This window comes from Streptomyces sp. NPDC001744 (assembly GCF_042892575.1).
In the GTDB taxonomy this organism is placed as follows: domain Bacteria; phylum Actinomycetota; class Actinomycetes; order Streptomycetales; family Streptomycetaceae; genus Streptomyces.
On record NZ_JBIAUG010000018.1, the window covers coordinates 56307 to 169775 of the forward strand.

The following is a 113469-nucleotide window of genomic DNA, read 5'->3' on the forward strand; positions in this document are numbered from 1 at the left end:
GCCAGGACGGCTTCCGCGACGGCTGCCGGGTGCCGATCCCGTGGACCGTCGGGGGCACCTCGTACGGCTTCGGCGCGGGCGGCTCCTGGCTGCCGCAGCCCGCGACCTGGGGCGAGCTGAGCGTCGAGGCGCAGACCGGCGACCCCGACTCCACCCTGGAGCTGTACCGCAGCGCGCTCGCCGTGCGCCGCGCCCGGTCCGAACTCGGCGCGGGCTCCGGCGTCGAGTGGCTGGAGGCCCCCGAGGGCGTCCTCGCCTTCCGGCGCGACGGCTTCGTCTGCACCGCCAATACCACCGGCCGGGCCATCTCCGTCCCGCTGCCCGGCCGGTTCCTCCTCTCCAGCGCGCCGGTCTCCCCCGGGGACGGCGTGGTGGAGCTGCCCGCCGACACCACCGTCTGGTGGGCGGTGTGACGATTCCCCTGCCGCGGGGCGTCGTTCCCGGCGTCCCGCGGCTCGCGGACATCGCGGCCCAGTCCGGGGTCAGCGAGGCCACCGTCAGCCGCGTCCTCAACGGCAAGGCGGGGGTGGCCGGCGCGACCCGGCACAAGGTCCTCGCAGCGCTCGACGTGCTCGGCTACGAGCGCCCCGTCCGCCTCAGGCGGCGCAGCGCGGGCCTCGTCGGCCTCGTCGTGCCCGAGCTGACCAACCCGATCTTCCCGGCGTTCGCGCAGGTCGTCGAGCAGGTCCTCGCCGGGCACGGGTACACCCCGGTGCTCTGCACCCAGATGCCCGGCGGCGCCACCGAGGACGAGCTGGTCGAGCAGCTCGTGGAGCGCGGGGTCGCCGGCATCGTCTTCCTCTCCGGCCTCCACGCGGACGCCACCGCCGACCCGTCCCGCTACGACCGGCTCGCGGCCCGGGGAGTGCCGTTCGTCCTCGTCAACGGCTACAACGAGCACATCGACGCCAACTTCGTCTCCCCGGACGACCGGGCGGCGGCCCGCATGGCCGTGCGCCACCTGGTCGAGCTGGGGCACGAGCGCATCGGCCTCGCCATCGGCCCCACCCGCTACGTCCCCTCGCGCCGCAAGGCCGAGGGCTTCGCCGCCGAGCTGTACGAACTCCTCGGCACCGGCCGCGCGGAGGCGGAACGGTTCGTCCGGCCCACCCTCTTCGGCGTCGAGGGCGGCCACGCCGCCGCCGACATCCTGCTGGGCGAGGGCTGCACGGGCATCGTCTGCGGCTCCGACCTGATGGCGCTCGGCGTGATCCGCGCGGTCCGCGCCCGGGGCCTCGACGTACCCCGGGACGTCTCCGTCGTCGGCTTCGACGACTCGCCCCTGATCGCCTTCACCAGTCCGCCGCTCTCCACCGTCCGCCAGCCCGTCCAGGCGATGGCCACGGCCGCCGTGGGCGCGCTCCTGGAGGAGATCGAGGGAAACCCGGTGCAGCGCACGGAGTTCGTCTTCCAGCCCGAGCTGGTGGTGCGCGGCTCGACCGCGCAGCCGCCCGCCCGCGACGAGCGGCCGCGGCCGCTTCCGTAAAAACTCGCGCGGGGGCGTCCGGAGGGTTGACCGGGCGCCGGGGCGCTCGTACGGTCACGGCTGAAAGCAGTTGCTGAACTTTTCGGCAACTTCTTGCGACGCCGAGGTCGTACAGGAGGAAGCATGGCCGGAAGATCCGTGGCCGCCGCGTCCGCCCCGGTGACGGGGGCCGCTGCGGCCCTCACGGGAAACGCCCCCGCGCAGGCCGCTCCACCCGGCGGGGAGACCGACACCGGCGTGCTGCCCGGCGGGGGGACCACCCCGGCCGCCCCGGCCGCCCCGGATCGCACCGCCTCCGCGCCCACGGCCGGCGCCCGTCCCGTCGCCGGACGCGTCCCCGGGAGCCCGGTGCCGACCGCACCGCGACCGGCCCCGATCCCGGCCCCGTCTCCGCCCCGGGCGGCCCGTCGCGAACGACGCCTTCCGCGGCTGATCCCCCCGCTCCACGGCTGATCCCCACCCGCACCGCAGGGCCGCCCCACCCGGGGCGGCCTCCTCTTCCCGTACCTCCAGGGAGCTTCCCCGTGATACGCAAGAGAACGGCGGTCGCACTGGCCGCCGCCCTGTGCGCGGCCCTCGTGCCCGCCGTCCCCGCGACCGCCGCGCCGAGACCGCCCGCCCCGCCGTCGGACCGGGTGCTCGCGGCCCAGCCCGCCCGCCACGACCTGACCCGCGAGCAGTTCTACTTCGTCCTGCCCGACCGGTTCGCCAACGGCGACCCCTCCAACGACCGGGGCGGTCTGACCGGCAGCCGTACGCGGACCGGCTTCGACCCCACCGACAAGGGCTTCTACCAGGGCGGCGACCTCAAGGGCCTCACCCGGCGGCTCGACTACGTCAAGGGCCTCGGCACCACCGCCATCTGGATGGCGCCGATCTTCAAGAACCGGCCCGTGCAGGGCGTCGGCAAGGACGCCTCCGCCGGCTACCACGGCTACTGGATCACCGACTTCACCCAGGTCGACCCCCACTTCGGCACCAACGACGACCTGCGGAAGCTGATCGCCGCCGCCCACGCCAAGGGCATGAAGGTCTTCTTCGACGTCATCACCAACCACACCGCCGACACCGTCGACCACGCCGAGAAGAAGTACGGCTACCGCCCCAAGGGCGCCTACCCCTACCTGGACAAGGAGGGCCGCCCCTTCGACGACCGGAACGCCGTCGGCGAGGTGGACGCGGACTCCTTCCCCTACACCCCGGTCGCGGAGAAGGACGCCAAGAAGCCCGCCTGGCTCAACGACCCCACGATGTACCACAACCGGGGCGACTCCACGTGGGCCGGCGAGTCCGCCGAGTACGGCGACTTCGTCGGTCTGGACGACCTGTGGACCGAACGCCCCGAGGTCGTCGAGGGCATGAAGAGGATCTACGAGAAGTGGGTCCACGACTTCGACATCGACGGCTTCCGCGTCGACACCGTCAAGCACGTGAACCTGGACTTCTGGACCCAGTGGGCCACCGCCCTCGACGCCTACGCCAGGAAGCGGGGCCGCGAGGACTTCTTCCTGTTCGGCGAGGTCTACTCCTCCGACCCCGCCGTCACCGCCCCCTACGTCACCCGGGGCCGGCTCGACGCCACCCTCGACTTCCCCTTCCAGGACGCCGCCCGCGCCTTCGCCTCCCGGGGCGCCGGGGCCGGCCGGCTCGCCGAGGTCTTCGCCGAGGACCACCGCTACACCACCGACAAGGCCAACGCCTACGAGCAGGTCACCTTCCTCGGCAACCACGACATGGGCCGCTTCGGCGCCTTCCTGAAGCAGGACAACCCGGACGCCTCCGACGCCGAACTCCTCGCGCGCGCCCGGCTCGCCAACGAGCTGATGTTCCTCTCCCGGGGCAACCCCGTCGTCTACGCCGGCGACGAGCAGGGCTTCACCGGCGCGGGCGGCGACAAGGACGCCCGCCAGCCCCTCTTCGCCTCCGGGACCGCCGACTACCTGGACGACGACCAGATCGGCACCGACCGCACCCACGCCACCGACGCCTACGACACCGGCCACCCGCTCTACCGCTCCGTCGCCGCCCTGTCGAAGCTCACCCGCGAACACCCGGCCCTGCGCGACGGCGTCCAGCGGGAGCGGTACGCCGAGGGCTCCCTCTACGCCTTCTCCCGCACGGACGCGAAGGACCGCACCGAGTACCTCGTCGCCGCCAACGGCGCCCCCACCGACCGGACCGTCACGATCCCCGTCGACTCGGAGGGCTTCCGGGCGCTGTACGGAGGCCGGGGCACCGCCACCGTCACCGCCACCGGGGGGAAGGTCACCGTCACCGTCCCGGCCCTCTCCTCCCTGGTCCTCAAGGCCGACCGGGCCCTCCCGGTCCCCGCCGTACGGCCCGGCGTCTCGCTGAAGCCCCCGGCCGCCGGAGCCACCGGCACCGTCGAACTCTCCGCCGACGTGACCGGCGACGGACTCGCCCGGGTCGTCTTCGCCGCCCAGGTCGGCAACGGACGCTGGCAGACCCTCGGCACCGCCGACCACGCCCCCTACAAGGTCACCCAGCACGTGGCCGCCCCCGCCGGCACCGCCCTGCGCTACAAGGCCGTCGTCGTGGACGGCGCGGGCCGCACCGCGAGCGCCACCGCCGCCACCACCGCCGGCGCGCCTCCCGCCCCCGAGAAGCCGGTCGCCGTCGAGCGCCCCTACGCCGTCGTGCACTACCGGCGCGAGGACGGGAACTACGACGGCTGGAAGCTGAAGTCCGCCGATCAGCAGGCCGCCTTCACCGGTCGCGACGCCTTCGGCGCCTTCGCCTGGGTCAAGGTCCCCGAGGGCGCCTCCACCGTCCCGTACACCGTCGAGAAGGACGGCGCCGCCGACGGGCCGCAGCGCAGTATCGACCTCGGCCGCACCGGCGAGGTCTGGATCACGCAGGGTGCCGGGGGCCAGTCCGACACCGACCCGGCCCCCGTCACCCCCGACAAGACCAAGGCCGTCCTCCACTACCAGCGGGCCGACGGGAACCACGACGGCTGGGGCCTCCACACCTGGACCGGCGCCGCCCGGCCCACCGACTGGTCCAAGCCCCTCATGCCCGTCCGCACCGACGCGTACGGCGCGGTCTACGAGGTCCCCCTCACCGAGGGCGCCACCACCCTCTCGTACATCCTCCACAAGGGCGACGAGAAGGACCTGCCCACCGACCAGTCCCTCGACCTCGCCACCCACGGCCACGAGGTCTGGCTGCTCTCCGGACAGCCGAAGTACCTCCTCCCGACCGTCGGCGGCGCCCCGGACCTCGACCTCGGCAGGGCCGGGGCCCAGTGGATCGACCGGAACACCGTCGTCTGGAAGGTGAAGACCACCGACGCCACCAGCCAGCAGCTCGTGTACGCGAAGGACGGCGGGATCACCGTCACCGACGGCGCCCTGAGCGACGAGGGCCAGTGGCTCCGCCTCACGCCCTCTTCGATGACCGACGCCCAGAAGGCGAAGTACCCCCACCTCCGGGACTACCCGGCCTTCACCGTCGACCCGCGCGACGCCGACCGCGTCCGCGACTCCCTGCGCGGCCAGCTCCTCGCCACCCAGCGCGCCGCCAACGGCGCCCTGCTCGCCGCCACCGGCGTCCAGACCGCGGGCGTCCTCGACGACCTGTACGCGGCGAAGGCCACCCGCGCCCCCCTCGGCCCCGTCTTCCGCGACGGCCGGGTCACCCTCTCCGTGTGGGCCCCCACCGCCCAGTCCGCCGCCCTCGAACTCGACGGCCGGACCGTGCCCATGCGCCGCGACGACGCCTCCGGCGTCTGGTCCGTCACCGGCCCCAAGTCCTGGACCGGGAAGCCGTACCGGTACGTCGTGAAGGTCTGGGCCCCCACCGTCCGCAAGGTCGTGGAGAACCGGGTCACCGACCCCTACTCCACCGCCCTCACCACCGACTCCGCCCGCAGCCTCGCCGTCGACCTCACCGACCCGGAGCTCGCCCCCGCCGGCTGGAAGACCCTGCGGAAGCCCGCCGCCGTGCCGCTGCGGGACGCCCAGATCCAGGAGCTCCACATCCGGGACTTCTCGGTCGCCGACCCCACGGCGGAGCCCGCCCACCGGGGCACCTACCTCGCCTTCACCGACAAGGACAGCAAGGGATCGCGGCACCTGCGCGACCTCGCCGCCTCCGGCACCTCCCACGTCCACCTGCTCCCGGCCTTCGACCTCGGCACGATCCCCGAGGAGAAGTCCGCGCGGACCACCCCCGCCTGCGACCCGAAGGTCTACGCCCCCGACTCCGAGGAGCAGCAGGCGTGCGTCACCGCCGCCGCGGCGAAGGACGCCTACAACTGGGGCTACGACCCCCTGCACTACACCGTCCCCGAGGGCTCCTACGCCACCGACCCCGAAGGCACCCGCCGCACGGTCGAGTTCCGGCGGATGGTCCAGGCCCTCAACGGCGACGGACTGCGCACCGTCATGGACGTCGTCTACAACCACACCGTCGCCGCCGGACAGTCCGACAAGTCCGTCCTCGACCGGATCGTCCCCGGCTACTACCAGCGCCTCCAGGCCGACGGCTCCGTCGCCACCTCCACCTGCTGCGCCAACACCGCGCCCGAGAACGCCATGATGGGCAGGCTCGTCGTCGACTCGGTGGTCACCTGGGCCAGGGAGTACAAGGTCGACGGCTTCCGCTTCGACCTCATGGGCCACCACCCGAAGGAGAACCTCCTCGCCGTCCGCAAGGCCCTCGACGCCCTGACCGTGGCGAAGGACGGCGTCGACGGCAGGGCGATCGTCCTCTACGGCGAGGGCTGGAACTTCGGCGAGGTCGCCGACGACGCCCGCTTCGTCCAGGCCACCCAGAAGAACATGGCCGGCACGGGGATCGCGACCTTCTCCGACCGCGCCCGCGACGCCGTGCGCGGCGGCGGCCCCTTCGACGAGGACCCCGGCGTCCAGGGCTTCGCCTCCGGCCTCTACACCGACCCCAACGCCTCGGCCGCCAACGGAACCCCGGCCGAGCAGAAGGCCCGGCTCCTGCACTACCAGGACCTCATCAAGGTCGGCCTGACCGGCAACCTCGCCGACTACACCTTCACCGACACCTCCGGGCGCACGGTCAAGGGCTCCGAGGTCGACTACAACGGCGCCCCCGCCGGATACGCCGCCGCCCCCGGCGACGCCCTGGCCTACGCCGACGCCCACGACAACGAGACCCTGTACGACGCGCTCGCCTTCAAGCTCCCGGCGGACACGTCCCCGGCCGACCGGGCCAGGATGCAGGTCCTCGCCATGGCGACGGCCACCCTCTCGCAGGGACCGGCGCTCTCCCAGGCCGGCTCGGACCTGCTGCGCTCCAAGTCCCTCGACCGCAACTCGTACGACAGCGGCGACTGGTTCAACGCCCTCCACTGGGACTGCCGCGACGGCAACGGCTTCGGCCGGGGCCTGCCGCCCGCCGCCGACAACAGGTCCAAGTGGGGCTTCGCGAAGCCGCTCCTGACGAACCCGTCCCTCACGCCCGGCTGCGCGCAGATCGACGGGGCCTCGGCCGCGTACCGGGACCTCCAGAAGATCCGCACCACCGAACCGGTCTTCTCCCTGGCCACCGCCGACCGGGTGCGGGCGGCCCTGTCCTTCCCGCTCTCCGGCCCCGGCGAGACCCCGGGCGTGATCACCATGCGCCTCGGCGACCTGGTCGTCGTCCTCAACGCGAGCCCGGAGACGCGGAAGCAGACGGTCACCGGCCTGGCGGGCAGGGGCTACGCCCTGCACCCGGTCCAGGCGAAGGGCTCCGACGCGGTCGTGCGGACCGCCTCCTACGAGAAGGGCTCGGGCACCTTCACGGTCCCGGCGCGGACGGTGGCGGTGTTCAGGGCCGGGTGACCGGCTCCCGGGGGAGCCCCCGCTCCGTCGGGGCGACCCCGTGGCGCGTGCCGTCGGCGGCGAGCCCTCCCGGCTCCCCGCCGACGGCACGGCGGCCCGCGGCCCCGTCGTACGCGCGCGGCCGCGGGCCGTCCGCGAGGCGGTCCGGCCGGGCCACGGTCCGCCCGGCCGCCCGCCGGAAGGACCCCCGCACCGCCGTCAGCGCGGCTCCCGCCGGTCCGGTGCGGCGGGCGGCGCGCCCGGCGCGGGCACGAACGCGGCGAGGCGGGCCATCAGCTCCCCGAAGGGACTGTCGGCCGGCTCGTCGGCGAGGATGCCGACCAGGATCTCCGCCATCCCGGGGTCGTACGCGGCGCTCACCGCCGCCAGCGCGGCGAAGTCGTGCACGAGCTGCAACTCCAGCTCCGCGCGCGGCACCCGCCGCCCGTCCAGCCAGAGCAGCGCCGTCGTCTCGGCGAGCGACACCCAGGACCGGACCACCAACTCCAGGCGCGCGGACGGCTCCTCGACCCCGAGGTGCGCGAGGATCTGCTCGTACGCGGCCTGCCGGACCTCGTCGATCATCGCGTTCGTCGTGGACGAGCCCGCCGCCGGGCCGCCGCGCATCAGGGCCGCGAAACCCGGGCCGTGGCCCTCCACGAAGTCGAAGAAGCGGCCCATCACCCGCAGCAGCCGCGCCCCCAGCGGACCCCGGTGCGGCTCCGCGAACCGGGCCGCCAACTCGTCGGCGGCCCGCCGGAGCGCGGCCTCGTAGAGGCTCTGCTTGCCGGGGAAGTAGTGGTAGACCAGCGGCCGCGAGATCCCCGCGGCCGCCGCGATCTCGTCGATGGACACCTCGTCGGGCGAGCGGTGGCCGAAGAGTTCGAGGGCCACCCCGATCAGCTGTTGCTTGCGCTCCTCGACGCCCATCCTGCGGCGCACCCCGGTCGTCATGCGAACAGCCTAACGGGGTCCGTTACGCTCCTGCCCCATGAGCGCTCCCGACCAGGACACCCCGTTGGCCGAGTCCCCGGAGGTCTCCGGGACCCCGAAGACCGCGAACCCCGCGAACTCCGCGAAGACGGCGAAGACCGCGAACTCCGCGGGGACCGGCGGGGCCGCGGCGACCCCCGGCGTCCCCGCGCCGCGCGAGACGTCCGGCGGGAGGCCGGAGGACGGGGACACGGAGAAGCCGGCCGGGAGGGCCGCCGGGGAGGGCTCCGGAGCGGCTTCCGGGGAAGATCCGGCGGGCGTCCGCGAAGAGGCCGTCCGTGGAGAGGGCGTCCAGGGCGGTCGTGAAGAGGGCGTGCGCGAAAAGGGCGTCCGTGGAGAGGGCGTCCAGGGCGGCCGTGAAGAGGACGCACGCGAAGAGGGCGACGCCGAAGAGGACGACGCCGTCGGCAGCACCGTCGGGGGCCTCACCCCCCGGCAGGCGAGGCGGCTGCGCGTCGCCGCCGCCTCCGTCCTCCTCGTCGCCCTCGCCGCGGTCCTCGTCGTCCGCCTCGCGAGCCGCACGTCCGTCCTGGTCGTCGGCGTGTACGGGCTCGCCATGATCCTCTGCGGGATCGTGATCGAGCTGTCCCGCAACGGCCGTACGCGGCTCGCGACCTGGCTCCTGGTGGGGGGCCTCGCCACCGCGCTCGCCCTGGACTGGCTGGTCCTCCCGTAGGGCCGGCCGGTCCCGGGGCTCAGAGGTCGAGCACGAGCCGCTTCCCCGTGCAGCGCGAGACGCAGAGCAGCATCGAGCCGTCCCGCTCGGCGTCGGTGAGCAGGTCGTCCCGGTGGTCGATCCCGCCCTCCAGGACCCGCTGCCGGCAGGTCCCGCAGAAGCCCTGGCGGCAGGAGTACGGCACGTCGGGCAGCTCCGCGCGCACCGCGTCCAGGAGCGACTGGCCGGCCGCCACCGCCACCGTGCGCCCGGAGCGGCGCAGTTCGGCCTCGAAGGGGGCGCCGTCGGTCGGCGCGGCGGCCGAGAAGCGCTCCAGGCGCGGGGCCCGCCCCGCGGGCATCGCCGCGCCCACCGCGTCCATCAGGCCGTCGGGTCCGCAGCAGTAGACGGCCGTCCCGTCCGGAACGTGCCCGAGGAAGCCCAGGTCGGGGTAGCCGGACTCGTCCTCGGCGACGACGGTCACCCGGTCGCCGCCCAGCGCCTCGACCTCGGCGAGGTACGGCATGGTCGCCCGGCTCCGCCCGCCGTACACGAGCCGCCACTCCGCCCCGGCCGCCTCCACGGCGCGCAGCATGGGCAGGACGGGGGTGATGCCGATGCCCCCGGCGACGAAGACGTACGCGGGGGCCGCGACGAGCGGGAAGCGGTTCCGGGGTCCCCGGATCTCGATCTCCATGCCCTCGCGCACCTGTTCGTGGACCTCGCGCGAGCCGCCCCGCCCGCCCTCCCCGGACCCGATCAGCCGGGTCGCCACCGTGTACGCGCCGGTGTCGGCGGGGTCGCCGCAGAGCGAGTACTGCCGGACGAGCCCGGAGGGCAGGACCAGGTCGACGTGGGCGCCCGGCTGCCAGGCGGGCAGGCCGGCGCCTTCGAGGCGCAGTTCCACGACGCCCTCCGCGGGCACGGTGCGGCGGGCCACCGTGACCTTGCGGGGGACGGTGCGGCCCCGGCCGTACCCGGACACGGGCACGTCGAGGGCGGGCATCGGCCACAGCGGGGCGGTGGACATGCGGCGGCGGACGGCGCGGCGGACCAGCAGGGCGGTTCCGGCGGCGAGGGCGACGGCGGTCAACCGGGGCATCAGCGGCCCCCGTTGGCGCCGGGGGAGGAGGCCAGGTAGGCCAGGGCCTGCTCGGTGCTCCCCTCCTGGGAGGGGTGGTAGGAGCGGCTGAGGTAGCGGGGGGCGGACCGCAGCACCGCCGGGGTGGACGGCAGCACGCCCCGCCGGCCCCTGCGCACGAAGTCCGCCACGGACGCCTTCGGGGCGTCGAGGAGCGGGTCGTTCTCCAGGAAGAAGCGGATGCCGCGCTGCCAGAGGAAGACGAGGGCGGAGAAGGCGATCGCCCAGGTGCGGACGCGGCGCCGGTAGCCGCCGTCGAGGTGCATGAAGAGTTCGAAGGCGACCGCGCGGTGCTCGACCTCCTCGGCGCCGTGCCAGCGCAGCAGGTCGAGCATGGTCGGATCGGCGCCGGCCCGGTCGAGGGCGTCGGCGTTGAGGACCCAGTCGCCCAGGAAGGCGGTGTAGTGCTCGATGGCGGCGATCATCGCGACCCGCTCCCGCAGCCACCAGCGGCGCGGCCGGCCGGGCGGCAGGGTGCGGTCCCCGAGCAGCTTCTCGAAGAACCAGTCCACCTGCGCGGTGTACGGGGTGGGGTCGAGCCCCAGCTTCCGCAGGTGCGGCAGGACGTCGTCGTGGGCCTGGGAGTGGACCGCCTCCTGGCCGATGAAGCCGATGACGTCCTCGCGGAGCCGGTCGTCCGTGATGTACGGCAGGGCCTGCTCGTAGACGCGCACGAACCAGCGCTCGCCGGCCGGGAGCAGCAGGTGCAGCACGTTGATGGTGTGGGTGGTGAACGGATCGCCCGGAACCCAGTGGAGCGGTGTCTCCTCCCAGTCGAAGGAGACCTTGCGGGCCCTGAGTTCGGCGTGCTCCGACGCCACCGGCGCGGGCTGCTTGTTGGACATGCTGTCAATGTACTGATGGGTACGCGCGGAGAACAGGTGCCGACGGGAGCCTTTTCGCGGGTGGGGGAGCCGACGGCGCTCCGGAAGGGGAGCCGTGGCCCGGCGGTCCCGCACGCCACGGGACGGCGAACCCCCGGAGTCGGCCGCGACCGCCGCCGTCACTCCCCGCGCGCGCCCGTCAGCCGCTCGCGCATCCGCCCGACCACCTCGTCCGGCACGCCGAGCCCGTCCCGCACGTACGTCTCCATCGACCCGTGCCGCACCGCCACCTCGTCGAGCGCCGCGTCCAGGTACTCCGGCAGCACCCCGACCATGTCGAGCGCCAGCTGCGGGTCGCCGCCCTGGGCCGTGAACCCCTCGATCATCGGCGCGAACGCCCGCCGCACCGCCGGGTTGACCGACAGGTACTCCTCCCGCACCGTCTCCTCGTCCGCCCCGAGCAGCGACAGGACGACCGTCGCCGCCCACCCCGTCCGGTCCTTGCCCGCCGTGCAGTGGAAGAGCAGCGGCCCGGCGTCCGGCGCGCCCAGCTCCGCGAGGAGGGCGCCGTAGGAGGCGCGGGCGGAACCGGCGGACACGAAGGCCCGGTAGGTACGGGCGAACGCCTCCCGCATCCGGCCCCCGCCCAGGTGCTCCTCGGCCAGGGCCGGCCGCGACAGCAGGCTCTTCAGGCGCGCGGCCGGCGGCAGCCCGCTGGTGGCGAGCCAGTCGGCGAGCACGTCCGCGACGAGCGGCCGCGCCCCGGGCGGCAGCCGGTCGGGCCGCTCCCTGCGTTCCCCGTCCGTCCGGAGGTCCACGACCGTGCGGAGGCCCAGGCCCGCCACGGCGGGATCGCCGGGATCCAGCCGGTCGAGCTGCGCGGAACGGAACACGAGCCCCGGACGGACCGCCCGCCCGCCGGAGAGCGGCAGGCCCCCGAGGTCACGGAGGTTGGCGACGGAGACGGCGGGAATGGCGGCCATGACGTCGACTCCTCCGGTTCGTCCCGCTTCACACCTTCCTGCCGACCGTAAGCGATCGCGCCGGAAGGGGCAGGTTCTGGCGGCCTCCCGGGGCGCCGGCCGCGCGGATGCGCCGGGGCCTCCCGCCCGGCCGCGCCGACGGGCCGCCCGGACGCCCGGCGCTCCTCACCTTCCGGCCAGCGCCGCCAGCACCTCCGCCTCCCGCTCCGGCGAGAGCCCGGCCCCCGAGCGGTCCGGTCGCTGGGGCGCGACCCCGCCCAGGGACTCCAGCCACGCCCAGGTGTCCGCGACCGTCTCCTCCACCGGCCGGCAGCGCAGCCCGGCCGCGAGCGCCCGGGAGACGTCGGCGGTGTGCATCGCCTCGTACGTCTCGCCCGGCGGCAGCCACACGGGCAGCTCCGTCCACGGCTCCACCCCCGCCGCGAGCAGCTCGTCCGGCGCGGTCCAGCGCAGCTCGGCGCCCGAACCGGTGGCGCGGACGCAGGCGCCGAGGAGCCCGCCCATGGTGGTGTGACCGGGCGGCGAGACGAGGTTGTACGGCCCCGGGAGCCCCGCCGCCACCGCGTCGAGCGTCCACGCGGCCAGGTCGCGGACGTCCACGTACTGGATCGGCGACGTCCTCGGCCCGGGGGCCAGGACCGGGCCGCCGCGCGCGATCCGGTTCAGCCACCAGGGCAGCCGGCCCACGTTCTCGTACGGGCCGAGGATCAGGCCCGCGCGGACGAGCAGCGTCCGGTCCGCGCCGAAGGCGGCCCCGGCCGCCAGCTCCCCGCCCCGCTTGGCCTCCGCGTACGGCACGTCGCCGTCGTCCGGCGACCCCGCCACCAGCGGGCCGTCCTCCGCGAGCCCGGCGGCCGGGGGCCACGCGTACACGGAACGGCTCGACACGTACGCGTACCGCCCGGCCCGGTCCGCGAGCAGCCGGGCCGCGTCCCGCACCGCCGAGGGCGCCGCCGACCAGGTGTCCACGACGGCGTCCCAGCAACCGGCGGCGAGCGCGGCGAGCCCGTCCGGCCCGGCGGTGCGGTCGCCGAGGAGGGACCGGGCCCCCGCCGGGGCGGCGTGCCGGCCCCGGTGGAAGACCGTCACCTCCCACCCCCGGTCGAGCGCGGCCTCGGCGACCGCGCGGCCCACGAATTCCGTACCTCCGAGCATCAGCAGCTTCATGGTCCGAGCCTGCCCCGCCGGGGAGAACGGTGCCAGAGAGTTCCGCTCCGGGAGGATTCCGCCGGGGGAGGAACGGACGGACGGAGGGTCGGGCGGAGGGGCGAACGGGGCGGTCAGGGCGTGTACTTGTAGCCGACCCGCCGCACGGTCTGGATCGTGTGGCGGTGCTCGGCGCCCAGCTTGCGGCGCAGCCGGGCCACGTGGACGTCGACCGTACGCCCGTCGCCGACGTGCCCGTACCCCCACACCGTGGTGACCAACTGGTCGCGGGTGTGCACCCGGTGGGGGTGGGCCACCAGGTGGGCGAGGAGCTCGAACTCCAGGTACGTCAGGTCCATCGGCTCCCCGTCCACGACGGCGATCCGCCGCACGGCGTCGATGGTCACCGGCCCCCGCTCCCCGGCCGCGTCGGACGCGGGGACGGTGGTCACGGGCAGGTGCGGCTGCTGGTCGGCCGGGACGAGGACGAGGTACCCGACCATCGGGGGACGGCCCGGCAGCGCCGGCAGCACGTGCTGCGGCGCGGGCAGCAGGGTGGCGCCGGGCGGCAGGAAGTCCGCCACCCGGGAGAGGTCGACGACCTCGTTCGGATCGACGGCACGGAGTCGGTGCCGGCCGGGACGGACGGCCGTGAGGGAGGCGCTCTGGGTGTGGGCCATGGCGGATCAGCTCTTTCGCGCGCAGAAACGGACGGACAGGCGTCGTACGTCGTGCGCGTCGGCCGGAGGCCGGGGATCGGATCGGACCGATCGGGGCTTTAGAGGGCCGACGCGTTCCTCGCGCGGCAACACACCCGGTCGAAGTCGTGATGCTGCCGGGAAGGCCAGAACGGCTCGAGGTCGTGACGGTTCGTCACGGTGTCGTCCTGCGGATGGGCCATATCCCTATTGAAGCAGAAGGGAAACGCCGGGACGACCCCCGGACGGCCCTGATCCGGTGACGTGCGTCCCACATGACGGAAGGGGCGCCCACCGTACGGAACGGCGGACGCCCCTTCCGTGGTGCCGGGATCAGACCCGGCCGGCCTTCTCCAGGGCCTCGCAGCAGGTGTCCACCAGAAGGCGGGTCACCACGTACGGGTCCATGTTGGCGTTCGGGCGGCGGTCCTCGATGTAGCCCTTGCCGTCCCGCTCGACCTGCCACGGGATGCGGACCGAGGCGCCGCGGTCCGAGACGCCGTAGGTGTACTCGTCCCACGGGGCGGTCTCGTGCAGACCCGTCAGGCGCTCGTCGATGCCCGCTCCGTAGTTCTTGACGTGGTCGAGCGGCTTCGAGCCCTCGCCCAGCGACTCGCACGCGGTGACGATCGCGTCGTACCCCTCAGGTCCCTCGCGCATGGCCCTCGTCGAGAAGTTGGTGTGCGCGCCCGCGCCGTTCCAGTCGCCCTTCACCGGCTTCGGGTCCAGCGTCGCGGCGACGCCGAAGTCCTCGGCCGTCCGGTACAGCAGCCAGCGGGCCACCCACAGCTGGTCGGAGACCTCCAGGGGTGCCAGCGGACCGACCTGGAACTCCCACTGGCCCGGCATGACCTCGGCGTTGATGCCGGAGATGCCGAGACCGGCCTTGAGGCAGTTCTCCAGGTGGGCCTCCACGACCGGACGGCCGTGGATCTCGTCCACGCCGACGCCGCAGTAGTAACCGCCCTGCGGGGCCGGGAAGCCGTTGACCGGGAAGCCGAGCGGACGGGTGCCCTCGAAGAAGGTGTACTCCTGCTCGATGCCGAAGACCGGCTCCTGCGCGGCGTACCGGGCGGAGACCTCGGCCAGCGCGGCGCGCGTGTTCGACGGGTGCGGCGTCATGTCCGTGTGGAGGACCTCGCACAGGACGAGGACGTCGTCACCGCCGCGGACCGGGTCCGGGCAGACGAAGACCGGCCTGAGGACGAGGTCCGAGGCGTGGCCCTCGGCCTGGTTCGTGCTGGAACCGTCGAAGCCCCAGAGCGGCAGCTCGCCGAGCGCCGGGGTCCCGTCCGTGATGATCTTCGTCTTGGAACGGAGCTTCGCGGTCGGCGCGGTGCCGTCGATCCAGATGTACTCGGCCTTGAAGGTCACGGGGGCTCATCCTTAGGGGGCGTGGCGTGCTGCTGGGGGCTCCCCGCGCCCGGAGGCGGACGAGGGCGGCTGCCCGCGGCGGCTCGCGGCACTGCGGGGAGCCGCGGTCTCCGCACGGCCCCGCCCGGGGCGGTCCGTGCCGGTGCTTCCGGACCGCAGCCTCGCAACACGGGATTTCCCGTCGGTTGCCCGTGTGTGAACCCGGTGTTACTCGGCTTCCCGCGCTTTCTGCGGGTCCCGCGCTTCCCGCGCCCCCGTTTTTCGCGCGTCGGTGCGCGCGCCAGGGAGCCCCAGGTCCCGGCCGCCCCGCTTTCTGGCCCCCCGGTCCCTCCCGCCCGCACCACCGCCCCACCCGGCAGACTGGGATCATGGCGAAGCAGCTCGGGGCACGCCCCCGCATCGGACTCCTCGGCACCGGCCCCTGGGCCGGCCGCACCCACGCGCCCGCGATCGCCGGGCACCCGGACGTCGAGTTCAGCGGGGTGTGGGGCAGACGTCCGGAGGCGGCGGAGGCGCTCGCCGCCGCGTCGGGCACGCGCGCGTACGCGGACGTGGACGCCCTCTTCGCGGCGAGCGACGCCGTGGCCGTCGCCCTCCCGCCGGACGTGCAGGCGCCGCTCGCGGTACGGGCCGCCGCCGCCGGCTGCCACGTCCTCCTCGACAAGCCGGTCGCCACGACGGTGGCCGGGGCCCGCGAGGTGGTGCAGGCGGTGGAGGCGGCCGGGGCCGCGTCGGTGGTCTTCTGCACGCTGCGGTTCGCGGAGGCGACGGCGGCCTGGATCGAGGAGCAGGCGGCGGCCGACGGCTGGTTCCTGGGCGAGGCGCACTGGCTGGGCTCGCTCTACGGCCCCGGCTCGGCCAGCGCCTATGCGGCGTCGCCCTGGCGGCGCGAGAAGGGCGGCCTGTGGGACGTCGGCCCGCACGTCCTCTCGGTCTACCTGCCGGTCCTCGGCGACGTCACCGGGATGACCGCCGTGCCGGGTCCGGGCGACACCCACCACCTGGTGCTGCGCCACGCCTCGGGGGCGAGCAGCACGGCGACCCTCACGCTCGGCGCCCCGCCGGAGGCGGCGGAGGCGGCCCTCGCCCTGTACGGCACGCGGGGCCGGACCGAGCTGCCCCGGTGGGGCGGCGCGGTGGACGCCTTCGCCGCCGCCGTGGACGCCCTCGTCACGGCGGCCCGCACGGGCCTCCCCCACCCCTGCGACGCCCGCTTCGGCCTGCGCCTGACGGAGATCCTGACGGAGGCGGAACGGCAGACGGCCGCGGCGGGGGCGGAGGCGGGTACGGCGGCGGCCGGGCCGGTGGCCGGCGCGGCGGGAGCCTGAGTCCCCGGAGCACCCGGCACCGCCACGACGGGGCGGCCGGTCCCGGGGCGTGGACGGTCCGGGCCGGACCGCCCACCGCCCCGGGACCCGGGGCTCAGCGGGACAGCGCGTCCCGCACGGCCTCCTCGGACCGGCCCACGACGGCGGTGCCGTCCTCGGCGGTGATGAGGGGCCGCTGGATGAGCTTCGGGTGCGCGGCGAGCGCCTCGACCCACCGGTCGCGGTGCTCCGCGTCCCGGGGCCACTCCTTCAGCCCCAGCTCCCCGGCCTCGGCCTCCCCGGTCCGGGTGATGTCCCACGGTTCGAGCCCGAGCCGCCCGAGCACCTCCCGGATCTCGTCCGGCGAGGGCACGTCCTCCAGGTAGCGGCGCACGGTGTAGTCGGCGCCCTCGGCGTCGAGGAGGGTGAGGGCGCCGCGGCACTTGGAACAGGCGGGATTGATCCAGATCTCCATGGCGCACAAGGTACCCCCGGACCTGCCTCCGCGTCCCCGAAAACCCGGTCTGGCCAGGGCCGATTGTCAGTGGGGGGCAGTAAAATCGAGGGTGAAGGTGAGGGTCCCGCGGAGGGCCCGCACCCACCGTTCGCCAGGAGGTAGCCCATGGCTCTCGCCGTGATCCGGACGCCGTCCCTCGAACCCTGGAAGCCGCTCCGGAAGCAGCCGCTCCCCGCGGGCCGGCCCCGCGAGTGGTACGTCACGCACAACCGGCGCCTGAAGGCCATGCGCCTCGCGATCGCCCTCCTCGACGCCGGCGTCTACGTCCCGTCGAAGGCCACGAACGCGACGATACGCACCACGGCCGAGCAGCTCGGCATCCACCCGCCCTCGGACACCACCTGCCGCATGGTCCGCACCCTGATCCGCTACGGGCGCTGACGGGGCTGAACCGGGCTGTCCCGCTGCCGCCCCGAAGCACCCGGGGCGGCGGCGTCACTCGTAACCGACCTGGTGAGGCGGCGGTGTCGCAGGACGGCGATCCACCACTTAAGCAGGTCGTCGGACCTGTCCGGGATGAGAATGCGTAGGGCCCTAAGAGCGAACCAGGCCAGCGCCGATAATCCCACCAGGAGACAGACGGCCCACCAAGGGAGGCTTATGTCGGTTGGGAAAAGCTGGATCATGAGTCCCACCCAGGGCGAAGCCGAAGTGTGGCATTGCCGAGTGTGATGACAGTGTCCCCATCGTCCCGGCCCCATTGGGCTTCCGCAACGCCGATGACCGGGTCGGTCATGGCTGTCACCAGATCACTCTCATAGGGGAACGAATCCCAGCTCAATACCCAGTGATCTCCCCTGCCACGGAGCCTCCGGCGGCCCCTGTGGTTTCGATCGGGCCACCCGGGCCATTTCAGCGGATCGTAGAACCAGTTGCCGATCGCCCAGGAACGACCTGGATCCCGGGTGGTGGTCCGGGCCAGAAGACCTGCGAGAAGACGCTGTGCGTCTTCCGTCATGTCGGGCGTCCGACGTAGTTGTTCCTGCTCGGCCTTGGTGATCGGCGCTGCTGTGGTCAGACCGTCGATGGAGGGAAGAGAGGGCGTGCCTGCGGACTTTCCGGACAGGTTGCGCGTCACTACGAACTCCGCGCCGGTCGGCAGGTGCCGGAGGACGTAGCTCGAGAATCCGCAGTGCTCCACGAGACGCAACCCGGGCAAGCCACTCCTCCCTGCAGGACCGGGAAGCAGCCGGCTGGTCACGTTGTCCGGCACCTTAGTGATGATCACCAGCCGATCCCATCGGGGGGAGAACGTAACGGTGTAGGCAGAGAGGACAGCGGTCTGCCAGCCGGTCGGTCCTTCGTACTCATGAGGGTCGTTGCTCAGGTAGCCAAGGGCGAAGAGCGCGCGGAAGGGAAGTTGCTCCGGTCGGCACTCGTCGATGCCGATGGAACCCTTCCGTGAGATACCGGCTTTCGCGGTGGCCAGACGCTCACCGGTGTAACCGGCTCGAAGGCGAGCAACGGATGTGTGATCGGGCATGGGTCACCTCACCGCCGCCCGGTCGACGCGTCAGGGAATACATGCCTGAAGAAAAAAGTACTTCTCGCCCACGCGGCAGGTGCTCCACACCTTTGCTCAGCTTCGGTGAGTACCGGGCTCACGTACTTTTGCTGGCTACCGGGCCCCCGTGGCGGACCGGCATCAGTCGACATAGTAGCGGAACTCATTTCAGGAAAGGCGGGATCGTCCAGAACGCGGCGGGGCCGCCACCCCAGGATTGCTCCGGGGTGACGGCCCTGCCGATTCGCCGTTCCGGCGGTCGGCCTACGACTTACAGGTCGAAGTACAGCTCGAACTCGTGCGGGTGCGGACGCAGCTGGATCGGGGCGATCTCGTGCGTGCGCTTGTAGTCGATCCAGGTCTCGATCAGGTCCGCCGTGAAGACGCCGCCGGCCTGGAGGTACTCGTTGTCCTCCTCCAGGGCGGTGAGGACGGCCTCCAGGTTGGTCGGGACCTGCGGGACGTTGGCGTGCTCCTCCGGAGCCAGCTCGTACAGGTCCTTGTCGATCGGCTCCATCGGCTCGATCTTGTTCTTGATGCCGTCGAGGCCCGCGAGGAGCAGCGCCGAGAAGGCGAGGTAAGGGTTCGAGGACGGGTCCGGCGCGCGGAACTCGACGCGCTTGGCCTTCGGGTTCGATCCCGTGATCGGGATGCGCATGGCGGCGGAGCGGTTGCGCTGCGAGTACACCATGTTGACCGGGGCCTCGAAGCCCGGGACCAGACGGTGGTACGAGTTCACCGTCGGGTTGGTGAAGGCGAGCAGCGACGGGGCGTGCTTGAGGATGCCGCCGATGTAGTAGCGGGCGGTGTCCGAGAGGCCCGCGTAGCCCGTCTCGTCGTAGAACAGCGGGTCGCCGTTCGACCACAGCGACTGGTGGACGTGCATGCCCGAGCCGTTGTCGCCGAAGATCGGCTTCGGCATGAAGGTCGCGGTCTTGCCGTTGCGCCAGGCGACGTTCTTCACGATGTACTTGAAGAGCATCAGGTCGTCGGCCGCGGCGAGCAGCGTGTTGAACTTGTAGTTGATCTCGGCCTGGCCGGCGGTGCCGACCTCGTGGTGCTGGCGCTCGACCTGGAGGCCGACGTTCTCCAGCTCCAGGGAGATCTCCGAACGCAGGTCGGCGAAGTGGTCGACCGGCGGGGCCGGGAAGTAGCCGCCCTTGTAGCGGACCTTGTAGCCGCGGTTGTTCTCCACGGCGCCGGTGTTCCAGGCGCCGGCCTCGGAGTCGATGTGGTAGAAGCCCTGGTTCGCCGAGGTCTCGAAGCGCACCGAGTCGAAGACGTAGAACTCCGCCTCGGGACCGAAGTAGGCGGTGTCGGCGATGCCGGTGGAGGCGAGGTACGCCTCGGCCTTCTTCGCGATGTTCCGCGGGTCACGGCTGTACTGCTCGCCCGTGATCGGGTCGTGGATGAAGAAGTTGATGTTGAGCGTCTTGTCGCGGCGGAAGGGGTCCACCCGGGCCGTCGACAGGTCGGCGCGGAGCGACATGTCGGACTCGTGGATCGCCTGGAAGCCACGGATCGACGAGCCGTCGAAGGCCAGCTCCTCCGCCGGGTCGAAGGCCGTCGCCGGGATCGTGAAGTGCTGCATCACGCCCGGAAGGTCGCAGAAGCGGACGTCGACCATCTTGACGTCGTTGTCCTTGATGAACTTGCTGACCTCGTCGGCGTTCTGGAACCCGTGCTTCTCGGACATCCCACTCCTCCTGGTCCCGTCCCGGGGAGGGGCGGGGTTGCGGCTCGGTCGTGCGGTCGGTGCGGTGGCACACGCTGGTCCCGACCATAGGCAGACGGGATTTCTCCAGCATGACCCATTTGTTTCGTGGAAGTTAACCGGGGCGAGCGTCGGTCGTGCTTCCGCCACGCCCCGGGGTGCCGTCACCCCGCCTTCCCCGACCCGGGCCGAAGCAATCGAAAACGGGCACAGTACCGTGGTCGGGTGGACAACAGGCACGCACTCGGATCCTGGCTCTCCGGCCCCCGCGCGGCGGCCGAGGAGGCCGGCGTCGACTTCGGTTACCGCGGTCAGCAACTCGGACTGCCCGAGGAGGGGCCGGGTTCGATCGCCCGCCCCGGGCGCCGGCTCGGCGCCCTCGCCCTCGACTGGGCCCTCTGCACGCTGATCGCATACGGGCTGATCACCGACGGCTACCACCAGGACACGGGCAACTGGGCCCTCGTCATCCTGTTCGTCCTGAGCGCCCTGACGGTCGGCACCGTCGGCTCCACGCCCGGCAAGCTGCTCTTCCGCCTGCGCGTCGTCTCCGTGAACGGCGGCCGGCTCGGACCGCTGCGCGCGGTGCTCCGCGCGCTCCTGGTCTGCCTGGCGGTCCCGGCCCTCATCTGGGACCGCGACGGCCGAGGCCTCCACGACCGCCTCTCCGGTGCCGTCCAGGTCCGCATCTGAACCCCGTGCGCGCGTGAGGGGCCCCGGACCGCACGGTCCGGGGCCCCTCACGCGTCGGGCAGGGCGCGTCAGCGCATCTTTCCGCCGCGGGGCATCCGCATCCCCTTGGGCATGGGGCCCTTCGGCAGGGGCATGTTGCTCATCAGGTCGCCCATCGCCCGCAGCCGGTCGTTGGCCGCGGTGACCTGCGGACCGGTGAGGACGCGGGGCATCTTGAGCATGGTCGTGCGGATCTTCTTCAGCGGCACCCGGCCCTCGCCGTCGCCGACGACGAGGTCGTGCACGGGCACGTCCGGCACGACGCGGTTCATGCGCTTCTTCTCCGCCGCGAGGAGCGTCTTGACCCGGTTCGGGTTGCCCTCGGCCACCAGCACGATGCCGGCCCGGCCGACCGCGCGGTGCACGACGTCCTGGCTGCGGTTCATCGCGACCGCGGGGGTCGTCGTCCAGCCGCGCCCGACGTTCTGCAGCACCGCCGCCGCCGCGCCCGGCTGGCCCTCCATCTGCCCGAAGGCCGCCCGCTCCGCGCGCCGCCCGAAGACGACGGCCGCCGCCAGGAGACCCAGGACGAAGCCCAGGATGCCCAGGTAGACCGGATGACCGATCAGGAAGCCGATCGCGAGGAGGACACCGAGTACGCCGATGCCCACGCCCGCGACGACGAGACCGACCTTCGGGTCGGCCTTCCGGGTCATCTTGTACGTGAGGGCGATCTGCTTCAGTCGCCCGGGATTGGCAGCGTCAGCGCTGCTCGTGTTTGCCTTCCTCGCCATGCTTCGAAGTTTACGTGGCCCGGGAGGCCCGGCCGGACGCGACCTCCATCACGCGCTGGGCCTCGACCCGGTCCCTGGCGCGGCGGCGGTCCTCCAGGACGGAGTTCCAGGCGTTGCGCCGGGCGGTGCGCTGCCCGGCTCCCAGGAGCAGCGACTCGACGGCCCTCAGGGCGTCGGTGACGGACGGGATCGCGGTGACGCGGACGTGCGTCGGTGCGGCCGGCATGACGGGGTCCTCCCTCGATGGCGGGTGGGACGGGGCGGGGGCACGAGCGGGGGGTGGCGCTGTGTGGAACCAGGCTCACAGATCGGTGTTACCAGGGCGTGACCCGGGGGTCAAACACGGGTGAAACCCGCGTGCGGCCGGTCGGCCCAGCGCCGGAACGCCGACGCGGTCCGTACCGCCCCGCTGAGCTGCGGGGCGGTACGGACCGCGTCGAATCCGTCCCGTAACCCCCGGCGGGCGTCTGTGCCGGGGTTCACACGGGGCCAGGGCATGTTGCGAAAGTCCCGTCTGCCCGGCGGCGCCCGGCACGCACTCCCCCGTAGCCCTTCGGGCACGGGGGTGCCCCCGGCGGCGTTGTCGGGATCGCCCCGATACATCCGGTATCGGGGCGGCCCTCCGCCGTGCGATCGCACGCACCGGACACCGCCGGGCCCGCCCTGCGGGCGGACGACGCCACTTTCGACGCACGCCCTACGCGGTCGGTGCGGCGGCCCGCTTCTCCATCGCCTGCTGGTACAGCCGCCCGGCCCGGTACGAGGAACGCACCAGCGGGCCCGACATCACGCCGGAGAAGCCGATCTCGTCGGCCTCCTCCTTCAACTCCACGAACTCCTGCGGCTTCACCCAGCGCTCCACCGGGTGGTGGCGGACCGAGGGGCGCAGGTACTGGGTGATCGTGATCAGTTCGCAACCCGCGTCGTGGAGCTGCTGGAGCGCCTCGCTGATCTCCTCGCGGGTCTCGCCCATGCCGAGGATCAGGTTCGACTTCGTGATCAGACCGTAGTCGCGCGCCCGCGTGATGACGTCCAGGGAGCGCTCGTAGCGGAAGCCGGGGCGGATGCGCTTGAAGATGCGCGGCACCGTCTCCACGTTGTGCGCGAAGACCTCGGGGCGGGAGTCGAAGACCTGCTCCAGGAGCTCCGGCACCGCGTTGAAGTCGGGGGCGAGCAGCTCGACCTTGGTGCGGCCCGTCTCGCGCTCCGCCGTCTGCCGGTGGATCTGGCGCACGGTCTCCGCGTACAGCCAGGCGCCGCCGTCCTCCAGGTCGTCGCGCGCGACGCCGGTGATCGTGGCGTAGTTCAGGTCCATCGTGACGACCGACTCGCCCACGCGGCGCGGCTCGTCGCGGTCGAGGGCCTGCGGCTTGCCCGTGTCGATCTGGCAGAAGTCGCAGCGCCGGGTGCACTGGTCGCCGCCGATGAGGAAGGTCGCCTCGCGGTCCTCCCAGCACTCGAAGATGTTGGGACAGCCCGCCTCCTGGCAGACCGTGTGCAGGCCCTCGCTCTTCACGAGGCCCTGCATCTTCGTGTACTCGGGCCCCATCTTCGCCCGGGTCTTGATCCACTCGGGCTTGCGCTCGATGGGGGTCTGGGCGTTCCGGACCTCCAGGCGCAGCATCTTGCGTCCGTCGGGTGCGACTGCGGACACATCGGCTCCTGTAGCTTCGATTCTTCGGCGTACACCAGGGTACGCCCGTGGCTTCCATGCCTTGCCTACGTCCGGCCAACCTCTGGCCCGCGCCCCGCATTCCTGGGGGCGGGACGTGGTCAGGCGGACGCGGGCTCCACGGCCCGCGGCGCGAGCTCCGCGTGCTCCAGGACCTCCCGCAGGTGCTTCTCCACCACCGGCAGCACCTCCTCGACCGTGACGTCCCGGCCCAGCTCGTTGGCGAGGGAGGTGACGCCCGCGTCGCGGATGCCGCACGGGATGATCCGGTCGAACCACGCGTTGTCCGGGTTCACGTTGAGCGCGAAGCCGTGCATGGTGACGCCCTTGGCGACCCGGATGCCGATCGCCGCCAGCTTCCGGTCCTCGCGGCGCTGGCCGGCGTTGGAGGGGGCGTACTCGGGCCCGTTCAGGCGCGGGTCGAACTCCTCGTCGTTCAGCCGGGGGTCGAAGTCGAGCGACAGGCCGCCGAGCCGGGGCCGCTCCCGCACGGGGTCGCCGAGCACCCAGACCCCGCTGCGCCCCTCGATCCGGGTGGTCTCCAGGCCGAAGTCGGCGGCCGTGCGGATCAGGGCCTCCTCCAGGCGGCGCACGTGCGCGACGACGTCCACGGGGCGGGGCAGCTTCATGATCGGGTAGCCGACCAGCTGGCCGGGGCCGTGCCAGGTGATCTTGCCGCCCCGGTCGACGTCCACCACCGGCGTCCCGTCCAGCGGGCGTTCGCTCTCCGTGGTGCGCCGGCCGGCGGTGTAGACCGGCGGGTGCTCCAGGAGCAGGCAGGTGTCCCCGGTCTCGTCGGCGAACCGCGCGGCGTGCACCTCGCGCTGCTTCTCCCAGGCCACCCGGTAGTCGACGGCCTCTTCGCCGAAACCGAGACGGACGAATCGCAGCTCACTCACGGCCATGCCTCCTCCTGGGCGCCGGGAGCCGGGGGCCGGGGATCGTCCCGGGCCGGCTCGGCACCCTGCGTCGTTCGCGCCCATGCCACTGTACGGCGGCACCGGGAACACCCGTGCGGGGGTGCCGCGGGCCGCCCCTCCCGGAGGCGGGCCGGGGCCGGGGCCGCCGGGCACCCGCGTCAGGGGGCCGCCGATCCTCACACGATCGGATGAATGTAGGGCGAAGGTGGTGGTACGGCCCGTGGGGGCCGCTAAATTCGCGCCGTTCCATGGGGGTCCGAGGGGGCTGCCGCCCGGGCCCGGAAGGCAGGAGACCGCACAGCTGATGACGGAACGACCCCCGCAGCGCATCCCGAACCGCCAGCTCGCCGCGCTCATCGCCGAAGCGGGGTTCTCCCACGCGGGCCTCGCCAGACGGGTGGACCAGCTCGGCCTGGAGCACGGGCTCGACCTGCGGTACGACAAGACCTCCGTGACCCGCTGGCTCCGCGGCCAGCAGCCGCGCGGCACCACCCCCGCCCTCATCGCGGAGGTCTTCACCCGCCGTCTCGGTCGCCGGCTGTCCGCCCAGGACCTCGGCCTCGACGCCTGCGCCCCCGTCTACGCCGGCCTGGAGTTCGCGGCCACCCCCGAGGAGGCCGTCGACATCGTCAGCGGCCTGTGGCGCAAGGACTCCGGCAGCCACGCCGAACTCCGCAAGATCGCCTTCACTCCGGCGGGCCTGGTCGTCCCCAGCCGGGACTGGCTGATCGGGCGCGCCGACGAACGGGTCGCGCGCGGGGAGCCCGTCCCCCGTTCCGCCGCCGGGACGTCCCCGCGCGATCCCCGGGTGCCGCCCCAGGGCCGCGGCTCGGTGCCCCGCCAGCGCGGCACGGACCGGGGCCCCGGGCAGCGGGTCTCCGGCGGCGACATCGCCGCCCTCCACTCGGTCGGCGAGCTCTTCCGGACCCTCGACCACGCCTACGGCGGCGGCCACGCCCGCCAGGCCCTCGTCCGCTACCTGGAGCACGAGGCCGAGCCGATGCTGCGCGGCACGTACGGGGAGGCCACCGGCCGCCGCCTCTTCGCCGCCGTCGCCGACCTCACCCGGCTCGCGGGCTGGACCTCGTACGACATCGCCGCCCACGGCCTCGCCCAGCGCTACTTCGTCCAGGCGCTGCGTCTCGCGCAGGCGGCCGGAGACCGGGCGTACGGCTCGTACGTGCTCCTCACCATGAGCTGCCAGGCCGTCTACCTCGGCCACGGGCGGGAGGCCGTGCAGCTCGCCCGGGTCGCCCAGCAGGGCGTCGGGCCCGCCGCGCCGCCCGTCGTCCAAGCGATGCTGCACGCGGTCGAGGCGCGCGGACACGCCGTGCTCGGGGAGGCGCGCGCGTGCGGCGCCTCGCTGGCGCGGGCCGACCGGGCCCTGGAGGCGGCCCGTCCCGGCGACGAGGTGCCCCACTGGGCCAGGCCGTTCGACGAGGCGCAGCTCGCCGGTGAGACCGGGCACTGCCACCGCGACCTCCAGCAGTACCGCCTCGCCGCCCAGCACGCCGAACGCGCCCTCCAGCTCCGCGCCCCCGGCTTCGCCCGCAGCCGGCTCTTCTGCCGGGTCGTCCTCGCCACCTCCCGCCTCGCCCTGGGCGACCTCGAACAGGCGTGCGTGCTCGGTGCCGAGGCCGCCCGGGAGGCCGCCGAGATGCGCTCGGCCCGCGCCGCGGAGTACGTACGGGACTTCGAGCGCCGCCTCGAACCCCACCGCGACGCCGCCGCGGTCCGCGCCTACCGCGACCGGGTCGCCGCCCTCGGCTGACCCGGCCGCGCGCGGTCAGGCCGTCTCCCTGGACCCCGCGTCCCGCGCGGGGGGCCGCACCCCCAGGTCCCCCAGGAGCGCGCGGGCGGCGCGCCGGCCCGAGAGGAGGGCGCCCCGGGGGGTGCTCGTGGCCCGGTGGTCGCCGCAGACGTAGAGGCCCGCGAGCAGCCGGACCGGGCGGTGGCCGTCGTGCGGGGGCCGCATCGCCGGGACGGCGTCCCGGGTGTGGTGGAGGGCCAGCAGCTCCCACTCGTCGGTCGACGTGCCGTACAGCGTGGCGAGGTGCTTGCGCACCCGGCGCTCCGTGTCGTCCGGCGGCGTCCCGAGCACCGTCGAGGTGATCAGCGTCCGGCCCGCCGGGGCACGGCGCGGGTCCACCGCGCTCATCACGGCCGTGTGGGCCACCGGCCCGTCCGGGTCCGACTCCAGGAGCAGCACCGGGTCCCCGGTGGGCGCGACCGGTGCCGTGTGGTGGAGGACCGTCACGGTGTGGAACGCGGGCGTCCGCAGGCCGGGCAGCAGTGCCGCCGCCGTGCGCGCCCCGGTGGCGACGACCACCGACCGGCAGCGGAACACCCCGTGCTCCGCCGTCGTGACCCGGGAGACGGACACCCCCGTGACCCGGACGCCGGTGCGGACCGTGCCCGGCGGCAGGGCGGCGGCGAGCCGCTCGGGGAGTGCGGCCGAACCGCCCTCCGGGACGGCGAGCCGGCCCCGCGCGAAGGCGCGCAGCGCGAGGTCCGCCCGCCTGCTGGACGTGGCGAGGTCCGGGTCGGCCAGGAGCGCCGCGAGCAGCGGCCGCAGCACCCCCTGGACCGTCCGGGAGGGCAGCCGCGCGTTCAGGGCGTCGAGCGCGGTCCGCTCCGGGCGGGCGAGCAGCCGCTGCGCCGGGGTCGCGGCGAGCCGGACGAGGGACGCGCCGAGGCGCGCCTGGTCGAGCGGGGTCGCCGGATGCCGGGGGGCGCTCGCGAGGGCGCGCGTCGTGCCGAACGCTCCCCCCGCGCTCCGTCCGCCCGCCGTCCGGGACGCCCCGGGCGCCCGGCGCGGGTGCGGGGCGCCCCATCGCGCGTACCGGCCGTCGCTGTGCACGAGGACCCCCGGAGCGAAGGGACGCAGCGGGAGACCCGCGAGCCCCGGCAGGGCCCGCAGCTCCTCGTGCGAGAGGGTGAGCAGCGGCCCCACCCGGTCGAGCCGGAAGCCGTCGGCGGACTCGGTCGCCATCCGGCCCCCGATCCGGGGCTCCGCCTCCAGGACGGCGACGGAGAGCCCGGCGCCGGTCAGCAGGTGGGCGGCGGCGAGCCCCCCGGTCCCGGCCCCCACGATCACGACGTCGACCGCCTCCGCGGCGTCCGTGCGGCGGCTGTGCCCCGCGCCGGTCGCGCCGGTCGCACCGGCCGTACGGGCTGGACTGGCTGTGCGGTGTGCGCGGTGTGTGCTGTCCGTGCTGTCCGTGCTGTCCGTGCTGGCGGTCTCGTCCGTGTGGTCTGCGCTGCTGAGCACGTGCCCCTCCCCGGGTCGGCGCGGCCGGTGGGGGGCCTATTCCCCCAACGACCCTCCGGGATACCGGAGTTCACGGGTCGCATCGAGCCCGGACGGTGCTTCCGCGCGTGCCGGCCGGCCGCGCCGGGCCGTGGGGCGAGGGGAAAGGGCGAGAGGGGGTGCGGAGGGGCGCGGAGGGGGCGGGAGGGGTGGGGGTCAGCGGGCCGCCGCCCGGATCGCGTCGTCGACCGTCGGGAACGCGAAGGCGAAGCCGGACTCCAGCAGGCGCCCCGGCAGGACCCGCTGGCTCCCCAGCACGTCCTGCGCGAAGTCCCCGAGGGCGATCCGCAGGGCCGGCGCCGGGACGGTCAGGAGCGTCGGCCGGCGCAGGACCCGGCCCATCGCCGCCGTCACCTCGCGGTTGGTGACCGGCTCGGGGGCCGTCAGGTTCACCGGACCCGACAGGGACGGGGTGTCCACGACGTGGCGCAGGGCGGCCACCTCGTCGTGGAGGGAGATGAACGACCAGTACTGGTTCCCGTCGCCCATCCGGCCGCCGAGCCCGGCGCGGAAGAGCGGGAAGAGCCGCCCCCACGCCCCGCCCTCGCGCGCCACCACCAGACCGGTGCGGGCGTACGCGACCCGGATGCCGGCCTCCTCCGCCGGGGCCGCCGCGGCCTCCCACTCCACGCACACCGACGGCAGGAAACCCGTCCCGGCGGGCGCGCTCTCGTCCACCGCCCGGGAACCGGTGTCCCCGTACCAGCCGAGCGCCGTGCCGCACACCAGGACCTCCGGCGGCTCCGCGAGCGAGGCGAGCGCCCGCGCGACCGCCGTCGTGCCGAGCACCCGGCTGTCCCGGATCTCCTTCTTGTACGCCTCGTTCCAGCGGCGCTCGCCGACCCCGGCGCCCGCCAGGTGCACGACCGCGTCCACGCCGACGAGTCCGGCGGCGTCCACGTACAGCCGCCGGGGGTCCCACGCGACCTCGTCGGCGGTGCGGGCCGGCCGGCGGACGAGGCGGAGGACGTCGTGGCCGTCGGCGCGCAGGGAGCGGACCAGGGCCGAGCCGATGAGACCGGAGGCGCCGGTGACGGCGACGCGCTTGCGGGGGGCTGAAGGCTGCATGGGACCCATCCTGCCCCCGCCGCGCGGGACGCCGCGCCGGACGTGGCACAGTGTCGGCCATGACCGTCCCGGAGACTCGGATACGCACCGCCGAACACGACGACGACGCCGCGCTCGGAGCGCTGGACCGGGACACCTGGTCCACCCTGCACGCGGTGGTGCCCGCGCCCGTCCCGCCGTACGAGCCCTTCTTCGACGCGCGTCACCTGCCCGGGGACTACCTCGTGGCGCTCCGCGCGGACGTGCTCGTGGGCTACGTCCGGGTCGTCCAGCCGATCCCGCTGCCCTCCCACGCGCACGTGCGCCAGATCCAGGGACTCGTGGTCGCCGAGTCCGCCCGGGGGAAGGGCGTCGCGCGGGCCCTGCTGCGGGCGGCCGTGGACCGGGCGCGGGAGGAGGGCGCCACCCGGCTCACCCTGCGGGTCCTCGGCCACAACGCGCCGGCCCGCGCGCTCTACGCCTCCGAGGGCTTCGCGGTGGAGGGCGTCCTGCCGGGGGAGTTCCTGCTCGACGGGGAGTACGTGGACGACGTGTGCATGGGGCGGTCGCTGACGGCCTGACGGCCTGACGGCCTGACGGCGTGTGCGCGGGGTGGTCGCTGACGGTCTGAGGCGTCACGTGCGGGGCCCGCCCCTTCCGGGCCCCGGCGCCCGGGGCCCCGGCCGTCGGTCCGCGCCGGACCCGCCCCCTCCGCCCTCTCCGGCCCCGGCCCGTCGGTCCGCGCCGGACCCGCCCCTTCCGCTCCCCGGCGCCTGCGGCCCCCCGCCCGTCAGTCCGCGCAGGCAGCGCACCGCGAGTGCCGCCGGGGCGCCCTCGCCGCGCAGCGGCGCGTCCGGGCGCGCCTCCGCCCAGCTCTCCAGGGCGATCCGGATCGCGCCCGTGGCCGCCGCCGCCGCGAGCCGCACCTCCAGCCGGTCGGCGTCCGGCCCGGCGAGCCCGGCGAGGACCTCGCGCAGCCGCTCCTCGGACTCCTGGTTGACCCGGTACCAGACGGCTCGCAGGGCGGGGTCCCCGGCCGCCGCGCGGAGCAGCCCCCGGGTCCGCCGCAGGCCCTCCTCCGCCTCCGCGTCCTCCGGGGTGAGCGCGGCGGTGACGGAACGCTCCAGGGCGGCCGCCGGCGGCGTGCCCGGCGCGGTCGCGGCCAGCTCGGCCCGCCAGCGGTCGGCGCCGCCCGCGAGGAGCGGGGCGACGGCCTCCTGCTTGGAGCGGAAGTAGCGGTAGAAGGTGCGCAGCGCGACCCCGGCCCGCAGGGCGATGTCCTCGGCCGTGGTGTCGTCCGGGCCGCGCTCGGTGAACAGCTCGGCCGCCGCGCGGGCGATGTCCAGCTGCGTGGCGGCCTTGCGGCGCTCCGTCAGGGAAGGGGCCCGGGACGGGGCCGGGGAGGGCTTCCGCGGGGATGTCTTGTCGCTCACGCCACTCAGCGTACGCCTCCGGCTGCCAGGAGTGCGCAACGTGCAGACGTGGCAAAACGTGCCACTTGGGCGTACGGTGGCAGTGCGTCCGGAACAACCGACACCGAGAGGCGTTCCCATGAACCAGCTCACCCGTTACGAGGGGCGCCGCGCCCTCATCACCGGCGGCGGCTCCGGCATCGGCCAGGCCACCGTCCTGCGCCTGCTCGCCGAGGGCGGCCGGGTCGTCGCCGCCGACATCAGCGAGGAAGGGCTGAAGGACACCGCCGACAAGGCGGGCGACGCCGCCGTCCGCCTCACCACCGTCCTCCTGGACGTCGCCGACGAGGACTCCGTACGGGCCGGCGTCGCCGCCGCCGTCACGGCGCTCGGCGGCCTGGACGTCCTGGTCAACGCCGCCGGCGTCCTGCGCTCCTCGCACACCTCGGAGACCACCCTCGACGCCTTCGAGCAGGTGATCCGGACCAACCTGACCGGCACCTTCCTGGTGATACGCGAGGCGATCCCGGCCCTCCTGGAGGGCGACGGGCCGGCCGTGGTGAACTTCTCCTCCACCTCCGCCGTGTTCGCCCACCCGTACATGGCGGCCTACGCGGCCAGCAAGGGCGGCATCCAGTCCATGACGCACGCGCTCGCCGCCGAGTACGCCGGGCGGGGCGTCCGCTTCACCGCCGTCCAGCCCGGCTCCATCTCCTCCGGCATGACCGACGGCTCCGGCGCCAGCCGCCGCAGCGCGGGCCCCGGCCTCCCCGCCGACGCCGACATGGCGCTCTTCGCGAAGCTCGCCCCCGCCCTCGGCCAGGGCTTCGCGGGCCCCGAGACCGTCGCCGGCGTCGTCGCGATGCTGGCGAGCGAGGACGGGAAGTTCATCACCGGCACCGAGGTCCGCGTCGACGGCGGCACCCACTTCTGAGCCCGCCGCCCGGCCCCCGGAAACCCGCAGCCCGGCCCCGCGAGGGCCGCCGCCGGGCTCCGGGGAGGGGGCGGAACCCCCGGCAGCCACGGCGGGAAGGCCCCGCCCGGCCCCGGAGCGCCCGGTGCGTCACCCCGCCCCGAAGCGCTCCCACAGCCGGGGGAGGCGGGCCGCCAGGGCCTCGTCGTCCTCCAGGTCCAGGGGGGCTCCGAGCGGTTCCCCGTCCGGCATCGGAATGCCCAGGTCCGGGGTCTCCGCGCCGGTCAGCCGCTCGTACGCCTCGTCCGCCGCGAAACCGATCTCCTCGCCGTCCCCGTCGATCTCCACGTCGAAGTCGCCGAGCAGCTCCGCGAGCGCGTCCGGATCGTGCACGGCCCCCTCGTACACCTCCCGGCCCCGGCCGATCAGCCAGCACCGGAAGGAGTCGAAGGTCTCCTCGCTCGCCCCGTCGAACAGCACGGCCGCCGCGCCCCACAGGTCCCAGAGGTACGCGCGGTGGTAACGGGCCTCGAAATGGCGCGCGTAGTCGAGCACCGAGTCGGGGTCCAGCCGGGTCAGCCGTTCCACCAGCAGGTCCGCCTGCTCCTCCGCGTCGCCCTCGGCGTCCTCCCGGGCGGCGTCGACGATCTTCCAGAACTCGGTCTCGTCCATCACGGGACCAGCATCCTGCCCCGGCGGACGCGCCGCACCCGGAAAGGCCGGAAAGCCCGGAAAGATCGGAAAGCTCGGAAAGACCGGAACGAAACCGGACGGAGGATGTCCTGTTTTCCTGCCAGCCTGGGTTCCATGACGACCGAGACAACCGAGAACACATCCCTGCGCGGACGGATCTGCCTGGTCGCCGGGGCCACCCGGGGCGCCGGCCGGGCCATCGCGGTCCAGCTCGGCACCGCCGGCGCCACCGTCTACGTCACCGGGCGGACCACCCGCGAGAAGCTCAGCGAGGTCGGCCGGGCCACCGAGACCATCGAGGAGACCGCCGAACTGGTGACGGCCGCCGGCGGCGAGGGCGTCGCCGTCCCCACCGACCACCTGGAACCGGATCAGGTCCGCGCCCTGATCGACCGGATCGACCGCGAACGGGGCCGCCTCGACGTCCTCGTCAACGACATCTGGGGCGGCGAACACCTGGTCGTCGCCGGCTTCGGCAAGAAGATCTGGGAGATGGACCTCGCCGACGGCCTGCGCATGCTGGAACTGGGCGTGAAGAGCCACCTGATCACCAGCGCGGCGGCCACCCCGCTGCTCACCCGGCATCCCGGCGGCCTCCTCGTGGAGGTCACCGACGGCACGCAGGAGTACAACCGCACCCGTTACCGCGAGAACATCTACTACGACCTCGCCAAGAACGCCCCGATCCGGATGGCGTTCGGCCTCGCGCGCGAGCTGGAGCCGTCCGGCTGCGCGGCGGTCGCGCTCACCCCCGGCTGGCTCCGCTCGGAACAGATGCTGGACCACTTCGGCGTGACCGAGGACAACTGGCGCGACGCCGCCGAGAAGCTGCCCGACTTCGCGGTCGCCGAGTCCCCGGTCTACGTCGGCCGCGCGGTCGCCGCCCTCGCCGCCGACCCCGACCGGGCCCGCTGGAACGGCCGCTCGCTCTCCAGCGGCCAGCTCGCGAAGGAGTACGGCTTCACCGACGCGGACGGCTCCCGGCCGGACGCGTGGGGGTTCGTCGTCGCCAAGGAGACGGACGGGAACGCGTCCGCGGACGACTACCGGTAGCACCCCTCCCCGGACGACCACCGGCAGTCCCGTCCGCGGACGGCTTGCCGGTGGCCCTGTCCGCACGGCCGTCCGGGGCTCCGCGCCTCATCCGTACAGCCGCCCCAGACCCCGCGCCGCCTCCGCGAACCTCTCCCGGAGCGCGGCCGGGGCCACCACCTCCGCCTCCGGGCCCAGGCCGAGGAGCTGCCCGAGGGCGACGTCCTCGCTCTCGACGCGGAGGGTCACCCGGAGCCGGCCGTCGGCCTCCGCCGTGCCCGCCGCGAGCGCCTCCCCGGCCGCCGCCCGGTCCGTCACGTACGGCAGCCGCCGCGCCCCCGCCTCCGTGAGGAGCAGGACGGCCTCGGCCCGCAGCAGGGAGCGCGCGAACTCCCGGGCCCGCCCGGACCAGAACGCGGGCAGGTCGAACTCCGGGTCCCGTTCGAAGCGCTCCCCGCCCACCGCCACCGCCGTGAAGCGGTCCACCCGGTACGTGCGGAACGAGCCGTCCGTCCACGCGCACGCGTACCAGACGCCCGCCTTCAGGACGAGCCCGTACGGCCGCAGCTCCCGCTCCACCTCCGTGCCGTCCCCGCGCCGGTAGCCGACCCGGGCGCACCGGTCGTCCCAGACGGCCTCCGCGAGCGCGGGCAGCAGCTCCGGCGTCACCGGCTCCTGGTACCAGCCGGGCGCGTCGAGGTGGAAGCGCTGCGCCGCCGTACGGGGAGCGTCCCGCAGCGACGGGAGCAGCGCCGCCGACACCTTCAGGCGGGCCGCCGAGGCCGCGTCCTCCAGGCCCATGTCCCGCAGCGCGCCCGGCAGCCCGGACAGGAACAGCGCCTCCGCCTCGCCCCGGGCGAGCCCGGTCAGCCGCGTGCGGTAGCCGTCCACCAGCCGGTACCCGCCGGACCTGCCCCGGTCCGCGTACACCGGCACCCCCGCCTCCGAGAGGGCCAGCGCGTCCCGGGCGACCGTCCGCTCCGACACCTCCAGCTCGGCGGCGAGTTCGGCCGCCGTCATCGACGGGCGGGACTGGAGCAGCAGGACCAACTTGATGAGGCGGGCGGCACGCATGACTCCATCATGCGTGCCGCCCGCCTCCCGGGAACGGGGCCCCTACAGGCCGTAGCGCTCGCGCGCCTCCTTCACGGCCGTCGCCCGCACCTCGCCGCGCCGCGCGAGCTGCGCGAGCGCCGCGACGACGATCGACTGCGCGTCGACGCCGAAGTGGCGGCGGGCCGCGTCACGGGTGTCCGAGAGGCCGAAGCCGTCGGCGCCCAGCGAGGACCAGTCCTGCTCGACCCACTGCGCGATCTGGTCCGGGACCTGGCGCATGTAGTCGGAGACCGCGAGCACCGGGCCCTCGGCGCCCGCCAGGGCCTCGCGGACGTACGGCACCCGCTCCTCGCCGCGCAGCAGCGCCGCGTCCGCCTCCAGGGCGTCGCGCCGCAGCTCCGTCCAGGAGGTCGCGGACCACACGTCGGCGGCCACGCCCCACTCGGCGGCGAGCAGCTTCTGCGCCTCCAGGGCCCAGTGGATGGCCGTGCCGGAGGAGAGGAGCTGGATGCGCGCGGGGTTCGCGGGCAGGTCGACCCCGGCGGACTCGGCCGTGTTGAAGCGGTAGAGGCCCTTGACGATGCCCTCGTCGATCCCGGCCGGCTTGGCGGGCTGCGGCATCGGCTCGTTGTAGACCGTGAGGTAGTAGAAGACGTCCCGGTCCTCGCCCTCGGCGGCCTCGCCGTACATCCGGCGCAGACCCTCCTTGACGATGGCCGCGACCTCGTAGGCGAACGCCGGGTCGTACGTGAGCGCCGCCGGGTTGGTGGCCGCGATCACCGGCGAGTGGCCGTCGGCGTGCTGGAGGCCCTCGCCGGTCAGGGTGGTGCGGCCGGCGGTCGCGCCGACCAGGAAGCCCCGGCCGAGCTGGTCGCCGAGCTGCCACATCTGGTCGGCGGTCCGCTGCCAGCCGAACATCGAGTAGAAGATGTAGAACGGGATCATCGCCTCGCCGTGCGTGGAGTACGCGGTGGAAGCGGCGATGAAGTCGGCCATCGAACCGGCCTCGGTGATCCCCTCGTTGAGGATCTGGCCGTTCGTGGCCTCCTTGTAGTACATCAGCTGGTCGCGGTCGACCGGCTCGTACGTCTGGCCCTTCGGCGAGTAGATGCCGAGGGACGGGAAGAGGCTCTCCATGCCGAAGGTGCGGGCCTCGTCCGGGACGATCGGGACCCAGCGCTTCCCGGTCTCCTTGTCGCGGATCAGGTCCTTCACCAGACGGACGAAGGCCATGGTCGTGGCCATCGACTGCGTGCCGGAACCCTTGTCGAAGGCGGTGAACGCCTTCTCGGCCGGGGCCGGCAGCGGGGCCAGCGGGTGGACGCGGCGGGCCGGGGCCGGACCGCCGAGCGCCGCGCGGCGCTCCTGGAGGTAGCGGACCTCGGGGGAGTCGGCGCCGGGGTGGCCGTAGGGCACCTGGCCGTCGGTGAACTGCGCGTCGGAGATGGGGAGTTCGAGGAGGTCGCGCATGTTCTTGAACTCGTCGGTGGAGAGCTTCTTCATCTGGTGGTTCGCGTTCTTCGACGCGAAGCCCTCACCGAGGGTGAAGCCCTTGACGGTCTGCGCGAGGATGACCGTCGGCGCGCCCTTGAACTCCAGGGCGGCCTTGTACGCGGCGTACACCTTGCGCGGCTCGTGACCGCCGCGCGAGAGGTGGAAGCACTCCAGGATCTTGTCGTCGCTCAGCAGCTTCGCCATCTCGACGAGCGCCGGGTCCTTGCCGAAGAAGTCCTGGCGGATGTAGGCGGCGTCGCGGGTCTGGTACGTCTGGACCTGCGCGTCCGGCACCTCGCGGAGGCGGCGGACCAGGGCGCCGGTGGTGTCGAGCGCGAACAGCTCGTCCCAGGCGTTGCCCCACAGCGACTTCACGACGTTCCAGCCGGCGCCGCGGAACTGGGCCTCCAGCTCCTGCACGATCTTGAAGTTGGCGCGGACCGGGCCGTCGAGGCGCTGCAGGTTGCAGTTGATGACGAAGGTCAGGTTGTCCAGACCCTCGCGGGCCGCGAGGGCGAGGGCGGCGGTCGACTCGGGCTCGTCCATCTCGCCGTCGCCGAGGAACGCCCACACGTGCGAGGCGGAGACGTCCTTGATGGCGCGGTTGGTCAGGTAGCGGTTGAAGCGCGCCTGGTAGATCGCGGAGAGCGGGCCCAGGCCCATGGAGACGGTCGGGAACTCCCACAGCCAGGGGAGGCGGCGCGGGTGCGGGTAGGAGGGCAGGCCGTTGCCGCCGGACTCCTGCCGGAAGTTGTCGAGGTGGGCCTCGTTCAGGCGCCCGTCGAGGAAGGCGCGGGCGTAGATGCCGGGGGAGGCGTGGCCCTGGATGTAGAGCTGGTCGCCCGAGCCGGGGGCCTCGGGGGACTCCTTGCCCTTGAAGAAGTGGTTGAAGCCCGTCTCGTACAGCCAGGCGGCGGAGGCGAAGGTGGCGATGTGGCCGCCGACGCCGTACTTCGAGCCGCGGGTGACCATCGCGGCCGCGTTCCAGCGGTTCCAGGCGGTGATCCTGCGTTCCATCTCCTCGTCGCCGCCGGTCTCGGTGACCGAGGGCTCGGCGGAGGTGGGGATGGTGTTGACGTAGTCCGTCTCCAGGAGCTTGGGGAGGGCCAGGCCCGCGCCCTCGGCGTGCTGGAGGGTGCGGCGCATCAGGTAGGCGGCCCGGTGGGGGCCGGCGGCCTTGGTGACGGCGTCCAGGGAGGCCGCCCACTCGGCGGTCTCCTCGGTGTCACGGTCCGGGAGCTGGTCGAGCTCGCTCGGAGTCTTGCCTACGGGATCGGTCATGATCGCCGCCTTCCGGACAGGTGGGGTGGAGATGGGGCCCTTGTCTGGCAGGACAGGGCGGAGGGCCGGGTACGGCCCGCCGACGACTGTAAACCGACGATCGATGATCGATCAAAGGGTTGAAGCAGAAAACCTCTTCAGATCGAGAAAGTAGGCACAGGGTGCCGTGAAAAAGGGCACCCGGTGCCTTGTTTTCGCAGGTGAGGGCGTTTCCCTGAGGGGACGCGCGCACGGATGAGCGGGCATGCGGACGGGAGGGGAGGGGCGTACGGGCATGAGGGGACGCGGGTACGGGCACGAGGAAGCGGGCCCGCCGGAGGACGGACCCGCTCGTGTTCCCGTACGGTCAGGCGCGCGGCGCGCAGCCCAGGACGTGCGCCTTCACCAGGGCGCCGATGTTCGGGTCACCCCGCCGGAACGCCTCCACGAGGTCCTGGTGCTCCTCCGCGTACGACTTCTGGACCGTGCCCAGCCAGCGGATCGACAGGGCCGTGAAGACCTCGATGCCCAGCGTCTCCCAGGTGTGCAGCAGCACGGCGTTCCCGGCCGCCTTCACCAGCTCCCGGTGGAAGGCCACCGTGTGCCGCACCTGCGCGGTCCCGTCCGAGGCCGCGTCCGCTTCGTAGAGGGCCGCCACGTGCGGCTCCAGGGCCGAGCAGTCGGCCGCGAGCCGGCCGGCCGCCAGCTCGGCCGCGATCTGCTCCAGACCGGCCCGTACGGGGTAGCTCTCCTCCAGGTCGGCCGCGGTGAGGTTGCGGACCCGGACGCCCTTGTTGGGCGCCGACTCGATCAGCCGCAGCGACTCCAGCTCCCGCAGCGCCTCGCGGACCGGGGTCTGGCTGACCTCCAGCTCGGTCGCGATCCGGCGCTCCACGATCCGCTCGCCCGGCTTCCAGCGGCCGCTGACGATCCCCTCCACGATGTGCTCGCGGATCTGTTCGCGCAGCGAGTGGACGACGGGGACGGTCATGAAGGGCTCCTCGGGGAGTATCGACCCTAAGACAATACGGCGGCGCCCCCGCCCGGAAACACTTCCGGGCGGGGGCGCCGCAGGTGAGGCTCGTTACGTTGCGGTCCGGCCGGAGCCCTCCCGCACCCGCGCCTACAGCCCGAGGTCGACCTCGAACTCGCCGGCCTCCAGGATCGCCTTGACCGCCGTCAGGTAGCGGGCGGCGTCGGCGCCGTCCACCAGACGGTGGTCGTAGGAGAGCGCGACGTAGGTCATGTCGCGGATCGCGATCGTCTCGCCCAGGTCCGGGTGGTCGACGACGACCGGACGGCGCACGGTGGCGCCGATGCCCAGGATGGCGACCTGGTTCGGGGGCACGATGATCGTGTCGAACAGTGCGCCGCGCGAACCGGTGTTGGAGATGGTGAAGGTCGCGCCCGCCAGGTCGTCCGGCGTGATCCTGCCGGCGCGCACGGCACCGGCCAGCTCCGCGGTCTTCTTGGAGATGCCGGCGATGTTGAGGTCGCCCGCTCCCTTGATGACCGGGGTCATCAGACCCTTCTCGGAGTCCACCGCGATACCGATGTTCTCGGTGTCGAAGTAGGTGATCGTGCCCTCGCCCTCGTTGATCCGGGCGTTGATGACCGGGTGGGCCTTCAGCGCCTGGGCCGCCGCCTTCACGAAGAACGGCATCGGGGAGAGCTTGACGCCCTCACGGGCGGCGAAGGCGTCCTTGGCGCGGGCGCGCAGCTTCATCAGCTTCGTGATGTCCACCTCGACGACCGAGGTGAGCTGGGCCTGGCCGTGCAGCGCCTTCATCATGTTGTCGCCGATGACCTTGCGCATGCGGGTCATCTTGACGGTCTGGCCGCGCAGCGGGGACGCCTCCGGAGCGGGGGCCTTCGCGGCGGCGGCCGGGGCGGCGGGGGCCGGGGCGGCCTTCTTGGCCTCGGCGGCCGCGAGGACGTCCTGCTTGCGGATGCGGCCGCCGACGCCGGAACCCTTGACGGAGCCCAGGTCGACACCGTTCTCGGTGGCGAGCTTGCGGACCAGCGGGGTCACGTAGGCGCCGTCCTCCGCCGGGGCGGCGGGGGCCGCCGGCGCCGGGGTGGACGGGACCGGGGTGACCACGGCCGGGGCGATGGAAGGCGCGGCCTGGGCCGGAGCCTGGGCGGCCGGAGCCGCAGCGGCCGGAGCCGGAGCGGGGGCCGGAGCCGGGGCGGCGGGGGCGGGGGCCGGGGCGGCCTGGGCCTGCGGGGCCGGAGCGGCCTCGGCGGCCGGGGCCGGGGTCTCGGCGGGGGCCTGGGCGGCCGGGGCGGAGCCCGCGGCGCCGATGACGGCCAGCTTGGCGCCGACCTCGGCGGTCTCGTCCTCGTTGACGACGATCTCCAGGAGGACGCCGGAGGCCGGGGCCGGGATCTCGGTGTCGACCTTGTCCGTGGAGACCTCGAGCAGCGGCTCGTCGGCCTCGACGGTCTCGCCGACCGACTTCAGCCAGCGGGTGACGGTGCCCTCGGTGACGGACTCGCCGAGCGCGGGCAGCACGACGTCGGTGCCCTCGGCGGAGCCGCCGCCGGAGGCGGCCTCGGCGGTCGGGGCCGGGGCGGGCTGCTCGGTCTCGGTGGACGGCTGGGCCTCCGGGGCGGGGGCCTCCTGCGCGGGGGCCTCCTGCGCCGGGGCGGCCTCGGCGGCCGGGGCCTGGGCCTCGGCGGAGGCACCGGAACCGTCGTCGATGACGGCCAGCTCGGTGCCGACCTCGACCGTCTCGTCCTCGGCGACCTTGATGGAGGCCAGGATGCCCGAGGCGGGGGAGGGGATCTCGGTGTCGACCTTGTCGGTCGAGACCTCGAGCAGCGGCTCGTCGGCCTCGACGCGCTCGCCCTCGGCCTTGAGCCAGCGGGTGACGGTGCCCTCGGTGACGCTCTCGCCGAGCGCCGGCAGGGTTACGGAAACCGACATGGTTTCAGTTGCTCCTAACGAATTGCGGAAAGTGGTCGTCGCGCCCTGTGATGACGTCAGCGTCAGTCGTGGGAGTGCAGGGGCTTCCCGGCCAGGGCCAGGTGGGCCTCGCCGAGCGCCTCGTTCTGCGTCGGGTGGGCGTGGATGAGCTGCGCGACCTCGGCCGGCAGCGCCTCCCAGTTGTAGATCAGCTGCGCCTCGCCGACCTGCTCGCCCATGCGGTCGCCGACCATGTGGACGCCGACCACGGCACCGTCCTTGACCTGGACGAGCTTGATCTCGCCCGCGGTCTTCAGGATCTTGCTCTTGCCGTTGCCCGCGAGGTTGTACTTCAGGGCCACGACCTTGTCCGCGCCGTAGATCTCCTTGGCCTTGGCCTCGGTGATGCCCACGGAGGCGACCTCGGGGTGGCAGTACGTCACCCGCGGCACGCCGTCGTAGTCGACCGGGACCGGGTTGAGGCCGGCCAGGCGCTCGGCGACGAGGATGCCCTCGGCGAAGCCGACGTGCGCGAGCTGGAGGGTCGGGACGAGGTCGCCCACGGCCGAGATCGTCGGCACGTTGGTGCGCATGTACTCGTCGACCAGGACGTAGCCGCGGTCCATCGCGACGCCCTGCTCCTCGTAGCCGAGACCGGCGGAGACCGGGCCGCGGCCGATGGCGACCAGGAGGACCTCGGCCTCGAAGGTCTTGCCGTCGGCCAGGGTGACCTTGACGCCGTTGTCGGTGTACTCGGCGGACTGGAAGAAGGTGCCGAGGTTGAACTTGATGCCGCGCTTGCGGAACGCGCGCTCCAGGAGCTTCGAGCTGTTCTCGTCCTCGACCGGCACGAGGTGCTTCATGCCCTCGATGACGGTGACGTCGGTGCCGAAGGACTTCCACGCGGAGGCGAACTCGACGCCGATGACGCCGCCGCCGAGGATGATCGCGGACTCCGGGACCCGGTCCAGGGTCAGCGCGTGGTCCGAGGTGATGATCCGGTTGCCGTCGATCTCCAGGCCCGGCAGCGACTTCGGCACGGAACCCGTGGCGAGGAGGACGTGACGCCCCTCGACGCGGCGGCCGTCCACGTCGACGGAGGTCGGGGAGGAGAGGTGGCCGGTGCCCTCGATGTAGGTCACCTTGCGGGAGGCGACGAGACCCTGGAGACCCTTGTAGAGCCCGGAGATCACGTCGTCCTTGTACTTGTGCACGCCCTTGATGTCGATGCCCTCGAAGGACGCCTTGACACCGAACTGCTCCGCCTCGCGCGCCTGGTCGGCGATCTCACCGGCGTGGAGCAGGGCCTTCGTCGGGATGCAGCCGTTGTGCAGGCAGGTGCCGCCGAGCTTGTTCTTCTCGATCAGTGCGACGTCCAGGCCCAGCTGCGCTCCGCGCAGCGCCGCGGCGTAACCGCCGCTGCCGCCGCCGAGGATCACTAGGTCGAAAACGGTGCTGGCGTCGTTCGCCACGTCACGTCCTCCATGCATGTGCGCTCGTCGCCGGTCGTCCATGACCGGGCGGCGGCTGGTGTTCGGCCGCTTATTTTCGGCCCTGTGAGAGGGGCCCTGTCCTGCCGGGAACCCATCTTCGCACTTGTTGGCGGGCGACGGGACGCGGGGCCGTGCTCCGGGACGGCCGATCGACCGTACGGAGGGCCCGGAGGGCGCCCGGACACGCGGATTCCGTCGTCCTCCCGCCGCCGTCCGCCCGCGGCCCCGGCCCGGATTCCGTCACGGGCGAACGGCGACGGCCCCGGGCGCGGAGCCCGGGGCCGTCGCCGCCGTAGCGGATCGGACGAGGATCAGAGCTCGCCCTCGGCCAGACGCTCGGCCAGGCGCACCAGGGTGCGGACCGAGGAACCGGTGCCGCCCTTGGGGGTGTAGCCGTACGGGGCGCCCTCGTGGAAGGCCGGGCCCGCGATGTCCAGGTGGGCCCAGGTGATGCCCTCGCCCACGAACTCCTGGAGGAAGAGGCCGGCGACCAGGCCGCCGCCCATCCGCTCGCCCATGTTCGCGATGTCGGCGGTGGGGGAGTCCATGCCCTTGCGCAGGTCAGCCGGGAGCGGCATCGGCCAGGACGCCTCGCCGACCTCCTCCGCGACCTCGTGGATCGTGGAGCGGAACTCGTCGTCGTTGGCCATGATGCCGAAGGTGCGGTTGCCGAGCGCCAGGACCATGGCGCCGGTCAGGGTCGCCACGTCGACCATCGCGTCCGGGTTCTCCTCGGACGCCTTGGTCAGCGCGTCGCCGAGGACCAGACGGCCCTCGGCGTCGGTGTTCAGGACCTCGACGGTCTTGCCGCTGTACATGCGCAGCACGTCGCCGGGGCGGGTGGCGGAGCCGGACGGCATGTTCTCCGCGAGCGCCAGCCAGCCGGTGACGTTGACCTCCAGGCCGAGGCGGGCCGCGGCGACGACGGCGGAGAACACGGCGGCGGCGCCGCTCATGTCGCACTTCATCGTCTCGTTGTGGCCGGCCGGCTTCAGGGAGATGCCGCCCGAGTCGTAGGTGATGCCCTTGCCGACCAGGGCGAGGGTGCGCTGCGCCTTCGGGTGGGTGTACGCGACGCGGACCAGGCGCGGCGGGTTGGCGGAGCCGGCGCCGACACCGAGGATGCCGCCGTAGCCGCCCTTGGCGAGGGCCTTCTCGTCGAGGACCTGGACCTTGAGGCCGTGCTCCTTGCCGGCGGTCTGCGCGGCGGCGGCGAAGGCGGCCGGCGTCAGGTCGTTCGGCGGGGTGTTGATCAGGTCGCGGGCGCGGTTGATCTCCTCCGCGACGGCCTGGGCGCGGTCGGCGGCGGCCTTGTGGGCCTTGTCGCGCGGCTTGGCGCCGAGCAGGACCACCTCGGCGAGCGGCTTCTTGGCGTCCTTGCCGCTCTCCTGGTACGCGGTGAAGGCGTACGCGCCGAGCAGGGCGCCCTCCACGACGGCGGTGACGGCACCGGCGCCGTCGACGGGCAGCGCGAACGCGGCCTTCTTCGTGCCGAACAGGGTCCGGGCCGCGGTGCCGGCGGCGCGGCGCAGGGTCTCGGTGCCGAACGCCTCGCCGTCCGCGGGCGCGGTGCCCAGGCCGACGGCCAGGACGACGGGGGCCTTGAGACCGGCGGGGGCGGGGAGCTTCGTCGCCTCACCCTCGGCACCCGAGGCGCCCAGGGTCTCCAGGACGGCGGCGAGCCGTCCCTCGAAGGCCTTCTCGACGGCCTCGGCGCCCGGGGCGACGATCAGCTCCTTCCCGGACTTCGCGACGCCGACGACGAGGGCGTCCGCGCGCAGCGTCGCCGCGCCGGCAGTGCTGAGAGTGAGAGCAGTCACGGTGGTGAAATCTCGCTTCCATGTGAGTTCTGTGTCGGTCGGTGGGTGGGCCGACCGTGCCCGCCGCATCGTATTTCGGCCCGGAGAGCGCCGGGAACGAGCCTACGCTCGCTCGTCCGGTTCGCTCACGGCGGCGCTGGTTCACCCGTCGGTGGTGTCTCCTTCCCGGCCACCGGCCCGGGGCCCTCCCCGCACGCGCCCTCGTTCCCGCGAGGACGCCCCGGGTCTCAGCCTGGCGCGTGAGCGGTACGGGCCGGGGTCCCGCCGACCGTGTAGCAGGTGGCCGTGCCCCCGCCCCCCTCCGTCCACTCGTCCTCGGTCGACCAGGCGCGCCAGGGGGTCCCGGGCCCCGGGCGCTCCCCGGCCTCCGCGCAGGCCCGCGCGGCCCGTTCGGCGGCCTCCACCCTTCCGGGGAAGGCACCGGGCAGCGTGTGCTGTTCGACGACCCGGCCGTCGTGGGGACCGGCACAGGGCACCCGGACCACCAGCCTCCCGTGCCGCATGCCCGTATGGAAGTCCAGGCACTCCCCGGGCCGGGCCGCGGGGAGGGCGACGACCGCCGAGGCGCCGTCCAGGACCCGCCCGCCGGGGGCGGCGGCGAGGGCCGGCCCCGGCGCGCCGAACCCGCTCAGGGCCAGTTCCGCGCGGAGCCCGGTCACCCCGGCGAGCGCCCCGTCCTCCCCCTTGTCCAGCAGGGACGTCAGGGCGGCCGAGGCCCGGGTGATCCTGCCCCCGCGGTCCACCTCGACGGTCACGGGGACGGGGGCGCCTGGCGAGGAGGCGTGGAGGGGGGCGGGCACGAACTCCTTGCGCAGGTCGTACGGGAAGAGCTCCAGGGCCCTGCCCAGCGGGAAGTCCGCCCGGTACGAGCGCCCGCCGTCCGCGAGGTCCCGTCCCCCGGAGGGCCGCACGCCGCCGAGCACATCCAGGAGGGTGCCGCCCACCGGGCTCTCGGCGCCCCGGAGGTGGCTGATCGAGTCGGCCCCCGGGAACGGCTCGACGTCGCCCTCGTACCGCAGCCAGTACCCGGCCGACGCGGCGCGGTAGTGGACCGCCCGGGTGTCCACCGCGTACCGGCCGGAGGCGTCGCCGGTCCCGCGTCCCGGCAGGGTGCCGAGGATCTTCCTCCGGGCCTCCTCGGGGAAGCCCGGGGCGATGCGCCAGGCGTACGCCGCCTCGCCGCGCGAGGCGGCGAAGTCCAGCCGTCCGGTGAGGGACTGGACGGCGTCGCCCTTCTCCGAGGAGAAGGTGACCGTCTGCCGGAGGCCGGCGCCGCCGGTCTCCCGGGTGAGGCGCAGCGCGAGGCCGACCTGCCGGGTGACCGGCTCGGAGAAGAGGGAGGGGGCGGCGGCGGGGGCGTCGGCGGCGTCCGTGCGGCAGGCGCCGAGCAGCAGGACGGCGCCGGCGACCGCGCCGGCGGCACGGGCGAGCGATCGGGTCATGTCCTCATGACCGGACGGTGGCGCCGATGGTTGTCCCGCCGCCGGTCACGGAACGGTCACCCCAGGGTCAACGCCACCAGCGCCGCCGTCGCCGCCGTCTCCTCCACCGCGCCGAACACGTCTCCCGTCACCCCGCCGAACCGCCGTACGCACCGGCGCAGCAGCAGCGCCGCCGCGCCCAGGGCGGCGCCGGCCGCCAGGACGTGGCGGATCGCGTCGTACGGGGAGAAGAGCAGGCCCGTCGCCGCGCACAGGACCAGGAGGGCGGCCGTGGCGAGGGTCGCGGAGCGGACCGGGACCGTCGCGGCGACGATCGCCCCGAGGCCCTCGGGGCGGGCCGCCGGGACGCCGTGGCGGGAGGCGTGGGTGAGGGCGAGGCGGGCGACGGTGGCGGCGAGGACGGTGGCCGCGACGCCGCGGGCCCAGCCCTCCTCGTACAGCCGGACGAGGGCGGCGACCTGGGCGAACAGGACGAGGACCACGGCGATCACGCCGAACGGGCCGATGTCCGACCGCTTCATGACGCGCAGCGCGTCCTCGGCGGGCTTGGCGCTGCCGAGGCCGTCCGCGGTGTCCGCGAGGCCGTCCAGGTGGAGGCCCCGGGTGAGCGCGGCGGGGACGGCGGCGGTGACGACGGCCGCGAGCAGCGGGCCCGAGCCGAGCAGCAGAAACGTTCCGCCAAGTGCGGCGGAGGCCAGACCGACGACCAGGCCGGCGAGCGGGGCGCAGAGCATGCCGGCCCGCGCCGCGTCCCGGTCCCAGCGGGTGATGCGGGCGGGGAGCACCGTGAGGGTGCCGAAGGCGAAACGCAGGCCGTCCATCCGGGCAGGGTAGTCGCCGCTTCCGGACGGTAGATTGCGCATCAGACGCATCACGTACATTACGGACGGGGGTGGCATGGGTCACTGGTTCTCGCGGAACGTCCTCGAACCGGGCAAGCTCCCGATGCTCCTCGCCCTGGCCTCGTTCGTCCTGACGTTCCTGGCCACCCGGACCGTCACCCGCCTGATCCGGGCGGGGAAGGGCCCCTTCCGGAACGTCTCCGGCTCCGGCGGCCTCCACATCCACCACGTGGTGCCGGGGGTCGTCCTCTCCGTCGTCGGCGGCTTCGGCGCGGTGGGCAGCGGCCGGCACGGCGTCGGCGCCGCCGTCTCCGCCGTCGTCTTCGGGATCGGCGCGGGACTCGTCCTGGACGAGTTCGCGCTGATCCTCCACCTCGACGACGTGTACTGGAGCGAGGAGGGCCGCAAGAGCGTCGAGGTGGTCGTCCTCACCGCCGCCCTGGTCCTGCTCGCCCTGAGCGGCTTCTCGCCGCTCGGCGTGGACGACGTGTCCGCCGGCGAACGCCAGGACCGGACCGCCTTCGTCCTCACCACCGCGCTCAACTTCCTCCTCGCCCTGATCACCCTGGTCAAGGGGAAGTTCCGGACGGCCGTGATCGGGATCCTCGTCCCGTTCGTGGCGATCGTCGGCGCCGCCCGCCTCGCCCGCCCCGACTCCTGGTGGTCCCGGCACCTCTACCGCCGCCGCCCCCGGGCCCGGGCCAGGGCCCGCGTCCGCGCGTACCGCCACGACATGCGCTGGACCAAGGTGCGGCGGCGCTTTCAGGACCTGATCGGCGGCTTCCAGGAGCGCGTCCAGGGCCCCGGCGACCCCCCGCCCTGACGCCGCTCGCGCCGGGCCAGGAAGACGATCGGGACGAGGACGGCGACGATCGCCGCCAAGTGCTCCTTGCCCGCCAGGTTCGGCTTGACCACCACCTCCACCACCATCGCGAGGATCACCAGCCCCCCGGTGAGGTAGGCCCGGTACCGCCAGCAGACGTACACGGCGAGGCCCACCACGGCCGCCGAGGGCCCGGTGTCGACCACCCGCGCGTCGGATGCCGGGAGGCCGAACGGGCCGTCCGGACCGAGCGCGACGCCCACGCGCGCGTAGAGCGTGCCCGCGAGGGTCGAGAGGTACGCGACGGCGAGCGTCCGCCACCGGCCGAGGCAGATCTCGGCGAGCCCGAACACCAGCAGGACCTGCGCGAGGGCGCCCCAGACGGGCAGGTCGAGCGCGGGCACGAAGAGCGAGAGCGGGGTCCGCAGCAGCGCGAGCCAGAGCGGGTCCTCGGCCCGTACGAAACCGATGTCGTGGACCGGCCGGTACCCCCAGTCCTGGTTCTGCACGAGCTGGAACAGCGCCGTCAGGCAGACCGACGCCAGCGTCATCGGGACCGCCCGCCACCCCTTGGCGGCGAGCGCGGTCCGCACGGTGGTGAACAGCGGCCCCCACTCGCGGCGGGCGAACTCCCGGACACCGCCTCCCCGGGAGGGGCCGTTCAACGCCCGCCCCCCAGATGTCCGCGGTGCAGCCACTTCGGGAGTCCGGGCGCCTCCAGGAACCCTTCGGCCCGCCCGGCGGCGAGACCGATGCGCAGCAGGTCCGCGCTCTTCTCGAAGAGCATGAATCGGGGCTCCCAGATCGGTCGGTACTTGGCGTTGGCACGGTACAGCGACTCGATCTGCCACCACCGGGAGAAAAAACCGAGCAGCGAACGCCACATCCGCAGCACCGGCCCCGCCCCGAGCTTCGAGCCGCGTTCGAAGACGGAGCGGAACATCGCGAAGTTCAGCGAGACCTGAGTGATCCCGATCTCCCCGGACCGCCGCAGGAGTTCGATGACCATGAACTCCACCAGACCGTTCTCGGAGTCCCGGTCACGCCGCATCAGGTCCAGCGAGAGCCCCTCCGGCCCCCACGGCACGAACGACAGCAGGGCCCGCGGCACCCCCTGCCCGTCGGTGCACTCCAGCATCACGCAGCGCCCGTCCCGGGGGTCGCCGAGCCGGCCGAGCGCCATCGAGAAGCCCCGCTCCGTCGCCCCGTCCCGCCAGTCGTCCGCCCTGCGCACCAGCGCGGCCATCTCCTCGGCGGGAATGTCCTCGTGGCGCCGGACGCGGACCTCGTACCCGGCCCGCTTCACCCGGTTGTACGCCTGCCGGACCGTCCGCATGGCCCGGCCCTCCAGGGTGAACTCGCCGGTCTCCACGATCGCCTCGTCACCCAGCTCCAGGGCGTCCAGGCCGTGCCGGGCGTAGATCGTCCCGGCCTCCTCGCCCGCGCCCATCACCGCCGGGACCCAGCCGTGCTCACGGGCCTCGGCGAGCCACGGCCCGATGGCGCCGGGCCACGCCTCGGGATCCCCGATCGGGTCGCCGGAGGCCAGCGACACCCCGCCGACCACCCGGTAGACGACGGCCGCCTTCCGGCTCGGGGACCACACCACGCTCTTCTCGCGGCGCAGGGCGAAGTAGCCGAGCGAGTCGCGGTCCCCGTACCGGTCCAGCAGGGCCCGCAGCCGCTCCTCGTCCTCCTCGGTCAGCGGATCGACGGCCCGGCGGGAGCGGAAGGCGGCGTAGAGCACCGCGACCAGCAGCAGCGTGGACAGGACGTTGATGGTGACGTCCACCCAGCCCGGGGTGGAGATCCCGGTGGAGCGCGTGTCGTCCGAGGCGAGGGTGATCAGCCGCGTCACGCCGTACCGCCAGCGCTCCGGGAAGGTGGAGGGGGCCGGGGAGGTGTCGGTGACGGTGACCAGGACGGCGGCGAGCAGCGAGGTGACGAGCAGCCCGCCCACCGCCACGGCCGCCGCGAGGAGCGGGTTGGAGCGGTCGCCCTTCGCGTAGAACTCCCGGCGGCCGAGGAGCAGCGCGGCGACGAAGGCGGCGGTCAGCCCCAGCGAGACCCAGTTCTGGGCGTGCTCCCGGACCTCGGGGAAGAGCATCGCCAGCGCGAAGAGCAGCAGGAAGAGCCCGCCGAGCACCAGGTTCAGGATCCACGCGGCCCGCTTGCGGCGGCGCATGGTGACCGCCAGGAAGAAGGTGAACAGTCCCGACGCGAAGCCCGCCGTGAGCAGGTACGGGGTGAAGTGGTCGTCCACGTTGTGCCGGCGCAGGTCCTGCCCGAACGAGACCCAGACGGCACCCAGGAAATTGACGAACGTGACGACGCGCAGGTACCAGACGGCGAACGCGGCGCCGCGCCGGGAACGGGCGGTGGTGCCCCGGGGCGCTCCTTCGGTGGACAAGCGGACCTCTCCCATGAAACGTGATCATATGGGGCACCGCTTGCCGCGCGGCGACGCCGAAGACGGCCGCACACGCGTCGCGTGCGGCCGTCCGGAGCCGATGTGGGTCCGTCGCGTCCCCGTCAGGCCCCGGGCGTTTCCGGTACGCCGTCCCCGCCGTCCCCGCCGTCCCCGCCGTCCCCGCCGTCCGGGGAGGACGGGTCCGGACGCTCGGGCAGCTCCGCGGCGAACGCCGCCGCGGCCCGGACCAGGGGAAGCGCGAGCAGCGCCCCGGTTCCCTCACCCACATGGACGCCGTGGTCGAGCAGCGGGTTGAGCGCCATCCGGTCCAGCGCCTTCGCCTGCGCCGGCTCGCCGCTCACCTGACCCGCCAGCCACCAGTCCGGGGCCCGGAAGGCCGCCCGCTGCGCCACGAGCGCGCAGGCCGCGCCCACCACCCCGTCCAGGATCACCGGCATCCGCCGCACCGACGCCTGGAGCAGGAAACCCGTCATCGCCGCCAGGTCCGCGCCGCCCACCGCCGCGAGCAGCTCCAACTGGTCGCCGAGGACCGGCCGGGCCCGCCGCAGCGCGTCCCGGATCGCCGCGCACTTGCGCATCCACGCCAGGTCGTCGATCCCGGCGCCGCCCCGGCCGGTCACCACCGAGGCGTCCGTCCCGCACAGCGCCGCGATCAGGGTGCACGCCGGGGTCGTCCCGCCGACGCTCAGGTCCCCGAGCACCACCAGGTCGGTGCCCGAGTCCGCCTCCTCGTCCGCGATCGCGACACCGAGCCGGACCGCCGCCCCGGCCTCCTCCGCCGTCAGCGCGTCCTCCACGTCGATCCGGCCGCTGCCGCGCCTGATCCGGTGCCGCACCACCTCGGCGGGCAGCAGCCCGGGGTCGCAGTCCAGGCCGGCGTCCACGACCCGCACCGGCACGTCCAGGGAACGGGCGAGCACGGCCACCGGGCTCGCCCCGTCCAGGACCGCCCGCACCAGCTCGTGCGCGGTACCGGCCGCGCGGCCCGACACGCCGAGCGAGGCCACCCCGTGGTCGCCCGCGAACAGGACCGCCTTCGGCTGCCGGATCGTCCGCACCACGGCCGACGCCTGCGCGGCGGACAGCCACTCGCCCAGCTCGTCCAGCCGGCCGAGTGCTCCCGGCGGTACGACGAGCCGCTCCCGGCGCTCCTCGGCGTCCCGCCGTATCCCCCCGTCGGGGCGCTCGATCAGATCGGAGAAGTCGTCCAGGTTCACGGTTCCGCCTTGTGACAATCAGCGAGGTCCACAGGTGTTCGCACCCTACCCGCGCAGGACGAGCGCCTGCCCCGCGACCACGAGCAGCACCTGCTCGCACTCGTCCGCGAAGGCCGCGTTCAGCCGGCCCAGCTCGTCCCGGAACCGCCGCCCCGCCGCCGTCGCGGGCACCACGCCTGACCCGGTCTCGTTCGTCACCGCCACGACCGTGCGGCGCGTCGCCCGCACCGCCGCCACCAGCTCCGCCGTCCGCTCCCGCAGCGCCTTCCGCCCCCGGGCCTCCCACTCCCCGTCGTCCCAGGCGCCCACCCGGTCCATGGCGTCCGTCAGCCACAGCGACAGACAGTCGACCAGGAGCGCCGGACCGTCCTCCGCGAGCAGGGGCACCAGGTCGCAGGTCTCGACGGTGCGCCACGAGGCGGGCCGCCGCTCCCGGTGCAGGCCCACCCGCTCCGCCCACTCCGGGTCGCCCTCCCGTCCGCCGCCGGTCGCCACGTACACCACCTCGGGGAAGGTCTCCAGGCGCCGCTCGGCCTCCACCGACTTCCCCGACCGGGCCCCGCCGGTCACCAGGGTCCGCCGCGGCGCGTCCGGCACCTCGTGGTACTCGCCCGCGTACAGCGTCGTCCCGTCCGGCACCGCCCGCGCGCCCGCCGCCGCGAGCCGCCGGTCCAGCTCGGCGCCCGCCGGCGCGTCGTGGTCCAGGTGCGCCGCGACCACGTCGGTGGCCGGGCCCACGGCCCCGGTCGCCCGCAGCCGGGCCAGCGCGTCCGGACGGCCCGTCACGTCGGCCACCACCAGGTCGTACGGCGTCCGGTGGTCCTCCGGGAGCCCCGCCGGAGCCCCGCCCGGCGGCAGGTAGAGCAGCCGCTCGCCGTCCGCCGAGGTCACCTCGTACCCGGTCCCGGGCGAGTCCATCGACACCGCCCGGACCCGGTGCCCACTGATGAGCGTCAGCTCCCGCCCGTCCGGCACCCGCCCGGCCGTCGGAAGCCCCGGCGGCAGCTCCACGGGCGGCCCGTCGTGCGGATGCGTGAGCAGCACCTGCCGGACGCCCACGAGCGAACGGCCCGACCGGGCGGCGGCGAGCGCGGCCCCCGGGGTGAGATCGAGCAGCAGGGCCCCGTCCACGAGCAGCGCGGTCGCGGCCCGCGCGCGCGGGCCCCGGGAGAGCGCGCACACGGCGCAGGGGCAGTCGGGGCGGGGCAGCCCGCGCGGGGCGCCGGTGCCGAGCAGAGTCAGTTCCACCCTCAGATCCTCCCGCGCCACCGCGAGGCGTGCGCGCCCGGCTACGCTGCGGGCAGGAAACCGATCATCCGGTGAGCTCCAGGAGGCTTGCATGGCATGGACGTGGCGGTTCGAGAAGGCCGACGGCACGGAGGTCGAGCCGGTGGTGACTCCCGAGGAGTTCACCACCCAGGGCGACGCGGAGAGCTGGATCGGAGAGCACTGGCGTGACCTCCTGGGCGGCGGCGCCGAGCAGGTGACCCTCTCGGAGGACGGCACGAAGGTCTACGGCCCGATGCCCCTGGACGCGGAGGGCTAGGAACGGCCCGGTCCGGTCCGGTGGCCGGGGCGCGGGGCCGGAGTCCCGCGCCCCTTCCGGACCGGAGAGACCGCGCCCCTTTCCGGGGCAGGGCCCCGCGCCCCTTCCGGAGCGGACTCCCGTGCCCCGTCCGGGCCGGTCCCCGCGCCCGCGCCCCCACCCGGACCGGTTACGTCTCGCCCAGCGTGACCTCGGTCTTCTTCGTCTCCGTGCCGCGCACGTACGTCGCCGTCACCTTCTCGCCCGGCTTCCGCGAGGCCAGCGCCTCCGCCAGGGAGGTGATGGTCGTGATCTCGTCGTCGCCGAGCCGCGTGATCACGTCGCCCGGCTTCAGGCCCGCCCTGCCGGCCGCCCCGTTCGCGGGGGCCTCGACCACCGCCACGCCCGCCGGCTCGTAGTCGTCGCTCAGGACCGTACGGCCGGTGATGTTCAGGGCCGCCCGGCCCGAGTCCGTCACCCTGCCGTCCTTGATGATCTGGTCCGCGATTGTCCGCACCGTCGAGGCCGGGATCGCGAAGCCGATGCCGGGCGCCGCGCCGCCGCCCAGCTCCGGGTCGGACGCCGCGAGGGTCGGGATGCCGATGACCTCGCTGTCGAGGTTCACCAGGGCGCCCCCGCTGTTCCCGGGGTTGATCGCGGCCGACGTCTGGATCATGTTCGCGATGGTCGCGCCCGTGCCGCCGCCGGCCTGTCCCTCGCTGACCGTCCGGCCGGTGGCCGAGACGATGCCCTGGGTCACGCTGCCGGACAGTCCCAGCGGAGAACCCATGGCGAGCACGATCTGCCCCATGTCCACCGTCGAGGAGTCGCCGAACCTGGCCGCCTTCAGCCCCTGGGGCACGGTGCTCAGCCGGATCACCGCGAGGTCCTGCTCCGGGTACGAGGCGACGAGCCGCGCCGTCACCGGCTGCCCGCCGGTGGCCGCCGTGACCTTGAAGCTCTTCTCCCGGCCGACCACGTGCGCGTTGGTGACGACGTGCCCCTTGCTGTCGTAGACGACCCCGGAGCCGAGGCTGTCCGACGCGTCGATCTGCACGACGGACGGCAGGACGTCCTTGATGACGGCCCGGTAGTCGTCCTGGAGGCCGTTGGCGGCGAGCGGCGCGGCCGCCCGGGCGAGCCGTTCGGGCGCGGGGGCGTCCCCCGAGGCGTCCCCGGGGGCGGAGCAGGCGCCGACGAGCGCGGCGGCACAGGCCCCGGCGGCCAGCGGGAGGAGGAGACGGCGGGCGCGGACACGAGCGTGGGCACGGGATACGTCCATGTCCGGAGTATCCGTTCCCTCCCGTCCCCGGGCCCGGCGAGCGCACCCGATCAGGGGCCCCGGAGACGGCGCGGCGCCTCCGGGCGCGGAACCGGGGCCACGGCCCCGCGACTGCCGTCCGCCCCGGAGGCGGACGGCGCACGTCCTAGCCCCGCACCCCGCACAGGTGCAGCAGCGCCGCGATCCGCCGGTACGGGTCCGTGCGGCCGGCCCGCTCCTCGGCGGTGAACAGCCGGTCCAGTTCGTCGGCGGCGGGCAGGCCCACCTCGGCCGGGACGCCGTCGGTGAAGACCCGCACCCCGTACCAGGCGTGCAGCGGCGCCGCGATCCCCGAGAGCGTCGAGGTCAGCGCGTCCAGCCGGTCGGCCCGCACCTTCACGCCGTCGTCGTCGGTGTAGACGTCGGAGTCGAAGCCCGCGAGCGCCCCCGTCCAGTCCCCGGCGAGCCCCGGCCGCATGGCGAGGGCGTCGGCGTTCCGCACCACCAGGGAGAGCAGGCCCCCGGGGGCCAGCATCCGGGCCAGACCCGCGAGCAGCGCGTCCGGCTCGTCCGCGTACATGAGCACGCCGTGGCAGAGGACCACGTCGAAGCTGCCCGGCAGGAAGTGCACCCCGGTCTCGCGTCCGTCGCCCTCGACCAGCCGGACCCGCTCGCGGATGCCGGCGGGCTCGGTCGACAGCGACTCGCGGGCCGCCTTCAGCGACTCGGGATCGGCCTCCAGGCCGGTCACCGTGTGCCCGGCCCGCGCCAGGCGCAGGGCCTGTACGCCCTGCCCCATCCCCGCGTCGAGGATCCGCAGCCGCTGCCCCACGGGGTACCGGCCGGTTATCTGCTCGTCGAGCTGGCGGGCGACGATCTCCTGGCGGATGGTGTCGCGCAGCCCGCCGGTCCCGGCGGGCCAGTGCGTGACGACGGGCAGGACGGAGCCGCCCGTGCCCGGCGTCGCTCCGCCGGACACGGGACCGCCGGCTTCCGGACCGTCGGTGCTCAGGGCCGCTCCCCGCGCTTGACCTGCGGCTTCGGCAGCCGCAGGCGGCGCATCTGGAGCGTGCGCATCAGGCCGTAGGCCACGGCCCCGCGCTTCGGCTCGTTCGGGAACCGCTCGTTGAGCTGCTTCCGCAGCCGGAGCCAGATGCCGATCGAGTCGATGACGATCAGGACGATCACGCCGAGCCAGAGGAGCAGGGAGATGTTCTGCAGCCCCCGGTTGGCGTTGCCGAACAGCGAGAGCACGAGGATCACCACGGCCATCGGCAGGAAGTACTCGGCGATCGCGAACCGCGAGTCCACGAAGTCGCGCACGAAGCGGCGGACCGGACCCTTGTCGCGGGCCGGCAGATAACGCTCGTCGCCACTGGCCAGCGCCTCGCGCTGACGGGCCAGGTCCGAGCGGCGTGCCTCGCGCTGGCGCTTGGCGGCCTCCTTGCGGTCGGTCGGCACCGTCGCGGCGCGACGGCGCTGGGACTGCGCCTCGCTCCGCTTCGGGGTCGGGCGGCCCTTGGGGGCCTGGGGGTCGCGGGGCTGCGGGGTGGAGAGGTCCGCCGTCACCTTGCCGGTGGGGGCCTTCTCTTCCTTCGAACGGCTACGGAACACAAAACCCAAGGGTACGGGGTGGGGGGCATGAACCCCATGCCGGTCGGGAACGATCCGCTAACGGACCGCGTCCTGGACGGTACGGGGAGGGGACGGGTGCGGGTCTCCCCGGGAACCGTCTACTCCCTGCGCGGGAGGGAGCGCCGCGCGCAGTCGTCCTTGGGGAGGAGCGCATCCCGCTCCGGACAGTGCGGTAATGGAGTCGGGGCCCGTACTGTGGACCTTGTTGGAAGAGTCGGCCGAGTCCGTCAGAAGGGGGCGCGCGAAGCCCATGAGCGGTGTCATGAAGCGTATGGGGATGATCTTCCGCGCGAAGGCGAACAAGGCCCTTGACCGGGCCGAGGACCCGCGCGAGACGCTCGACTACTCCTACCAGAAGCAGTTGGAGCTGCTCCAGAAGGTGCGGCGGGGCGTCGCCGACGTCGCCACCTCCCGCAAGCGGCTCGAACTCCAGCTGAACCAGCTGCAGGGCCAGTCCGCCAAGCTGGAGGACCAGGGCCGCAAGGCGCTGGCGCTCGGCCGCGAGGACCTGGCGCGCGAGGCGCTGTCCCGGCGGGCCGCGCTCCAGCAGCAGGTCGGTGACCTGGAGGTGCAGCACCGGACGCTCCAGGGCGAGGAGGAGAAGCTCACCCTCGCCGCGCAGCGTCTCCAGGCCAAGGTCGACGCCTTCCGCACCAAGAAGGAGACGATCAAGGCGACCTACACGGCGGCCCAGGCCCAGACCCGGATCGCGGAGTCGTTCTCCGGCATCTCGGAGGAGATGAGCGACGTCGGCCTGGCGATCCAGCGGGCCGAGGACAAGACCGCCCAGCTCCAGGCGCGGGCCGGAGCGATCGACGAACTGCTCGCCTCGGGCGCCCTGGACGACCAGTCCGGGCTCGCGAAGGACGACATCCAGGCGGAGCTGGACCGGCTGTCCGGCGGTACGGACGTCGAGCTGGAGCTCCAGCGGATGAAGGCCGAGCTGGCCGGCGGACCGTCGGCGCAGCAGCAGGCGATCGAGGGCGGCGACGGCACGGCGGCGCCGCGGCACCAGAACCAGTCCCACCCGCGCTTCGAGAAGTAGGAGAACGGCCGGCGGTTTCCGGCGGCTCCTCGGGAGAACAGGACGCGTCATGATCGTACGGATCATGGGGGAGGGCCAGCGGAAGCTGGCCGACAGCCACGTCGCCGAGCTGAACCGGCTCGACGACGAACTGCTCGCGGAGATGGAGAGCGGCGACGCGGAAGGCTTCCGGCGGACGCTCGGCGCCCTCCTCGACGCCGTCCGGCGGCTCGGCGAGCCGCTCCCGGACGACGCCCTGGAGCCCTCGGAGCTGATCCTCCCGGCCCCGGACGCGCGGCTCGAAGAGGTCCGGGCGATGCTCTCCGACGACGGTCTCATCCCGAACTGATCCGGCCGGACCGGCTCCTTCGGCACGGATGTCGCGCGGAGGTCCCGCCACCCCGAGGGGTGGCGGGACCTCCGCGTTCTCCGGCCTTCCGGTCGCCCGGACGGAGAATCGTTACGGCAGCGCCAGCATCCGCTCCAGGGCCAGCTTCGCGAAGCTCTCCGTCTCCTGGTCGACCTGGATCCGGTTGACGAGCTTGCCCTCGGCCAGCGACTCCAGGGCCCACACCAGGTGCGGCAGGTCGATGCGGTTCATGGTCGAGCAGAAGCAGACCGTCTTGTCGAGGAAGACGATCTCCTTGCCCTGGTCGGCGAATCGGTTCGCCAGCCGCCGGACCAGGTTCAGCTCCGTGCCGATGGCCCACTTGGAACCGGCCGGGGCCGCCTCCAGGGTGTTGATGATGTACTCGGTCGAGCCCACGTAGTCCGCGGCGGCGACGACCTCGTGCCGGCACTCGGGGTGGACGAGCACGTTCACGCCGGGGATGCGGGCCCGCACGTCCTCGACCGACTCCAGCGAGAACCGGCCGTGCACCGAGCAGTGCCCCCGCCACAGGATCATCTTGGCGGCGCGGAGCTGCTCGACGGTCAGCCCGCCGTTCGGCTTGTGCGGGTTGTACAGGACGCAGTCGTCCAGGGACATGCCCATGTCGCGGACGGCGGTGTTGCGGCCCAGGTGCTGGTCCGGCAGGAACAGCACCTTTGTCGTGCCGGGCTCCCCCTGCTCGAACGCCCAGTTCAGGGCCCGCTCCGCGTTGGACGAGGTGCAGATGGTGCCCCCGTGCTTGCCGGTGAACGCCTTGATGTCGGCCGAGGAGTTCATGTACGAGACGGGCACGACCTGCTCGGCGACGCCGGCCTCGGTCAGCACGTCCCAGCACTCGGCGACCTGCTCCGCGGTGGCCATGTCGGCCATCGAGCAGCCGGCCGCCAGGTCGGGCAGGACGACCTTCTGGTCGTCGCCGGTCAGGATGTCCGCCGACTCCGCCATGAAGTGGACGCCGCAGAAGACGATGTACTCCGCCTCCGGCCTGGCCGCCGCGTCGCGCGCGAGCTTGAAGGAGTCGCCGGTGACGTCGGCGAACTGGATGACCTCGTCGCGCTGGTAGTGGTGGCCGAGCACGAAGACCTTGTCCCCGAGCTTCTCCTTGGCGGCGCGGGCGCGCTCCACGAGGTCCGGGTCGGAGGGCGACGGCAGGTCGCCCGGACACTCGACGCCGCGCTCGCTCTTCGGGTCGGCCTCGCGGCCGAGCAGGAGCAGGGCGAGCGGCGTCGGCTGGACGTCGAGCTCATGACGGGTTTGGGCCGTGGTCACGTCACGCACCCTTTCTTCGGGGAACCTTTTCGTCTAAATGACGCTATCTATCATAGCCTCTTCACGTCACCTTGACGACGGCCATAGTGTCCATGTGACGAATTCGCCGCCCCCGTGCCCGGCGCGCGGTGTGCGAGCATGAAGGAGGAAGACACACTCGACCCGGAATGAATCCGGGGCACCGCCGGTTGCAACCGGCGGCAAGCAGTCTCCGTACACACCGGGAGAGAAGCAGATGTCCGTATCGGACGAGAAGACCACTGTCAGCGACGGCATCCTCCTGTCCGACGCCGCCGCGGCCAAGGTGAAGGCCCTCCTCGACCAGGAAGGCCGTGACGACCTGGCCCTGCGCGTCGCCGTTCAGCCCGGCGGCTGCTCCGGCCTGCGTTACCAGCTCTTCTTCGACGAGCGCTCGCTCGACGGCGACGTCGTGAAGGACTTCGACGGCGTCAAGGTCGTCACCGACCGCATGAGCGCCCCGTACCTGGGCGGCGCCTCCATCGACTTCGTCGACACCATCGAGAAGCAGGGCTTCACCATCGACAACCCGAACGCCACGGGCTCCTGCGCCTGCGGCGACTCGTTCAGCTAGTCCGTACGCACCGGAGGGGGGGGGGGGGGGGGCGGAGCCCGGCCGCCCCCCCCCCCCGGGGGGGGGGGGGGGGGCGGGGGCGGGGCCCCCCCCCCCCCCCCCGCCCGGCCCCCCCCCCCCGGGCCCCACCACCCACAACCCCCCCGCCACGGGCCCCTGCGCCTGCGGCCACTCGTTCAGAAACACCCCCCCCCCGGGGGGGGGGGGGCGGGGCCCGCCCCCCGGGCCCGCCGCCCTCCGGCGTGCGCGGGGGACGTCAGCGGCGCGGCACCGCCCCGCCGCTCGCCGCGTCCACCACCGGCCGGGAGCCGAGCGGGGCGTCCAGGGTCACCGTCCTGGTGACCTCCACCGCCGTGAGGACGCACACCCGGCCGGGATCGACCGGGGCCTCCTCCATCCGGACGGCGACCCGCTCCGCGTCCTCCTCCGCCGTGACCGCGTACGTGCTGCACACTCCGCCCCAGAAGGTGACCGCCAGCTTCCGCCCGCCGTCCTCCGTCCGGTACGACTGGATCCGCCGGGGCACCGCCGTGTCCTCGCCGGGCGACGGCGGAACCGTCGCCGACGGTGCCGGCCGGGGGAGTTCCACCGCCGCCCGCGCCACCGTGTACGGCGCCGCGTCCACCGGGTCCGCCGTGAACAGCCACGCCGGTACGAGCTGCCGCTCGCCGTCCACGTCCTGCGCGGCCAGCCCGAACACCGCGCCCGTCACCGGCACCTCGACCGGCGCGGCCGGCTCTCCGGCCGGCGGGCAGGACGGAACGGTCCCGCCCGTCGGCTTCCCGGAACCGAGTACCCCGGCGTCCGGCCTCCCGGAACCGGGCACCCCGGCGTCCGGCTTCCCGGCCCCGCCCTCGGCCGGGGCGCCCGTGCCGCAACCGCCGGTGCCGGCCGGGCCCGTGCCCCTCCCCGCCTCCTCGTTCAGCGCGGCGAGCGCCTTCTCCGCGCCCAGCGCGGGGTACGCGGCGCCCGCGACCGGCTCCTTGAGCGTCCCGCTCCCGGAGACCGGCAGGCCGTCCGGTCCGACCCGCAGCTCCGTCGCCCAGCCGTGGGTCGGGAGCCCGCCCACCACCGGATCGGCGTCGACCACCCGTACGGACCCGTTCGTCACCCGGCCGGCGGACACCTTCGCGTCGTCCTGGCCCAGCGCCTTCAGGACGGGGGCGGCCGCGGCCCTCGCCGCCGCCTCGCTCACCGGCGAGCCGCCGCGCGGGGGCTTCGCCCCTCCCGGCGGCGGGCACGCCTTGCCCTTGAGGCAGGTGTCGCCGACCGGACCGCCGTCGTACCAGGAGTACGTCCAGTTCCCCGGGGCCTTCCGGGACACGTCGAGGCGCGGTCCCGAATCGTCCTTCCCGGGGCGGATCGTCCAGACGTCCCCCTCCGCCACGGGGCGGCCCGTGACGCCCAGCGCCTCGGCCAGCACGGCCACCTCCGCCGGGGTGACCGTGCCCCCGGGCCGGTGGACGGCGGCCGAGGCGGGACCCCGGGGGAGCGGGACCTCGGCCCGGTAGACGGTCCCGGCGCGACCGCCGGGATCGGGTTCGCCGGGCGCGATCCCCGGGGCGCCGCCCGTACCGCCGCCACCGCTCCCCGGGCGCGGCGACGGGGGCGATCCGGCCGGGGCGGCCCGGCTCGCGCCGTCCGTACCGCCGTCGCCGGACGCCGCGGTGGCGAGGTACACCCCGCCGCCCCCGGCGAGCAGCACGCCCGCCGCCACCGAGGCGGTCAGCAGGGTCCGCCGCCTCCGACCGTTCTCCGTACCGCTCACGGCATCGCTCCTTCGGCCCCCGTCCTCCTCGTGGAGGACGGGAGTGGGACGGGGCGGGCGCCCGTACGGTTCCGTCAGGCGCCGTACTCGGCGGTGGCGTCGATCAGCCGGGCCGACGCGGCCGGCACGTCGACCCCGACGATCAGCGCGGGGGAGACCGGGGCGGGGGCGGGGGCGGCCGGCGTCACCCAGTGGGGTGCCATCCGCGCGCCGTCGCCGCACAGCCGGGCGAGGCTCGACTCGGACTCGTATCGCTCACCAGGAGCGGGAAAGAGACTCATGGGCGCACCGTACGCACCTCGCGCCCCCGGGGAAAAGACCTACTCTGGGGTAGTTTCGTCTGTTCGGCAGGGGGAGCGGCAACGGGTAGCGTGAACTGTCATTACCGCCTTCCCGCAGGAGCGCCCCGCCGTGCGTATCGCAGTCACCGGCTCCATCGCCACCGACCACCTCATGACCTTCCCGGGACGGTTCGCCGACCAGCTCGTGGCCGACCAGCTCCACACGGTGTCCCTCTCCTTCCTCGTGGACAACCTGGACGTGCGCCGGGGAGGCGTCGCCGCCAACATCTGCTTCGGCATGGGCCAGCTCGGCAGCCGCCCGCTCCTGGTGGGCGCCGCGGGCTTCGACTTCGACGAGTACCGGGCCTGGCTCGACCGGCACGGCGTCGACACCGAGTCGGTGCGGATCTCCGAGGTCCTGCACACCGCCCGCTTCGTCTGCACCACGGACCGGGACCACAACCAGATCGGCTCCTTCTACACGGGCGCGATGAGCGAGGCCCGGCTGATCGAGCTCAAGGCCGTCGCCGACCGGGTGGGCGGGCTCGACCTGGTCCTGATCGGCGCCGACGACCCCGAGGCGATGCTCCGCCACACCGAGGAGTGCCGGGCCCGGTCGATCCCCTTCGCCGCCGACTTCTCGCAGCAGATCGCGCGCATGGACGGGCAGGAGATCCGCACCCTCCTCGACGGCGCCACCTACCTCTTCTCCAACGAGTACGAGAAGGGCCTCATCGAGTCCAAGACGGGCTGGACCGACGAGGAGATCCTCTCCCGCGTCGGCCACCGCGTCACCACCCTGGGCTCGCGGGGCGTGCGCATCGAGCGCGCCGGCGGGGACCCGATCGAGGTCGGCTGCCCGGAGGAGACGGCCAAGGTCGACCCGACCGGTGTCGGCGACGCCTTCCGCGCCGGCTTCCTCACCGGCCTGACCTGGGGCGTCGGCCTGGAGCGCGCCGCGCAGGTCGGCTGCATGCTGGCCACCCTGGTCATCGAGACCCTGGGCACCCAGGAGTACACCCTGCTGCGCGCCAACTTCATGGAGCGCTTCACCAAGGCGTACGGCGAGGACGCGGCGGCCGAGGTCCGGTCGCACCTGGTCTGACCCGCACGGGACCCCCGCCCGGCCCGCGCGGGCCGGACGGGGGTCCCGCGCCGGGGCGGCCTCACGCCAGCCGGCGCACCACGTACGCGCTGCCGCCTCCCGGCGCGCCCCTCTCCTCCACGTACTCATGCCCCCGCATCTCGCACCACGCCGGGATGTCCAGCCGGGCCGCCTCGTCGTCCGAGAGGACCGTCACCGTGCCGCCGACCGGGACGTCGCCGATCGCCTTCGCCAGTTCGATCACCGGGACCGGGCAGCGCCGGCCGCGCGCGTCCACGACCGGCGCGGCGGGGCCGGCCGCCGGGGCGGCGGCCCGCGCGTCCGGGGCGCCCAGGCGCGCCCGCACCTCCGCCACCACCCCCGGCAGCACGTCGAGGAAGCGGTCCACGTCCTCCTCCGCCGTGCCGGGCGGCAGGGAGACCCGGACGTTCCCCTCGCTCAGCACCCCCATCGCCCGCAGCACATGGCTGGGCGTCAGCGTCGAACTCGTGCACGAGGAACCGGACGAGACGGAGAAACCCGCCCGGTCCAGTTCGTGCAGCAGCGTCTCCCCGTCGGCGTAGAGACAGGAGAAGGTGACCAGGTGGGGGAGGCGCCGCACCGGGTCGCCCACCACCTCCACGTTCGGCACCAGCTCCGGCACCCGCGCCCGGAGGCGGTCCACGAGGCTCCGCAGCCGCGCCCCCTCGGCCGCCGCCTCCGCCCGGACCGCCCGCAGCGAGGCCGCCGCCGCCACGATCGCCGGCAGGTTCTCGAAGCCCGGCGCCCGGCCCGACTCCCTCTCGTCCGCCGGTCCCTGCGGAGCGAACCGCACCCCCTTCCGCACGGCCAGCAGCCCCACCCCCGCCGGACCGCCCCACTTGTGGGCGCTCGCCGCGAGCAGCGACCAGCCGTCCTCCACCGGGCCCCAGGCGAGCGACTGGGCCGCGTCCACGAGGAGCGGTACGCCCGCCGCCCGGCAGGCCCCGGCCACCTCCGCCACCGGCTGCGCGGTCCCCACCTCGTGGTTGGCCGACTGGAGGCACGCCAGGGCCGTTCCCCCGTCCAGGGCCGCCGCGAAGCCCGCCGCGTCCACCGCTCCGGACCGGTCCACCGGCACCTCCGTCACCGTCCCGCCCGCCGCCGCGTGCGTTTCGGCCGCGTGCAGGACGGAGGAGTGCTCGACCGCCGACACCACGAGCCGGTTCCCGACACGCCGACGGCCCGCGAGCGCGCCGGAGATTCCCGCGTGAACCGCGCGCGTCCCCGAAGGAGTGAACACGAGCTCGTCCGGACGACAGCCCACGGCCTCCGCCGCGGCCTCCCGCGCCGCGTCGAGCAGCAGCCTGGCCCGCCGCCCCTCCCGGTACAGCCGGGCCGGATCGGCCCAGCCCTCGTCCAGGGAGGCGAGCAGCGCCTGACGGGCGACGGGGTGCAGCGGAGCGGCGGACGCGGCGTCGAAGTACGGCATCCGCCCACGGTAGAGCGTGCGGGGCCCCCGGCCCCCACCTGGCCCGGTCCCGGTCCCGGCCCCCGCCCCGCCCCCGGCCCGTGCCCGGCGTGTCGCCCGCCCCCCCCGCGGCCGTTCCCGTGAACTCCCGTCAGAACTCCCGCCCGCCCCGGCCCCAGGGCGCCGAACGGGTGAGCCGGACCCCCCTCCGGAACCCCGGACTCCACCCCTTCGGGGAGTCGGACGGCGCGTTGGGCACCCTCCCCGCGCGACCCCAAATAGCGTCCAGTAGGGTTTGGTCCGCATAAACATCCAAACCCCTGCCCGCGGCACGGGGCGGCGACCGACCAGCGAGACGGACGGCCGTGGCCGACCAACGCGGGCCGAGACTCTCGGGAAGGCGCTACGTGAGTCCCAACGGCTCCGACCGCTCGTCGCGGCGCCCGATGCGGCGGAAGCTGCCGCAGGTGCTGACTGCGGGCCTGATCCTGGCGACAGCCACCGGCTGCTCGTACAACTGGGAAGACTTCCCCCGCCTTGGTATGCCCACCCCGGTCACGGAAGAGGCGCCTCGTATCCTCTCCCTGTGGCAGGGTTCGTGGGCGGCCGCACTCGTCACCGGCATCCTGGTGTGGGGCCTGATCCTCTGGGCCACCATCTTCCACCGGCGCAGCCGGACCAAGGTCGAGGTACCTCCGCAGACCCGTTACAACATGCCCATCGAGGCGCTGTACACGGTCACCCCCCTCATCATCGTCTCGGTGCTCTTCTACTTCACCGCGCGCGACGAGTCGAAGCTCCTCGAGCTCTCCCCGAAGCCGGCCCACACCATCAACGTGGTCGGCTACCAGTGGAGCTGGGGCTTCAACTACGTCGAGAACGTGCCCGGAGTGAAGGGCGACGCCAAGACGGACAAGAACCTGGAGACGGTGCCGGAGCGGTACAAGAACCAGTTCCCGGACAACGCCGGCGGCGTCTACGACGCGGGCATCCCGGGCGACCGCAACCCGCAGACCGGCAACCCGGGTCCGACCCTGTGGCTGCCGAAGGGTGAGAAGGTCCGGTTCGTCCTGACCTCCCGCGACGTCATCCACTCCTTCTGGGTGGTGCCCTTCCTGATGAAGCAGGACGTCATCCCGGGGCACCCGAACGCCTTCGAGGTCACTCCGACGCAGGAAGGCACGTTCCTCGGCAAGTGCGCCGAGCTGTGCGGTGTCGACCACTCCCGGATGCTCTTCAACGTCAAGGTGGTCTCTCCGGAGCGCTACCAGCAGCACCTGAAGGAGCTGGCGGAGAAGGGGCAGACCGGCTACATCCCGTCGGGCATCGACCAGACGGCCCCGGCCAGGAATGCGGAGAAGAAGCAACTGTGAGCATCCTCAACGAACCCCAGGGTGCGGCCGCGGCTGAGGAGCCTTACGAGAACGAGGTTCCGGCACGCCGCAAGCAGCCCGGCAATGTCGTGGTCAAGTGGCTGACCACCACGGACCACAAGACGATCGGCACGCTCTACCTGGTCACGTCGTTCGTCTTCTTCTGCATCGGCGGACTCATGGCGCTCTTCATGCGCGCCGAGCTGGCCCGTCCGGGTACGCAGATCATGTCGAACGAGCAGTTCAACCAGGCGTTCACGATGCACGGCACGATCATGCTGCTGATGTTCGCGACGCCGCTGTTCGCCGGATTCGCCAACTGGATCATGCCGCTGCAGATCGGCGCGCCCGACGTGGCGTTCCCGCGGCTGAACATGTTCGCGTACTGGCTGTACCTCTTCGGCTCGATCATGGCGGTGGCCGGCTTCCTCACCCCGCAGGGTGCGGCCGACTTCGGCTGGTTCGCCTACTCCCCGCTGTCGGACGCCGTCCGCTCGCCGGGTGTCGGCGCCGACATGTGGATCATGGGTCTGGCCTTCTCCGGCTTCGGCACGATCCTCGGCTCGGTCAACTTCATCACCACGATCATCTGCATGCGCGCTCCGGGCATGACGATGTTCCGCATGCCGATCTTCACCTGGAACGTGCTGCTGACCGGTGTTCTGGTCCTGCTCGCCTTCCCGGTCCTCGCGGCCGCGCTGTTCGCCCTGGAGGCGGACCGCAAGTTCGGTGCACACGTCTTCGACGCGGCCAACGGTGGAGCGTTGCTCTGGCAACACCTCTTCTGGTTCTTCGGCCACCCAGAGGTGTACATCATCGCGCTGCCGTTCTTCGGCATCATCTCCGAGGTCATCCCGGTCTTCAGCCGCAAGCCGATGTTCGGCTACATCGGTCTGGTGGCCGCGACCATCGCGATCGCCGGCCTCTCCGTGACCGTGTGGGCGCACCACATGTACGTCACCGGTGGCGTGCTCCTCCCGTTCTTCTCCTTCATGACGTTCCTCATCGCCGTACCGACAGGCGTGAAGTTCTTCAACTGGATCGGAACGATGTGGAAGGGCTCGCTGTCCTTCGAGACACCGATGCTGTGGACGATCGGCTTCCTGATCACCTTCACCTTCGGTGGTCTGACCGGCGTCATCCTGGCCTCGCCGCCGATGGACTTCCACGTCTCCGACTCGTACTTCGTCGTCGCGCACTTCCACTACGTCGTCTTCGGCACCGTGGTCTTCGCGATGTTCGCCGGCTTCCACTTCTGGTGGCCGAAGTTCACGGGCAAGATGCTGGACGAGCGGCTCGGCAAGATGACGTTCTGGACGCTGTTCATCGGCTTCCACGGCACCTTCCTGGTACAGCACTGGCTCGGTGCCGAGGGCATGCCGCGTCGTTACGCGGACTACCTCGACGCCGACGGCTTCACCGCGCTGAACACGATCTCGACGATCTCCTCCTTCCTGCTCGGTCTGTCGATCCTGCCGTTCTTCTACAACGTCTGGAAGACCGCCAAGTACGGCAAGAAGATCGAGGTCGACGACCCGTGGGGCTACGGCCGTTCGCTCGAATGGGCGACGTCCTGCCCGCCGCCGCGGCACAACTTCCTCACCCTGCCGCGGATCCGCTCCGAATCCCCGGCGTTCGACCTGCACCACCCTGAGATCGCCGCTCTCGACCAGCTCGAGAACAAGCCGCACGAGGCCGAGGCCCTCACGGGCAGCAAGGAGGCCGGCAAGTGAAGATCCAGGGCAAGATGTTCATCTGGCTGAGCGTCTTCATCCTCGGCATGGCGATCCTCTACGGCGTCTGGTCCAAGGAGCCCGCCGGCACGACGGCGCTGTTCCTGGCGTTCGGCCTGGCCCTCATGATCGGCTACTACCTGGCCTTCACGGCCAAGCGTGTCGACGCGATGGCGCAGGACGACAAGGAGGCCGACGTCGCGGACGAGGCCGGTGAGGTGGGCTTCTTCGCCCCGCACAGCTGGCAGCCGCTCTCGCTGGCCATCGGCGGCGCGTTCGCCTTCCTCGCCATCGCGATGGGCTGGTGGCTGCTGTACTTCTCCGCCCCGCTGATCCTGGTCGGCCTCTTCGGCTGGGTCTTCGAGTTCTACCGCGGCGAGAACCAGAACCAGTAGCGGTACCCCGCTCCGCACCGGAGCACACCGAGGGGCCCGGACGCTTCGTCACCGAAGCGTCCGGGCCCCCTCTTTTGCAGCACTCGGCGCGCCCGGCCCGGGGATTGTTCTTACGGTGAGTCCATGAACGACACGCCGCGCATCCGGATTGTTGTGAGCTGTGCCCTGCTGGCCGTGGCCGTCACCGCGTGCACGGCCCGGAACGACCGCCCGCTGACGCCGAAGGCGTACGACGGGGCCGGTCCGCTCACCGTCAGCGCCCCCGCCGACGGGACCAAGGCCGACCCCGAGAAGCCCCTGGAGATCACCGCCAAGGGCGACGGGGACCGGATCGCCGACGTCACCGCCCTCGACGCCGCCGGACGCCACCTGGCGGGCGAGCTCACGGCGGACGGACGGCGCTGGCGCTCCACGGCCTCCCTGGCGGCCGGCACCCGCTACACGGTCCGGGTGGCCACGGAGGACGGGGAGGGCGCCCCGGGCGTCCGTACGTTCACGTTCGAGACGACCCCGGCCGAACGGGCCCTGACCGCCGACTTCGGGCCGGAGGCGGGCACGTACGGCGTCGGGCAGCCCATCACCGCCGACCTCAGCCTCCCCGTCAAGGACAGGGCCTCCCGGGCGGTCGTCGAACGGGCCCTCAAGGTCCGCTCCACGCCCTCCGTCGAGGGCTCCTGGTACTGGGTGGACGACAAGAAGCTGCACTTCCGCCCGAAGGAGTACTGGCCCGCCGGCGCGCGCGTCACGGTCAGCGGCAACCTGGACGGCCTCAAGATCGGCGACAAGCTCTACGGCGGCGCCTCCGCGCCGCTGAAGCTCACCATCGGCGACCGGGTCGAGGCGATCGCGGACGCCGGGTCGCACCACATGACGGTGAAGCGCAACGGAGAAGTGATCAACACCATTCCGGTGACCACCGGCAAGCCCGGCTTCTCCACCCGCAACGGCACCAAGGTGGTGCTCGGCAAGGAGTACTACGTCCGGATGCGCGGCACCACCGTCGGCATCTCCGAGGGCAGCTCGGAGTCGTACGACCTGCCCGTGTACTACGCCACCCGGGTGACCTGGAGCGGCGAATACGTGCACGCCGCGCCGTGGTCGGTCGGCTCGCAGGGCGTGGCGAACGTCAGCCACGGCTGTGTCGGCATGTCGACCGGGAACGCGGCCTGGTTCTTCGAGAACGTGCGCCCCGGCGACGTCGTCAGGACCGTCAACAGCGACGGCGACACGATGGAGCCCTTCGGCAACGGGTTCGGCGACTGGAACCTGACGTGGGACAAGTGGCGCCAGGGCAGCGCGCTGGTGGAGACCGCCGGGGAACCGGTGGTCTCCACCCAGAAGGCCCGCCTGCGGCCCTCGCTCTGATCAGCTCACGCGCCGACCGGGAGCCGGGCGCGCAGCAGGGCGGCGAGGGAGGCGGCGAGTTCGACGGGTTCCACCGGGAGGGTGACCGCGGCGTCCGCGCGGCTCCAGGTGGCCAGCCAGGCGTCCTGGGGGCGTCCGACGAGGAGCAGGACGGGCGGGCAGTGGAAGACCTCGTCCTTGATCTGCCGGCAGACGCCCATGCCGCCGGCCGGGGCGGCCTCGCCGTCCAGGACGCAGGCGTCGACGCCGCCCTCGTCCAGGCGGGCGAGGAGGGCGGGCAGCGTGGCGCACTCCACGAACCCGACCGGGGGGACGTCGGCCGCGGGCCTGCGCCCGGCCGCCAGCCGCACCTGCGCGCGTGTGTTCGCGTCGTCGCTGTAGACCAGGACCGTGGCACTCGACTGCATCGTTCCTCCGTGGGGAAGTCCGTGGGACGGTCGTCGACCGATGCGGCGGATGCTACTCCGCTCCACTGCCCGTCAACACCCGTTCGCCGACCGTTCGAAGGGTGGTTTCCGCCCCCTCCACTGGGCCGTTCGGGCTGGACACACCCCTCTGACACTCCGAACGGCACCCCCCGGAGTGAGGGCGGGATAAGCGACCGACATAATGTCGGTCGTGGCGACAGTAACGACAGTAGAAACAGGGCACGCGCACCCGTCGGTCAATCGACCGAACCTCACCAGCGTCGGAACCATCATCTGGTTGAGCTCCGAGCTGATGTTCTTCGCGGCCCTCTTCGCGATGTACTTCACCCTGCGATCGGTGACGGGTGCCGAGTTCTGGGCAGAAAAGGCCTCGGCGCTGAACTTCCCGTTCTCGGCGACCAACACCACGATCCTGGTGCTCTCCTCCCTCACCTGTCAGCTCGGCGTCTTCGCCGCCGAGCGGGGCGATGTGAAGAAGCTCCGGACGTGGTTCATCATCACGTTCGTGATGGGTGCGATCTTCATCGGCGGACAGGTCTTCGAGTACACCGAGCTGGTCAAGCACGAGGGGCTCTCCCTCTCGTCGGACCCGTACGGCTCGGTGTTCTACCTGACCACCGGCTTCCACGGCCTGCACGTGACAGGCGGTCTCATCGCCTTCCTGCTGGTCCTGGGCCGGACGTACGCCGCCAAGAGGTTCACCCACGAGCAGGCAACCGCCGCCATCGTCGTGTCCTACTACTGGCACTTCGTCGATGTCGTCTGGATCGGCCTCTTCGCCACGATCTACATGATCAAGTAATCGGATCCGCCACCACGGCGGACCGAGACATCCAGCAAGCACCGACGCAGAAGATCCTGACACCGGGGTAATCCGTGAAAAAGCTCTCCGCACGACGACGCCATCCGCTGGCGGCGGTCGTCGTCCTACTTCTCGCGCTGGCGGCCACGGGGGGGCTGTACGCCGCGTTCGCGCCCGCGGGCACGGCGAAGGCCGACGAGACCGCCCAGTCCCTCGCCATCGAGGAGGGGAAGAAGCTCTACTCCGTCGGCTGCGCCAGCTGCCACGGAACCGGCGGTCAGGGCACCACTGACGGCCCCTCCCTCGTCGGCGTGGGCTCGGCCGCCGTGGACTTCCAGGTCGGCACGGGCCGCATGCCGGCCCAGCAGCCGGGCGCCCAGGTCCCGAAGAAGAAGGTCATCTACACGCAGGCCGAGATCGACCGGCTCGCGGCGTACGTGGCCTCCCTCGGAGCCGGCCCGATCACGCCGACCGAGCAGCAGTACAACCCCGCGGGCGCCGACAAGGGCCGGGGCGGCGAACTGTTCCGCACCAACTGTGCCCAGTGCCACAACTTCACCGGGGAGGGCGGCGCGCTGACCCACGGCAAGTACGCCCCGAGCCTCGAAGGCGTGAGCCCGAAGCACCTCTACGAGGCCATGCAGACCGGCCCGCAGAACATGCCCTCCTTCCCCGACACGACCATGCCGGAGAAGGAGAAGAAGGACATCATCGCGTACGTCCAGGCCGTCAACAGCGACGAGGCCGACAACCCGGGCGGTCTCTCCCTCGGTGGACTCGGTCCCGTCAGCGAGGGCCTGTTCGCCTGGATCTTCGGTCTGGGTGCGCTCATCGCAGTTGCCATCTGGGTCGCGGCCCACACCGCTAAGGCCAAGAAGTCATGAGTAGCCAAGAGATTCCAGAAGAGAACCTGCCGGCAGTGCAGGACACCGCGCACGGCGCGGTGAAGGTCGCCGACGACCCGTTCGCCGACCCGGGCCTCCCGCCCCACAAGCCCCGCATCCAGGACATCGACGAGCGGGCCGCCCGCCGGTCCGAGCGCGCGGTCGCCTTCATGTTCACGCTGTCGATGCTGGCCACGATCGGCTTCATCGCCTCGTACGTGATCTTCCCGGTCGACAAGATCGTGTACATCTGGCCCTTCGGCCGGGTGTCCGCGCTCAACTTCTCCCTGGGTCTGACCCTCGGCGCCTCCCTCTTCTTCATCGGCGCGGGCGCGGTCCACTGGGCCCGCACCCTGATGTCCGACGTCGAGGTGGCGGACGAGCGTCACCCGATCGAGGCGTCGCCCGAGGTCAAGGCGAAGGTCATGGCGGACTTCGCGGCCGGTGCCGCCGAGTCCGGCATGGGCCGCCGCAAGCTCATCCGCAACACGATGTTCGGCGCGCTGGCGCTCATGCCGCTCTCCAGCATCGTGCTGCTGCGCGACATGGGCCCGCTGCCCGAGAAGAAGCTCCGGACCACCCTGTGGGCCAAGGGCAAGCAGCTCATCAACATGAACACGCACGAGCCGCTGCGTCCCGAGGACGTCGCGGTCGGTTCGCTGACCTTCGCGATGCCGGAGGGCCTCTCGGAGCACGACCACCACTTCCAGACCGAGATCGCCAAGGCCGCCCTGATGATCGTCCGGATCCAGCCGGACGACATCAAGGACAAGCGCGAGCTCGAGTGGTCGCACGAGGGCATCGTCGCCTTCTCGAAGATCTGCACCCACGTGGGCTGCCCGATCTCCCTGTACGAGCAGCAGACGCACCACGTCCTCTGCCCGTGCCACCAGTCCACCTTCGACCTCTCCGACGGCGCCCGCGTCATCTTCGGCCCGGCCGGTCACGCCCTTCCGCAGCTGCGGATCGGCGTGAACGACAAGGGCTTCCTGGAGGCGCTCGGCGACTTCGACGAGCCCGTCGGCCCTGCCTTCTGGGAGCGCGGATGAGCACCGTGACCGATACCGAAAAGAAGGCGCCCGCGGGTGAGCGGGTCGCCGACTGGGCCGACGGACGCCTGGGGATCTACACGCTGGCCAAGGCCAACATGCGGAAGATCTTCCCGGACCACTGGTCCTTCATGCTGGGCGAGATCTGCCTCTACAGCTTCCTCATCATCATCATGACGGGCGTCTACCTGACGTTGTTCTTCCACCCGTCGATGAACGAGGTGGAGTACGCCGGACCGTACGTCCCGCTCCAGGGACAGCTGATGTCCGAGGCGTTCAACTCGACCATGCACATCTCGTTCGAGGTGCGCGGTGGCCTGCTGATCCGGCAGATCCACCACTGGGCGGCGCTGATCTTCCTCGCCGGCATGTTCGTGCACATGATGCGCGTGTTCTTCACCGGCGCGTTCCGCAAGCCGCGCGAGATCAACTGGCTGTTCGGCTTCCTGCTGTTCTTCCTGGGCATGTTCACCGGCTTCACCGGCTACTCGCTCCCGGACGACCTGCTCTCCGGCACCGGTGTCCGCTTCATGCAGGGCGCGATCCTGTCCGTGCCGGTCGTCGGCACGTACCTCTCGATGTTCCTGTTCGGCGGGGAGTTCCCCGGCGGCGACTTCGTCGCCCGGTTCTACTCGGCGCACATCCTGCTGCTGCCCGGCATCATGCTGGGCCTCGTGGTCGCCCACCTCATCCTGGTGTTCGTCCACAAGCACACGCAGTTCGAGGGCCCCGGCCGCACGAACAAGAACGTCGTCGGCATGCCGCTGCTGCCCGTGTACATGGCGAAGGCCGGAGGCTTCTTCTTCCTGGTCTTCGGCGTCATCGCGGTCATCGCGGCGATCGCCTCGATCAACCCGATCTGGGCGCTCGGCCCGTACCGCCCGGACCAGGTGTCCACCGGCGCCCAGCCCGACTGGTACATGGGCTTCGCCGAGGGCCTGATCCGCGTCATGCCGGGCTGGGAGATCAACCTCTGGGGCCACACGCTCGTCCTGGGCGTGATGATCCCGCTGGCGATCTTCCCGGCGGTGCTCGGCGCGATCGCGGTCTACCCGTTCATCGAGTCCTGGATCACGGGCGACAAGCGCGAGCACCACATCGCGCAGCGCCCGCGCAACGCTCCGACGCGCACCGGTTTCGGCGTCGCCTGGATCACCGCGTACATGATCATGCTCGTGGGCGGTGGAAACGACCTCTGGGCGACCCACTTCCACCTGTCGATCAACTCGATCACCTGGTTCGTGCGGATCTTCTTCTTCGTCGGCCCGGTCATCGCGTTCATCGTCACCAAGCGGATCTGCCTCGGCCTCCAGCGCCGGGACAGGGACAAGGTGCTGCACGGCCGCGAGTCGGGCATCATCAAGCGCCTGCCGCACGGTGAGTTCGTCGAGATCCACGAGCCGCTCAGCCAGGGCGAGCTGCACCGCCTCACGGCGCACGAGCAGTACGAGCCCGCGGCGCTGCCGCCGGCCGTGGACGAGAACGGCGTGGAGCGGAAGATCGGCCGCATGGAGAAGCTGCGGATCAAGCTCAACAGGGGCTACTACGGCGGGGACAGCCAGATCCCCAAGCCCACCGTCGAGGAGTACAAGGAGATCCAGAGCGGCCACGGCCACCACTGATCACCTGACGCCCCCGACGCCCTGAAGTCGCCACGGCAAGAGCCCCGTCCACACGCCGGACGGGGCTCTTCGCCGTCCCCGGGGGTCGATAGGGTGGGCCCGTATCCGTCACGCGATGATGACCGGGAGCTGCCATGGGCGCTGTGACCCCCGCTGGAGGACCCACCACGGCGGGCCGCTCCTGGCCCGTCGTCCTGGACGGCCTGCTGAGCGGCCGCGACCAGAGTGCCGAGGACACCGCCTGGGCCATGGACCGGATCCTGCGCGGCGAGGCCACCGACGCGCAGATCGCCGGGTTCGTCGTGGCCCTGCGCGCCAAGGGCGAGACCGTCGAGGAGATCACCGGCCTCGTCCGGACGATGTACGAGCACGCCAACACCATCGAGGTGCCCGGCGCCACCGTCGACATCGTGGGCACCGGCGGCGACGGCGCCAAGACCGTCAACATCTCCACCATGTCCGCGATCGTGGTCGCCGGAACGGGGGCCAAGGTCGTCAAGCACGGCAACCGCGCGGCCTCCTCCGCCTCCGGGGCCTCCGACGTCCTGGAGAAGCTCGGCGTCAACCTGGACCTGACCCCGAAGCGGGTTGCCGAGGTCGCCGAGGAGGCCGGCGTCACCTTCTGCTTCGCCGTGAGGTTCCACCCGGCGCTGCGCCACGTCGCGACGGCCCGCAGGGAACTCGGCATCCGCACCGTCTTCAACTTCCTCGGCCCGCTCACCAACCCGGCCCGGGTGCGGGCCCAGGCGACCGGGGTGGCGGACCCCCGGATGGCCCCCATCGTCGCCGGGGTGCTTGCCGGGCGCGGCTCCTCCGCGCTCGTCTTCCGCGGTGACGACGGGCTCGACGAGCTGACCACCACGGCCACCTCGCGGGTCTGGGTGGTCCGGGACGGCGCGGTGCGGGAGGAGACCTTCGACCCCCGCGACGTCGGCATCGACCTCGTGCCGGTGGAGGCGCTGCGCGGCGCCGACGCCTCGTACAACGCCGACGTGGCCCGCCGGCTGCTCGCCGGGGAGACCGGGCCGGTGCGGGACGCGGTGCTGCTCAACTCGGCGGCGGCGCTGACGGCGCTCGAACCGGGGGAGGGCACCCTCGCGGAGCGGATCCGCGCGGGCATGGAGAAGGCCGCCGAGGCGATCGACTCCGGTGCCGCCCGGCGGGCCCTGGAGCGCTGGATCGCCGCCAGCAACGCGTAGCCCGCGCGCCGTACGGCCCCGGTCCACCATGCGGACCGGGGTCTTGCGCCGCGGCGATCATGTGGCAGGATGCTCTCCAGGTCACGAGTGACAGCGTTTTGGCCCCGGCTCGCTGTCCGGCAACCCTCCTTCCGTGGCGGGGTGCCCCGGGTGATGACCAGGCCGCAGGCAGCGAGGTCTGCGGCAAGCGCGGATCCCTCGAACACCAGGGGTCCTGGTCAACCGAGGAGTGTTTTCCGTGAGCAAGCGAATGCGATAGGGCGAGTCCGCCCCTTCTTCACCCTCGGAACAGGGTCCCTTCCGCGTACCCCCGTGTCCTCCGAGGCGTCACCCGTACCCCGCCGTGTCCGGCCGCGTACGGGATTCACCGAAGCCGTTCCGCACCGCCCGCCGGGAGATACCGCCATGTCCGCACGCCCGCACGCCGTCGCCGCCGTCACCACCGTCGTCGAGCCCGCCGCAGATTCCGCCGTCACCGGGCCCGCCGGTCCCTGCCGCCCCGCCCCGCTGCCCGTCCTCGGCCGGGACGTGACCGTCCCGCTCGTCACCGGCGGCGAGGTGACCTACGCGGCGCTCGACTACGCGGCCAGCGCCCCGGCCCTCCAGCGGGTCTGGGACGACGTCGCCGCGTACGCCCCGTACTACGGCAGCGTCCACCGCGGCGCCGGTTACCTCTCCCAGCTCTCCACCGACCTCTTCGAGAACAGCCGCGCCACCGTGGCGGAGTTCCTCGGCTGCCGCCCCGGCGACCAGGTCGTCTTCACCCGCTCCACCACCGACTCGCTCAACCTGCTCGCCGCCGCCCTCCCCGTCGGCTGCCAGGTCTTCGTCTTCGAGACCGAGCACCACGCCTCGCTCCTGCCCTGGGGCGACGCCCGGGTGACGTACCTCGACGCGCCGCGCACCCCCGAGCAGGCCGTCGGGACCCTGGAGCGCGCCCTCGCGGAACGGGACCCCCACGGCCCCGCCCTGGTCTGCGTCACCGGCGCCTCCAACGTCACCGGCGAGCTGTGGCCGGTGCGGGAGCTGGCCGCCGCCGCCCACGCGCACGGCGCCCGGATCGTGCTCGACGCCGCCCAGCTCGCGCCCCACCACCCGGTCTCCGTGGCGGACCTCGACGTGGACTGGGTCGCCTTCTCCGGGCACAAGCTGTACGCGCCCTTCGGCTCCGGCGTCCTCGCCGGCCGCGCCGACTGGCTCCAGGACGCCGAGCCCTACCTCGCGGGCGGCGGCGCCTCCCGCACGGTGACGCGCCGGGCCGACGGCGGCGTGGACGTGGAGTGGCACACCACCGCGGCCCGCCACGAGGCCGGTTCCCCGAACGTCATCGGCGTCCTCGCGATCGCCTCCGCCTGCAAGGCGCTCGACGAGGCCGGCTTCGACGCCCTCGTCGAGCGCGAGAACCGCCTGGTCGCCCGGGTGCGCGCGGGCCTGGCCGAGGTCCCCGAGGTCAGGGTCCTCTCGCTCTTCGGCGACGACGCCCCGCGCGTCGGCGTCATCTCCTTCGTCGTGGAGGGCTGGAACAGCTCCCACTTCGCCGCCGCCCTCTCCGCCGAGTACGGCATCGGCGTCCGCGACGGCCTCTTCTGCGCCCATCCGCTGGTCCGCACCCTGCTCGGCGGCGACCCGGGGGACCCGGGCGAGTGCGGCGCCCCCGAGGCGGCGCCGGGGGAGAGGTCCCTCAACGCCGTCCGGGTCAGCTTCGGCGCCGGCACCCCCGACGAGCACGTGGAGCGGTTCGTCGGCGCCGTGAAGGAGCTGGTCCGGGACGGCGCCCGGTGGAAGTACCGCACCGAGGACGGCCGTTGCGTCCCGGACCGCGGCTGAGTACTCACTCGTACGGGTGAAGGGGGCCTCCCGCCCGGGAGGCCCCCTCCGTCTGCCGCCGTGAAACGCCTCAGGACTCCAGGCCGATGGCGAAGGCCGCCTCCAGGTCGTGCTGCGAGTACGTGCGGAACGCGACGTGCGTGTCCGTCGCCTCGACGCCCGGGATCTTGCTGATGCTGCCGGGGATCACGTCCGCCAGGTCGTCGTGGCGGGGCACCCGGACCATGGCGATCAGGTCGTACGTGCCGGTCACCGAGAAGACCTCGCTGACGCTGTCGAGCGCCGCGATCGACTCGGCGATCTCGGGGATGCGGTCCACGCTGGTCTTGATGAGCACGATCGCGGTGATCACGGCTGGCTTTCTCCCTCGGTGGCCGCGGCTGTGGCCTTCACTCTATCCCCACCCCGGTGGCGCACCCAGGCGTAGAGGAAGCCGAGCGAGAAGCCCACCACATGGGCCAGATACGCGACGCCGGGACCGGCCCCCGCCGTCCGCGCGGCCAGCCACTGGAGCGCGAACCAGAAGATCAGCACGATCCACGCGGGGAAGCGCAGCGGCAGGAAGAAGAGGAAGGGGAAGAGGCTGGTGACCCGGGAGCGCGGGAAGAGGAAGAGGAAGGCCCCGAGCACTCCGGAGATCGCCCCCGACGCCCCCACCAGGGTCTGCTCGCTGTCCGCGTGCGCCATCGCGTAGCCGACGAGGGCGAGGCAGCCGGTCCCCAGGTAGAAGAGGGCGTACTCGACCGGCCCCATGCGTTCCTCGGCCATCGCGCCGAAGACGTGGAGGAAGAGCATGTTCCCCAGGAGGTGGAGCCAGCCGCCGTGGACGAAGAGCGCGGTGAGCGGGGTGAGCAGGGCGCGCGGATCGCCGCTCACCAGCTCGGCGGGGACGACGCCCCAGCGGCGGAAGTGGGAGCCCTGGGCGGCGAGGAGGGCGTCGCCCGTGCCGTGCGCCGGATGGAGTCCGGAGACCGGGCCGATCGCGAAGAGGAGGCAGCAGGCGGCGATCAGCCCGTACGTCACCACGGGACCGCCGCGGACGCCCCGCAGGACGCCGCGGGCCGCGCTTCGCCATTCGATCACGGACAGATCATCGCGTACCGGGGACGAAGTGGACAGAGTGCCTCGCCGTGTTCCGGCCTTCCCGCGAGGCCGTAGTGTGGCGGACAGTACGACCGCAGTTCGACGGCGCACCGCGGCTCCCGCACCTGGTATCCCGCAACAGGAAGAAGGACGGCACGATGACGACGGTTCCCCTGCCGACCGCCGAGACCCGCTGGCGCTGCACGCTCTGCGGCAACCTCACCCGCTTCGACGTGACCCGCTCGTCCAAGGTGGTCGAGTACGTCCATCTGGACCTCGCCGGAGAACCGACGGTCGAGGAGCGGCAGGTGGTCAGTGAGACCATCGAGTCGGTCCGCTGCCGCTGGTGCAACGCGGTGGACCGGATCGAACTGGTGGACAGGCCGGGCGCCGCTTCCTGAAGGACGGCGCGGACGACATAGGGGTGACGGATCGTGGAGCAGCCCGCGCACGGTGGAGAGCCGGCCGGCGCGGCAGGTGACGCTGCCGAGGCGCTCGACCACCCACTGCCGGAGGCCGTGCGGCGGAAGGTCGTCGCGCTGGTCGCGGACGCCTTCGGCGGACTGACCGTCACGGAGCTGCCCGCGCCCCTGCGGCAGTACGCCCGGTTCACCGCGAGCCGGCGGGCCAAGTTCGCCGGCAACGCGATGGCGGCGGCCCTGGAGGGCGATCCGGTCTTCCGACAGCGGATCGGCGAACGGTTCCGTCAGGACCAGCCCGAGCTGACCGGAGCCCTGGAGAGCGGCACCCCGCCGGCGGCGGCCGACCCCGTCGACGTGGCGGCGGCCGCCTACGTGCTGCGCCCGCCCGGCTGGGTCAAGCTGGTCGCCGCCGCGGGCGAGGAGGCCCAGCGGGCCGACGCCGAGCGGGCCGACGAGGCCGGCCGGCGCGAACTGGAGCGGCTGCGCGGTGAACTCGCCGCGGCCAGGGACCGCTCCCGGGACGAGACCGAGCAGTTGAGGCACGACCTCGACGCGGCCCGCAGGGAGGCGGAGTCCTACCACCGCAAGCTGCGCAGCGCCCTGAGCGACGTCAAGCGCGGCGAGGCGGCGCTGCGCAGGGTCCAGGGCGAGATCGAGGCCGCGCGCGCGGAGGCGGCGGCCCGGGTGTCGGCCGCCGAGAGCGAGAGCCGGCGGCTCAGGGCCAGGCTCGGCGAGGTCGAGGCGGCCCTGGAGGCGAGCCGAAGGAGCGCCCGCGAGGGCCGCTCGGTGGAGGACATGCGGCTGCGGCTCCTCCTGGACACGGTCCTCGACGCGGCGCAGGGGCTGCGCCGCGAACTCGCGCTGCCACCCGTCTCGACGCATCCGGCGGACACCGTGGACGCGGTGGAGCCGGGGCGGATGTCCCCGAAGGACATCGCGGCGCGGGCGCTCTCCGAGACCGACCCGGCCCTGCTCGACCAGCTCCTGACGCTGCCGCAGACCCATCTGGTCGTCGACGGCTACAACGTCACCAAGACCGGCTATCCGACGATGCCGCTGGAGAAGCAGCGGCTGCGGCTGCTCGGCGGGCTCTCGGCCCTCGCGGCCCGTTCGGGCGCCGAGGTCACCTGTGTCTTCGACGGGGCGGAGCTGGCGGCCCCGGTGCTGCTCGCGCCGCCGCGCGGGGTGCGGGTGCTGTTCTCCAAGGCCGGGGTCACGGCGGACGAGTTGATCCGGCAGCTGGTGCGGGCGGAGCCGCCCGGCCGGCCGGTGGTGGTGGTCTCCACGGACCGCGAGGTGGCCGACGGGGTGGCGAAGGCGGGTGCGCGGCCGGTGCCGTCCGCCTTGTTGCTGAAGCGGCTTTCGCGGCTCTCGTGACCTGTGTCAACTCGTGGACCTTATGACCGGTTTCTGGACGGCACACCGTCAAGTACCCCTCACTGCCCGTACGGTGGGTGTGAACAAAGTGCCGGGTGAGCGAGATTTTTGCCGTCGGGATTTGAACTGATCACAACTTGGTCACTAGGGTCAGGGCTCGAACCTTCGCGCGGTTGATCACCCATCCGGGGTGACGGCGGAGGAACCGCCCGCCCCTGACCGGCCGGGCGGCTCTGAGGAAGAAGGAGCTCGCCTTCGTGGCGTCCCACCGTCGACCCAAGCAGCCGAGCCGCACCCGCGTGACCGTGCTCACGGTGACCGCGGCCGCGGCCGTCGCCTTCACCGCCCAGTCCGGCGCCCAGGCGGCCCCAGCCAAGCCCAAGATCGACGAGGTCAAGTCGAAGGTCGACAAGCTGCACCACGAGGCCGAGGAGGCCACGGAGCAGTACAACCAGGCCGACGAGCGCCGCGGCGAGCTGCAGAAGGAGGTCGGCGACCTCCAGGACAAGGTGGCCCGCGGCCAGCAGGAGCTCAACGTCCTGCGCGACCAGATCGGTTCGGTCGCCAGCGCCCAGTACCGCTCCGGCGGCATCGACCCGGCGCTCCAGCTCTTCCTCTCCGCCGACCCGGACACCTACCTCGACAAGGCGTCCGCGATCGACCAGCTGAGCGCCCAGCAGGCCGACGTGCTCACCTCGATCCAGGCCAAGCAGCGCACGCTCGCGCAGCAGCGCGCCGAGGCCACCGCGAAGCTCGCCGACCTCGAGGACGTCCGCAAGACCCTCGGCGAGAAGAAGCAGAAGTTCCAGGGCAAGCTCGCCGAGGCCCGCAAGCTCCTCGACACCCTCACCAAGGCCGAGCAGGACAGGCTGAAGCAGGAGGAGCGGGAGAAGGAGGAGCGGGCCAGCCGCGCCGCCGGCCAGCGCACCGACCTGACCGGCGGCGGTGCCCCGGTCGACGTGAGCAACGTGAGCGGCCTCGCCGGCAAGGCGCTCGCCGCCGCCGCCACCCAGATCGGCAAGGCGTACGCCTCCGGCGAGGAGGGCCCCAACTCGTACGACTGCTCCGGCCTGACCCAGTGGGCCTACCGCCAGGCGGGCGCCCGGATCAGCCGCGTCACCTACACCCAGCAGAACGACGGCACGAAGATCGGCCGCAGCCAGCTCCAGCCGGGCGACCTGGTCTTCTTCAACGGCCTGTCGCACGTGGGCCTCTACGCGGGCAACAACACGATCCTGCACGCCCCCAAGCCGGGCGCCTTCGTCCGCTACGAGTCCATGGACTACATGGGCACCTTCCAGTTCGGCGTCCGCGTCGGCGGCTGATCCCGCCGACCCGCGCGGCATGCCGCCCGAACGGGTGGTTCGCCGCGAACGGAACGGACCCGACGCCCCGCCGGTGACCTGTGGTCTCCGGCGGGGCGTCACTGTGCGTGCCCGTCGCGCTCGTTGGACGCGGTCGTGGCAGCGGCTACTGTCTGCCGCGCCAGTCCGCGTCGAGCCGAACGGAGCGCGATCCGTGGCGTCCCACCGCCGATCCGCCAGGGTCACCGTCCTCACCGCCGCCGCGGCCACCGCCGCGGCGTCCCTCGGGGCCGTCCCCGCGAGCGCCGACCCGGGGGCCGGCACCGAGACCGCCCGGGCCGCGGTCGACCGCCTCTTCGCGGAGGCGGAACGGGCCACGGAGGCCTACCACCGGGCGGACGAGAAGGCGGACGCGCTGCGCCGGACGGTCTCCCGGGCCCAGGACGGCCTCGCCCGGGGCCAGGAGCGGGTCAACCGCATGCGGAGCGTCCTCGGCGCGGTCGCCGGGGCCCAGTACCGCTCCGGGGGCATGGACCCCGCCCTCGCCCTGCTGCTCTCCTCCGACCCGGACAGCTACCTCGAACGGGCCTCCGCCCTCGACCGGGCCACCGACCGCCAGAACGACGCGCTCGGCGCCCTCCGGCGGGAACAGCGCCGCCTGGAGCAGCTGCGGAGCGAGGGCCGCGCGGCCCTCGCCGAGCTGGAGCGCGGCCGGGACGAGGTCGCCCGTCACAAGCGCGCCGTGGAGGGGAAGCTCGCCGAGGCCCGCCGGGTGCTCGCCTCCCTCACCCCCGTGGAGCGCGCCGGCCTCGACCGCGCCTCCCGCGACGGCGGCCGCGGGACCGGCCCCGGCGGGGAGAACGCCGGGAGCGGCCCCGCCTACGGGCCGCTCCCGGCCGGTTCCGGCCCGGTCTCCTCCCGGGCCGCCGCCGCGCTGGCCGCCGCCCGCAGCGCGATCGGCAGGCCGTACGTGTGGGGCGCGACCGGCCCCTCCGCCTTCGACTGCTCGGGCCTGACGGTCTGGGCGTACCGGCAGGCCGGGGTCGGCCTGCCGCGCACCTCCGCCGCGCAGCGGTACGCGGGCCGCCGGGTCCCCCTCTCGGAGGCGCGGCCCGGTGACCTCGTCACGTACCGGGGCGACGCCAGCCACGTGGCCCTCTACGCCGGGAACGGGCAGGTCATCCATGCTCCCTACCCGGGCGCGCGGGTGCGCTACGACCCGGTGGGCATGATGTCGCACGCGACGGTGACCCGGGTCTGAGCCGGGCGCGCGGGCCCCGTCCCGCGCCGGGTCCCGGCTCCGTCCCGTCCGGGGCCGCGCCGGGTTCCGTCCGGGGCCGTCCCGCCCGGCCGGACCCCGCGACGGCCGTTCGGATCGTACGATCGGATGCGTGGCAGGTCAGAGGTGCGGAACGCGACGGCCGACAGCTCTCTGTCTGTCGGTCCTCCTGCTCGCCCTGACGGGCCTGGTCGGCTGTGCGAGGACCGGAGGGCCCACCGACACGGCCGCCCGGGAGATCCAGACGCTCCTGGACCGGCACGCCAGGGCCCTCCTGGCCCGCGACGAGCCCGGATACCGGGCCGCCCTCGACCCCGCGTACGCCCCGGCCGGCCTCGTCCTCTACCGGCGGCTGGCGGCGGTGCCGCTGGAGGGCTGGTCGTACCGGGTCACCGGCGTCGACCGCGCCGCCCCCGGCCGGGCCACCGTCCGCGCGGAGCTCGGCCACCGGCTCCGGGGCTACGACCGGCGGCCCGTCACCGGGGCCCGCGTCCTGGACCTCGCCGAGCGGGACGGACGCTGGTACGTGACCGGCGAGCGGCCCGCGAAGGGCACGCCCCGGCAGCTGTGGGAGCAGGGGGACGTCGCCGCCGTCCGGGGCGCCCGCTCCCTCGTCCTCGGCGTCGGCCAGGAACCGGCCCGGCTCCGGGAGATCGCCGCGGCGGCCGACCGGGCGGTCCCCGCCGTCGCGGGGGCCTGGCACCCGGACTGGGCCCGCCGCGTGGTCGTCCTCGTCCCCGGCTCGCTGAACGCGATGGGGGAGCTGCTGGGGGAGCCGGGAAGCTCCTACCGGGGCATAGCGGCCGTCACCACCGGCGAGACGGCGGGCGGGACGGACGCGCCCGCGGACCGGGTGATCGTCAACCCCGAGGCGTACGGCGTCCTCGGTGACTTCGGCCGGCAGCTCGTCCTCACCCACGAGACCGTCCACGTCGCCACCCGGGCCCACACCACCCCCTCGACCCCGGTCTGGCTCTCCGAGGGCTTCGCCGACTGGATCGCCTACCGGGACGCCGACCGCACCCCCGTCCAGGCCGCCCCCGAGCTGACCCGCGCGGTCCACGACGACGGCCCGCCCGCCCGGCTCCCGGAGGACGCCGACTTCGCCTTCGGCGGCGACGCGGAGGCCCTGGCGCGGGCCTATGAGGGCGGCTGGCTGGCCTGCCGGATGATCGCGGACCGCTGGAGCGAGGAGAAGCTGACGGCCTTCTACCGGGCGGTGGGCGCGCACCCGGGCCGCAAGGGCGCCGTGGAGAAGGCGCTCCACGAGGTCCTGGGCACCACGCCGGAGGACTTCACGCGGGAGTGGCGCGTGTACGTCCAGGAGCAGCTCGACTAGACCCGGCTCCCCGAGGGCCGGGGACGGCCGGCCTCAGCGCGAGCCGGTCAGGGTCTTACCGGTCCTCTCGCGGTCCGGGTGGCCCGCCTGCGCGGGAATGGCCGGGACACCGGCGGGGCGCGGCTCCGTGACCGTCTCCCGCCACAGGATCCGGCAGGCGAGGGCGGCGGCGGCGATCAGCAGGCCGTTCCGCGTGAACAGCACCGCCATGCCCAGCGGATCGCTCCGCGTCACGTGCGAGAACCACACCGGGAACTCGAACTGCGTCACCGCCGCCGCCAGGAGCACCAGGTGCGCGGGCCGCTCCATCCCGCTCGACCGGAAGGCCAGGCACACCGCCGCCAGGCCGACCAGCCACAGCATGTACTGCGGGGAGAGCACCCGGCTCGTCAGCGTGAACAGCAGCACCGCCACGAAGGCCGCGTCCGCCACCGTCGACGAGGTGAAGCGGCGCGCCCTGACCCGCCACAGCAGCAGCCAGCCGAACGCGGCGAACGTGAGCACCATCGCGGCCGTGGAGACCGTGGACACGTACGGCCCGAGGAACTCGATCGAGCCGTAGTTCATCCGCGCCTCGCCCTCCCAGCCGAAGTGCCGGGCGACGTGGAAGACCATCGAGCCCAGGGACTCGACCTCGGTGCCCCGGTCCCGCTGGAAGGAGAGGAAGGCCAGCGCCCCCGGCATCCACAGCACGCAGAACGCCAGCACCGCCGCCGCCGCGCCCACCGCCGCCGGCCACGAGCGGAACGTCGCCCGTCCCTTGGGGGTGCCCGCGAGGATCAGCACCGGCCACACCTTCAGGACCGCGCCGAAGCCGGCCAGCGCGCCGAGCACGCGCGGGCTCCGGCCGGCCGCGAGCAGGCCCGCCACCGCGACGGCGGTCACCATCACGTCGTACCGGGCGTACGTGATCGGGCCGAGCAGCGGGACGCCCGCCAGCCAGAACCAGGCGCCCCGGGTCGTCCGGCCCGCCCGGCGGCCGGTGTGGAGCAGCAGGCCGAAGACCAGCGCGTCGCAGAGGAGCGCGAGGACGAAGAAGGCGGCCGAGTAGCCGAGGAACGGCAGCAGCGCGGGGGAGAGGACCGCGAACGCGGCGGCCGGCGGGTACTGCCAGGTGACGTCGTCCAGCGGGTACGTGCCGGTCCGCAGGACGTCGTACCAGCCCTGGTAGATGTCCTCGATGTCGAAGGTGATGTCCGGGCCGGGGATCACCACGACCTTGAACACGACCAGCAGGAGGAGCGTCCGGCTGAGGCCCCAGAGCCCGAGGGGAAGTCGCAGGTCCGCGCGTGATCCGTTGCCCGCTGCGCCCGTCGTCACTGTCTCGTCCTTGTTCTGTCGGCCCGCTGGCGCGGGAGGGGTGGTGGTGCCGGGCGGAGGATGTGATCGCGTACTGTCGGCCCCGATGCACAAGACCCTGATCGTAACCAACGACTTCCCGCCGCGTCCCGGGGGAATCCAGGCCTTCCTGCACAACATGGCCCTGCGCCTGGACCCCCGGCGGGTCGTGGTCTACGCCTCCACCTGGAAACACGGCCGCGAGGGGACCGAGGCGACGGCCGCGTTCGACGCCGAACAGCCTTTCACGGTCGTCCGGGACCGCACCACCATGCTGCTGCCCACCCCCCGGGTCACCGCCCGCGCCACCGCGCTGCTGCGCGAGCACGGCTGCGAGTCCGTGTGGTTCGGCGCCGCCGCCCCGCTCGGCCTGATGGCCCCGGCCCTGCGGCGGGCGGGCGCCCGGCGCCTGGTCGCCACCACCCACGGCCACGAGGCCGGCTGGGCCCAGCTCCCCGGCTCCCGGCAGCTGCTCCGCCGCATCGGCGAGGGCACGGACACGGTCACCTACCTCGGCGAGTACACCCGGTCCCGGATCGCGGCGGCCCTCACGCCCGCCGCCGCCGGCCGGATGGTCCAGCTTCCGCCCGGCGTGGACGAGAAGACCTTCCACCCCGGTTCGGGCGGCGCCGAGGTCCGCGCCCGGCTCGGGCTCAGCGACCGCCCCGTCGTGGTCTGCGTCTCCCGGCTCGTCCCCCGCAAGGGCCAGGACACGCTGATCAGGGCCCTGCCGCGGATCCTGAGCGGGGTTCCGGACGCCGTCCTCCTGATCGTCGGCGGCGGCCCGTACGAGAAGGACCTGCGCCGTCTCGCCGCCGAGACGGGCGTGGCCGGATCCGTACGGTTCACCGGGGCCGTCCCCTGGGCGGAGCTGCCCGCCCACTACGGCGCCGGCGACGTCTTCGCCATGCCCTGCCGCACCCGGCGCGGCGGCCTGGACGTCGAGGGCCTCGGCATCGTCTACCTGGAGGCGTCCGCCACCGGCCTGCCCGTCGTCGCGGGCGACTCCGGGGGCGCCCCCGACGCCGTTCTCGACGGCGAGACCGGCTGGGTCGTCCGGGGCGGCTCCCCCGAGGACACCGCCGACCGCGTCACCACCCTCCTCCTCGACCCCGGCCTGCGCGCCCGCATGGGCGAGCGGGGCCGGGCCTGGGTCGAGGAGCGGTGGCGCTGGGACCTGCTGGCGGAGCGGCTGCGCGAGCTGCTCTGAGACGGGCGCGAACTCACGGGAAGCGCGCGAACCACGCGGAGGAGGGGCCCGGGGCGAACGTTCGCCCCGGGCCCCTCCTCCGCGTCGCGTCCGGGCTCAGCCCCGGTAGAGCGCCTCGATCTCGTCCGCGAAGTCCTTCGCCACCACGTTCCGCTTCAGCTTCAGGGACGGGGTGATGTGACCCGCCTCCTCCGTGAACTGGGCGGGCAGGACGCGGAACTTGCGGACCGACTCCGCCTTGGAGACCGCCGCGTTGCCGTCGTCGACCGCCCGCTGGACCTCCGCCAGGAGCTCCGCGTCCTCGCACAGGGAGGCCGCCGTCGAACCGGCCGGCTTGCCGTGCTCGGCGGCCCAGCGGCCGAGGAACTCCTCGTCGATCGTGACGAGCGCGCCCACGAACGGGCGCCCGTCGCCGACCACCATGCACTCCGCGACCAGGGCGTGCGCCCGGATGCGGTCCTCGATGACCGCCGGGGCGACGTTCTTGCCGCCCGCCGTGACCAGGATCTCCTTCTTCCGGCCGGTGATCGCGAGGTAGCCGTCCTCGTCGAGGGTGCCGATGTCGCCCGTGTGGAACCAGCCGTCCGCCAGCGCCTCGGCCGTCGCCGCCTCGTTGTTCCAGTACCCCGAGAAGACGTGCTCGCCGTGCAGCAGCACCTCGCCGTCGTCGGCGATCCGCACCACGGAACCGGGCAGCGGCTGGCCGACCGTGCCGATCTTCGGGCGGTCCCACGGGTTGAACGCGGTCGCCGCGCACGACTCCGTCAGGCCGTAGCCCTCCAGGACCGTGAAGCCGATGCCCCGGAAGAAGTGGCCGAGCCGCTCGCCCAGCGGCGCGCCGCCCGAGATCGCGTACTCCCCGCGCCCGCCGAGCACCGCCCGCAGCTTCCCGTACACCAGCTTGTCGAAGAGCCCGTGCTTCAGCCGCAGGCCGAAGGAGGGGCCCTGCGGGGTGCTCAGCGCCCGGCTGTACGCGATGGCCGTGTGCGCGGCCCTGTCGAAGATCTTGCCCTTGCCGTCGGCCTGCGCCTTCGCCCGCGCCGAGTTGTAGACCTTCTCGAAGACCCGGGGCACGCCCAGGATCAGCGTCGGCCGGAACGAGGCCAGCTCGTCCGTCAGGGTCTTGATGTCGGGCAGACAGCCCAGGCGGATCGGGGCCATCACCGAGGCCACCTCGATCAGCCGGCCGAAGACGTGCGCGGCGGGCAGGAAGAGCAGCACCGACGACTCGCCCGTGCGGAAGAGGGGCTTCAGCCGCTCCACCACGTTGCCGCACTCGGCGAAGAAGGCCCGGTGGGTCAGGACGCAGCCCTTGGGACGGCCCGTCGTGCCCGAGGTGTAGACGATCGTCGCCGGGTCGTCGGCGGTCGCCGCCGACATGCGCCCGTCCAGCAGTTCGTCGGAGACGCCGGCCCCGTCGGCGGTGAGCCGCGCGACGGCGTCGTCCTCGATCCGCCACACGCCCGTGAGCTCCGGCAGGTACTCCCGGACGGAGGCCACCGCCTCCTCGTGGGCCGCGCTCTCCACCAGGACGAGCTTCGCGCCCGAGTCGCCCAGGATCCACCGGATCTGCTCCGGCGAGCTGGTCTCGTACACCGGCACGGTCACCGCGCCCGCGCTCCAGATCGCGAAGTCCAGGAGCACCCACTCGTACCGCGTGCGGGAGAGCAGCGCGACCCGGTCGCCCGGCTCCACGCCGGCGGCGATCAGCCCCTTGGCGGCGCCCCGGACCTCGGCGAGGAACTCCGTGGCGGTGACGTCCGTCCAGACGCCGTCGGTCTTGCGCCCCATCACGGCGACGTCTGGGTGCTGGGAGGCGTTGCGGCGGATGAGATCCGTCAGGTTGCCGTCCGTGGGGACCTCGTACAGGGCCGGAAGGCTGAACTCGCGCAAGACTGCTGCTCCTCATCGGGCGCCGGCGCCACGGCTCTGTGTGATGCACCGGTGTAGTCCATGTCCGGGCGGGTGCTCAGTGGGGTGAGCACGACTGGACTGCCCGGACGTTACCCACCAGTACATGGTTCCCGATAGGGGGTCCCGGCCAGATGTTCCCTGCGTCACACACCCGTGACGGTGCTCTGCGCACAGTAATCCACCGCGTTCCCGACTCGGAAGTAACCGCAGGTAGGGCGGCCGGAAGCCGTGCGGCTGACCGGATCGGGCCGGGTCCGGCCGGACCCCGCCCGCTTCGCGGGACGCCCCCCTAAGGTGGGTCCATGCGAGTCCACGTGGTCAGTGACGTACACGGCAATTCCGCAGACCTCGCCGTGGCGGGGGAGGGTGCCGACGCCCTGATATGCCTGGGGGACCTGGTCCTCTTCCTGGACTACGCCGACCACTCCCGGGGGATCTTCCCCGACCTGTTCGGCACCGAGAACGCCGACCGGATCGTCGAGCTGCGCACCGCCCGCCGCTTCGACGAGGCCCGCGAGTTCGGCCGCCGCCTCTGGGCCGCGCTCGACGTCGACCGCGAGACCGCCGTCGAGGCCGCCGTGCGCCGCCAGTACGCCGAACTCTTCGCGGCCTTCCCCACCCCCACGTACGCCACCTACGGGAACGTGGACCTCCCCCGGCTCTGGCCCGAGTTCGCCCGCCCCGGGACGACCGTCCTCGACGGGCGGCGGGCCGAGATCGGCGGCCTCGTCTTCGGCTTCGTCGGCGGCGGCCTGCGCACCCCGATGCGCACCCCGTACGAGATCTCCGACGAGGAGTACGCGGCGAAGGTCGAGGCCCTCGGCGAGGTCGACGTCCTCTGCTCCCACATACCGCCGGACGTGGCCGAGCTGACCTACGACACGGTGGCCCGCCGTTTCGAGCGCGGCAGCCGGGCCCTGCTCGACGCGATCCGGCGCACCCGGCCCCGCTACGCCCTCTTCGGCCACGTCCACCAGCCGCTGGTCCGGCGGATGCGGATCGCCGCCACCGAGTGCGTGAACGTCGGCCACTTCGCCTCGGCCGGCAGACCCTTCGTCCTGGAGTGGTGACCCCGCCCGGCCCCGCCTCTTCCCGTGCCGGGCCCGGCTCCGGGCGCGATAGCCTTCCGTCGGCACGTCTGTGCCCCTGACTTCCGCCGGACCGCACAGTGGAGGAGCCACCGCGATGGCCGAACACACCAGCTCGAGCATCACCATCGAGGCGGCGCCGGCCGACGTCATGGGCGTGATCGCCGACTTCGCCCGCTACCCCGAGTGGACGGGCGAGGTGAAGGAGGCCGAGGTCCTGGAGACGGACGCCGCCGGCCGCGCGGAGAAGGTCCGGCTGCTCCTCGACGCGGGCGCGATCAAGGACGACCACACCCTCGCCTACACCTGGACCGGTGACGACGAGGTCGACTGGACGCTGGTCAGGTCCCAGATGCTCCGCTCCCTCGACGGCTCCTACCGGCTCGCCCCGCTCGACGGCGGCAGGCGCACCGAGGTCACCTACCAGCTGACCGTCGACGTCAAGATCCCCATGCTCGGCATGATCAAGCGCAAGGCCGAGAAGGTCATCATCGACCGTGCCCTGGCCGGCCTGAAGAAGCGCGTCGAGACCGGCGCGTAGGGGCCGTGCGGCGGGGGGAGCACGGCGGGGCGCGGCCCCCGGCGTCCGCCGGTCCGGGCGGGCGGTAGCGTCCTCCGCATGCGGATCATCCTTGTCACCGGCCTCGGCGGCGCCGGGCGCACCACCGTCGCCGCCGCGACCGCCCTCGCCGAGGCGCGGGCCGGGCGCCGGGTCCTGCTCGTCTCCGAGGACGCCGGGGAGGCCGTGGAAGCCGGAGGGCACGGGGAGGCCGTGGAAGCCGGAGGGCACGGGGAGGCCGTGGAAGCCGGAGGGCACGGGGAGGCCGTGGGATCCGTGGAGCCCGTGGAGTTCCGGACCGCGGATCTTCCGGGCGGAGGGCCTCCGGACGAGGACCTTCCGGGCGACGGCCTCCCGGGCGGAGGGCTCCCGACCGGGCGGCTTCCGGGCGGGGGGAGCCTCCGCGTCCTGCGGCCCGCGCCCGCCGCCGACTTCCGCCGCGAGTTCCTCGCCCTCCAGGCCCGTTCCGGCGCCGCCCTCGACCTGCTCGGCGCCGCGCCCTTCGAGGACGCCGAACTCACCGAACTCCCCGGCAGCCGCGCCTTCGCCCTGCTCCGCTCCCTCCGCGAGGCCGCCGAGGGCGACCACGACCTCGCCGTCGTCGACCTGCCCCCGCTCCCCGAAGCCCTCGCCGCCCTCGCCCTGCCCGAACAGCTCCGCCGCTACCTGCGCCGGCTGCTGCCCCCGGAACGGCAGGCCGCCCGCGCCCTGCGCCCGATGCTCGCCCAGCTCGCCGGGGTCCCCATGCCCGCGCAGTGGCTGTACGGGACCACCGCCCGCTGGGAGGCCGGACTCGCCGCGGTCCAGGCCGTCGTGGAGGACCCCGCCACCACCGTCCGGATCGTCCTCGAACCCGGACCCGCCGCCACCCGCGCCCTGCGCACCGCCCGGCTCGGCCTCGCCCTCCACCGGCTCCCCCTCGAAGCCGTCGTCGCCAACCGGCTGCCGCCCGCCGGTTCCCGGGACCCCTGGCTCGCCGGACTGGCCGCCGAACGGCACCGGCACCTGGAGGAGCTGCGCGCCGTCGCCGGCGACGTCCTGCACGAACTCCCGCACCTCGGCCGGACGCCGCGCGGGGCCGGCGACCTCGCCCTCCTCGCCCCCGCCGCGACCGGGACCGCGCCCGCGCCCGTACCCGCGTGGGACGTCGAGGACCGGCGGGAGGAGGACGGCGTCCTCGTCTGGCACCTCGCCCTGCCCGGCGCCGTCAAGGAGGAGCTCTCCCTCGTCCGGCGCGGCGACGAGCTGCTGCTGGGTGCGGGACCGTTCCGCCGCAACGTCCCCCTGCCCGCCGTCCTGCGCCGCTGCTCCGTCACCGGCGCCGGGCTCGTGGACGGGTACCTCCGCGTCCGCTTCACGCCCGACCCCGGACTCTGGCCCCGCACCCCGTGAGGCGCGCCCGCCGACGGCGCCCGCGCCCGCCCGCGTCCGTGTACCGTCGGAGCACCAGCCGACCGAGGAGTGCCCCATGAGCGATCCCGACGCCTGGGCCGAGGCGTGCGCCGAGGACCTGGAGGCGGAGAAGGCCCGCCGCCGGGCCGAGCGGGGAGCCGGACCCGGATCGGCCGCCGAGGAGTTCCGCAGGCTCTTCGAGGCCGTCGCGGACAAGGTCTCCGAAGGCATCGGGAACCCGCTCCTCGCGGCCGGGGCCGAGCAGACCGTCCGGCGGTTCGTCGACCGGGCGAAGGCCGCCGTCGAACCCGTCGTCGAGCGCAACCCGCAGGTCTTCGACCACCTCGCCGCCGCAGGCGGCGAACTCCTCGCCGCCTACCGTTCCGCCGTGGAGGGCCACGAGAGCCGCTGGACCCGGGGCGGAACCGCCCCCGCGGACCCCCCGCCCCGGAATTCCGGGGCTCCCCGCGAGGACGGCGGGGGCCCGGGGACCGGGCAGCACATCGACCTGGACTGACCGGGGCGCGCCCCGCCCTCGGGTACGGTGGGCCCTAGCGGGGCTCGACCGAAAACTGAGGGACACATGGGACTCACCATCGGCGTCGACATCGGCGGCACGAAGATCGCGGCCGGCGTGGTCGACGAGGAGGGCACGATCCTCGACACGCACAAGGTGCCCACCCCGCCGACCCCCGAAGGCATCGTCGACGCGATCAGCACGGCGGTCTCCGAGGCCGGCAAGGGCCACCCGATCGAGGCCGTGGGCATCGGCGCCGCCGGCTACGTGGACGACAAGCGGGCGACCGTCCTCTTCGCGCCCAACATCGACTGGCGGCACGAGCCGCTGAAGGACAAGGTCGAGCAGCGCGTCGGCCTGCCCGTCGTGGTCGAGAACGACGCCAACGCGGCCGCCTGGGGCGAGTACCGGTTCGGCGCGGGCCAGGGCCACGAGGACGTCATCTGCATCACCCTCGGCACCGGCCTCGGCGGCGGCATCATCATCGGCAACAAGCTGCGCCGCGGACGCTTCGGCGTGGCGGCCGAGTTCGGCCACATCCGGGTCGTCCCGGACGGCCTGCTGTGCGGCTGCGGCAGCCAGGGCTGCTGGGAGCAGTACGCCTCCGGGCGCGCCCTCGTCCGGTACGCCCGGCAGCGCGCCGCGGCCACCCCGGAGAACGCCGAACTCCTGCTGGGCTTCGGCGACGGCACCCCCGAGGGCATCGAGGGACGGCACGTCAGCCAGGCCGCCCGCGCCGGCGACCCGGTCGCCGTGGACTCCTTCCGCGAGCTGGCCCGCTGGGCCGGTGCCGGCCTCGCCGACCTGGCCTCACTCTTCGACCCCTCGGCGTTCATCGTCGGCGGCGGCGTCTCGGACGAGGGCGACCTCGTCCTCGACCCGATCCGCAAGTCCTTCCGCCGCTGGCTGATCGGCGGTCAGTGGCGTCCGCACGCGCAGGTCCTCGCGGCCCGGCTCGGCAACAAGGCCGGACTGGTCGGCGCGGCGGACCTGGCCCGCCAGGGCTGACCCGTACGAAGGCATGTGAAGGCCGTACGACGCCCGCCCGCCGCGTCCCCCCGGGGCGCGGCGGGCGGGCGTCGTATGTTGACCGGCATGGCGATCACTGAGCTGCCCGACTCCCGCACCGAGGAGGACGGTTCGGCCGTCCTCCGGGTGCTGAGCTACAACGTCCGCTCGATGCGCGACGACGAGGACGCCCTCGTCCGGGTGATCCGGGCCTGCGCCCCCGACGTCGTCTTCGTCCAGGAGGCCCCGCGTTTCTTCCGCTGGCGCAAGCACGCCGCCCGGCTCGCCGCCCGGAGCGACCTCGTCGTCCTGAGCGGCGGCGCCACCGCGGCGGGACCGCTGCTGCTCTGCTCCCTGCGGGCCACCGTGGAACGCACCGAGGACGTCCTGCTGCCGCTCACCCCGGGGCTGCACCGCAGGGGCCTGGCGACCGCGGTCGTCCGCTTCGCCGGAGCCCGGGTCGGGCTGATCAGCTGTCACCTGAGCCTGCGGAAGGACGAGCGGTACGCCCAGGCGGGCATGGTCCTCGACCGGGTCGCCGCGCTCGGCACCCCGCACGTCCTCGTCGCCGGCGACCTCAACGAGCGTCCCGGCGGCCCCGCCTTCACCCGGCTCACCGGAGAGCTGCGGGACGGCTGGGCCGTCGCCCCGTGGGGCGGCGAGTTCACCTCGACCCCCGGCGATCTGCACCAGCGCATCGACGCGGTCCTCGCGACCCCGGGCGTCGAGTTCCTGGGCTGCGGGGTCCCGCCGGACCCGGACCCGGCGGACCTGCGGGCCGCCACCGACCACCTTCCGGTGCTCGCGGCGGTCCGCGTGCCCGCCTCCTCCGGCTGAGCCCTACACGACCGCCCCGCGGCCCGGGTCGTCGAAGCCGTCGTCCTCGTCGTCGTGCTTCATGCGCGCCACCAGGGTCGCGAAACCGCCCAGGAAACCGCCCACGCAGAGCGTCGTCAGCCACCAGGTCATGTCCCACCGGAGCAGGACGGCCAGCAGCAGCAGCACCGGGCCGCCGACCACGCCGAGCCAGGCGAACTTGGCCGTCGCGTCCGCCTCCGGCAGCGGGGGCGGCTCCGGCGGGACGAAGTGGCCCTCCTCGGAGTCGCCCGGCCCGCCGCCGGGTCCGTCCGGGGCGTCGGGTCCGGCGGGGGAGTAGTCCCGGGGCCCGGCGGGCCGCACTCCGGGCGCGAACACGATCGAGCTGCCGAGCGCGGGCCCCTCCGGGCCCGGCCCGGACCCCCCGTCCGCTTCGGACCCGGCCTCCGGGCTCCCGTCCGCCGCGGGCCTCCCGCCCGTCCCCGGGGCGCCGTCCGCCACCGGGGCGGAGGCGCCGCCGGGCCGGAACTTGTCGCCCTTGTCGCTCCCGGGCCCGCCGCTCCCGCCGTCCGGGCCGTCCTCCGGCTCCGGCAGGGACAGGTTCTCGACGGTCCGGAACGGTCTCGTCCCCGGGGGGTCCGCGGGCTCCTCGCCGTACCCGGCGACGATCGCGGCCCAGGCCGCCTCCTCGTCGACGGGCCGGGGCTCCCGCTCTCCGCCGTCCTGCTGCTCAGCCACCGCTCCTGCTTCCCTTCCCGCCGGCCGTCTCCGGGGCGAGACGCTCGACGAAGGCCAGGCTCTCGTCGAAGATCCGCTCCGCGTCATGGTCCAACGTCGCCACGTGGTAGCTCTGTTCCAGCAGGACCTCCCGGACGTCCGTCGAGGAGACCCGGCTCAGGATCCTGGCCGAGTCGGCGGGCGGCACCACGTGGTCCTGCGGGCTGTGCAGGAGCACCAGCGGCTGTGTGACCTGCGGCAGCTCCCCGTCGACCATGCGGAAGAACCGGCGCAGGGAGTGCGCCGCGTGCAGCGGCACCCGGTCGTAGCCGACCTCGGTCGCGCCCTCCTTGGCGATGTCGTTGGCGACGCCCTTCGTGGTGGGGACCAGGTGCCGGACGACCGGCAGCGCGTGTGCGGCCAGGCCGTGCACCTTGTTGCCCGGGTTGACGAGGACGAGCCCCCGCACCGCGTCCCCGTGCCGGGCGGCGAGCCGCAGCGCCAGCGCCCCGCCCATGGAGAGGCCGAAGACGAAGACGGTCCCGCACCGCTCCCGCAGCTCGCGCAGCGCCCGGTCCACCTCGGCGTACCAGTCGTGCCAGGTGGTGAGCCGCATGTCCTGCCAGCGGGTCCCGTGCCCCGGCAGCAGCGGCACCGACACCGTCAGGCCGTGCTCCGCCAGGTACTCGGCCCACGGGCGCATCGACTGCGGGGAACCGGTGAATCCGTGACAGAGAAGGACGCCGACGTCTCCGCCCTCGCGGCGGTACGGCTCGGCTCCGGGAAGGACCGGCACCGGGGGTCTCCTGTTCGCTCGGCTTCGCGTCCGTCTTCGGGTGCGCCCCGGGGTGCGCCCTCGGTGCGCCGAAGCGACGGAAAGGTTGGGGAAGGACCTTCACCGTACGCGACCGGGCCGACACCGACCAGGGCCGTAACGGGGGGCGTGCGCCGGTACGGGATAAAGTCATGGCCACGGCACACGGAAGGCATGGCGAGTTGATCTACGGCGCAATGAAGTTCTCCATCGGGGGCTCTCTGAAGCTCGCCTTCCGGCCCTGGGTGGAGGGCCTGGAGAACATTCCCGCCAAGGGCCCCGCGATCCTGGCGAGCAACCACCTGTCGTTCTCGGACTCCTTCTTCCTTCCGGCCGTCCTGGACCGCAAGGTCACCTTCATCGCCAAGGCCGAGTACTTCACCACGCCCGGGGTGAAGGGCAAGCTCACCGCCGCCTTCTTCAAGGGCGTCGGCCAGCTCCCGGTGGACCGTTCGGGCGCCCGGGGCGCCGGCGAGGCCGCCATCAGGGCCGGCATCGAGGTCATCGAGGGCGGCGGCCTCTTCGGCATCTACCCGGAGGGCACCCGTTCGCCGGACGGGCGCCTCTACCGGGGCAAGCCCGGCGGCCTGGCGCGGGTCGCCCTGGCCACCGGCGCGCCCGTGATCCCGGTCGCCATGATCGACACCGAGAAGATCCAGCCGCCCGGCAAGGTCGTCCCCAAGCTGATGCGCCCGGGGATCCGGATCGGCAAGCCGCTGGACTTCACGCGCTACCAGGGCATGGAGGGCGACCGCTTCATCCTCCGCTCGGTGACCGACGAGGTCATGTACGAGATCATGAAGCTGTCCGGCCAGGAGTACGTGGACATCTACGCGACCGCGGCCAAGCGGCAGATCGCGGAGGCGGAGAAGGCGGCCAAGGAGGCCGTCAGGGCCGAGATCGCCGCCCGCGAGGAGGCCGGGGCGTAGGTCCCGCGGGGCCGGTGCGGGGGCCCGGAACACGGGTCCGCGGAGGGGTCGGGGCACGGGGCCCCGGGAGGGGAGACGTCCCGTCAGGGGCGTACGGAGGTGGGGGAGATGGCCGGGCGCGAGCGCGTCGTGCGCATGTCGGTCGAGCAGCCGCTGTGGCGGGCGCTGACCGGTTACCGCGTCCTGACCATGGTCTACGCCGTCCTGGTCTTCGCCTTCGGGCGGGAACGGTACGAGCGTCCCTGGATCGGCGTCGTCTACCTGGCGGTGCTGTGCGTCTGGACCCTCGCCACCCTCCCCAGGGTGGCGAACGAGGCCGGCTGCACCCGGCGCTTCCTCGGCGCCGACCTCACCGTCGCCCTCGTCGGCATCCTCCTCACCCCGCTCGCGGACGCCCAGGCCCAGTCCGTCGACGGCCCCACCCTGCCCTCCATATGGACCGCCGGCTCCGTCCTCGCGTACGCCATCAAGGGCGGCTGGCGCTGGGCCGGCGTCGCCTCCTCGCTCGTCGCCGTCGCCAACATCGTCGAGCGCGGCCACCCCTCCCGGGACACCGTCCACAACGTGGTCCTGGTCTGGGTCGCCTCCATCGCCATCGGATACGTCGTGGAGGTGGCCCGCGCCTCCGAGCGCACCCTCGCCCGCGCCCTGGAGATCGAGGCCGCCACCCGGGAGCGGGAACGGCTCGCCCGCGACATCCACGACGGCGTCCTCCAGGTCCTCGCCATGGTGCAGCGGCGCGGCACGGCGCTCGGCGGCGAGGCCGCCGAACTCGGCAGGATGGCGGGCGAGCAGGAGGTGGCCCTGCGCACCCTGGTGGCGGGCGGGATCGCCCGGCCCAGCCTGGTGTCCGAGGACGCCTCCGAGGGCGCCGTGGTCCGGGTCGTGGAGGAGGACGACGGGGCCGACGCCTCCGCCCCCGTCGACCTGCGCGCGCTCCTCGCCCCGCGCGCCGGGTCCCGGACCACCCTCTCCGAGCCGGGCGCCCCGGTCCTGCTGCCGCCGCCCGCCGCCCGTGAGCTGGCCGCCGCCGTCGGCGCCGCCCTGGACAACGTGAGGACGCACGCGGGCGAGGGCGCCCACGCCTGGATCCTGATCGAGGACTGGCCCGACGAGGTGGTCGTCACCGTGCGGGACGACGGTCCGGGCATACCGGAGGGCCGCCTCGCGCAGGCGGAGGACGAGGGCCGGATGGGCGTCGCCCTCTCCATCCGGGGGAGACTGCGGGACCTGGGCGGTACGGCCGAGGTGATCTCGGTCCCCGGGCAGGGCACGGAGGTCGAGTTGACGGTTCCACGGGGGAAGGCAGGGAAGAGATGAACGAGCAGCGGATCAGGGTGATGGTCGTGGACGACCACCCGATGTGGCGGGACGCGGTCGCCCGCGACCTCGCGGAGGCGGGCTTCGACGTGGTCGCCACCGCCGGGGACGGCGAACAGGCCGTGCGCCGCGCGGCGGCGGCCCGCCCGGACGTCCTCGTCCTGGACCTGAACCTGCCGGTCAAGCCGGGCGTCCGGGTCTGCAAGGAGCTGGTCGGCCTCCGGCCGGACCTCCGGGTCCTCGTCCTCTCGGCCAGCGGCGAGCACGCCGACGTCCTGGAGGCCGTGAAGTCCGGGGCCACCGGCTACCTCCTCAAGTCCGCCAGTACGGAGGAGCTGATCGACGCCGTGCGGCGGACGGCCGTCGGCGACCCCGTCTTCACCCCCGGCCTGGCCGGGCTGGTCCTCGGCGAGTACCGCCGTCTCGCCTCCGAGCCCGTCCCGGCCGCCGGCGCGGACGAGCCGAAGGCCCCGCGGCTGACCGAGCGCGAGACCGAGGTCCTGCGGCTCGTCGCCAAGGGCCTGAGCTACAAGCAGATCGCGGAGCGCCTGGTGATCTCGCACCGCACGGTGCAGAACCACGTCCAGAACACCCTCGGCAAGCTCCAGCTGCACAACCGGGTGGAGCTGGTCCGGTACGCCATCGAGCGCGGTCTCGACGACGCCTGAGCCCCGGCGGGCACGGTTCCCGGCCGCGTTCCGGGCCGTGGACGTCCGGCGCGACGCCGGGAAGGGCCGTATATTCGCGCCCAAGAGGCACGTATGTACACAGAGGCGCACTTGTGCGGCCCTTCACCGCAGTGAGGGAACATTCGTGGAAATCCTGGCATTCGGCGTGCAGGTGGACGAGAAGCCCCTCCTCGAGAAGGCGTTCCGGGGCCGTCACGCCCTCCGCTGCCTGGACGTCTTCCTCACCGAGGACACCGCCCCCCTCGCGGCCGGCCACGAGGCCGTCTCCACCAGCGTCAACGCCGTCCTCGACCGGGGCGTCCTGCGGATCCTCGCCGCCGGGGGGACCCGGCTGATCGCCCAGCGCTCCACCGGTTTCAACAACATCGACCTGGAGGAGGCCGAGCGGCTCGGCCTCACCGTCGCCCGGGTCTCGCACTACTCGCCCTACTCCGTGGCCGAGTTCGCCTGGACCCTCGCCACGGCCGTCAACCGCCGGATCGTCCGCGCCTCCCACCGGACCCGCGACTTCGACTTCCGGCTCGACGGGCTGATGGGCCGCGACCTGCGGGGCCGTACCGTCGGAGTCCTCGGCACCGGAAAGATCGGCGAGGCGTTCACCCGGATCGCCCACGGCTTCGGCATGAGGCTGCTCGGCTGGGACGCCGTGGAGAACCCGGCCTGCGCCGCCCTCGGCATGACGTACGCCGAGAAGGAACGCCTCTTCGCGGAGGCCGACCTCATCAGCCTCCACGTGCCGCTGCTCCCCGCCACCCGGCACCTCGTGGACGCCGCCGCCCTCCGGGCGATGAAGGACGACGCCATCCTGGTGAACACCAGCCGGGGCGGGCTGGTCGACACCGACGCCCTGGTCGCCGAGCTGCGCGCCGGCCGCTTCACCGGCGTCGGCCTGGACGTGTACGAGGCGGAGGCCGGACTCTTCTTCCTCGACAAGTCGCTGGAGGCGGTTGAGGACGACACCCTGGCCCGTCTGGTCACCTTCCCCCAGGTGCTGGTCACTTCCCACCAGGCGTACTACACCGTGGACGCGGTCGGCCAGATCATCGACGCCACGCTCCGCAACGTCCTCGACTTCACGGCGGGCCGGCACAGCGAGAACGTCCTGATCCCCCGGGAACCGTCCGGCCGGTCCGCTCATCCTCAGGCGTGACCGGTACGCGCGGCCACCGGGCCGCGCGCCTTCTCAGTGGGGGAATCGTTTCCGTGGGGAATCACCCGTTCTCGTCCGCCGGGCGCCGCGCCGCCGCCGCGCTCGCCGCCTCCGTCCTCGCCGCCGCCGGGGGCGTGGCGGCCGTGGCGACCCCGGCGGCCGCCGTCCACGGGGGCCGCTCCGCCTCCGTGACGGACCACCCGTACGCCATGCTCATCGAGACCCCGGACGGCACGCAGTTCTGCGGCGGCACCCTGGTGGCGCCCACCAAGGTCCTCACCGCCGCGCACTGCGTGGCCGACGCCGAGAACCCGCGCGAGCTGGTCGTCATCGGCGGCCGCACCACCCTGAGCAGCGGGAAGGGGACGGTCCGGCACATCTCCTCGATCAAGGTCCACCCGAAGTTCGAGCAGGCCACCCTCACCCACGACGCGGCGGTCCTCACCCTCGACCGGGCCATGCCCTACAAGCCGCTGCCGGTCGCGGGACCGAAGGACACGGCCCTGTACGCCTCCGGCACGAAGGCGACGATCACGGGCTGGGGCCGCACCGGCACCGACAGCCTGGCCACCCGCCTCAAGTCGGCCGAACTGCGCCTCGCGCCGCTCAAGAAGTGCGACCCCTTCACCTTCCCCACCGACACCACCGCCCTGCGGGTGTGCGGGGTCCCGGCGCCGGGCGCCCACGACAGCGTCTGCAAGGGCGACTCCGGCGGCCCGCTGACCGCCGGAGGGAAGCTCATCGGCATCGTCTCCACCGGCAACAAGTACTGCGACGACACGTTCCCGGTCTCCGTCTTCACCCGGGCGAGCGCGGTCGCGAAGGACCTGGGCCTGCCGGTGGGGTGAGGGCGCGCGGCGCTCGCACCGGCGTGCGGCACCCGCACCGGCACCCGCACCGGCGTGCGGCACCCGCACCGGTCCGTGGCACCCGCGCCGGCGTGCGGCGCTCAGACCAGGACGCCCGCGAGGAGCGAGGCCGTCAGCTCCGCGCCCTCCGTCGTGAGGACCGACTCGGGGTGGAACTGCACCCCCGCGAACCCGGGCCCGCGCAGCGCGTGCACCTCGCCGCTCTCCGGGTCGCGGCTCACCTCGACCCGGTGCAGCGCGAGTTCGGTCGCGGTCCGGTCGTCGCAGCGGGCGGTGAAGCTGTTGTAGAAGCCGACCGTCCGCTCCTGCCCGAAGAGGTCGATCCGCAGCTGGGCCCCCTGGAAGGGGACCCGCTTGCGGACGATCTCCAGGCCCAGCTCGGCGGCGATCAGCTCGTGGCCCAGGCAGACGCCCAGCAGGCCGTGCCGGTGGTCCCGGACCAGCTCGGCGGTCAGACCACGCAGGAAACGCATCTTCGGATCGGCCGCGTCCGACGGGTCGCCGGGCCCCGGGCCGAGGACGACCGGTCCCTCGTGGGAGAGGGCCAGCTCCCGCAGCCCCGGCTCGTCGTACCGGAGCACCGACACATCCAGGCCCGAGGAGCGCAGGACGTGCGCCAGCATCGCCGTGAAGGTGTCCTCGGCGTCGATCACCAGGGCGTGCCCCGACAGCTCCGCCGAGCGGACCTGCATCTTCAGCCAGAACGGCGCGAGGTCCGCCCGGCGCGCGTCCAGGGCGGCCCGCACCCGGGGGTCGTCGGCGAGCCGGGGCGCGGCCGGCGCCTCCGCCGCCGGCCTGCCCTCCCGCACGCCGAGCGCGGTGAGGACCCCGGCCGCCTTGGCGTGGGTCTCGGCCACCTCGCCCGCCGGGTCGGAGTGCCGCACCAGCGTCGCGCCGACCGGCACCCGCAGCCGCCCGCCGGGGGAGATGTCGGCCGTGCGGATCAGGATGGGGGAGTCGAGGGTCTGGGCGCCGTTCCCGTCCGTGCCGAGCAGCGCCAGCGCGCCCGCGTAGTAGCCCCGCCCGCCGGTCTCGTGCCGCTCGATCACCCGGCAGGCGTTCTGCACCGGCGAGCCGGTCACGGTCGCGGCGAACATCGTCTCCCGCAGCACCTCCCGCACGTCCAGCGAGGACCGGCCGCGCAGCTCGTACTCGGTGTGGGCGAGGTGCGCCATCTCCTTCAGGCGCGGGCCGATCACCACCCCGCCCCGGTCCCCGACCGTGCACATCATCTTCAGCTCCTCGTCCACCACCATGGACAGCTCCTCGGTCTCCTTGCGGTCGCCGAGGAAGGCGAGCAGGTCCTCCGGGGTGGGGGCGGCGCCGGCCGGGTAGCGGTACGTGCCGCTGATCGGGTTCATCACGACCGTCCCGCCCGCCATCCGCACGTGCGCCTCGGGGCTGGCCCCGACGAGCGTCCGCTCCCCGGTGTGCACGACGAAGGTCCAGTACGCGCCCCGCTCGCCCGCGAGCAGCCGCCGGAACAGGGCCAGCGCGTCGGCGCGCCCGAAGCCGGGGATCTCCCCGGTGTAGGTGCGCCGGACGACGAAGTTCGCGCCCTCGCCGGAACCGATCTCCTCGTCGATCACCCGCCGCACGGTCCCGGCGTACTCCTCGTCGGAGACGTCGAACCCGCCGCCCTCGACGGTCACGGCGTGCGCGGGCAACTGGTCCAGGGCGTCGGCGAGCGGCAGTTCGTACGTCTCGTCGGCGACGAGCACGGAGAGCGGCGTGCCGTCGTCGCGCACGTCGAAGCCGCGCTCCCGGATCTGCCGGAAGGGCACGAGCGCGAGCGCCGGCGCCGGGCCCACGGGCAGGTCCGCGAGGCGCTCGGCCTCGTGGACCGGGCCGATCAGCACCTCGACGGCGTCGTGGTCACGGCCCGGGGTGCGCCTGCGCAGCAGGGCGAAGGGAGGGCAGGAGTCGTCGAGCAGACGGGAGAGGTCCATGGGGTCCGTCGTTCCTTCCGTGGTGGTGCGGAGAGGAACGGCCCCGGATACGGGAAAGGCCGCCCCTCGGGCGGCCTTCGCGTGTGTCGGTGTACGCGCAGTCAGTGGGCCGCCGGATGAGCGGTCCACCACCAGTTCTGGTTCAGGGGCGCGTGCACGTGAGCACTGTAACCCGGCCGGACACGGGAACGGGGCCCCGTCCGCACCGTGGACGGTGCGGACGGGGCCCCGGCGGAGCCGTGATCCGATCAGAAGATCATGTTGTAGAGCTGCCAGCCCGGTCCGACCTGGACGCGCGGGGCGTACGGGGCGGTGGCGCTGCCGGTGCCCTTGTACAGCCACAGGACGCCGGAGGTGTCGCGGGCCACGAAGTCCACCTTGCCGTCACCGGTGAGGTCGCTCGGTCCGACGATGGTGTTGTACCCCTGCCAGCCGGTGCCGACCTGGACGCGCGGGGCGTACGGGGCGGTGGCGCTGCCGGTGCCCTTGTACAGCCACAGGGCGCCGGAGGCGTCGCGGCCGATCAGGTCCGGCTTGCCGTCCCCGGTCAGGTCGCCGGTGCTGACGATGTCGTTGTACCCCTGCCAGCCGGTGCCGATCTGCACCCGGGGGGCGAACGGCACGGCCGGGGTGCCGGTGCCCTTGTACAGCCACAGGACGCCCGACTTCTCGCGGCCGATCAGGTCCGGCTTGCCGTCCCCGGTCAGGTCGCGGACGCCGATGATCCGGTCGTAGGCCCCCCACCCGGGACCGACCCGCAGCCGGCCCTTGAGCGGCGCCGACGGGTCCTTGCTGCCCTCGTAGTACCAGAGCACGCCCGAGGCGTCCCGGGCCACGGCGTCACCGGCGCCGTCGGCCCGCAGGGCCGTCAGCGGGGTGATCATGTTGTAGACCTGCCAGCTGGTGCCGACCTTGTACCGCGTCAGGAACGGCGCGGTGGCGCTGCCGGTGCCCTGGTACTGCCAGAGGACGCCGGAGGCGTCACGGGCGAGGAGGTTGTAGCGGTTGTCCGTGCGGACGGGCGCGGCGCCGGGCGCCTCCACGACGTCGGACTGCTTCACCCAGGTGATCTTGTGGTGGAAGCGGATCGGCACGAAGAGCGTGCTGCCGACGACGTTCCGCTGGGCGGTGCCGAACCAGTCGTCGCCCTTCACCGCCGGGCCGGCCTTCACGTACGCCTGGTCGGCGGCGAGCGAGAACTTCGTCAGGGGGGCGTTCTCGTCACCGGGGGCCTCGAGACCGGCGGCGGTGTAGGCGGCGGTCTCCGGGAAGGAGCGCCCGAAGACCTTGGCCGAGGTCAGCCCCGACTTCACCTTCACGGTCGTGGCGCCGTTCACCGGCACGGTGTACTGACCGCCCGGGTTCTGGAACCACGCCTTCTGGCCCGCGTACCAGATCGCCGTCCAGTCGTTCCGCGCCTCGGCGACGACGTAGAGGCCGCCGGCGCGGACCTTGTTGCCGTAGTTCGACCCCTCGGTCGAGAGGGAGCTGAAGTAGGGGTCCTTCAGCGTCGTCGCGGTCGTCGAGGGCGACGTGTACAGGTAGCCGAAGTTCGACGGGCGCGGGGAGGCGGCCGTGCCGCCGACGGTCAGCTTCGGCTGGTTCGCCGTGGTGAACGGCGGGACCACCCGGACCACCTGGCCGGCCCGGAGCAGGCCGCCCGGGCCCTTGTCGCCCTGGGGGGCGCCCAGGAGCGACATGTAGTAGTTCCAGTCCCAGTACGGGCCCGCGTCCCAGTGGAGCTTGTCGAGGCTGCCGTCCGTCTGGAGCGCCACCTCGTCGTGGCCGATGATGTGCTCACGGTCGATCGGCACGCCGTACTTGTTCGCCAGGAACTTCACCAGCGCCGCGGAGGAACGGTACTGCGGCTCGGTGTACCAGCTCCCCTCCTTCATGGCGAAGCCCTCGTGCTCCACGCCGATGGCGTGCATGTTGTGCGTCCAGTTGCCCGCGTGCCACGCCAGCTGCTTGTTCTCGAGCATCTGGGTGACCTGACCGTCCGTGGCGCGGATCAGGTAGTGGGCGCTGCCCGGCACGTTCGGGTTGGTGAGCGCGGCGAGCGAGCCGTCGTAGCCGCCCTCGGTGTCGTGGATGACGATCTGGCGGATGTCCACGCCCTGGTTGGGGCGGTCGCCGAGGGTGTAGTTGCGCTTGTTCGGGTTCGCGGGGTCCGTGCGGACCGGCACGAAGTTGCAGTTCAGGCCCGAGGGGCACTCGGGGGCCGGGACGGCCGTGGTGCTCGCGGGGGTCGCGGCCAGCGGCACGTTCGACGGCTTGACCGGCTCGACCGAGGGGTCGGCCGGGAGGGCGACCCGCTCGCCGTCGAGGGTGACCGCCCGCTCGCCCTCCTTGATCGACTCGAAGACGCGCTTCGCGAAGAGGTCGGCGCCCGACTTCTGGGGGGACTGGCTGTAGCGCGCCACGGCCGGGTACCAGTCGCCCGGGTCGTCGGACAGCTCCGCGCCCGCCTGCTTCTGGTAGTCGGCGAGCAGCGCGGCGCCGGCCCGGACCGAGGCCGCGGTGTCGTTCTGCACGGTCTCGGTGGAGCTGCCGATCAGCTCGGCGGCCTTGTCCAGGGTGTGGAGCCGGGGGTCGTCGGTGTCGACGACCGTCTTCTCCAGGATGCGGCGGACCTTCTCGCGGTCGAAGGACTTCTCGACCTCCGGCCGCCCGCTGCCGTTGAAGTGGTCGATCTGCTCGTCGGTGACCTTCCGCTCGACGTCCTCGGGATCGACCTTCGTGAGCCCCATGACGTTGTACGCGCCGCTCGTGCTCGGCTCGCCGTCGTGCGACTCCCAGCGGGTCTGCTGGTACGACACCGCCATCAGCACGCTCTGCGGCACGTCGAACTCGCGCGCCGCGTTTGCGAACTGGGCCTGGAGGGAAGCGTCCCTCACGGGCCCGTCGCCTCCCGCCGCGCCGAGGAGACCCGGTGAGGCGACCGCGATGGTGCCGATCGTGGCCGTGGCGACGACCGCGGTCGTCGCTCCGTACAGGAGTCGTTTCTTCTTGCGGTCCCTGCGGTGTCCCTGCGTCACGCCCACCCCTGTGTTCGCTGTGATGTTGTGAAACGGGGCTGAGGGTAACATCACTCGACGGCGTGAAGATCGGCGGCGGACATACCGGTCGCCGTCTCAGCCATTGGTCGGTGGGACAGGACCGGACGAAGAACCCCGTAATGTTGTCGGTGTGACCGTGAACGCTGATTCCCACGCCGTCGCCGGGGCGACCTGGCGAGACCTGCCCGCGGCGCAGCAGCCCGAGTACCCCGATGCCGAGGCTCTGCGCGATGTGATCGCGGACCTCGAGTCGTATCCTCCGCTCGTCTTCGCGGGCGAGTGCGACCAGCTGCGCGCCCGGATGGGAGCCGTCGCCCGTGGCGAGGCGTTCCTGCTCCAGGGCGGCGACTGCGCCGAGGCGTTCGACGCCGTGTCCGCCGAGCACATCAGGGCCAAGCTCAAGACGCTGCTCCAGATGAGCGCCGTCCTCACCTACGCGGCCTCCGTGCCCGTGGTGAAGGTCGGCCGCATCGCCGGCCAGTACTCCAAGCCCCGTTCCAAGGGGACCGAGACCCGCGACGGCGTGACCCTGCCGACGTACCGCGGCGACTCCGTCAACGGCTTCGAGTTCAACGAGGCGTCCCGCGTCCCGGACCCCGAGCGCCTGAAGCGGATGTACCACGCCTCCGCCTCCACGCTCAACCTGGTCCGCGCCTTCACCACCGGCGGCTACGCCGACCTGCGCCAGGTGCACGCCTGGAACCAGGACTTCGTGAAGTCGTCCCCGTCGGGCCAGCGCTACGAGGCGCTCGCCCGCGAGATCGACAACGCCCTGAACTTCATGAAGGCGTGCGGCACCGACCCGGCCGAGTTCAAGGCCGTCGAGTTCTACGCCTCCCACGAGGCGCTGCTGCTCGACTACGAGGGCGCCCTGACGCGCACCGACTCGCGCACCGGCAAGCTGTACGACACCTCCGGCCACATGGTCTGGATCGGTGAGCGCACCCGCCAGCTCGATCACGCACACGTCGAGTTCGCCTCGCGGATCGCCAACCCGATCGGCATCAAGCTCGGTCCGACCACCTCGGTGGACGAGGCCCTGACGTACATCGACCGCCTCGACCCGGAGCGCGAGCCGGGCCGGCTGACCTTCATCGTCCGCATGGGCGCCGACAAGGTCCGCGACAAGCTCCCCGAGCTGGTCGAGAAGGTCACCGCCTCCGGCGCGGTCGTCGCCTGGGTCACCGACCCGATGCACGGCAACACCTTCGAGGCCGCCTCCGGCCACAAGACGCGCCGCTTCGACGACGTGCTCGACGAGGTCAAGGGCTTCTTCGAGGTCCACAAGGCGCTGGGCACCCACCCCGGCGGCATCCACGTGGAGCTCACCGGCGACGACGTCACCGAGTGCGTGGGAGGCGGCGACGAGATCTTCGTCGACGACCTGCACCAGCGCTACGAGACGGCCTGCGACCCGCGTCTGAACCGCAGCCAGTCGCTCGACCTGGCGTTCCTGGTGGCGGAGATGTACCGCGATCAGTAGGTGTCTTCCTACGACGGCGGGGCGCGGATTCCTGTGATCCGCGCCCCATCGTCGTTTCCGGGCCTTTCACGGCCCCGGCCCTCCGGGTAAGGTTAGGTTAACCTAATGGATCTCGGCGGGAGGTGAGTCGCGTGTACGTCTGCTCATGCTTCGGTGTCACGGAGAAGCAGGTCAAGGCCCACGCGGACGCGGGTGCCTGCACGCCCCGCCAGATCGCCTCCGCCTGCAAGGCCGGCACGGACTGCGGTTCCTGCGTCCGCCGCATCCAGGCCATCCTCGGACGCGGCGACTGCTCCCGCCGCGCGCTCGCGGACCGGGGCGCCCCCGCGTCGGCGGCCGCGGCCGCCGCGCCCGTCGCCGGATTCGGGGAAGCCGCCTAGGGCGGAAGGCCCGGCCCGGAGGACCGTCCGGTTCGGAAGCGTCTAGCTCGGCTGCTCGATCAGCGTCGAGATGTACAGCGCCTCGCCCAGGGACTCGATCAGTTCGAGCTGCGTGTCCAGGTAGTCGATGTGGTGCTCCTCGTCCGCGAGGATCTCCTCGAAGAGGTTGGCGGACGTGACGTCGCCCTTGGCGCGCATGACCTCGATCCCGCGCCGGAGGCGGTCGATCGCCTCCACCTCGACCTGCCGGTCCGCCTGGAACATCTCGGTGACGGTCTGGCCGACCCGTACGTGGAAGAGCCGCTGGTAGTTGGGCAGGCCGTCGAGCATCAGGATGCGCTCGGTCAGCCTGTCCGCGTGCTTCATCTCGTCGATGGACTCTTCGCGGGTGTACTTGGCGAGCTTCGTCCACCCCTTGTTGTCCTGGATGCGGTAGTGCAGCCAGTACTGGTTGACGGCGGTGAGCTCACCGGTCAGCTGCTCGTTCAGGAACTCGAGGACCTCGGGGTCGCCCTGCATCGCAAAGGCTCCTTCCACTTCCACGCTGTGTGTCTACGCCATGACTGGGCAGGATGGCCGCATCCTCGCACCCGGGATGGGGGGCGTCCAGTAAGTGCAGGCTTAGTGGGAGTTGTCCCCGTGGCGGCGCCGGAGAGGTCACCTGGTCGCGACCACCCCTTGCGGTCTGTCACCATGGACGACATGGGTCAGCCGGAGAGCGGAGCACACCGGGAAGAGGGTCGGCCGGATCGTACGCCGGACCTCCCGGCGGATCTTCCGCCGGGGCAGCGGCTCCAGCGCGGCTGGCCGGTCACGCACTACGGCCCCGTACCCAAGTTCAAGCCGGACCGCTGGGAGTTCCGGATCTTCGGCGCGACGGCCGACGGCGACAAGCGGTGCTGGAACCACGAGGAGTTCTCGGCCCTCCCGTTCTCCACGGTCGTGGCCGACCTGCACTGCGTCACCAAGTTCAGCATGATCGGCGCCGAGTGGGGCGGTGTCGCCGCCCGTACGCTCCTGGAGCTGGCCCCGCCCGCGCCCCGGGTCACCCATGTGATGGTCTGGGCCGAGTACGGCTACAGCGCCAACATGCGGCTCGCCGACTTCGCCGCGGAGGGCACGATCTTCGCCACCCACAAGGACGGGGAGCTGCTCACCGCCGAGCACGGCTTCCCGCTGCGGCTGGTCGTCCCGCACCTGTACGCCTGGAAGGGCCCGAAGTGGGTCCGGGGCGTCGAGTACATGACCGCCGACCGGCGGGGGTTCTGGGAGGAGCGCGGCTACCACAACCTCGGTGACCCGTGGCGGGAGCAGCGCTACTCGTACCAGGAGGAGCCCGGGGACGGCCCCGAGCTCTGACCGGGGCCGGACCGGGGCGTTCAGTGGTGGTACCGGTGGACCACCGCGTGGCCCTTGCCGCGGCCGATCATCCACTTGTTGACCGGTGTGGTGAGCACGAAGGCGGCGGCCAGGGCCAGCGCGAGGGCGATCCAGAAGAGCGGCTCGGAGAGGTGCGCGTCCATGGCGCCGGGCCAGAGGGCGATGACGCCGTTGTCGATGGCCTCCATGACGGCGATGGAGAGCGTGTCGGCGGCGAGGGCGACCCGGAAGGCCGTCCGGAAGTCGACGCCGGCGGACAGGATGCCGCGCAGCGTGAGCGCGTAGCCGAAGAAGAAGGCCAGGACGACGGCGAGGATCATCGTCGGCGTGTTGCCCCAGCCGAGCGCGGTCCCGACGACCATGCCGAGGACCTCGCCGATGGCGCAGCCGGTGAGGCAGTGCAGGGTCGCCTTGGCGGCGGCGGACCAGGTGACCCCGCCGGGGGAGCCGTGGTGCCCGTGGCCGTGCCCGGCGTGCCCGTGCTCGTGGCGGGAGTGTGCTTCGTGGCGCATGAGAGGCCCCCAACGTCAGGTGACGGTTCCCGTCGATACGGGAACCGTATACCCCCCAGGGGTATTCCTCAAGGGCGAAGCCCCTTCAGCAGGTCCACGTCCGCCCGGTGCTTCTCCTTGCCGCCGGGCGTCTCGATGACCAGCGGTACCCCCTCCGTCGCCGGGTGGCGCAGCAGCGCCCGGAAGGCGTCCTCACCGATGTGGCCGGAACCGATGTTCGCGTGCCGGTCCTTGTGGGCGCCCACGACGTCCTTCGAGTCGTTGGCGTGGATCAGTTTCAGCCGTCCTTCACCGACCGTCCCCACCAGCAGGTCGAGCGTCCGCGCCGCTTCCCGCGGGTCCACCAGGTCGTGCCCGGCCGCGAAGACGTGGCAGGTGTCCAGGCAGACGCCCAGCCGGGGGTGGTGGTCGAGCGCGTCGAAGTACGGGCCGAAGTCCCTGGTCCGCGAGCAGAGCGAGGCGCCCTGGCCGGCGGTCGACTCCAGGAGCAGGTCGGGATCGTCCGGCCGCGTCAGCTCGTCGAGCAGCGGCAGCAGCCGCTCCCGCACCTGGGCGAGCGCCACCTCGCGCGGGCGGCCCCCGGTCGCGGAGCCGGTGTGCACCACCACGCCCTTCGCGCCGATCTCCCGGGCCCGCCGCAGCGAGTGCCGCAGCGACTCCACCGACCTCTCCGCCGTGGCCTCGGTGTCCGAGCCGAAGTTGATCAGGTACGGGGCGTGGACCCAGGCCGAGATCGAGGCGTCCGCGCACTCGGCCCGGAACCGCTCGTCCTGGGCCGGGTTGCCGGCCGGGGTGGCCCAGCCGCGCGGATTGGCGACGAAGACCTGGACGGCCTCGGCGCCGAGGTCACGGGCGTAGGCGAGGCCGTTCCTGGCGAGGCCACCGGCCACCGGGACGTGACCGCCGACGGGATTGCGCATCGGTTCCTTACAGTCCCTTGATCGTGAGGGTGATCGTGGAGCCCTCGGGCGCGGTGGAGCCGCCCTCCACGGACTGGGCCGCGACCGTGTCGCCGAGGTAGGGGAAGGTCTTGTCCACCTTCACCTCGAAGCCCGCGTCCTCCAGGGCCGCCCGCGCGTCCGCCGTCGACTCGCCCGTGACGTCCGGGACCTCGACCTGCCGGGGCCCCTTGGAGACGGTGAGGGTGATGGTGTCGCCCTCGGCGGCGCGGCTGCCCCGCGCGAGGGACTGGGCGGCGACCGTGCCGGCGGCCTCGGGGGAGTGGACCCGTTCCGGGGCGACCCGGACGGTGAGCCCGGCCTCCTGGAGCGCGGCCGTGGCGTCGGGCACGGCGTCGCCGGTGACGTCGGGCACGTCGACGGGTGCCCCCTTGCTGACGACCAGGGCGACGGCCGAGTCCGGACTCCGCTCGGTGCCGGGCTCGGGATCGGAGCCGATCACGGACCCCCGGGCGACGGAGTCGCTGAACTCGCGGGTGACCACGCCCACGGCCAGCCCCTCCTTCTCCAGGGCGCGCTTCGCCTCCGCGAGGGGCCTGTCCCGCAGGCGGGGCACCTTCACGATCCGGGGGCCCCGGGAGAGGGTGAGGGTGACCGTGCCGTTGCCCCGCAGGCGCTCGCCGGGGGCGGGATCGGCGGCCATGACGGTGCCGCGCTCGTACACGTCGCTGAAGGCGCGTTCCGTCGTGCCGACCGTCAGGCCGGCGTCGGTGATGCGCTTCGACGCGACGGCCTCGGTCTGGCCGAGGACGGCCGGGACCCGGGTGAACTGGCCGGAATTGATGTACCAGACCCCGGCGCCCAGGCCGAGGGCGAGCAGGACGGCGGCGACGACGAGCAGCGGGCCGCGCGGGGGCCTGCGCCGGCCGGCCGCGGGGGCGGCCGGCACCCCGGGCACGGGCAGCCGGCTCGTGTGCGACACCTGCCGGTCGACGGCCCCCGCCGGTACGAGCGGGTCGGTCGCGCCGGTGTGCTCCCCGGCGGGCGGCACGGCGCGGGCGATCACGCTCGTGCGGTCCCCGGCGGTGTCCCGGTCGCCGGACAGGGCCCCCGGGGGCGTCGCGTCCAGCTGCTCCTCGCCGAGCGCGGCACGGGCCTCGAGGACCAGGCCGAGCAGGACGACGGCGTCGTGCGGGCGGGCTTCGGGGTCGCGGGACGCGGCGGCGGCGACCAGCCCGTCCAGCTCCGGGGCGAGCCCGGGGACGGCGGCCGAGGGCGCGGGCACGTCCGTGTTCAGGTGCTGGTGGAGGACCTGGGCGGGGGTCTCGCCGGAGTGGGGCTTGCCGCCGGTCAGCATCTCGTACAGGACGACGCCGCAGGCGTACACGTCGGCGCGGGTGTCGGCGGTGCCGTGCTCGATCTGCTCCGGCGCCAGGTAGGAGACCGTGCCGAGGACCGAGCCGGTGGTGGCGGTCGCCGAGCCCACGGCCCGCACGAGGCCGAAGTCCGCGACCTTCACCCGGCCGTCGTCCCCTATCAGGACGTTCTCCGGCTTCACGTCCCGGTGCACGAACCCGGCCCGGTGGGCGGCGCCGAGCGCGGCGAGCACCGGCTCCAGGATGTCGAGGGCGGCGCGGGGCGGGAGGGCGCCGCGCTCGCGCAGCACGTCGCGGAGGGTGCAGCCGGCGACGTACTCCATCGCCAGGTAGACGTACGCGCCCTCGGCGCCCTGGTCGAAGACGCCGACCACGTTGGGGTGGGCGAGCCGGGCGACGGACTTCGCCTCGCGGATGAACCGCTCGACGAAGGCGGCGTCCGCCGCCAGCTGCGGGTGCATCACCTTGAGCGCGAGGACGCGGTCGAGGCGGGTGTCGAGGGCCCGGTAGACCGTGGCCATCCCGCCGACGGCGATGCGCGCGTCGACGCGGTAGCGGCCGTCGAGCAGCCGCCCGACGAGGGGGTCCTGAAGGGTCGTGTCCACGGCGTCGAGTCTACGAGCCGCGGACGGGCGCCCCGCCCGGTCGTCCCGCACCGCAGCAGACCTGTGACGTGCGGCGGGGCGCCCGTCCTCAGAACGCCGGGCGCTCCGGGTCCAGGTGCGCGAGGCCCTCCGCCGGGGACGACGCCTCCGCGAAGTGGCGGCGCGGAATGCGGCCCGCCCGGTGGGCGAGCCGGCCCGCCTCGACCGCGTGCCGCATCGCCGAGGCCATGAGGACCGGCTCCCGCGCCCGGGTCACCGCCGACGCCAGCATGACCGCCGCGCACCCCAGCTCCATCGCGAGGGCCGCGTCCGACGCCGTGCCGGCCCCCGCGTCCAGGATCACCGGCACCCCGGCCCGCTCCGTGATCAGCCGGAAGTTGTGCGGGTTGCGGATGCCGAGCCCGGAGCCGATGGGGGAACCGAGCGGCATGATCGCCGCGCACCCCACGTCCTCCAGCTTCCGGGCGAGGACCGGGTCGTCGTTGGTGTACGGCAGGACGGTGAAGCCCTCGTCCACCAGGGTCTCCGCCGCGTTCAGGAGCTCCTCCCCGTCGGGCAGCAGGGTCCGCTCGTCGGCGACGACCTCCAGCTTGACCCAGTCGGTGCCGAGCGCCTCGCGGGCGAGCCGGGCGGTCAGGACGGCCTCCCCGGCCGTGAAGCAGCCCGCCGTGTTGGGCAGGACCCGGATGCCGAGCCGTTCCAGGACGGAGAGGACCGAGCCCCGCACGGTCGGGTCCAGGCGCCGCATGGCGACCGTGGTCAGCTCCGTGCCGCTGGCGACCAGGGAGCGCTCCAGGACGTCGAGGCTGGGCGCCCCGCCGGTTCCCATGATCAGGCGGGAGGAGAACTCCGCGCCGCCGAGGACGAACACGTCGTCGGACATCGCGCTCAGCCCCCCTGCACCGCGGTGAGGATCTCCACCCGGTCCCCGTCGCCCAGGGGCGTCGAGGCCCACTCGCCGCGCGGCACGACCGCCTCGTTGACGGCGGCGGCGACGCCCGAGCGGGCGGTGGTGAGGGTCGCGACGAGGGCGTCGAGGGAGACGGGGCCGGACAGTGCGCGCGGCTCCCCGTTCACGAACACGTTCACGCACGCGTTCGCGGACACGTCGGCGGGCCTGCGCGCGGGTACGTCGGCGGGCACGTTCATGCGGGCTGCTCCTGTCGTACGGGAGGGGCGGGGGAGAAGCGGCGGGGGGAGAAGGGGCGCGCCTCGTCCGGCAGCACGCCCGTGGTGAGCACGTCCGCCAGGACGTCGCCGGTGACCGGGGCGAGCAGCACCCCGTTGCGGTGGTGCCCGGTGGCCAGGTGCAGGCCGGGCAGGGCGCTGGGGCCCAGCAGCGGCGCGTTGTCCGGGGAGCCGGGGCGCAGCCCGGCCAGGGTCTCGGTGAGCGGCAGCTCGGTGATCCCGGGGACCAGCTCGTGGGCGTCGCGCAGCAGCTCGTACACCCCGCCCGCCGTCACGGTCGTGTCCCAGCCCAGCTCCTCGCTGGTGGCGCCGACGACCAGCTCGCCGTTCTCGCGGGGCACCAGGTAGACCTGGCTGCCGCGCACGACGGCCCGGACGGTCCGGGAGAGGAAGGGGGCGTACGCGGGCGGCACCCGCAGCCGCAGGACCTGCCCCTTCACGGGCCGTACGGGCGGCAGCACCTCCTCCGGCACCCCCGCGAGCCGTCCGCTGAGACTGCCCGCCGCGAGCACGGTCTGCCCGGCGGCCACCTCCTCGCCCCCGGCGAGGAGGGCGCCCCGCGCCCGGCCCCGCACCACCGTCAGGCGTTCCGCGAGGGCCCGGTGGAAGACCACCCCGGCCCGCTCGCAGGCGACGACGAGGGCGGCGGCGAGCCGGCGCGGGTCCACCTGGTGGTCGCCGTCGGCCCGGAGGCCGCCGCGCACCCCGGGCGCCAGCATCGGTTCGAGGCGGCGGCACTCGCGGCCGCTCAGCCACTCCGAGGCGAGTCCGCAGCGGGACTGGAGGGCGTGCAGTTCGCGCAGGTGCGCCCGGTCGTCGGCGTCGAGGGCGACGGCGAGGGTGCCGCAGGCGCGGTGGCCCACGTCGAGGCCGGTGGCCTCCTCCAGCTCGGCGACGAAGGCCGGGTAGCGCGCGGCGGAGGCGAGGTTGAGACCGAGCAGGGTCTCCTCGCCGTGGTGCAGCTCGGTGACGGCGGCGAGCATCCCGGCCGCGACCCGCGCGGCCCCGCCGCCCGGCTCGGGGTCGGCGACGGCGACGCGCAGTCCGCGCAGCGCGGCCCGCCAGGCCGTGACCAGGCCGATGACACCGCCCCCGACCACGAGGACGTCGGCCCCTCGGGCCTCGGAAGAACGCATGGGCGTCCAGCCCCTCCCTTCGCCGGCATGACCCGGATCAGGTTCGTACGGTCGGAGGCCGCCCAGCCTCCCTCTCAGTCCGGTGCGTCCGGACTCCCGCGAGTGCTTTACGCCCGCCAGACTAGCTTCCGCCCGGTCCCCGCCACGAGGGGGTCACCGCCACCCCTTGCCCTGACGCCCCGTCAGGTGCGTAAGGTGGACGGGTGAGCGAGCAGCAGCAGACCCAGCGGCAGGTCGTGGTCGTCGGCGCCGGAATGGCGGGCGTGCAGACCGCCGTCGCCCTGCGGGAACAGGGCTTCACCGGCCCCGTCACCCTCATCGGGGCCGAACCCCACCAGCCCTACGACCGGCCCCCGCTCTCCAAGGCGGTCCTCCTCGGAAAGGCCGAGGGCTCCGCCTTCGAGGTCGACTTCGAGGCGCTGGACGTCGAACTCCGGCTCGGCGTCGCCGTCACCGGACTGCGCGCCGCCGACCACGAGATCGACACCGGGGCCGGACCCGTCCCGTACGACACCCTGGTGATCGCCACCGGCGCCCACCCGGTCACCCTGCCCGGCTCCGAGGGCGTCCCCGGCGTCCACCTGCTCCGCACCCTGGACGACGCCGTGCGCCTCGGCGCCGTCCTGGAGCACCGCCGCCCCGTCGTGGTCGTCGGCGCCGGCTGGATCGGCGCCGAGTTCGCCACCGCCGCGCTCGGGGCCGGCTGCGCCGTCACCGTCCTGGAAGCCGCGGACCTGCCCCTCGCCGGCACCCTGCCCGCCGAGGTCGCCGCCCCCATGGCCGAGTGGTACGGCCGGAGCGGCGCCGAACTCCTCACCCGCGCACGCGTGGCGACCGTCGAACCCGGCCGCGTCGTCCTCGCCGACGGCCGCGAACTGCCCGCCGGGGCCGTCGTCGTCGGCATCGGCGCGCGTCCGGCCACCGACTGGCTCGCCGGCTCCGGCATCGCCCTCGGCCCGGACGGCGCCGTCGCCGCCGACGACCGGCTGCGCACCTCCCTGCCCGACGTGTACGCGGTGGGGGACTGCGCCTCCTTCCCCTCCGCCCGCTACGGCGAACGGCTCCTCGTCCACCACTGGGACAACGCCCTCCAGGGGCCCCGCGCGGTCGCCGCGGCGATCACGGGCGCCGGCACCGGACCGTACGACCCCGTGCCGTACTTCTGGTCCGAACAGTTCGGGCGCTTCGTCCAGTACGCCGGGCACCACGCGGGCGCGGACGAACCGCTGTGGCGCGGCGACCCGGCGGACGAGGCGTGGTCGGTGCTCTGGCTGCGCGCCGGGGTGCCGGTGGCGCTCCTCGCGGTCGGGCGCCCCCGCGACCTGGCCCAGGGCCGGAAGCTGATCGAGGCCGCCGTCCCGGTCGACCCGGCCCTGGCGGCCGACCCGTCCGTACCGCTGAAGGCGGCCGTCCGGGCGGCGTGAGGGACGCGTTCCGGCAGGTCCGGGGGCGTTCCCGTCCCCCTGAAGGCGGCAGTCCGGCGGACCCGACTACCGGCTGTCGGTCCGGGATGGCAGGCTTGTCCCGTGACCGAGATTGACGCAAAGATCGATGCTCTCGTCCCCGCCTGGCTCTACCTGCCCGACATCGCGGAGATGCTCGATGTCGAGGTGACGCGCGTGCGGCAGATGGTCAAGGAGGGCCAGCTCGTCGCCGTGCGCCGCGGAGAGAACAACGCACTTCAGGTGCCCGCCGCCTTCATCCAGGGCGACAAGATCGTCAAGGGCCTCGTCGGGACCCTGACGCTGCTGCGGGACGACGGCTTCACCGACGAGGAGATGCTGGAGTGGCTGTTCACTCCGGACGAGAGCCTGCCGGGCACGCCCGCGCAGGCCCTCGGCGAGAACCGCGGCACGGAGGTGAAGCGCCGCGCCCAGGCGCTCGCCGTCTGACGCGGACACCGAAGACACCACCAGCCGGGGGGGGGGGGGGGGGGGGGGGGGGGGGGGGGGGGCGCCGCCGCCCCCCCCCCCCCCCCCCCCCCCCCCCCCCCCCCCCCCCCCCCCCGCGCCCCCCC

Annotated in this window: 102 protein-coding genes, 1 pseudogene and 2 riboswitches (1 of these 105 cut by a window edge); of the genes and pseudogenes, 49 read left to right on the forward strand and 54 right to left on the reverse strand. The window is 73.4% G+C overall.

Going from position 1 to position 113469, the window contains the following annotated elements; all coding sequences use genetic code 11:
* From ACFYZY_RS21330 to pulA, 3 genes are all read left to right on the forward strand, one after another.
* A protein-coding gene (locus tag ACFYZY_RS21330; RefSeq protein ID WP_388696381.1) for a glycoside hydrolase family 13 protein crosses the window boundary here: on the forward strand, positions 1-413 show its final stretch. 1255 nt of this gene lie to the left of the window's left edge; the window shows 413 of its 1668 coding nt (coding positions 1256-1668); its start codon lies off the left edge, out of view; the stop codon is at positions 411-413.
* Entirely contained in the window at positions 401-1486 is a 1086-nt protein-coding gene (locus ACFYZY_RS21335) for a LacI family DNA-binding transcriptional regulator (protein WP_388696384.1), read from the forward strand. The genes ACFYZY_RS21330 and ACFYZY_RS21335 overlap by 13 nt, the downstream gene beginning before the upstream one ends.
* A 524-nt stretch (positions 1487-2010) precedes the next feature.
* Positions 2011-7308 carry a pullulanase-type alpha-1,6-glucosidase gene (pulA, locus tag ACFYZY_RS21340; protein ID WP_388696385.1) on the forward strand — a complete coding sequence of 1766 codons (5298 nt, stop codon included), beginning with the start codon at positions 2011-2013 and terminating at the stop codon, positions 7306-7308.
* Between the two features lie 198 nt (positions 7309-7506).
* On the opposite strand, the gene ACFYZY_RS21345 is transcribed toward pulA, so the two are convergent.
* Entirely contained in the window at positions 7507-8241 is a 735-nt protein-coding gene (locus tag ACFYZY_RS21345; protein WP_388696387.1) for a TetR/AcrR family transcriptional regulator, read from the reverse strand.
* A 37-nt stretch (positions 8242-8278) separates the two neighbouring features.
* Here ACFYZY_RS21345 and ACFYZY_RS21350 point away from each other — a divergent pair, with 37 nt between their 5' ends.
* Positions 8279-8956, forward strand: a complete 678-nt coding sequence (locus ACFYZY_RS21350; protein WP_388696389.1) for a hypothetical protein — start codon at positions 8279-8281, stop codon at positions 8954-8956.
* A 19-nt stretch (positions 8957-8975) separates the two neighbouring features.
* Here the strand turns inward: ACFYZY_RS21350 and ACFYZY_RS21355 are convergent, their stop codons facing one another.
* The 6 genes from ACFYZY_RS21355 to glnII form a co-directional block, all read right to left on the reverse strand.
* Complete coding sequence (locus tag ACFYZY_RS21355; RefSeq protein WP_388696392.1) at positions 8976-10037, reverse strand: PDR/VanB family oxidoreductase; 1062 nt, start codon at positions 10035-10037, stop codon at positions 8976-8978.
* Complete coding sequence (locus ACFYZY_RS21360; RefSeq protein WP_388696395.1) at positions 10037-10921, reverse strand: metal-dependent hydrolase; 885 nt, start codon at positions 10919-10921, stop codon at positions 10037-10039. The genes ACFYZY_RS21355 and ACFYZY_RS21360 overlap by 1 nt, the downstream gene beginning before the upstream one ends.
* 158 nt (positions 10922-11079) lie before the next feature.
* Entirely contained in the window at positions 11080-11883 is an 804-nt protein-coding gene (locus tag ACFYZY_RS21365; protein WP_388696397.1) for a tyrosine-protein phosphatase, read from the reverse strand.
* A gap of 165 nt (positions 11884-12048) precedes the next feature.
* Positions 12049-13050, reverse strand: a complete 1002-nt coding sequence (locus tag ACFYZY_RS21370) for an NAD-dependent epimerase/dehydratase family protein (RefSeq protein WP_388696400.1) — start codon at positions 13048-13050, stop codon at positions 12049-12051.
* 113 nt (positions 13051-13163) lie between these two features.
* The gene (locus ACFYZY_RS21375; RefSeq protein ID WP_388696403.1) at positions 13164-13709 is read right to left on the reverse strand and encodes a winged helix-turn-helix domain-containing protein; all 546 of its coding nucleotides are present in this window, start codon (positions 13707-13709) and stop codon (positions 13164-13166) included.
* A gap of 351 nt (positions 13710-14060) precedes the next feature.
* A complete protein-coding gene (gene glnII, locus ACFYZY_RS21380) occupies positions 14061-15101 on the reverse strand; it encodes a glutamine synthetase (protein ID WP_388696406.1) in 1041 nt (346 codons plus the stop codon).
* Between the two features lie 368 nt (positions 15102-15469).
* On the opposite strand from glnII, the gene ACFYZY_RS21385 reads away from it, so the two are divergent.
* Positions 15470-16429 (forward strand): Gfo/Idh/MocA family protein, encoded by a 960-nt coding sequence (locus ACFYZY_RS21385; protein WP_388696409.1) that lies wholly within the window; start codon positions 15470-15472, stop codon positions 16427-16429.
* 94 nt (positions 16430-16523) lie between these two features.
* Here the strand turns inward: ACFYZY_RS21385 and ACFYZY_RS21390 are convergent, their stop codons facing one another.
* A complete protein-coding gene (locus tag ACFYZY_RS21390; RefSeq protein WP_388696412.1) occupies positions 16524-16883 on the reverse strand; it encodes an ArsC/Spx/MgsR family protein in 360 nt (119 codons plus the stop codon).
* A gap of 147 nt (positions 16884-17030) precedes the next feature.
* Between ACFYZY_RS21390 and ACFYZY_RS21395 the strand changes: the two genes are divergently transcribed.
* On the forward strand, positions 17031-17306 hold the full coding sequence (locus ACFYZY_RS21395) for a hypothetical protein (protein WP_388696415.1): 276 nt from the start codon (positions 17031-17033) through the stop codon (positions 17304-17306).
* A gap of 241 nt (positions 17307-17547) precedes the next feature.
* On the opposite strand, the gene ACFYZY_RS21400 is transcribed toward ACFYZY_RS21395, so the two are convergent.
* Both ACFYZY_RS21400 and glnA read right to left on the reverse strand, forming a co-directional pair.
* Positions 17548-18408, reverse strand: a complete 861-nt coding sequence (locus ACFYZY_RS21400; protein ID WP_388696418.1) for a hypothetical protein — start codon at positions 18406-18408, stop codon at positions 17548-17550.
* Positions 18409-18700: 292 nt separating this feature from the next.
* The gene (glnA, locus tag ACFYZY_RS21405) at positions 18701-20125 is read right to left on the reverse strand and encodes a type I glutamate--ammonia ligase (protein ID WP_388696421.1); all 1425 of its coding nucleotides are present in this window, start codon (positions 20123-20125) and stop codon (positions 18701-18703) included.
* Between the two features lie 243 nt (positions 20126-20368).
* Here glnA and ACFYZY_RS21410 point away from each other — a divergent pair, with 243 nt between their 5' ends.
* Positions 20369-20836 carry an RDD family protein gene (locus tag ACFYZY_RS21410; protein WP_388696424.1) on the forward strand — a complete coding sequence of 156 codons (468 nt, stop codon included), beginning with the start codon at positions 20369-20371 and terminating at the stop codon, positions 20834-20836.
* 68 nt (positions 20837-20904) lie between these two features.
* Here ACFYZY_RS21410 and ACFYZY_RS21415 read toward each other — a convergent pair whose 3' ends face one another.
* The 4 genes from ACFYZY_RS21415 to lipB all read right to left on the reverse strand — a co-directional run bounded on the left by ACFYZY_RS21415 (position 20905) and on the right by lipB (position 24180).
* Entirely contained in the window at positions 20905-21609 is a 705-nt protein-coding gene (locus tag ACFYZY_RS21415) for a DUF4191 domain-containing protein (protein WP_388696427.1), read from the reverse strand.
* A gap of 10 nt (positions 21610-21619) precedes the next feature.
* Positions 21620-21835: a hypothetical protein gene (locus tag ACFYZY_RS21420; RefSeq protein WP_388696430.1), complete on the reverse strand. Its 216-nt coding sequence runs from the start codon at positions 21833-21835 to the stop codon at positions 21620-21622.
* Between the two features lie 471 nt (positions 21836-22306).
* Positions 22307-23263, reverse strand: coding sequence for a lipoyl synthase (gene lipA / locus ACFYZY_RS21425; RefSeq protein ID WP_388696432.1), 957 nt, complete (start codon positions 23261-23263; stop codon positions 22307-22309).
* A gap of 119 nt (positions 23264-23382) precedes the next feature.
* Positions 23383-24180: a lipoyl(octanoyl) transferase LipB gene (gene lipB, locus ACFYZY_RS21430; RefSeq protein WP_388696434.1), complete on the reverse strand. Its 798-nt coding sequence runs from the start codon at positions 24178-24180 to the stop codon at positions 23383-23385.
* Positions 24181-24505: 325 nt separating this feature from the next.
* On the opposite strand from lipB, the gene ACFYZY_RS21435 reads away from it, so the two are divergent.
* Entirely contained in the window at positions 24506-25972 is a 1467-nt protein-coding gene (locus ACFYZY_RS21435; RefSeq protein ID WP_388696437.1) for a regulator, read from the forward strand.
* 15 nt (positions 25973-25987) lie between these two features.
* Here the strand turns inward: ACFYZY_RS21435 and ACFYZY_RS21440 are convergent, their stop codons facing one another.
* Positions 25988-27298 carry an NAD(P)/FAD-dependent oxidoreductase gene (locus tag ACFYZY_RS21440; RefSeq protein ID WP_388696620.1) on the reverse strand — a complete coding sequence of 437 codons (1311 nt, stop codon included), beginning with the start codon at positions 27296-27298 and terminating at the stop codon, positions 25988-25990.
* Positions 27299-27667: 369 nt separating this feature from the next.
* The gene (locus ACFYZY_RS21445) at positions 27668-28588 is read right to left on the reverse strand and encodes a TIGR01777 family oxidoreductase (protein ID WP_388696440.1); all 921 of its coding nucleotides are present in this window, start codon (positions 28586-28588) and stop codon (positions 27668-27670) included.
* 50 nt (positions 28589-28638) lie between these two features.
* On the opposite strand from ACFYZY_RS21445, the gene ACFYZY_RS21450 reads away from it, so the two are divergent.
* Entirely contained in the window at positions 28639-29139 is a 501-nt protein-coding gene (locus ACFYZY_RS21450; RefSeq protein WP_388696443.1) for a GNAT family N-acetyltransferase, read from the forward strand.
* Positions 29140-29340: 201 nt separating this feature from the next.
* Here ACFYZY_RS21450 and ACFYZY_RS21455 read toward each other — a convergent pair.
* A pseudogene (locus ACFYZY_RS21455) lies at positions 29341-30111 on the reverse strand (TetR/AcrR family transcriptional regulator); the annotation flags it as partial.
* Here ACFYZY_RS21455 and ACFYZY_RS21460 point away from each other — a divergent pair.
* Entirely contained in the window at positions 30110-30904 is a 795-nt protein-coding gene (locus ACFYZY_RS21460) for an SDR family NAD(P)-dependent oxidoreductase (RefSeq protein WP_388696446.1), read from the forward strand. The pseudogene ACFYZY_RS21455 and the gene ACFYZY_RS21460 overlap by 2 nt on opposite strands.
* 129 nt (positions 30905-31033) lie before the next feature.
* On the opposite strand, the gene ACFYZY_RS21465 is transcribed toward ACFYZY_RS21460, so the two are convergent.
* Entirely contained in the window at positions 31034-31555 is a 522-nt protein-coding gene (locus ACFYZY_RS21465; RefSeq protein ID WP_388696623.1) for a DUF4240 domain-containing protein, read from the reverse strand.
* A gap of 135 nt (positions 31556-31690) precedes the next feature.
* Between ACFYZY_RS21465 and ACFYZY_RS21470 the strand changes: the two genes are divergently transcribed.
* Positions 31691-32629, forward strand: a complete 939-nt coding sequence (locus ACFYZY_RS21470; RefSeq protein WP_388696449.1) for an SDR family oxidoreductase — start codon at positions 31691-31693, stop codon at positions 32627-32629.
* Positions 32630-32716: 87 nt separating this feature from the next.
* On the opposite strand, the gene ACFYZY_RS21475 is transcribed toward ACFYZY_RS21470, so the two are convergent.
* The 8 genes from ACFYZY_RS21475 to ACFYZY_RS21510 all read right to left on the reverse strand — a co-directional run bounded on the left by ACFYZY_RS21475 (position 32717) and on the right by ACFYZY_RS21510 (position 44902).
* Positions 32717-33682, reverse strand: a complete 966-nt coding sequence (locus tag ACFYZY_RS21475) for a helix-turn-helix transcriptional regulator (protein ID WP_388696452.1) — start codon at positions 33680-33682, stop codon at positions 32717-32719.
* A gap of 42 nt (positions 33683-33724) precedes the next feature.
* Positions 33725-36439: a pyruvate dehydrogenase (acetyl-transferring), homodimeric type gene (aceE, locus tag ACFYZY_RS21480; RefSeq protein WP_388696453.1), complete on the reverse strand. Its 2715-nt coding sequence runs from the start codon at positions 36437-36439 to the stop codon at positions 33725-33727.
* A gap of 346 nt (positions 36440-36785) precedes the next feature.
* Positions 36786-37409 (reverse strand): GntR family transcriptional regulator, encoded by a 624-nt coding sequence (locus ACFYZY_RS21485; protein WP_388696456.1) that lies wholly within the window; start codon positions 37407-37409, stop codon positions 36786-36788.
* Between the two features lie 132 nt (positions 37410-37541).
* A complete protein-coding gene (sucB, locus tag ACFYZY_RS21490; RefSeq protein WP_388696459.1) occupies positions 37542-39347 on the reverse strand; it encodes a 2-oxoglutarate dehydrogenase, E2 component, dihydrolipoamide succinyltransferase in 1806 nt (601 codons plus the stop codon).
* Between the two features lie 62 nt (positions 39348-39409).
* Positions 39410-40798 (reverse strand): dihydrolipoyl dehydrogenase, encoded by a 1389-nt coding sequence (gene lpdA / locus ACFYZY_RS21495; protein ID WP_388696461.1) that lies wholly within the window; start codon positions 40796-40798, stop codon positions 39410-39412.
* A 332-nt stretch (positions 40799-41130) separates the two neighbouring features.
* Positions 41131-42639 carry a leucyl aminopeptidase gene (locus ACFYZY_RS21500; RefSeq protein WP_388696463.1) on the reverse strand — a complete coding sequence of 503 codons (1509 nt, stop codon included), beginning with the start codon at positions 42637-42639 and terminating at the stop codon, positions 41131-41133.
* Positions 42640-42866: 227 nt separating this feature from the next.
* Positions 42867-44081 carry a hypothetical protein gene (locus ACFYZY_RS21505; RefSeq protein ID WP_388696466.1) on the reverse strand — a complete coding sequence of 405 codons (1215 nt, stop codon included), beginning with the start codon at positions 44079-44081 and terminating at the stop codon, positions 42867-42869.
* A 56-nt stretch (positions 44082-44137) separates the two neighbouring features.
* Positions 44138-44902: an adenosylcobinamide-GDP ribazoletransferase gene (locus ACFYZY_RS21510; protein ID WP_388696468.1), complete on the reverse strand. Its 765-nt coding sequence runs from the start codon at positions 44900-44902 to the stop codon at positions 44138-44140.
* Positions 44903-44978: 76 nt separating this feature from the next.
* Here ACFYZY_RS21510 and ACFYZY_RS21515 point away from each other — a divergent pair, with 76 nt between their 5' ends.
* Complete coding sequence (locus ACFYZY_RS21515; protein WP_388696471.1) at positions 44979-45746, forward strand: hypothetical protein; 768 nt, start codon at positions 44979-44981, stop codon at positions 45744-45746.
* Here ACFYZY_RS21515 and ACFYZY_RS21520 read toward each other — a convergent pair.
* The 4 genes from ACFYZY_RS21520 to ACFYZY_RS21535 form a co-directional block, all read right to left on the reverse strand.
* Complete coding sequence (locus ACFYZY_RS21520; protein ID WP_388696474.1) at positions 45686-46411, reverse strand: hypothetical protein; 726 nt, start codon at positions 46409-46411, stop codon at positions 45686-45688. The genes ACFYZY_RS21515 and ACFYZY_RS21520 overlap by 61 nt on opposite strands.
* Positions 46408-48171 (reverse strand): phosphatidylglycerol lysyltransferase domain-containing protein, encoded by a 1764-nt coding sequence (locus ACFYZY_RS21525; RefSeq protein WP_388696476.1) that lies wholly within the window; start codon positions 48169-48171, stop codon positions 46408-46410. The genes ACFYZY_RS21520 and ACFYZY_RS21525 overlap by 4 nt, the downstream gene beginning before the upstream one ends.
* Before the next feature lie 107 nt (positions 48172-48278).
* Positions 48279-49394 carry a nicotinate-nucleotide--dimethylbenzimidazole phosphoribosyltransferase gene (gene cobT / locus ACFYZY_RS21530; RefSeq protein WP_388696478.1) on the reverse strand — a complete coding sequence of 372 codons (1116 nt, stop codon included), beginning with the start codon at positions 49392-49394 and terminating at the stop codon, positions 48279-48281.
* Between the two features lie 45 nt (positions 49395-49439).
* Positions 49440-50642: a bifunctional adenosylcobinamide kinase/adenosylcobinamide-phosphate guanylyltransferase gene (locus tag ACFYZY_RS21535; protein ID WP_388696481.1), complete on the reverse strand. Its 1203-nt coding sequence runs from the start codon at positions 50640-50642 to the stop codon at positions 49440-49442.
* A 91-nt stretch (positions 50643-50733) separates the two neighbouring features.
* On the opposite strand from ACFYZY_RS21535, the gene ACFYZY_RS21540 reads away from it, so the two are divergent.
* On the forward strand, positions 50734-50940 hold the full coding sequence (locus ACFYZY_RS21540; RefSeq protein ID WP_388696482.1) for a hypothetical protein: 207 nt from the start codon (positions 50734-50736) through the stop codon (positions 50938-50940).
* Between the two features lie 169 nt (positions 50941-51109).
* On the opposite strand, the gene ACFYZY_RS21545 is transcribed toward ACFYZY_RS21540, so the two are convergent.
* The 3 genes from ACFYZY_RS21545 to ACFYZY_RS21555 all read right to left on the reverse strand — a co-directional run bounded on the left by ACFYZY_RS21545 (position 51110) and on the right by ACFYZY_RS21555 (position 53794).
* On the reverse strand, positions 51110-52201 hold the full coding sequence (locus ACFYZY_RS21545; RefSeq protein WP_388696484.1) for a S1C family serine protease: 1092 nt from the start codon (positions 52199-52201) through the stop codon (positions 51110-51112).
* Positions 52202-52346: 145 nt separating this feature from the next.
* On the reverse strand, positions 52347-53081 hold the full coding sequence (locus ACFYZY_RS21550) for a class I SAM-dependent methyltransferase (protein ID WP_388696625.1): 735 nt from the start codon (positions 53079-53081) through the stop codon (positions 52347-52349).
* 107 nt (positions 53082-53188) lie between these two features.
* A complete protein-coding gene (locus ACFYZY_RS21555; RefSeq protein WP_388696487.1) occupies positions 53189-53794 on the reverse strand; it encodes a DUF3043 domain-containing protein in 606 nt (201 codons plus the stop codon).
* A gap of 271 nt (positions 53795-54065) precedes the next feature.
* On the opposite strand from ACFYZY_RS21555, the gene ACFYZY_RS21560 reads away from it, so the two are divergent.
* Together ACFYZY_RS21560 and ACFYZY_RS21565 are read left to right on the forward strand one after the other, a co-directional pair.
* The gene (locus ACFYZY_RS21560; protein ID WP_388696489.1) at positions 54066-54860 is read left to right on the forward strand and encodes a PspA/IM30 family protein; all 795 of its coding nucleotides are present in this window, start codon (positions 54066-54068) and stop codon (positions 54858-54860) included.
* 49 nt (positions 54861-54909) lie between these two features.
* The gene (locus ACFYZY_RS21565; RefSeq protein WP_388696491.1) at positions 54910-55188 is read left to right on the forward strand and encodes a hypothetical protein; all 279 of its coding nucleotides are present in this window, start codon (positions 54910-54912) and stop codon (positions 55186-55188) included.
* Between the two features lie 111 nt (positions 55189-55299).
* On the opposite strand, the gene nadA is transcribed toward ACFYZY_RS21565, so the two are convergent.
* On the reverse strand, positions 55300-56499 hold the full coding sequence (gene nadA, locus ACFYZY_RS21570; RefSeq protein WP_388696494.1) for a quinolinate synthase NadA: 1200 nt from the start codon (positions 56497-56499) through the stop codon (positions 55300-55302).
* Positions 56500-56734: 235 nt separating this feature from the next.
* On the opposite strand from nadA, the gene ACFYZY_RS21575 reads away from it, so the two are divergent.
* The gene (locus tag ACFYZY_RS21575; protein WP_018848827.1) at positions 56735-57091 is read left to right on the forward strand and encodes an iron-sulfur cluster assembly accessory protein; all 357 of its coding nucleotides are present in this window, start codon (positions 56735-56737) and stop codon (positions 57089-57091) included.
* Positions 57092-57347: 256 nt separating this feature from the next.
* On the opposite strand, the gene ACFYZY_RS21580 is transcribed toward ACFYZY_RS21575, so the two are convergent.
* Both ACFYZY_RS21580 and ACFYZY_RS21585 read right to left on the reverse strand, forming a co-directional pair.
* Complete coding sequence (locus ACFYZY_RS21580) at positions 57348-58859, reverse strand: hypothetical protein (protein WP_388696497.1); 1512 nt, start codon at positions 58857-58859, stop codon at positions 57348-57350.
* A gap of 74 nt (positions 58860-58933) precedes the next feature.
* Complete coding sequence (locus ACFYZY_RS21585) at positions 58934-59140, reverse strand: hypothetical protein (RefSeq protein ID WP_388696500.1); 207 nt, start codon at positions 59138-59140, stop codon at positions 58934-58936.
* Positions 59141-59270: 130 nt separating this feature from the next.
* Between ACFYZY_RS21585 and ACFYZY_RS21590 the strand changes: the two genes are divergently transcribed.
* Positions 59271-60245, forward strand: coding sequence for a carbohydrate kinase family protein (locus tag ACFYZY_RS21590; RefSeq protein WP_388696503.1), 975 nt, complete (start codon positions 59271-59273; stop codon positions 60243-60245).
* A 61-nt stretch (positions 60246-60306) separates the two neighbouring features.
* Here the strand turns inward: ACFYZY_RS21590 and ACFYZY_RS21595 are convergent, their stop codons facing one another.
* Entirely contained in the window at positions 60307-61695 is a 1389-nt protein-coding gene (locus tag ACFYZY_RS21595) for a cysteine desulfurase/sulfurtransferase TusA family protein (RefSeq protein WP_388696506.1), read from the reverse strand.
* Between the two features lie 386 nt (positions 61696-62081).
* On the opposite strand from ACFYZY_RS21595, the gene coxB reads away from it, so the two are divergent.
* The 4 genes from coxB (at position 62082) to ACFYZY_RS21615 (ending at position 66540) form a co-directional block, all read left to right on the forward strand.
* A complete protein-coding gene (gene coxB / locus ACFYZY_RS21600; protein WP_388696508.1) occupies positions 62082-63047 on the forward strand; it encodes a cytochrome c oxidase subunit II in 966 nt (321 codons plus the stop codon).
* A complete protein-coding gene (gene ctaD / locus ACFYZY_RS21605; protein ID WP_388696511.1) occupies positions 63044-64780 on the forward strand; it encodes a cytochrome c oxidase subunit I in 1737 nt (578 codons plus the stop codon). Before coxB ends, ctaD begins: the two co-directional genes overlap by 4 nt.
* Complete coding sequence (locus ACFYZY_RS21610; protein WP_388696513.1) at positions 64777-65175, forward strand: cytochrome c oxidase subunit 4; 399 nt, start codon at positions 64777-64779, stop codon at positions 65173-65175. The genes ctaD and ACFYZY_RS21610 overlap by 4 nt, the downstream gene beginning before the upstream one ends.
* A 123-nt stretch (positions 65176-65298) precedes the next feature.
* Entirely contained in the window at positions 65299-66540 is a 1242-nt protein-coding gene (locus tag ACFYZY_RS21615) for an Ig-like domain-containing protein (RefSeq protein WP_388696516.1), read from the forward strand.
* A gap of 5 nt (positions 66541-66545) precedes the next feature.
* Here ACFYZY_RS21615 and ACFYZY_RS21620 read toward each other — a convergent pair whose 3' ends face one another.
* Positions 66546-66947 (reverse strand): hypothetical protein, encoded by a 402-nt coding sequence (locus ACFYZY_RS21620; protein ID WP_388696518.1) that lies wholly within the window; start codon positions 66945-66947, stop codon positions 66546-66548.
* A 202-nt stretch (positions 66948-67149) separates the two neighbouring features.
* Between ACFYZY_RS21620 and ACFYZY_RS21625 the strand changes: the two genes are divergently transcribed.
* The 6 genes from ACFYZY_RS21625 (at position 67150) to ACFYZY_RS21650 (ending at position 74351) form a co-directional block, all read left to right on the forward strand.
* A complete protein-coding gene (locus tag ACFYZY_RS21625) occupies positions 67150-67770 on the forward strand; it encodes a heme-copper oxidase subunit III (RefSeq protein ID WP_015033013.1) in 621 nt (206 codons plus the stop codon).
* A 74-nt stretch (positions 67771-67844) separates the two neighbouring features.
* Complete coding sequence (locus tag ACFYZY_RS21630) at positions 67845-68654, forward strand: c-type cytochrome (RefSeq protein WP_388696521.1); 810 nt, start codon at positions 67845-67847, stop codon at positions 68652-68654.
* Positions 68651-69703, forward strand: coding sequence for a Rieske 2Fe-2S domain-containing protein (locus tag ACFYZY_RS21635; RefSeq protein ID WP_388696523.1), 1053 nt, complete (start codon positions 68651-68653; stop codon positions 69701-69703). Before ACFYZY_RS21630 ends, ACFYZY_RS21635 begins: the two co-directional genes overlap by 4 nt.
* Entirely contained in the window at positions 69700-71325 is a 1626-nt protein-coding gene (locus ACFYZY_RS21640) for a cytochrome bc complex cytochrome b subunit (RefSeq protein ID WP_388696526.1), read from the forward strand. The genes ACFYZY_RS21635 and ACFYZY_RS21640 overlap by 4 nt, the downstream gene beginning before the upstream one ends.
* Positions 71326-71459: 134 nt before the next feature.
* Positions 71460-72524, forward strand: a complete 1065-nt coding sequence (gene trpD / locus ACFYZY_RS21645) for an anthranilate phosphoribosyltransferase (protein ID WP_388696528.1) — start codon at positions 71460-71462, stop codon at positions 72522-72524.
* Between the two features lie 79 nt (positions 72525-72603).
* A riboswitch (SAM riboswitch) is annotated at positions 72604-72720 on the forward strand.
* A gap of 209 nt (positions 72721-72929) precedes the next feature.
* Positions 72930-74351, forward strand: coding sequence for an aminotransferase class V-fold PLP-dependent enzyme (locus ACFYZY_RS21650; RefSeq protein WP_388696531.1), 1422 nt, complete (start codon positions 72930-72932; stop codon positions 74349-74351).
* A gap of 70 nt (positions 74352-74421) precedes the next feature.
* Here the strand turns inward: ACFYZY_RS21650 and ACFYZY_RS21655 are convergent, their stop codons facing one another.
* Positions 74422-74703: an Lrp/AsnC family transcriptional regulator gene (locus ACFYZY_RS21655; RefSeq protein ID WP_030205672.1), complete on the reverse strand. Its 282-nt coding sequence runs from the start codon at positions 74701-74703 to the stop codon at positions 74422-74424.
* On the reverse strand, positions 74700-75434 hold the full coding sequence (locus tag ACFYZY_RS21660) for a rhomboid family intramembrane serine protease (RefSeq protein ID WP_388696533.1): 735 nt from the start codon (positions 75432-75434) through the stop codon (positions 74700-74702). The genes ACFYZY_RS21655 and ACFYZY_RS21660 overlap by 4 nt, the downstream gene beginning before the upstream one ends.
* Positions 75435-75592: 158 nt before the next feature.
* Between ACFYZY_RS21660 and ACFYZY_RS21665 the strand changes: the two genes are divergently transcribed.
* The 5 genes from ACFYZY_RS21665 (at position 75593) to ACFYZY_RS21685 (ending at position 81155) form a co-directional block, all read left to right on the forward strand.
* A complete protein-coding gene (locus tag ACFYZY_RS21665; protein ID WP_030205668.1) occupies positions 75593-75835 on the forward strand; it encodes a hypothetical protein in 243 nt (80 codons plus the stop codon).
* A gap of 33 nt (positions 75836-75868) precedes the next feature.
* Complete coding sequence (locus ACFYZY_RS21670; protein WP_388696536.1) at positions 75869-77233, forward strand: NYN domain-containing protein; 1365 nt, start codon at positions 75869-75871, stop codon at positions 77231-77233.
* A 257-nt stretch (positions 77234-77490) separates the two neighbouring features.
* Entirely contained in the window at positions 77491-78558 is a 1068-nt protein-coding gene (locus ACFYZY_RS21675; protein ID WP_388696539.1) for an NlpC/P60 family protein, read from the forward strand.
* 193 nt (positions 78559-78751) lie between these two features.
* Positions 78752-79798, forward strand: coding sequence for an NlpC/P60 family protein (locus ACFYZY_RS21680; RefSeq protein WP_388696542.1), 1047 nt, complete (start codon positions 78752-78754; stop codon positions 79796-79798).
* A gap of 130 nt (positions 79799-79928) precedes the next feature.
* Complete coding sequence (locus ACFYZY_RS21685; protein WP_388696544.1) at positions 79929-81155, forward strand: hypothetical protein; 1227 nt, start codon at positions 79929-79931, stop codon at positions 81153-81155.
* Positions 81156-81188: 33 nt separating this feature from the next.
* On the opposite strand, the gene ACFYZY_RS21690 is transcribed toward ACFYZY_RS21685, so the two are convergent.
* Positions 81189-82475 carry a glycosyltransferase 87 family protein gene (locus ACFYZY_RS21690; protein ID WP_388696547.1) on the reverse strand — a complete coding sequence of 429 codons (1287 nt, stop codon included), beginning with the start codon at positions 82473-82475 and terminating at the stop codon, positions 81189-81191.
* Positions 82476-82560: 85 nt separating this feature from the next.
* Here ACFYZY_RS21690 and ACFYZY_RS21695 point away from each other — a divergent pair, with 85 nt between their 5' ends.
* A complete protein-coding gene (locus tag ACFYZY_RS21695) occupies positions 82561-83703 on the forward strand; it encodes a glycosyltransferase family 4 protein (protein WP_388696550.1) in 1143 nt (380 codons plus the stop codon).
* Positions 83704-83799: 96 nt separating this feature from the next.
* Here ACFYZY_RS21695 and ACFYZY_RS21700 read toward each other — a convergent pair whose 3' ends face one another.
* Positions 83800-85596, reverse strand: coding sequence for an AMP-dependent synthetase/ligase (locus tag ACFYZY_RS21700; protein ID WP_388696552.1), 1797 nt, complete (start codon positions 85594-85596; stop codon positions 83800-83802).
* Positions 85597-85919: 323 nt separating this feature from the next.
* Here ACFYZY_RS21700 and ACFYZY_RS21705 point away from each other — a divergent pair, with 323 nt between their 5' ends.
* The 6 genes from ACFYZY_RS21705 to ACFYZY_RS21730 all read left to right on the forward strand — a co-directional run bounded on the left by ACFYZY_RS21705 (position 85920) and on the right by ACFYZY_RS21730 (position 91018).
* A complete protein-coding gene (locus ACFYZY_RS21705; protein WP_388696553.1) occupies positions 85920-86687 on the forward strand; it encodes a metallophosphoesterase in 768 nt (255 codons plus the stop codon).
* 115 nt (positions 86688-86802) lie between these two features.
* Complete coding sequence (locus ACFYZY_RS21710; RefSeq protein ID WP_388696554.1) at positions 86803-87246, forward strand: SRPBCC family protein; 444 nt, start codon at positions 86803-86805, stop codon at positions 87244-87246.
* Positions 87247-87324: 78 nt separating this feature from the next.
* Positions 87325-88656 (forward strand): ArsA-related P-loop ATPase, encoded by a 1332-nt coding sequence (locus ACFYZY_RS21715; protein ID WP_388696555.1) that lies wholly within the window; start codon positions 87325-87327, stop codon positions 88654-88656.
* Positions 88657-88732: 76 nt separating this feature from the next.
* Positions 88733-89173 (forward strand): DUF5304 domain-containing protein, encoded by a 441-nt coding sequence (locus ACFYZY_RS21720; RefSeq protein ID WP_388696556.1) that lies wholly within the window; start codon positions 88733-88735, stop codon positions 89171-89173.
* Positions 89174-89239: 66 nt separating this feature from the next.
* Positions 89240-90181: an ROK family glucokinase gene (locus ACFYZY_RS21725; protein WP_388696557.1), complete on the forward strand. Its 942-nt coding sequence runs from the start codon at positions 89240-89242 to the stop codon at positions 90179-90181.
* Positions 90182-90268: 87 nt separating this feature from the next.
* Positions 90269-91018, forward strand: coding sequence for an endonuclease/exonuclease/phosphatase family protein (locus tag ACFYZY_RS21730; protein WP_388696559.1), 750 nt, complete (start codon positions 90269-90271; stop codon positions 91016-91018).
* Positions 91019-91021: 3 nt separating this feature from the next.
* On the opposite strand, the gene ACFYZY_RS21735 is transcribed toward ACFYZY_RS21730, so the two are convergent.
* A complete protein-coding gene (locus ACFYZY_RS21735) occupies positions 91022-91735 on the reverse strand; it encodes a hypothetical protein (protein WP_388696561.1) in 714 nt (237 codons plus the stop codon).
* Positions 91728-92510, reverse strand: a complete 783-nt coding sequence (locus ACFYZY_RS21740) for an alpha/beta hydrolase (RefSeq protein WP_388696563.1) — start codon at positions 92508-92510, stop codon at positions 91728-91730. Before ACFYZY_RS21740 ends, ACFYZY_RS21735 begins: the two co-directional genes overlap by 8 nt.
* 200 nt (positions 92511-92710) lie before the next feature.
* On the opposite strand from ACFYZY_RS21740, the gene ACFYZY_RS21745 reads away from it, so the two are divergent.
* The 5 genes from ACFYZY_RS21745 (at position 92711) to ACFYZY_RS21765 (ending at position 97464) form a co-directional block, all read left to right on the forward strand.
* Positions 92711-93457: a lysophospholipid acyltransferase family protein gene (locus ACFYZY_RS21745; protein WP_388696566.1), complete on the forward strand. Its 747-nt coding sequence runs from the start codon at positions 92711-92713 to the stop codon at positions 93455-93457.
* Between the two features lie 108 nt (positions 93458-93565).
* A complete protein-coding gene (gene macS / locus ACFYZY_RS21750) occupies positions 93566-94777 on the forward strand; it encodes a MacS family sensor histidine kinase (protein WP_388696568.1) in 1212 nt (403 codons plus the stop codon).
* A complete protein-coding gene (locus ACFYZY_RS21755) occupies positions 94774-95445 on the forward strand; it encodes a response regulator (RefSeq protein ID WP_388696571.1) in 672 nt (223 codons plus the stop codon). Before macS ends, ACFYZY_RS21755 begins: the two co-directional genes overlap by 4 nt.
* A gap of 145 nt (positions 95446-95590) precedes the next feature.
* On the forward strand, positions 95591-96616 hold the full coding sequence (locus ACFYZY_RS21760) for a 2-hydroxyacid dehydrogenase (protein WP_388696574.1): 1026 nt from the start codon (positions 95591-95593) through the stop codon (positions 96614-96616).
* 53 nt (positions 96617-96669) lie between these two features.
* Complete coding sequence (locus ACFYZY_RS21765; protein ID WP_388696577.1) at positions 96670-97464, forward strand: S1 family peptidase; 795 nt, start codon at positions 96670-96672, stop codon at positions 97462-97464.
* 101 nt (positions 97465-97565) lie between these two features.
* Here ACFYZY_RS21765 and ACFYZY_RS21770 read toward each other — a convergent pair whose 3' ends face one another.
* The 3 genes from ACFYZY_RS21770 to ACFYZY_RS21780 all read right to left on the reverse strand — a co-directional run bounded on the left by ACFYZY_RS21770 (position 97566) and on the right by ACFYZY_RS21780 (position 102472).
* Complete coding sequence (locus ACFYZY_RS21770) at positions 97566-99434, reverse strand: anthranilate synthase family protein (RefSeq protein ID WP_388696580.1); 1869 nt, start codon at positions 99432-99434, stop codon at positions 97566-97568.
* Between the two features lie 101 nt (positions 99435-99535).
* Positions 99536-99640, reverse strand: a complete 105-nt coding sequence (locus tag ACFYZY_RS21775; RefSeq protein WP_388696582.1) for a trp operon leader peptide — start codon at positions 99638-99640, stop codon at positions 99536-99538.
* A 42-nt stretch (positions 99641-99682) separates the two neighbouring features.
* Positions 99683-102472 carry an N-acetylmuramoyl-L-alanine amidase gene (locus ACFYZY_RS21780; RefSeq protein WP_388696585.1) on the reverse strand — a complete coding sequence of 930 codons (2790 nt, stop codon included), beginning with the start codon at positions 102470-102472 and terminating at the stop codon, positions 99683-99685.
* 151 nt (positions 102473-102623) lie between these two features.
* Between ACFYZY_RS21780 and ACFYZY_RS21785 the strand changes: the two genes are divergently transcribed.
* Both ACFYZY_RS21785 and ACFYZY_RS21790 read left to right on the forward strand, forming a co-directional pair.
* A complete protein-coding gene (locus ACFYZY_RS21785) occupies positions 102624-103976 on the forward strand; it encodes a class II 3-deoxy-7-phosphoheptulonate synthase (RefSeq protein WP_388696588.1) in 1353 nt (450 codons plus the stop codon).
* A gap of 122 nt (positions 103977-104098) precedes the next feature.
* Positions 104099-104356: a bacterioferritin-associated ferredoxin gene (locus tag ACFYZY_RS21790; RefSeq protein WP_388696591.1), complete on the forward strand. Its 258-nt coding sequence runs from the start codon at positions 104099-104101 to the stop codon at positions 104354-104356.
* A 42-nt stretch (positions 104357-104398) separates the two neighbouring features.
* Here the strand turns inward: ACFYZY_RS21790 and bfr are convergent, their stop codons facing one another.
* Positions 104399-104875, reverse strand: coding sequence for a bacterioferritin (gene bfr, locus ACFYZY_RS21795; protein ID WP_388696593.1), 477 nt, complete (start codon positions 104873-104875; stop codon positions 104399-104401).
* Between the two features lie 183 nt (positions 104876-105058).
* On the opposite strand from bfr, the gene ACFYZY_RS21800 reads away from it, so the two are divergent.
* On the forward strand, positions 105059-105715 hold the full coding sequence (locus ACFYZY_RS21800; RefSeq protein WP_388696595.1) for a sulfite oxidase-like oxidoreductase: 657 nt from the start codon (positions 105059-105061) through the stop codon (positions 105713-105715).
* 20 nt (positions 105716-105735) lie between these two features.
* Here the strand turns inward: ACFYZY_RS21800 and ACFYZY_RS21805 are convergent, their stop codons facing one another.
* The 6 genes from ACFYZY_RS21805 to thiO all read right to left on the reverse strand — a co-directional run bounded on the left by ACFYZY_RS21805 (position 105736) and on the right by thiO (position 111452).
* Positions 105736-106248: a DUF4396 domain-containing protein gene (locus ACFYZY_RS21805; RefSeq protein ID WP_388696598.1), complete on the reverse strand. Its 513-nt coding sequence runs from the start codon at positions 106246-106248 to the stop codon at positions 105736-105738.
* 68 nt (positions 106249-106316) lie between these two features.
* Positions 106317-107168 (reverse strand): deoxyribonuclease IV, encoded by an 852-nt coding sequence (locus ACFYZY_RS21810; RefSeq protein ID WP_388696599.1) that lies wholly within the window; start codon positions 107166-107168, stop codon positions 106317-106319.
* 7 nt (positions 107169-107175) lie between these two features.
* Positions 107176-109128: a Stk1 family PASTA domain-containing Ser/Thr kinase gene (gene pknB / locus ACFYZY_RS21815; RefSeq protein WP_388696602.1), complete on the reverse strand. Its 1953-nt coding sequence runs from the start codon at positions 109126-109128 to the stop codon at positions 107176-107178.
* Positions 109129-109216: 88 nt separating this feature from the next.
* Positions 109217-110011 (reverse strand): thiazole synthase, encoded by a 795-nt coding sequence (locus ACFYZY_RS21820; RefSeq protein ID WP_388696603.1) that lies wholly within the window; start codon positions 110009-110011, stop codon positions 109217-109219.
* A 5-nt stretch (positions 110012-110016) separates the two neighbouring features.
* Positions 110017-110277, reverse strand: coding sequence for a sulfur carrier protein ThiS (gene thiS / locus ACFYZY_RS21825; protein ID WP_388696606.1), 261 nt, complete (start codon positions 110275-110277; stop codon positions 110017-110019).
* On the reverse strand, positions 110274-111452 hold the full coding sequence (thiO, locus tag ACFYZY_RS21830) for a glycine oxidase ThiO (RefSeq protein ID WP_388696609.1): 1179 nt from the start codon (positions 111450-111452) through the stop codon (positions 110274-110276). Before thiO ends, thiS begins: the two co-directional genes overlap by 4 nt.
* A riboswitch (TPP riboswitch) is annotated at positions 111450-111562 on the reverse strand. (Overlaps the previous gene by 3 nt.)
* A 93-nt stretch (positions 111563-111655) precedes the next feature.
* Between thiO and ACFYZY_RS21835 the strand changes: the two genes are divergently transcribed.
* Together ACFYZY_RS21835 and ACFYZY_RS21840 are read left to right on the forward strand one after the other, a co-directional pair.
* Positions 111656-112876: an NAD(P)/FAD-dependent oxidoreductase gene (locus tag ACFYZY_RS21835; RefSeq protein ID WP_388696612.1), complete on the forward strand. Its 1221-nt coding sequence runs from the start codon at positions 111656-111658 to the stop codon at positions 112874-112876.
* Between the two features lie 102 nt (positions 112877-112978).
* On the forward strand, positions 112979-113344 hold the full coding sequence (locus ACFYZY_RS21840; protein ID WP_388696615.1) for an Rv2175c family DNA-binding protein: 366 nt from the start codon (positions 112979-112981) through the stop codon (positions 113342-113344).
* The last annotated feature ends 125 nt before the right edge of the window (positions 113345-113469 follow it).

Excerpts from the sequence above, each read along its gene's own strand:
- ACFYZY_RS21345 (WP_388696387.1), bottom strand. The coding sequence starts at position 8,241 with ATGACGACCGGGGTGCGCCGCAGGATGGGCGTCGAGGAGCGCAAGCAA.
- ACFYZY_RS21350 (WP_388696389.1), top strand. The coding sequence starts at position 8,279 with ATGAGCGCTCCCGACCAGGACACCCCGTTGGCCGAGTCCCCGGAGGTC.
- ACFYZY_RS21355 (WP_388696392.1), bottom strand. The coding sequence starts at position 10,037 with ATGCCCCGGTTGACCGCCGTCGCCCTCGCCGCCGGAACCGCCCTGCTG.
- ACFYZY_RS21360 (WP_388696395.1), bottom strand. The coding sequence starts at position 10,921 with ATGTCCAACAAGCAGCCCGCGCCGGTGGCGTCGGAGCACGCCGAACTC.
- ACFYZY_RS21365 (WP_388696397.1), bottom strand. The coding sequence starts at position 11,883 with ATGGCCGCCATTCCCGCCGTCTCCGTCGCCAACCTCCGTGACCTCGGG.
- ACFYZY_RS21370 (WP_388696400.1), bottom strand. The coding sequence starts at position 13,050 with ATGAAGCTGCTGATGCTCGGAGGTACGGAATTCGTGGGCCGCGCGGTC.
- ACFYZY_RS21375 (WP_388696403.1), bottom strand. The coding sequence starts at position 13,709 with ATGGCCCACACCCAGAGCGCCTCCCTCACGGCCGTCCGTCCCGGCCGG.
- ACFYZY_RS21385 (WP_388696409.1), top strand. The coding sequence starts at position 15,470 with ATGGCGAAGCAGCTCGGGGCACGCCCCCGCATCGGACTCCTCGGCACC.
- ACFYZY_RS21390 (WP_388696412.1), bottom strand. The coding sequence starts at position 16,883 with ATGGAGATCTGGATCAATCCCGCCTGTTCCAAGTGCCGCGGCGCCCTC.
- ACFYZY_RS21395 (WP_388696415.1), top strand. The coding sequence starts at position 17,031 with ATGGCTCTCGCCGTGATCCGGACGCCGTCCCTCGAACCCTGGAAGCCG.
- ACFYZY_RS21400 (WP_388696418.1), bottom strand. The coding sequence starts at position 18,408 with ATGCCCGATCACACATCCGTTGCTCGCCTTCGAGCCGGTTACACCGGT.
- glnA (WP_388696421.1), bottom strand. The coding sequence starts at position 20,125 with ATGTCCGAGAAGCACGGGTTCCAGAACGCCGACGAGGTCAGCAAGTTC.
- ACFYZY_RS21415 (WP_388696427.1), bottom strand. The coding sequence starts at position 21,609 with ATGGCGAGGAAGGCAAACACGAGCAGCGCTGACGCTGCCAATCCCGGG.
- ACFYZY_RS21420 (WP_388696430.1), bottom strand. The coding sequence starts at position 21,835 with ATGCCGGCCGCACCGACGCACGTCCGCGTCACCGCGATCCCGTCCGTC.
- ACFYZY_RS21435 (WP_388696437.1), top strand. The coding sequence starts at position 24,506 with ATGACGGAACGACCCCCGCAGCGCATCCCGAACCGCCAGCTCGCCGCG.
- ACFYZY_RS21445 (WP_388696440.1), bottom strand. The coding sequence starts at position 28,588 with ATGGGTCCCATGCAGCCTTCAGCCCCCCGCAAGCGCGTCGCCGTCACC.
- ACFYZY_RS21450 (WP_388696443.1), top strand. The coding sequence starts at position 28,639 with ATGACCGTCCCGGAGACTCGGATACGCACCGCCGAACACGACGACGAC.
- ACFYZY_RS21460 (WP_388696446.1), top strand. The coding sequence starts at position 30,110 with ATGAACCAGCTCACCCGTTACGAGGGGCGCCGCGCCCTCATCACCGGC.
- ACFYZY_RS21465 (WP_388696623.1), bottom strand. The coding sequence starts at position 31,555 with ATGGACGAGACCGAGTTCTGGAAGATCGTCGACGCCGCCCGGGAGGAC.
- ACFYZY_RS21470 (WP_388696449.1), top strand. The coding sequence starts at position 31,691 with ATGACGACCGAGACAACCGAGAACACATCCCTGCGCGGACGGATCTGC.
- ACFYZY_RS21475 (WP_388696452.1), bottom strand. The coding sequence starts at position 33,682 with ATGCGTGCCGCCCGCCTCATCAAGTTGGTCCTGCTGCTCCAGTCCCGC.
- aceE (WP_388696453.1), bottom strand. The coding sequence starts at position 36,439 with ATGACCGATCCCGTAGGCAAGACTCCGAGCGAGCTCGACCAGCTCCCG.
- ACFYZY_RS21485 (WP_388696456.1), bottom strand. The coding sequence starts at position 37,409 with ATGACCGTCCCCGTCGTCCACTCGCTGCGCGAACAGATCCGCGAGCAC.
- sucB (WP_388696459.1), bottom strand. The coding sequence starts at position 39,347 with ATGTCGGTTTCCGTAACCCTGCCGGCGCTCGGCGAGAGCGTCACCGAG.
- ACFYZY_RS21505 (WP_388696466.1), bottom strand. The coding sequence starts at position 44,081 with ATGACCCGATCGCTCGCCCGTGCCGCCGGCGCGGTCGCCGGCGCCGTC.
- ACFYZY_RS21510 (WP_388696468.1), bottom strand. The coding sequence starts at position 44,902 with ATGGACGGCCTGCGTTTCGCCTTCGGCACCCTCACGGTGCTCCCCGCC.
- ACFYZY_RS21515 (WP_388696471.1), top strand. The coding sequence starts at position 44,979 with ATGGGTCACTGGTTCTCGCGGAACGTCCTCGAACCGGGCAAGCTCCCG.
- ACFYZY_RS21525 (WP_388696476.1), bottom strand. The coding sequence starts at position 48,171 with ATGGGAGAGGTCCGCTTGTCCACCGAAGGAGCGCCCCGGGGCACCACC.
- ACFYZY_RS21540 (WP_388696482.1), top strand. The coding sequence starts at position 50,734 with ATGGCATGGACGTGGCGGTTCGAGAAGGCCGACGGCACGGAGGTCGAG.
- ACFYZY_RS21545 (WP_388696484.1), bottom strand. The coding sequence starts at position 52,201 with ATGGACGTATCCCGTGCCCACGCTCGTGTCCGCGCCCGCCGTCTCCTC.
- ACFYZY_RS21560 (WP_388696489.1), top strand. The coding sequence starts at position 54,066 with ATGAGCGGTGTCATGAAGCGTATGGGGATGATCTTCCGCGCGAAGGCG.
- ACFYZY_RS21565 (WP_388696491.1), top strand. The coding sequence starts at position 54,910 with ATGATCGTACGGATCATGGGGGAGGGCCAGCGGAAGCTGGCCGACAGC.
- ACFYZY_RS21575 (WP_018848827.1), top strand. The coding sequence starts at position 56,735 with ATGTCCGTATCGGACGAGAAGACCACTGTCAGCGACGGCATCCTCCTG.
- ACFYZY_RS21585 (WP_388696500.1), bottom strand. The coding sequence starts at position 59,140 with ATGAGTCTCTTTCCCGCTCCTGGTGAGCGATACGAGTCCGAGTCGAGC.
- ACFYZY_RS21595 (WP_388696506.1), bottom strand. The coding sequence starts at position 61,695 with ATGCCGTACTTCGACGCCGCGTCCGCCGCTCCGCTGCACCCCGTCGCC.
- ACFYZY_RS21615 (WP_388696516.1), top strand. The coding sequence starts at position 65,299 with ATGAACGACACGCCGCGCATCCGGATTGTTGTGAGCTGTGCCCTGCTG.
- ACFYZY_RS21620 (WP_388696518.1), bottom strand. The coding sequence starts at position 66,947 with ATGCAGTCGAGTGCCACGGTCCTGGTCTACAGCGACGACGCGAACACA.
- ACFYZY_RS21625 (WP_015033013.1), top strand. The coding sequence starts at position 67,150 with ATGTCGGTCGTGGCGACAGTAACGACAGTAGAAACAGGGCACGCGCAC.
- ACFYZY_RS21635 (WP_388696523.1), top strand. The coding sequence starts at position 68,651 with ATGAGTAGCCAAGAGATTCCAGAAGAGAACCTGCCGGCAGTGCAGGAC.
- ACFYZY_RS21640 (WP_388696526.1), top strand. The coding sequence starts at position 69,700 with ATGAGCACCGTGACCGATACCGAAAAGAAGGCGCCCGCGGGTGAGCGG.
- trpD (WP_388696528.1), top strand. The coding sequence starts at position 71,460 with ATGGGCGCTGTGACCCCCGCTGGAGGACCCACCACGGCGGGCCGCTCC.
- ACFYZY_RS21650 (WP_388696531.1), top strand. The coding sequence starts at position 72,930 with ATGTCCGCACGCCCGCACGCCGTCGCCGCCGTCACCACCGTCGTCGAG.
- ACFYZY_RS21665 (WP_030205668.1), top strand. The coding sequence starts at position 75,593 with ATGACGACGGTTCCCCTGCCGACCGCCGAGACCCGCTGGCGCTGCACG.
- ACFYZY_RS21695 (WP_388696550.1), top strand. The coding sequence starts at position 82,561 with ATGCACAAGACCCTGATCGTAACCAACGACTTCCCGCCGCGTCCCGGG.
- ACFYZY_RS21705 (WP_388696553.1), top strand. The coding sequence starts at position 85,920 with ATGCGAGTCCACGTGGTCAGTGACGTACACGGCAATTCCGCAGACCTC.
- ACFYZY_RS21710 (WP_388696554.1), top strand. The coding sequence starts at position 86,803 with ATGGCCGAACACACCAGCTCGAGCATCACCATCGAGGCGGCGCCGGCC.
- ACFYZY_RS21715 (WP_388696555.1), top strand. The coding sequence starts at position 87,325 with ATGCGGATCATCCTTGTCACCGGCCTCGGCGGCGCCGGGCGCACCACC.
- ACFYZY_RS21720 (WP_388696556.1), top strand. The coding sequence starts at position 88,733 with ATGAGCGATCCCGACGCCTGGGCCGAGGCGTGCGCCGAGGACCTGGAG.
- ACFYZY_RS21725 (WP_388696557.1), top strand. The coding sequence starts at position 89,240 with ATGGGACTCACCATCGGCGTCGACATCGGCGGCACGAAGATCGCGGCC.
- ACFYZY_RS21730 (WP_388696559.1), top strand. The coding sequence starts at position 90,269 with ATGGCGATCACTGAGCTGCCCGACTCCCGCACCGAGGAGGACGGTTCG.
- macS (WP_388696568.1), top strand. The coding sequence starts at position 93,566 with ATGGCCGGGCGCGAGCGCGTCGTGCGCATGTCGGTCGAGCAGCCGCTG.
- ACFYZY_RS21755 (WP_388696571.1), top strand. The coding sequence starts at position 94,774 with ATGAACGAGCAGCGGATCAGGGTGATGGTCGTGGACGACCACCCGATG.
- ACFYZY_RS21770 (WP_388696580.1), bottom strand. The coding sequence starts at position 99,434 with ATGGACCTCTCCCGTCTGCTCGACGACTCCTGCCCTCCCTTCGCCCTG.
- bfr (WP_388696593.1), bottom strand. The coding sequence starts at position 104,875 with ATGCAGGGCGACCCCGAGGTCCTCGAGTTCCTGAACGAGCAGCTGACC.
- ACFYZY_RS21800 (WP_388696595.1), top strand. The coding sequence starts at position 105,059 with ATGGGTCAGCCGGAGAGCGGAGCACACCGGGAAGAGGGTCGGCCGGAT.
- ACFYZY_RS21805 (WP_388696598.1), bottom strand. The coding sequence starts at position 106,248 with ATGCGCCACGAAGCACACTCCCGCCACGAGCACGGGCACGCCGGGCAC.
- ACFYZY_RS21810 (WP_388696599.1), bottom strand. The coding sequence starts at position 107,168 with ATGCGCAATCCCGTCGGCGGTCACGTCCCGGTGGCCGGTGGCCTCGCC.
- ACFYZY_RS21820 (WP_388696603.1), bottom strand. The coding sequence starts at position 110,011 with ATGTCCGACGACGTGTTCGTCCTCGGCGGCGCGGAGTTCTCCTCCCGC.
- thiS (WP_388696606.1), bottom strand. The coding sequence starts at position 110,277 with ATGAACGTGCCCGCCGACGTACCCGCGCGCAGGCCCGCCGACGTGTCC.
- thiO (WP_388696609.1), bottom strand. The coding sequence starts at position 111,452 with ATGCGTTCTTCCGAGGCCCGAGGGGCCGACGTCCTCGTGGTCGGGGGC.